The sequence below is a fragment of the Streptomyces sp. NPDC050625 genome (genome assembly GCF_040654755.1).
Lineage (GTDB): Bacteria > Actinomycetota > Actinomycetes > Streptomycetales > Streptomycetaceae > Streptomyces.
The window spans coordinates 341167-452363 of record NZ_JBFAIQ010000007.1 but is presented as its reverse complement, the minus strand read 5'-3'; the positions used below and the strand labels follow the sequence as shown (position 1 = coordinate 452363).

The 111197-nt window shown below is 71.6% G+C and carries 106 protein-coding genes, 3 pseudogenes and 1 riboswitch (2 of these 110 only partly in view); of the genes and pseudogenes, 48 read left to right on the top strand and 61 right to left on the bottom strand.

All coding sequences use genetic code 11. The features are described from left to right. The 5 genes and pseudogenes from AB0I54_RS20105 to AB0I54_RS20085 form a co-directional block, all read left to right on the top strand. Nucleotides 1-1487: pseudogene (locus AB0I54_RS20105) on the top strand (sodium:solute symporter); it begins 56 nt to the left of the window's first position. Continuing rightward, the gene (locus AB0I54_RS20100; protein WP_363297367.1) at nt 1484-2050 is read left to right on the top strand and encodes a sigma-70 family RNA polymerase sigma factor; all 567 of its coding nucleotides are present in this window, start codon (nt 1484-1486) and stop codon (nt 2048-2050) included. Before AB0I54_RS20105 ends, AB0I54_RS20100 begins: the two are co-directional and overlap by 4 nt. Then, nucleotides 2047-2361, top strand: coding sequence for a hypothetical protein (locus AB0I54_RS20095; RefSeq protein ID WP_363297366.1), 315 nt, complete (start codon nt 2047-2049; stop codon nt 2359-2361). The genes AB0I54_RS20100 and AB0I54_RS20095 overlap by 4 nt, the downstream gene beginning before the upstream one ends. 34 nt (nt 2362-2395) lie before the next feature. Next, nucleotides 2396-4180: a glycoside hydrolase family 15 protein gene (locus tag AB0I54_RS20090; RefSeq protein WP_363297365.1), complete on the top strand. Its 1785-nt coding sequence runs from the start codon at nt 2396-2398 to the stop codon at nt 4178-4180. A 5-nt stretch (nt 4181-4185) separates the two neighbouring features. Continuing rightward, entirely contained in the window at nt 4186-4941 is a 756-nt protein-coding gene (locus AB0I54_RS20085; protein ID WP_363297363.1) for an SDR family oxidoreductase, read from the top strand. A gap of 82 nt (nt 4942-5023) precedes the next feature. Here the strand turns inward: AB0I54_RS20085 and amaP are convergent, their stop codons facing one another. From amaP to AB0I54_RS20060, 5 genes are read right to left on the bottom strand one after another with little or no spacing between them, the layout of a single operon-like run. Then, nucleotides 5024-5602, bottom strand: coding sequence for an alkaline shock response membrane anchor protein AmaP (gene amaP / locus AB0I54_RS20080; RefSeq protein WP_363297362.1), 579 nt, complete (start codon nt 5600-5602; stop codon nt 5024-5026). Between the two features lie 5 nt (nt 5603-5607). Beyond that, complete coding sequence (locus tag AB0I54_RS20075; protein WP_363297361.1) at nt 5608-6252, bottom strand: DUF6286 domain-containing protein; 645 nt, start codon at nt 6250-6252, stop codon at nt 5608-5610. After that, a complete protein-coding gene (locus AB0I54_RS20070) occupies nt 6249-6632 on the bottom strand; it encodes a hypothetical protein (RefSeq protein WP_363297360.1) in 384 nt (127 codons plus the stop codon). Before AB0I54_RS20070 ends, AB0I54_RS20075 begins: the two co-directional genes overlap by 4 nt. Next, complete coding sequence (locus AB0I54_RS20065; RefSeq protein ID WP_263207242.1) at nt 6629-6823, bottom strand: hypothetical protein; 195 nt, start codon at nt 6821-6823, stop codon at nt 6629-6631. Before AB0I54_RS20065 ends, AB0I54_RS20070 begins: the two co-directional genes overlap by 4 nt. Before the next feature lie 47 nt (nt 6824-6870). Continuing rightward, complete coding sequence (locus AB0I54_RS20060; protein WP_363297359.1) at nt 6871-7350, bottom strand: Asp23/Gls24 family envelope stress response protein; 480 nt, start codon at nt 7348-7350, stop codon at nt 6871-6873. Between the two features lie 89 nt (nt 7351-7439). On the opposite strand from AB0I54_RS20060, the gene AB0I54_RS20055 reads away from it, so the two are divergent. Beyond that, on the top strand, nt 7440-8162 hold the full coding sequence (locus tag AB0I54_RS20055) for a nucleopolyhedrovirus P10 family protein (protein WP_363297357.1): 723 nt from the start codon (nt 7440-7442) through the stop codon (nt 8160-8162). A 12-nt stretch (nt 8163-8174) separates the two neighbouring features. Here AB0I54_RS20055 and AB0I54_RS20050 read toward each other — a convergent pair whose 3' ends face one another. The 3 genes from AB0I54_RS20050 to abc-f form a co-directional block, all read right to left on the bottom strand. Then, nucleotides 8175-8978: an enoyl-CoA hydratase/isomerase family protein gene (locus AB0I54_RS20050; RefSeq protein ID WP_363297356.1), complete on the bottom strand. Its 804-nt coding sequence runs from the start codon at nt 8976-8978 to the stop codon at nt 8175-8177. Between the two features lie 146 nt (nt 8979-9124). Further along, the gene (locus tag AB0I54_RS20045) at nt 9125-9346 is read right to left on the bottom strand and encodes a helix-turn-helix domain-containing protein (protein ID WP_010355597.1); all 222 of its coding nucleotides are present in this window, start codon (nt 9344-9346) and stop codon (nt 9125-9127) included. A 335-nt stretch (nt 9347-9681) separates the two neighbouring features. Continuing rightward, the gene (gene abc-f / locus AB0I54_RS20040; protein WP_363297355.1) at nt 9682-11280 is read right to left on the bottom strand and encodes a ribosomal protection-like ABC-F family protein; all 1599 of its coding nucleotides are present in this window, start codon (nt 11278-11280) and stop codon (nt 9682-9684) included. A gap of 397 nt (nt 11281-11677) precedes the next feature. Between abc-f and AB0I54_RS20035 the strand changes: the two genes are divergently transcribed. Next, a complete protein-coding gene (locus tag AB0I54_RS20035; RefSeq protein WP_363297354.1) occupies nt 11678-12091 on the top strand; it encodes a VOC family protein in 414 nt (137 codons plus the stop codon). 22 nt (nt 12092-12113) lie between these two features. Here AB0I54_RS20035 and AB0I54_RS20030 read toward each other — a convergent pair whose 3' ends face one another. The 3 genes from AB0I54_RS20030 to AB0I54_RS20020 all read right to left on the bottom strand — a co-directional run bounded on the left by AB0I54_RS20030 (nt 12114) and on the right by AB0I54_RS20020 (nt 15850). Next, nucleotides 12114-13472, bottom strand: a complete 1359-nt coding sequence (locus tag AB0I54_RS20030; protein ID WP_363297353.1) for a hypothetical protein — start codon at nt 13470-13472, stop codon at nt 12114-12116. 265 nt (nt 13473-13737) lie between these two features. After that, nucleotides 13738-14865, bottom strand: a complete 1128-nt coding sequence (locus AB0I54_RS20025; protein ID WP_363297352.1) for a prolyl oligopeptidase family serine peptidase — start codon at nt 14863-14865, stop codon at nt 13738-13740. Between the two features lie 253 nt (nt 14866-15118). Beyond that, the gene (locus tag AB0I54_RS20020) at nt 15119-15850 is read right to left on the bottom strand and encodes a class II aldolase/adducin family protein (RefSeq protein ID WP_363297350.1); all 732 of its coding nucleotides are present in this window, start codon (nt 15848-15850) and stop codon (nt 15119-15121) included. 276 nt (nt 15851-16126) lie between these two features. Here AB0I54_RS20020 and AB0I54_RS20015 point away from each other — a divergent pair, with 276 nt between their 5' ends. From AB0I54_RS20015 to cobI, 9 genes are all read left to right on the top strand, one after another. Continuing rightward, nucleotides 16127-17386 (top strand): inorganic phosphate transporter, encoded by a 1260-nt coding sequence (locus AB0I54_RS20015; RefSeq protein WP_363297348.1) that lies wholly within the window; start codon nt 16127-16129, stop codon nt 17384-17386. Nucleotides 17387-17418: 32 nt separating this feature from the next. After that, a complete protein-coding gene (locus tag AB0I54_RS20010; RefSeq protein ID WP_263207263.1) occupies nt 17419-17646 on the top strand; it encodes a hypothetical protein in 228 nt (75 codons plus the stop codon). Between the two features lie 168 nt (nt 17647-17814). Beyond that, nucleotides 17815-17957: riboswitch (cobalamin riboswitch) on the top strand. 99 nt (nt 17958-18056) lie between these two features. Next, nucleotides 18057-19007, top strand: coding sequence for a cobalamin biosynthesis protein (locus AB0I54_RS20005; protein ID WP_363297347.1), 951 nt, complete (start codon nt 18057-18059; stop codon nt 19005-19007). After that, on the top strand, nt 19004-20512 hold the full coding sequence (locus AB0I54_RS20000; RefSeq protein WP_363297346.1) for a cobyric acid synthase: 1509 nt from the start codon (nt 19004-19006) through the stop codon (nt 20510-20512). The genes AB0I54_RS20005 and AB0I54_RS20000 overlap by 4 nt, the downstream gene beginning before the upstream one ends. Beyond that, nucleotides 20509-24162 (top strand): cobaltochelatase subunit CobN, encoded by a 3654-nt coding sequence (gene cobN / locus AB0I54_RS19995; protein ID WP_363297345.1) that lies wholly within the window; start codon nt 20509-20511, stop codon nt 24160-24162. Before AB0I54_RS20000 ends, cobN begins: the two co-directional genes overlap by 4 nt. Next, nucleotides 24159-26171, top strand: coding sequence for a putative cobaltochelatase (locus tag AB0I54_RS19990; RefSeq protein WP_363297344.1), 2013 nt, complete (start codon nt 24159-24161; stop codon nt 26169-26171). The genes cobN and AB0I54_RS19990 overlap by 4 nt, the downstream gene beginning before the upstream one ends. Beyond that, nucleotides 26171-26773, top strand: a complete 603-nt coding sequence (gene cobO, locus AB0I54_RS19985; RefSeq protein ID WP_363297343.1) for a cob(I)yrinic acid a,c-diamide adenosyltransferase — start codon at nt 26171-26173, stop codon at nt 26771-26773. The genes AB0I54_RS19990 and cobO overlap by 1 nt, the downstream gene beginning before the upstream one ends. Further along, entirely contained in the window at nt 26767-28158 is a 1392-nt protein-coding gene (locus tag AB0I54_RS19980; protein WP_363297342.1) for a cobyrinate a,c-diamide synthase, read from the top strand. The genes cobO and AB0I54_RS19980 overlap by 7 nt, the downstream gene beginning before the upstream one ends. Further along, nucleotides 28155-28886: a precorrin-2 C(20)-methyltransferase gene (cobI, locus tag AB0I54_RS19975; protein ID WP_363297341.1), complete on the top strand. Its 732-nt coding sequence runs from the start codon at nt 28155-28157 to the stop codon at nt 28884-28886. Before AB0I54_RS19980 ends, cobI begins: the two co-directional genes overlap by 4 nt. A gap of 26 nt (nt 28887-28912) precedes the next feature. Here cobI and AB0I54_RS19970 read toward each other — a convergent pair whose 3' ends face one another. Then, nucleotides 28913-29641, bottom strand: a complete 729-nt coding sequence (locus tag AB0I54_RS19970; protein WP_363297340.1) for a ZIP family metal transporter — start codon at nt 29639-29641, stop codon at nt 28913-28915. A 95-nt stretch (nt 29642-29736) separates the two neighbouring features. On the opposite strand from AB0I54_RS19970, the gene cobM reads away from it, so the two are divergent. Genes cobM through cobC form a run of 6 tightly spaced genes read left to right on the top strand, consistent with a single transcriptional unit; the run spans nt 29737 to nt 36063 of the window. After that, on the top strand, nt 29737-30555 hold the full coding sequence (gene cobM, locus AB0I54_RS19965) for a precorrin-4 C(11)-methyltransferase (protein ID WP_363297339.1): 819 nt from the start codon (nt 29737-29739) through the stop codon (nt 30553-30555). Next, nucleotides 30552-31793, top strand: coding sequence for a precorrin-6y C5,15-methyltransferase (decarboxylating) subunit CbiE (gene cbiE / locus AB0I54_RS19960; protein WP_363297338.1), 1242 nt, complete (start codon nt 30552-30554; stop codon nt 31791-31793). Before cobM ends, cbiE begins: the two co-directional genes overlap by 4 nt. Beyond that, on the top strand, nt 31790-33493 hold the full coding sequence (gene cobJ, locus AB0I54_RS19955; RefSeq protein ID WP_363297337.1) for a precorrin-3B C(17)-methyltransferase: 1704 nt from the start codon (nt 31790-31792) through the stop codon (nt 33491-33493). The genes cbiE and cobJ overlap by 4 nt, the downstream gene beginning before the upstream one ends. Next, a complete protein-coding gene (locus AB0I54_RS19950; protein WP_363297336.1) occupies nt 33490-34074 on the top strand; it encodes a precorrin-8X methylmutase in 585 nt (194 codons plus the stop codon). Before cobJ ends, AB0I54_RS19950 begins: the two co-directional genes overlap by 4 nt. Beyond that, nucleotides 34071-35003: a sirohydrochlorin chelatase gene (locus AB0I54_RS19945; RefSeq protein ID WP_363297334.1), complete on the top strand. Its 933-nt coding sequence runs from the start codon at nt 34071-34073 to the stop codon at nt 35001-35003. Before AB0I54_RS19950 ends, AB0I54_RS19945 begins: the two co-directional genes overlap by 4 nt. Beyond that, nucleotides 34993-36063 (top strand): Rv2231c family pyridoxal phosphate-dependent protein CobC, encoded by a 1071-nt coding sequence (gene cobC, locus AB0I54_RS19940; RefSeq protein WP_363297443.1) that lies wholly within the window; start codon nt 34993-34995, stop codon nt 36061-36063. Before AB0I54_RS19945 ends, cobC begins: the two co-directional genes overlap by 11 nt. Nucleotides 36064-36932: 869 nt before the next feature. Here cobC and AB0I54_RS19935 read toward each other — a convergent pair. The 5 genes from AB0I54_RS19935 to AB0I54_RS19915 all read right to left on the bottom strand — a co-directional run bounded on the left by AB0I54_RS19935 (nt 36933) and on the right by AB0I54_RS19915 (nt 41599). Next, entirely contained in the window at nt 36933-37841 is a 909-nt protein-coding gene (locus tag AB0I54_RS19935) for an SCO1860 family LAETG-anchored protein (RefSeq protein ID WP_363297333.1), read from the bottom strand. A 148-nt stretch (nt 37842-37989) separates the two neighbouring features. Beyond that, entirely contained in the window at nt 37990-39081 is a 1092-nt protein-coding gene (locus tag AB0I54_RS19930; protein ID WP_363297332.1) for an amidohydrolase family protein, read from the bottom strand. Nucleotides 39082-39091: 10 nt separating this feature from the next. Next, entirely contained in the window at nt 39092-39904 is an 813-nt protein-coding gene (locus tag AB0I54_RS19925) for an amino acid ABC transporter ATP-binding protein (protein WP_363297331.1), read from the bottom strand. After that, nucleotides 39901-40734 carry an amino acid ABC transporter permease gene (locus AB0I54_RS19920; protein ID WP_363297330.1) on the bottom strand — a complete coding sequence of 278 codons (834 nt, stop codon included), beginning with the start codon at nt 40732-40734 and terminating at the stop codon, nt 39901-39903. The genes AB0I54_RS19925 and AB0I54_RS19920 overlap by 4 nt, the downstream gene beginning before the upstream one ends. A 4-nt stretch (nt 40735-40738) precedes the next feature. Further along, entirely contained in the window at nt 40739-41599 is an 861-nt protein-coding gene (locus AB0I54_RS19915; protein ID WP_363297328.1) for a transporter substrate-binding domain-containing protein, read from the bottom strand. Between the two features lie 194 nt (nt 41600-41793). Here AB0I54_RS19915 and AB0I54_RS19910 point away from each other — a divergent pair, with 194 nt between their 5' ends. The 5 genes from AB0I54_RS19910 to thpD all read left to right on the top strand — a co-directional run bounded on the left by AB0I54_RS19910 (nt 41794) and on the right by thpD (nt 46236). Next, complete coding sequence (locus AB0I54_RS19910) at nt 41794-42876, top strand: aminotransferase class V-fold PLP-dependent enzyme (RefSeq protein ID WP_363297442.1); 1083 nt, start codon at nt 41794-41796, stop codon at nt 42874-42876. Nucleotides 42877-43117: 241 nt separating this feature from the next. After that, nucleotides 43118-43636: a diaminobutyrate acetyltransferase gene (gene ectA / locus AB0I54_RS19905; protein WP_363297327.1), complete on the top strand. Its 519-nt coding sequence runs from the start codon at nt 43118-43120 to the stop codon at nt 43634-43636. A gap of 13 nt (nt 43637-43649) precedes the next feature. Further along, nucleotides 43650-44921, top strand: a complete 1272-nt coding sequence (gene ectB / locus AB0I54_RS19900; protein ID WP_363297326.1) for a diaminobutyrate--2-oxoglutarate transaminase — start codon at nt 43650-43652, stop codon at nt 44919-44921. Between the two features lie 20 nt (nt 44922-44941). After that, nucleotides 44942-45346, top strand: coding sequence for an ectoine synthase (locus AB0I54_RS19895; RefSeq protein WP_363297324.1), 405 nt, complete (start codon nt 44942-44944; stop codon nt 45344-45346). 5 nt (nt 45347-45351) lie between these two features. Beyond that, complete coding sequence (thpD, locus tag AB0I54_RS19890) at nt 45352-46236, top strand: ectoine hydroxylase (protein WP_363297323.1); 885 nt, start codon at nt 45352-45354, stop codon at nt 46234-46236. 35 nt (nt 46237-46271) lie between these two features. On the opposite strand, the gene AB0I54_RS19885 is transcribed toward thpD, so the two are convergent. The 7 genes and pseudogenes from AB0I54_RS19885 to AB0I54_RS19855 all read right to left on the bottom strand — a co-directional run bounded on the left by AB0I54_RS19885 (nt 46272) and on the right by AB0I54_RS19855 (nt 51886). Further along, a complete protein-coding gene (locus AB0I54_RS19885) occupies nt 46272-47333 on the bottom strand; it encodes an aminotransferase class V-fold PLP-dependent enzyme (RefSeq protein WP_363297322.1) in 1062 nt (353 codons plus the stop codon). A gap of 96 nt (nt 47334-47429) precedes the next feature. Beyond that, nucleotides 47430-48146 carry a DsbA family oxidoreductase gene (locus tag AB0I54_RS19880; protein ID WP_363297321.1) on the bottom strand — a complete coding sequence of 239 codons (717 nt, stop codon included), beginning with the start codon at nt 48144-48146 and terminating at the stop codon, nt 47430-47432. 75 nt (nt 48147-48221) lie between these two features. Then, complete coding sequence (locus AB0I54_RS19875) at nt 48222-48728, bottom strand: GNAT family N-acetyltransferase (RefSeq protein ID WP_363297320.1); 507 nt, start codon at nt 48726-48728, stop codon at nt 48222-48224. 43 nt (nt 48729-48771) lie between these two features. Continuing rightward, a complete protein-coding gene (locus AB0I54_RS19870; protein WP_363297319.1) occupies nt 48772-49380 on the bottom strand; it encodes a DUF1349 domain-containing protein in 609 nt (202 codons plus the stop codon). A gap of 93 nt (nt 49381-49473) precedes the next feature. Continuing rightward, nucleotides 49474-49821, bottom strand: a pseudogene (locus AB0I54_RS19865) (hypothetical protein); the annotation flags it as partial. A 116-nt stretch (nt 49822-49937) separates the two neighbouring features. After that, a pseudogene (locus tag AB0I54_RS19860) lies at nt 49938-50227 on the bottom strand (hypothetical protein); the annotation flags it as partial. 129 nt (nt 50228-50356) lie between these two features. Then, entirely contained in the window at nt 50357-51886 is a 1530-nt protein-coding gene (locus tag AB0I54_RS19855; RefSeq protein ID WP_363297318.1) for an aldehyde dehydrogenase (NADP(+)), read from the bottom strand. A gap of 154 nt (nt 51887-52040) precedes the next feature. Here AB0I54_RS19855 and AB0I54_RS19850 point away from each other — a divergent pair, with 154 nt between their 5' ends. The 5 genes from AB0I54_RS19850 to AB0I54_RS19830 all read left to right on the top strand — a co-directional run bounded on the left by AB0I54_RS19850 (nt 52041) and on the right by AB0I54_RS19830 (nt 57283). Beyond that, nucleotides 52041-52814 carry an IclR family transcriptional regulator gene (locus AB0I54_RS19850; protein ID WP_363297317.1) on the top strand — a complete coding sequence of 258 codons (774 nt, stop codon included), beginning with the start codon at nt 52041-52043 and terminating at the stop codon, nt 52812-52814. 86 nt (nt 52815-52900) lie between these two features. Continuing rightward, nucleotides 52901-53869: a hypothetical protein gene (locus AB0I54_RS19845; protein WP_363297316.1), complete on the top strand. Its 969-nt coding sequence runs from the start codon at nt 52901-52903 to the stop codon at nt 53867-53869. Next, complete coding sequence (locus AB0I54_RS19840; protein ID WP_363297441.1) at nt 53866-55116, top strand: histidine kinase; 1251 nt, start codon at nt 53866-53868, stop codon at nt 55114-55116. The genes AB0I54_RS19845 and AB0I54_RS19840 overlap by 4 nt, the downstream gene beginning before the upstream one ends. Then, nucleotides 55113-55775 (top strand): response regulator transcription factor, encoded by a 663-nt coding sequence (locus AB0I54_RS19835; protein ID WP_363297315.1) that lies wholly within the window; start codon nt 55113-55115, stop codon nt 55773-55775. Before AB0I54_RS19840 ends, AB0I54_RS19835 begins: the two co-directional genes overlap by 4 nt. A 53-nt stretch (nt 55776-55828) precedes the next feature. Further along, on the top strand, nt 55829-57283 hold the full coding sequence (locus tag AB0I54_RS19830) for a penicillin-binding transpeptidase domain-containing protein (RefSeq protein WP_363297314.1): 1455 nt from the start codon (nt 55829-55831) through the stop codon (nt 57281-57283). A gap of 98 nt (nt 57284-57381) precedes the next feature. Here the strand turns inward: AB0I54_RS19830 and AB0I54_RS19825 are convergent, their stop codons facing one another. Next, nucleotides 57382-58833 carry an NCS2 family permease gene (locus AB0I54_RS19825; protein ID WP_363297312.1) on the bottom strand — a complete coding sequence of 484 codons (1452 nt, stop codon included), beginning with the start codon at nt 58831-58833 and terminating at the stop codon, nt 57382-57384. 236 nt (nt 58834-59069) lie between these two features. Between AB0I54_RS19825 and AB0I54_RS19820 the strand changes: the two genes are divergently transcribed. The 3 genes from AB0I54_RS19820 to AB0I54_RS19810 all read left to right on the top strand — a co-directional run bounded on the left by AB0I54_RS19820 (nt 59070) and on the right by AB0I54_RS19810 (nt 61390). Then, entirely contained in the window at nt 59070-59639 is a 570-nt protein-coding gene (locus AB0I54_RS19820) for a SigE family RNA polymerase sigma factor (protein ID WP_363297311.1), read from the top strand. Beyond that, nucleotides 59636-60475, top strand: a complete 840-nt coding sequence (locus AB0I54_RS19815) for a hypothetical protein (protein ID WP_363297310.1) — start codon at nt 59636-59638, stop codon at nt 60473-60475. Before AB0I54_RS19820 ends, AB0I54_RS19815 begins: the two co-directional genes overlap by 4 nt. Before the next feature lie 84 nt (nt 60476-60559). Continuing rightward, nucleotides 60560-61390: a pectate lyase gene (locus tag AB0I54_RS19810; RefSeq protein WP_363297309.1), complete on the top strand. Its 831-nt coding sequence runs from the start codon at nt 60560-60562 to the stop codon at nt 61388-61390. Between the two features lie 102 nt (nt 61391-61492). On the opposite strand, the gene AB0I54_RS19805 is transcribed toward AB0I54_RS19810, so the two are convergent. The 19 genes from AB0I54_RS19805 to AB0I54_RS19715 form a co-directional block, all read right to left on the bottom strand. Then, on the bottom strand, nt 61493-62647 hold the full coding sequence (locus AB0I54_RS19805; protein ID WP_363297308.1) for a right-handed parallel beta-helix repeat-containing protein: 1155 nt from the start codon (nt 62645-62647) through the stop codon (nt 61493-61495). A 161-nt stretch (nt 62648-62808) separates the two neighbouring features. Beyond that, entirely contained in the window at nt 62809-63606 is a 798-nt protein-coding gene (locus tag AB0I54_RS19800; protein WP_363297307.1) for an HAD family acid phosphatase, read from the bottom strand. A gap of 99 nt (nt 63607-63705) precedes the next feature. Beyond that, nucleotides 63706-64821, bottom strand: a complete 1116-nt coding sequence (locus AB0I54_RS19795) for a pectate lyase (RefSeq protein WP_363297306.1) — start codon at nt 64819-64821, stop codon at nt 63706-63708. Between the two features lie 23 nt (nt 64822-64844). Then, nucleotides 64845-65888, bottom strand: a complete 1044-nt coding sequence (locus AB0I54_RS19790; protein WP_363297305.1) for a pectinesterase family protein — start codon at nt 65886-65888, stop codon at nt 64845-64847. Between the two features lie 5 nt (nt 65889-65893). Beyond that, nucleotides 65894-67012 (bottom strand): pectinesterase family protein, encoded by a 1119-nt coding sequence (locus AB0I54_RS19785; RefSeq protein WP_363297304.1) that lies wholly within the window; start codon nt 67010-67012, stop codon nt 65894-65896. Nucleotides 67013-67044: 32 nt separating this feature from the next. After that, a complete protein-coding gene (locus AB0I54_RS19780) occupies nt 67045-68358 on the bottom strand; it encodes a polysaccharide lyase family 1 protein (RefSeq protein ID WP_363297303.1) in 1314 nt (437 codons plus the stop codon). A 16-nt stretch (nt 68359-68374) separates the two neighbouring features. Beyond that, nucleotides 68375-69154, bottom strand: a complete 780-nt coding sequence (locus AB0I54_RS19775) for a rhamnogalacturonan acetylesterase (protein WP_363297302.1) — start codon at nt 69152-69154, stop codon at nt 68375-68377. Nucleotides 69155-69219: 65 nt separating this feature from the next. Further along, complete coding sequence (locus tag AB0I54_RS19770) at nt 69220-70554, bottom strand: sugar ABC transporter substrate-binding protein (protein WP_363297301.1); 1335 nt, start codon at nt 70552-70554, stop codon at nt 69220-69222. Nucleotides 70555-70652: 98 nt separating this feature from the next. Continuing rightward, nucleotides 70653-72221 (bottom strand): family 43 glycosylhydrolase, encoded by a 1569-nt coding sequence (locus AB0I54_RS19765; protein WP_363297300.1) that lies wholly within the window; start codon nt 72219-72221, stop codon nt 70653-70655. Continuing rightward, a complete protein-coding gene (locus AB0I54_RS19760; RefSeq protein WP_363297299.1) occupies nt 72218-73102 on the bottom strand; it encodes a PmoA family protein in 885 nt (294 codons plus the stop codon). Before AB0I54_RS19760 ends, AB0I54_RS19765 begins: the two co-directional genes overlap by 4 nt. Continuing rightward, complete coding sequence (locus AB0I54_RS19755; RefSeq protein ID WP_363297298.1) at nt 73102-74247, bottom strand: Gfo/Idh/MocA family oxidoreductase; 1146 nt, start codon at nt 74245-74247, stop codon at nt 73102-73104. The genes AB0I54_RS19760 and AB0I54_RS19755 overlap by 1 nt, the downstream gene beginning before the upstream one ends. Nucleotides 74248-74317: 70 nt before the next feature. Then, nucleotides 74318-75202 (bottom strand): carbohydrate ABC transporter permease, encoded by an 885-nt coding sequence (locus tag AB0I54_RS19750; protein WP_363297297.1) that lies wholly within the window; start codon nt 75200-75202, stop codon nt 74318-74320. Continuing rightward, nucleotides 75199-76134, bottom strand: a complete 936-nt coding sequence (locus AB0I54_RS19745) for a sugar ABC transporter permease (protein WP_363297296.1) — start codon at nt 76132-76134, stop codon at nt 75199-75201. Before AB0I54_RS19745 ends, AB0I54_RS19750 begins: the two co-directional genes overlap by 4 nt. 129 nt (nt 76135-76263) lie before the next feature. Beyond that, nucleotides 76264-78006 (bottom strand): L-arabinonate dehydratase, encoded by a 1743-nt coding sequence (gene araD, locus AB0I54_RS19740; RefSeq protein WP_363297295.1) that lies wholly within the window; start codon nt 78004-78006, stop codon nt 76264-76266. Further along, complete coding sequence (locus AB0I54_RS19735; protein WP_363297294.1) at nt 77994-78905, bottom strand: dihydrodipicolinate synthase family protein; 912 nt, start codon at nt 78903-78905, stop codon at nt 77994-77996. Before AB0I54_RS19735 ends, araD begins: the two co-directional genes overlap by 13 nt. Next, nucleotides 78902-79570: a GntR family transcriptional regulator gene (locus tag AB0I54_RS19730; RefSeq protein WP_363297293.1), complete on the bottom strand. Its 669-nt coding sequence runs from the start codon at nt 79568-79570 to the stop codon at nt 78902-78904. The genes AB0I54_RS19735 and AB0I54_RS19730 overlap by 4 nt, the downstream gene beginning before the upstream one ends. A gap of 160 nt (nt 79571-79730) precedes the next feature. Beyond that, nucleotides 79731-80483: an MBL fold metallo-hydrolase gene (locus tag AB0I54_RS19725; RefSeq protein WP_363297292.1), complete on the bottom strand. Its 753-nt coding sequence runs from the start codon at nt 80481-80483 to the stop codon at nt 79731-79733. 22 nt (nt 80484-80505) lie between these two features. Next, on the bottom strand, nt 80506-81009 hold the full coding sequence (locus AB0I54_RS19720; RefSeq protein WP_363297440.1) for a DUF6368 family protein: 504 nt from the start codon (nt 81007-81009) through the stop codon (nt 80506-80508). Between the two features lie 123 nt (nt 81010-81132). Continuing rightward, nucleotides 81133-81720: a TIGR03086 family metal-binding protein gene (locus AB0I54_RS19715; RefSeq protein WP_363297291.1), complete on the bottom strand. Its 588-nt coding sequence runs from the start codon at nt 81718-81720 to the stop codon at nt 81133-81135. Nucleotides 81721-81863: 143 nt separating this feature from the next. On the opposite strand from AB0I54_RS19715, the gene AB0I54_RS19710 reads away from it, so the two are divergent. Next, complete coding sequence (locus tag AB0I54_RS19710; protein WP_363297290.1) at nt 81864-83096, top strand: MFS transporter; 1233 nt, start codon at nt 81864-81866, stop codon at nt 83094-83096. Here AB0I54_RS19710 and AB0I54_RS19705 read toward each other — a convergent pair. Further along, nucleotides 83033-84196: a hypothetical protein gene (locus AB0I54_RS19705; RefSeq protein WP_363297289.1), complete on the bottom strand. Its 1164-nt coding sequence runs from the start codon at nt 84194-84196 to the stop codon at nt 83033-83035. The two genes, AB0I54_RS19710 and AB0I54_RS19705, sit on opposite strands and share 64 nt — an antisense overlap. After that, entirely contained in the window at nt 84193-85134 is a 942-nt protein-coding gene (locus tag AB0I54_RS19700) for a 5-dehydro-4-deoxyglucarate dehydratase (protein WP_363297288.1), read from the bottom strand. Before AB0I54_RS19700 ends, AB0I54_RS19705 begins: the two co-directional genes overlap by 4 nt. A gap of 243 nt (nt 85135-85377) precedes the next feature. Between AB0I54_RS19700 and AB0I54_RS19695 the strand changes: the two genes are divergently transcribed. The 9 genes from AB0I54_RS19695 to AB0I54_RS19655 all read left to right on the top strand — a co-directional run bounded on the left by AB0I54_RS19695 (nt 85378) and on the right by AB0I54_RS19655 (nt 94136). Beyond that, nucleotides 85378-86187 (top strand): NAD(P)-dependent oxidoreductase, encoded by an 810-nt coding sequence (locus tag AB0I54_RS19695; protein WP_363297287.1) that lies wholly within the window; start codon nt 85378-85380, stop codon nt 86185-86187. A 338-nt stretch (nt 86188-86525) separates the two neighbouring features. Further along, nucleotides 86526-87296, top strand: coding sequence for a DeoR/GlpR family DNA-binding transcription regulator (locus AB0I54_RS19690; protein ID WP_363297286.1), 771 nt, complete (start codon nt 86526-86528; stop codon nt 87294-87296). Nucleotides 87297-87401: 105 nt separating this feature from the next. Beyond that, nucleotides 87402-88772, top strand: coding sequence for a sugar ABC transporter substrate-binding protein (locus tag AB0I54_RS19685; RefSeq protein WP_363297285.1), 1371 nt, complete (start codon nt 87402-87404; stop codon nt 88770-88772). Beyond that, nucleotides 88769-89707, top strand: coding sequence for a sugar ABC transporter permease (locus AB0I54_RS19680; RefSeq protein ID WP_363297284.1), 939 nt, complete (start codon nt 88769-88771; stop codon nt 89705-89707). Before AB0I54_RS19685 ends, AB0I54_RS19680 begins: the two co-directional genes overlap by 4 nt. Further along, nucleotides 89704-90540 carry a carbohydrate ABC transporter permease gene (locus AB0I54_RS19675; protein WP_363297283.1) on the top strand — a complete coding sequence of 279 codons (837 nt, stop codon included), beginning with the start codon at nt 89704-89706 and terminating at the stop codon, nt 90538-90540. The genes AB0I54_RS19680 and AB0I54_RS19675 overlap by 4 nt, the downstream gene beginning before the upstream one ends. Next, the gene (locus AB0I54_RS19670) at nt 90537-91526 is read left to right on the top strand and encodes a zinc-dependent alcohol dehydrogenase family protein (protein WP_363297282.1); all 990 of its coding nucleotides are present in this window, start codon (nt 90537-90539) and stop codon (nt 91524-91526) included. Before AB0I54_RS19675 ends, AB0I54_RS19670 begins: the two co-directional genes overlap by 4 nt. Before the next feature lie 608 nt (nt 91527-92134). Continuing rightward, a complete protein-coding gene (locus AB0I54_RS19665; protein ID WP_363297281.1) occupies nt 92135-92356 on the top strand; it encodes a hypothetical protein in 222 nt (73 codons plus the stop codon). A 73-nt stretch (nt 92357-92429) separates the two neighbouring features. Then, nucleotides 92430-93623: a TerD family protein gene (locus AB0I54_RS19660; protein WP_363297439.1), complete on the top strand. Its 1194-nt coding sequence runs from the start codon at nt 92430-92432 to the stop codon at nt 93621-93623. Nucleotides 93624-93767: 144 nt separating this feature from the next. Then, nucleotides 93768-94136: a VOC family protein gene (locus AB0I54_RS19655; RefSeq protein ID WP_363297280.1), complete on the top strand. Its 369-nt coding sequence runs from the start codon at nt 93768-93770 to the stop codon at nt 94134-94136. Nucleotides 94137-94163: 27 nt separating this feature from the next. Here the strand turns inward: AB0I54_RS19655 and AB0I54_RS19650 are convergent, their stop codons facing one another. The 5 genes from AB0I54_RS19650 to AB0I54_RS19630 form a co-directional block, all read right to left on the bottom strand. Beyond that, nucleotides 94164-95180, bottom strand: a complete 1017-nt coding sequence (locus AB0I54_RS19650) for a 1-aminocyclopropane-1-carboxylate deaminase (RefSeq protein ID WP_363297279.1) — start codon at nt 95178-95180, stop codon at nt 94164-94166. 14 nt (nt 95181-95194) lie between these two features. After that, the gene (locus AB0I54_RS19645) at nt 95195-95842 is read right to left on the bottom strand and encodes a GntR family transcriptional regulator (RefSeq protein ID WP_363297278.1); all 648 of its coding nucleotides are present in this window, start codon (nt 95840-95842) and stop codon (nt 95195-95197) included. Between the two features lie 123 nt (nt 95843-95965). Then, on the bottom strand, nt 95966-97546 hold the full coding sequence (locus AB0I54_RS19640) for a TROVE domain-containing protein (RefSeq protein ID WP_363297276.1): 1581 nt from the start codon (nt 97544-97546) through the stop codon (nt 95966-95968). A gap of 497 nt (nt 97547-98043) precedes the next feature. Next, on the bottom strand, nt 98044-99495 hold the full coding sequence (locus AB0I54_RS19635) for an alkaline phosphatase PhoX (RefSeq protein WP_363297274.1): 1452 nt from the start codon (nt 99493-99495) through the stop codon (nt 98044-98046). Nucleotides 99496-99752: 257 nt separating this feature from the next. Continuing rightward, a complete protein-coding gene (locus AB0I54_RS19630; RefSeq protein ID WP_363297273.1) occupies nt 99753-101180 on the bottom strand; it encodes a hypothetical protein in 1428 nt (475 codons plus the stop codon). A gap of 269 nt (nt 101181-101449) precedes the next feature. On the opposite strand from AB0I54_RS19630, the gene AB0I54_RS19625 reads away from it, so the two are divergent. Next, the gene (locus tag AB0I54_RS19625; protein WP_363297272.1) at nt 101450-103276 is read left to right on the top strand and encodes an endonuclease/exonuclease/phosphatase family protein; all 1827 of its coding nucleotides are present in this window, start codon (nt 101450-101452) and stop codon (nt 103274-103276) included. A 15-nt stretch (nt 103277-103291) separates the two neighbouring features. On the opposite strand, the gene AB0I54_RS19620 is transcribed toward AB0I54_RS19625, so the two are convergent. The 5 genes from AB0I54_RS19620 to AB0I54_RS19600 all read right to left on the bottom strand — a co-directional run bounded on the left by AB0I54_RS19620 (nt 103292) and on the right by AB0I54_RS19600 (nt 106036). Then, nucleotides 103292-104029, bottom strand: a complete 738-nt coding sequence (locus AB0I54_RS19620; RefSeq protein ID WP_363297271.1) for an SRPBCC domain-containing protein — start codon at nt 104027-104029, stop codon at nt 103292-103294. Between the two features lie 17 nt (nt 104030-104046). After that, nucleotides 104047-104655 (bottom strand): helix-turn-helix domain-containing protein, encoded by a 609-nt coding sequence (locus AB0I54_RS19615; protein WP_363297269.1) that lies wholly within the window; start codon nt 104653-104655, stop codon nt 104047-104049. A 102-nt stretch (nt 104656-104757) separates the two neighbouring features. Next, on the bottom strand, nt 104758-105114 hold the full coding sequence (locus tag AB0I54_RS19610) for a DUF3618 domain-containing protein (RefSeq protein ID WP_363297268.1): 357 nt from the start codon (nt 105112-105114) through the stop codon (nt 104758-104760). Nucleotides 105115-105185: 71 nt separating this feature from the next. Then, entirely contained in the window at nt 105186-105905 is a 720-nt protein-coding gene (locus AB0I54_RS19605; RefSeq protein WP_363297267.1) for a hypothetical protein, read from the bottom strand. Then, nucleotides 105902-106036 (bottom strand): hypothetical protein, encoded by a 135-nt coding sequence (locus tag AB0I54_RS19600; RefSeq protein WP_363297266.1) that lies wholly within the window; start codon nt 106034-106036, stop codon nt 105902-105904. Before AB0I54_RS19600 ends, AB0I54_RS19605 begins: the two co-directional genes overlap by 4 nt. A gap of 172 nt (nt 106037-106208) precedes the next feature. On the opposite strand from AB0I54_RS19600, the gene dapA reads away from it, so the two are divergent. Next, nucleotides 106209-107111 carry a 4-hydroxy-tetrahydrodipicolinate synthase gene (dapA, locus tag AB0I54_RS19595; RefSeq protein WP_363297265.1) on the top strand — a complete coding sequence of 301 codons (903 nt, stop codon included), beginning with the start codon at nt 106209-106211 and terminating at the stop codon, nt 107109-107111. On the opposite strand, the gene AB0I54_RS19590 is transcribed toward dapA, so the two are convergent. Next, a complete protein-coding gene (locus AB0I54_RS19590; RefSeq protein ID WP_363297264.1) occupies nt 107112-108323 on the bottom strand; it encodes a WD40 repeat domain-containing protein in 1212 nt (403 codons plus the stop codon). Next, nucleotides 108320-108877, bottom strand: coding sequence for a SigE family RNA polymerase sigma factor (locus AB0I54_RS19585; RefSeq protein ID WP_363297438.1), 558 nt, complete (start codon nt 108875-108877; stop codon nt 108320-108322). Before AB0I54_RS19585 ends, AB0I54_RS19590 begins: the two co-directional genes overlap by 4 nt. A 138-nt stretch (nt 108878-109015) precedes the next feature. Here AB0I54_RS19585 and AB0I54_RS19580 point away from each other — a divergent pair, with 138 nt between their 5' ends. Next, nucleotides 109016-109516 carry a hypothetical protein gene (locus AB0I54_RS19580; RefSeq protein ID WP_363297262.1) on the top strand — a complete coding sequence of 167 codons (501 nt, stop codon included), beginning with the start codon at nt 109016-109018 and terminating at the stop codon, nt 109514-109516. Between the two features lie 56 nt (nt 109517-109572). On the opposite strand, the gene dapD is transcribed toward AB0I54_RS19580, so the two are convergent. The 3 genes from dapD to AB0I54_RS19565 form a co-directional block, all read right to left on the bottom strand. Further along, the gene (gene dapD, locus AB0I54_RS19575) at nt 109573-110562 is read right to left on the bottom strand and encodes a 2,3,4,5-tetrahydropyridine-2,6-dicarboxylate N-succinyltransferase (RefSeq protein ID WP_363297261.1); all 990 of its coding nucleotides are present in this window, start codon (nt 110560-110562) and stop codon (nt 109573-109575) included. Nucleotides 110563-110639: 77 nt separating this feature from the next. Next, nucleotides 110640-111176, bottom strand: coding sequence for a TetR family transcriptional regulator (locus AB0I54_RS19570; RefSeq protein ID WP_363297259.1), 537 nt, complete (start codon nt 111174-111176; stop codon nt 110640-110642). Beyond that, nucleotides 111176-111197 carry the end of a multidrug efflux SMR transporter gene (locus tag AB0I54_RS19565; RefSeq protein WP_363297258.1) on the bottom strand. The gene runs 299 nt beyond the window's last position, so only the last 22 of its 321 coding nucleotides appear in the window; its start codon lies beyond the right edge, outside the window; the stop codon is at nt 111176-111178. Before AB0I54_RS19565 ends, AB0I54_RS19570 begins: the two co-directional genes overlap by 1 nt.

Genomic DNA, 111197 nt, shown 5'->3' with positions numbered 1-111197 from the left:
GCTCGCCGTGACCGCGCGCCGGCTGCACCCCAGCGACCGGCTGCCGTCCCTGGAGGGCTGGGCACTGGCCGACCGCAGCCTCGGCCCCGGGTGGACCTGGCTGCTGCTGGGCGGCACGATCTTCACCGCGTACACCTTCACCGCCGTACCGGGACTGGCGTACGGCAACGGCGCGCCCGCCTTCTTCGCGGTGCCGTACACCGTGATCGTCTGCCCGATCGCCTTCGTCCTGCTGAGCCGGCTGTGGACCGTCGCCCACCGGCACGGCTATGTCACCGCCGCCGACTTCGTGCGCGGCCGGTACGGCTCGCCGCCGCTGGCCCTGGTGGTCGCGCTGACCGGGATCCTCGCCACCATGCCGTATCTGGCGCTGCAACTGCTCGGCATACGGGCGGTGCTGACGGCCGGCGGTGTGTATCCGCGGGGCGCGACGGGCGATCTGGTGATGGTGGCGCTGTTCGCCGGGCTCGCGGTGGCGACCTATCGACACGGACTGCGCGCGCCCACCGTGATCTCGGCGCTCAAGGCGGTCGCCGTCTTCGTCTCGCTCACCGCCGTGTGCTGGCTGGTCCTGGAGCGGCTCGGCGGGCCGGGTGCGGTCTTCGACGGCGCGGCGCGGCGGCTGGGCGGCCCGGCGCTGCTCCTGACCCCCGAGCAGCAGCCGGCCTACGCCACCCTCGCCCTCGGCTCCGCGCTGGCCCTGCTGATGTACCCGCACGTGCTCACCGCCGGTTTCGCCGCCGACGGCCCGCGCACCCTGCGCAAGACCGCCGTGGCGCTGCCCGCCTGGACCGGGCTGCTCGCCCTGTTCGGGTTCCTCGGCATCGCGGCGCTGGCGACGGGCGTACGGGCGCCGAGCGGCGGCGCGGAGGCGGCCGTACCGATGCTGGTGGACCGGCTGATGCCGGGACCGCTGGCCGGGCTGGTCTTCGGCGCGATCACCGTGGGTGCGCTGGTGCCCGCCGCCGTGATGTCCATAGCGGCCGCCACCAGCTTCGTACGCAATGTGTACGTCGCATACGTCCATCCCACCGCCACGCCCAAGCGGCAGGTGCGCATCGCCAAGGCGGTGTCGCTGACGGCGAAGGTGGGCGCGGTGGCGTTCGTGTTCGGGCTGCGCGACCAGGACGCCGTCAATCTCCAGCTGCTCGGCGGGGTCTGGATCCTGCAGATCTTCCCGGCGGTGGCCGTGGGGCTGTTTCACCGGGCGGCTGCATCCACGGGCCCTGCTCGCCGGGTGGGGCGTGGGCATGGCGGCCGGGACCTTCATGGTCGTGCGCGAGGGGTTCTCGTCCATCGTGGCGCTGGGCTTCGGCCCGCTGGAGATCTACGCCGGGCTCGCCGCCCTCGTGCTCAACCTGATCGTCGCCGTGGCCGCGACCGCGGTCCTCGAACGCCTCGGTGTCCCGCGCGGCATCGATCTGACCGACCTGCCGCCGCGCCTGACCGTGAGGCGGCGCCCGGAGACGGGAGCGAACAACCCGTGAGACGCACATCCAGCGCACCTGTACCGCTGCCCCCGCCCGCCGCCCTCACCGCCGCGGTGAGCGACCCGGCCGACCTGGAGCGGGAGGCGGCCCTCGCCCGCCTGTTCGAGCTGCAGTACGCCTCGATGCTGCGCCTGGCCGTGCTGCTCGGCGCCGACGACCCGGAGAACGTGGTCGCCGAGGCCTTCTACCAGATCTACCGGAAGTGGCGGCGGCTGAGGGACACCCGGGCGGCGGAGGCGTATCTGCGGTCCACCGTCTGCAATCTGACGCGGATGCGCATACGTCACCTCCAAGTGGCCCGCAGGCACGAGGAGAAGCCGAGGGACGAACTCGTCGCCTCCGCCGAGAGCACCGCGCTGCTGCACGACGACCAGCGGGTGCTCATCGACGCCCTCCAGCAGCTGCCGGCCCGGCAGCGCGAGGCGCTGGTGCTGCGGCACTGGCTCGGACTGAAGGAGAGTGAGATCGCCGCGGCGATGGGGATCTCCTGCGGATCCGTCAAGACCCACACGGCGCGCGGCATCGCCGCGCTGACCCAGGCGATGGAGGCCCGGCGATGACGCATCGAGATGCGACTGGGTCGCGTGGCACCAGTGCGGACCGCACCGAACGCGAGCTGCAGGAGGCCCTGGCCGCGCTGGCGGGCGGGGTGCGGGCGGCCCCCGACGCCTATCGCACGGCACGCGGCGAGTGGCTGCGCCGGGAACGCCGGCGGCGGCTCGTGCTCGCCGTGCTGATCGCGGTCGTCTTCGCCCTGGCCACGCTGATCGGCCTGTGGGTCCTCAACCAGGCCCCGGCGGATCCGGGCGTGATCTTCTCGGGACCCGGCTCCGCCGTCGCCGGTGCGTCACTCCCCCGGCCGATGCCCTGATTGCCCCCTCGGCCCGGCGGGAACCCGCAACTGCGTGCACCCGCGCATCGAGGACTACGCACTCATCGGCGACGAACAGACGGCGGCCCTGGTCGGCAGGGACGGCTCCATCGACTGGCTGTGTCTGCCGCGCTTCGACTCCGCCGCGTGCTTCGCCAGGCTCCTCGGGGACGAGGAGAACGGCCACTGGAGGATCGCCCCCAAGAACGCGGGCACCTGCACGCGCCGCGCCTACCGCCCCGACACGCTGGTACTGGACACCGAGTGGGAGACCGCCGAGGGCACGGTCCGGGTCAGCGACCTGATGCCGCAGCGCGAGCGCGCCCCCGACGTCGTACGCATCGTGGAGGGCGTCAGCGGCCGCGTCACCGTGCGCAGCGTGCTCCGGCTGCGCTTCGACTACGGCGCGATCATCCCCTGGATGCGCAGGTCCGGCGGCCACCGGGTCGCCGTCGCCGGGCCGGACTCGGTGTGGCTGCGCAGCGAGCCCGCCGTGCGGACGTGGGGCAAGGACTTCGGCACGTACGCGGAGTTCACCGTCGCGGAGGGCGAGCGGGTCGCGTTCGTCCTCACCTGGCACCCTTCCCACGAGCCCCGTCCCCGGCTCGTCGACCCGTACGAAGCGCTGCGCTCCAGCGTCACGGACTGGCGGCGCTGGACGGTCCGGTGCGCGTACGACGGCCCGTACCGGGACGCGGTCATGCGGTCCCTGATCACCCTCAAGGCCCTCACCTACGCCCCGACCGGCGGCATCGTCGCCGCGGCCACCACCTCGCTGCCCGAGGAGCTGGGCGGTGTCCGCAACTGGGACTACCGGTACTGCTGGCTGCGCGACTCCACCCTCACCCTCGGCGCCCTGCTGTCCGCGGGCTACCACAAGGAGGCCGAGGCCTGGCGTGACTGGCTGCTGCGGGCGGTGGCGGGCGACCCGGGGCATCTGCAGATCATGTACGGCGTGGCGGGCGAACGCAGGCTCCCCGAGTTCGAGGTGCCCTGGCTGCCCGGCTTCGCCGAGTCGGCACCCGTACGGATCGGCAACGGCGCCGTGAGCCAGCTCCAGCTGGACGTGTACGGCGAGGTCCTGGACTCGCTGTGGCTGACCCGGCGGGCGGGCCTGTCGCCCAAGCCGCACATGTGGTCGCTCCAGGGCGTCCTGCTGGAGTGGCTGCGCGAGCACTGGCGGCAGCCGGACGAGGGCCTGTGGGAGATGCGCGGCGGCCGCCGTCACTTCGTGCACTCGAAGGTCATGGTGTGGGTGGCCGCCGACCGCGCCGTGCGCACGCTGGAGGAGCATCCGGAGCTGCCCGGGGACGCGGCGGGCTGGCGCTCGCTGCGGGACGAGGTGCACCGCGAGGTGTGCGAGAAGGGCTACGACCCGGAACGGAACACCTTCACGCAGTACTACGGCTCGCGCGAACTGGACGCCGCCCTGCTGCTCATCCCGCGCGTCGGCTTCCTGCCGCCCGACGATCCGCGCGTCGTCGGTACGGTGGACGCGGTCCGCGAGGCGCTCGGGCACGGCGACTTCCTACGCCGTTACGACACCTCGGACTCAGCCGTCGACGGACTTCCCGGCGAGGAAGGCGCGTTCCTGGCGTGCTCGTTCTGGCTCGCGGACGCCCTGCACATGACGGGCCGTACCGACGAGGCACGGGAGTTGTTCGAGGGGCTGGTCGGCCTCGCCAACGACGTGGGGCTGCTGGCCGAGGAGTACGACCCGGTGGCCGGCCGCCTGCTCGGCAACTTCCCGCAGGCGTTCAGCCACATCGGCCTGGTGAACACCGCTCTCGCCCTGTTCGGGGGCGACGGGGCAGGATAGGGGCCATGGATCTTGGACTGAAGGACCGGGTGTACGTCGTCACCGGGGCCACGCGCGGACTGGGCAACGCCGCGGCGCGCGAGCTCGTCGCCGACGGGGCGAAGGTGGTCGTCACGGGGCGGGACGAGAAGCGCGTCGCGGACACGGCGGCCGAACTGGGCCCGAACGCGGCCGGGGTGGCCGTCGACAACGCCGACCCCGAGGCTCCGGCGCGGCTGATCGGGGCCGCCCGCGAGCACTTCGGCGGCTTCGACGGCATCCTCGTCAGCGTCGGCGGCCCGCCGCCCGGCTTCGTCGCCGACAACACGGACGAGCAGTGGCGTACGGCGTTCGACTCCGTGTTCCTCGGCGCGGTGCGGTTGGCTCGCGCCGCGTCGGCCGAGTTGGAGGCGGGCGGTGTCATCGGCTTCGTGCTCTCGGGTTCCGTGCACGAGCCGATTCCGGCGCTGACGATCTCCAACGGGCTGCGGCCGGGCCTTGCCGGGTTCGCCAAGTCGATCGCGGACGAGCTCGGGCCGCGGGGGATCCGTGTCGTGGGGCTGCTGCCCTCTCGCATCGACACGGATCGCGTGCGCGAGCTGGACGGGTTGTCTGCGGATCCCGAGGCCACTCGGGCGGCCAACGAGTCCCGGATTCCGTTGCGTCGGTACGGGACGCCCGAGGAGTTCGGGCGGGTGGCCGCGTTCTTGATGTCTCCGGCCGCGTCCTATCTGACCGGGATCATGGTGCCGGTCGACGGGGGGATGCGGCACGGCTTCTGAGGGCCGTTGCCGAGTGCGGGTTCGTGGGGGCTGGTCGCGCAGTTCCCCGCGCCCCTTAGGTCGGGTTCCTTTGCGTTGGCCGTCAAGTCACCCTTTCCGCGCGGTGCTTGACCGACCGCAGGCGTACCTCCGCCGGTAGCTTCGCCAGGCCCGCTGATTCGCGGGCGTGGGTCAGGGACTCGGTGGTGAGGTCGTGCAGGGCCGTTCCGGGGTCGACGTCCGGTTCCAGTTGGAGCCAGACGTGGGCCTCGGGGGCGGTGCGCCTGCCCGTCAGCGTGGCGTGTGCGTGTGCCACGCCGTCCAGGCGTGCCGCGTCGGCGGCGAGCACGCCCTCCAGGGCCCGCCCGCGCAGCAGCGCGCCCTCGCCGTCGCCGGTGTCGACGAGCAGTTCGGCGAGCCGGCGCCTGCGCAGCACCGCGGCGAGCCACCACAGGGCGAGCAGGACGAGGACGGCGAGCACGGCGAAGACGGTCGGCCACCACCAGTCGGCGTCCCGCCAGCGCGTCCGCCGGGCCGCGCCGAGCAGGACGTCGTGCCGCCCGCCGTGGATCCACCACGACGGGGGCCGCACGCCCAGGCCCACGGCGAGCACCGAACCGCCGAGGACGGCCAGCAGCAGCCCGACGACTCCGATCAGCACGCGGTTGACCGCCCTGAGCATCGCCCTCACCCCTTCCGTCCGGGCCGCGCGACATGCAGGGTCAGCGCGGGCGGCCGCGTCAGACCGAGTCCCCTGATCGCGTCCTTGAGGGTGGAGTCCAGGTCGGCGCGTACGTCGTCGAGGTCGCGGAAGTGCGAGACCGCGCGGACGTCGGCCTTGCGCCGCCGCAGCCTTACCCGCACCGCCCGGACACCCGCGATCTCCATGGCCCGGTCGCGCAGCACCATGGCCGCGGCGTCGCGCCGCAGTCCGGCCCGGACGTCGGTGTGCGGGCGCCGCATCGGCAGCAGGGAGCGCAGACCGGGCGTGACGGCGAGCACGAACAGCCACAGGCCGAGGGCCGCGGCGACTCCGGCGCCGACCAGCACCCAGGTGTCGTCGAGGGGCCGCGTGGAGAGTTGGGCGGCCAGCTCGCGGCGCCAGCGCATCGCGGGCCGGTGGGCTCGTACCGCGGCGATGTCGTACAGGAAGGCGGCCGCTACGACCAGGAGCAGCAGCGCGACGATGCCCGCGGGAACGCGGCGCACCGACCAGAAGCGGTCGCTGCGGCCGTCGGTTCCTTCCTCCGCCGCCGGTGGGGGCGGCTCGGGCGCCTTCTCGATGACGGTCAGCGGCTGTGTCGTGGTCTCGGATCCCCGGGGCTCGCTCATCGCGTCCTCCCCTGTGCCGTGCCCTGTGGGTGCGCCGGGTGCAGCCGCTCCACCTGGACGGCGACCTCCGGCACCTCCATTCCCACCAACGCGCCTACCCGCTCGACGACATGGCGACGCACGGCCGCGCAGCGGGCGCCGATGTCGCTCGGGTAGTCGAGTTCGAGGTGGACGCGGACCCGGACCGTGTCGTGGTGGACGACGACCGTGGCCTGCGGGGCGGCGGCTTCCTTCGCCAGCGGTGCGACCGCCTCGCGCGCCGCCTGGGCCGCGATCTTGGCGACGACCCGGTCGGCGATCCGCAGCGCACCGCGCTCCCCCGGTGCCACCACGGCCGGAAGTCTGCGCAGGTCACCGGCTCCCTCGCGCACGGAGGTCACCGCCGCCGGTCGCGCCGGTCGTCACGGGTGCGGAAGAAGTCGCCCAGTTCCAGGTCCCCCTCCAGGAACCGGCCGACGACGAACCCGACGGCGCCCAGCGCCGCCACCAGCAGGAAGGCACCGAACCCGCCGAAATATCCGGCGAAGCCGAGCGCCATCCCGGCGATCATGCCGACCACGGCCATGCTCATGCTGCGCTCCTCAGCTCCTCAGCCGTGCGTTGTCAGGTCGCCGGGCGTCACTGGATCCGGGGCTCCGGCTCCTCTTCTTCTTCCTCGGGCAGCTTGACATCACTCACCGCGATGTTGACCTCGACGACTTCGAGTCCGGTCATCCGTTCCACCGCGGCGACCACGTTCTCGCGTACGTCCCGGGCGACATCGCCGATCGACACGCCGTAGTCCACGACGATCTCCAGGTCGAGGGCGGTCTGCACCTCGCCGACCTCGGCCTTCACCCCACGGGTCACCGACTTCGAGCCGCCCGGCACCCGGTCCCGTACGGCTCCGAAGGTCCGCGACAGTCCGCTGCCCAGGGCGTGCACGCCGAGCACGTCCCGCGCGGCCATCCCGGCGATCTTCTCCACGACACCGTCGGCGATGGTCGTGCGCCCCCGGCCGGCCGGATCGCCGCCACCGCGTCGGGTGGGCCTGCGCGTGGACACCGGCTGGTCGCCCTCGGGGGTCGTCGTCCGGTTCTGCTCCGTCATGTCGGTCATGGCCGTACGTCCCTTTCGGTCGTCGTCCCCTCCGACCACGGTAAGCGCGGTGGCTCGGTCGTGCGCCGGGGATGCGGCAGGCTGGAGCAATGACGGCGGATGGATGGACACGGGCCGTACGGCATCAACTCGGTCTCGGCAGGCTGCTTCCGCTCGGCGGCCCGCGCGACGGTGTGTGGATCGCGGAGGCGGCGGTCCGCGCGGTACTGCTGCGCGCGGCGGCGGACGTGCCGGGCGTCGTGCCGGGCCCGCTGCGGATCACGCTCGCCGAACCGGAGGACGCGCCCGAGGCGGCCGTGCCGGCGCCGCCGGCGGGGTTTCCCCCGGGACCGCTCCGGGTGACGGCGGACTTCGCGGCGACGGCGGCCGAACCCCTGCCGGCGACGGCGTCCCGGCTGCGTCTGGCGCTGGCGAGCACGGCGGCGGACGGTCTCGGCCTCACGGTCGCGGAGGTGGACCTACGGGTGACGGACCTGCTGGAGGAGCCGACGGAGCCCGCCGAGGTGAGTCCGCCGCAGCCGGCGCGGGCCCGCGAGGCGACGGATCCGGACGAGGTCCGCGCGGCAGCGGCGGCGCTCTCCGTCCCGGGCGTGACCCATCTGACCGGCTCCCTGGGCGGGCTGGGCCGAGCGGTGCACATCGAGGAACGACAACAGGAGGAGGCGGCACTGCCGCACCGCCACGTCCGGGTGGAGGTGGCGGTGGACGGACGGCGCCGGGCCCTGGACGTGGCCCGGCAGGTGCGCACGGCGGTGCGGGAGTCGCTGGACGATCACCCGACGGTGGCGGTACTGGTCACCACGGTGAGCTGAGCGCGCGACGGCTCATTCGCCCACGCCGGCCAGGTCCCGCAGTCGGCGGGCCTGGGCCTGCCGCTCGGCGGCACGCTGCTCTTCGTACGTACGGCCGCTCGCGGCGCGCAGCAGGGCCTTGGTCTCCACGACCGCGTCCCGGGGCGCGGCGAGCAGCGCGGACGCCAGGTCCCGTACCGCGCCGTCGAGTTCACCGGCGGGCACGGCGAGGTTCGCCAGCCCCGAACCGACGGCCTCCTCGGCATGGACGAACCGCCCGGTCGCGCAGATCTCCAGCGCGCGGGCGTATCCGACCAGCTCGACCAGCGGGTGCGTGCCCGTCAGGTCGGGCACGATCCCAAGGCTCGTCTCGCGCATGGCGAACTGCACGTCGTCGGCGACAACGCGCAGGTCACAGGCGAGGGCGAGCTGGAAGCCGGCACCGATGGCATGCCCCTGCACGGCGGCGACGGACACGATGTCGTTCCGCCGCCACCAGGTGAATCCCTCCTGGTACTCGGCGATGGTCGCGTCCAGCGCGGCGTCGTCGCGGCGCGCGATGTCGGTGAACGTCGGCTCGCCCGGGATCCCCTCCGGCGTGAACATCTGACGGTCCAGGCCGGCGGAGAAGGACTTGCCCTCGCCACGCAGCACGACGACCCGGACGGAGCCCGGCAGCAACCTCCCGGCCTCGGCCAACGCCCGCCACAGAGCGGGGCTTTGGGCGTTGCGCTTGGCCGGGTTGGTCAGCGTCACCGTGGCGAGCGCGTCGTCGACGGTGAGCCGTACGCCGTCCTTGTCGAGTACAGGAGCGAGGTCCTGGTCGGGCGAAGCCATGGGGCGCCTCCGATGGGTGCGGTCGTCCTGCGCACCGTACGACATCGGGTCGTACGACGGCACAGCTAAGTGACTGCACAGTAACCACCCGGCCGATCACCCGACCGACCGGGTGGCCACCATCGAAGCCGATGGGCCGCCCGAGGTCAGGACGTTGCGGCCTTCTTGCCCCGGGTCGCTCCGCCACGCCCACGCAGCGTGACGCCCGACTCGCTGAGCATCCGGTGTACGAAGCCATACGAGCGGCCGGTCTCCTCGGCCAGCGCCCGGATGCTCGCACCGGAGTCGTACTTCTTCTTCAGGTCTGCCGCGAGCTTGTCGCGCGCGGCGCCGGTCACCCGGCTGCCCTTCTTCAGAGTCTCGGCCACCCGTGCCTCCTCATGGGAAGTGCGCTCTGGTCCCCTCATGATCACCCCTCCGGGGCGTGATGGCCACCCATTCGGCAAGGTCCGTGAGACATGGTTTTGACGACAGGAGCACATCCCCACAAGCGGAATCTGTGATTCCGAACACCAGTACACATACGGCCGAACGGGTTCTTTCGCGAAGTACCAGGTCAGAGACGCGGCGCGGCCGACCCCTTGTCGACAAAGGGATCGGCCGCGAAATCGATGTAGGACACACCCCGATACGAGGAGATCTCACACAGATGATGGATCACGACTAGGCCGAATGATCCATAACCCGTGGATCACCGATTCGATCAAGCGAGCGCGACGAGATCCGCGTAGTCCGCGCCCCACAGGTCCTCGACGCCGTCCGGCAGCAGGATGATCCGCTCCGGCTGGAGCGCCTCGACGGCGCCCTCGTCGTGGGTGACGAGGACGACCGCGCCCTTGTAGGTGCGCAGCGCGCCGAGGATCTCCTCGCGGCTGGCCGGGTCGAGGTTGTTGGTCGGCTCGTCGAGGAGCAGGACGTTCGCCGACGAGACCACGAGCGTGGCCAGGGCGAGCCGGGTCTTCTCGCCGCCGGAGAGGACACCGGCCGGCTTGTCCACGTCGTCGCCGGAGAAGAGGAACGAGCCCAGCACCTTGCGGACCTCTACGAGGTCCAGGTCGGGGGCGGCCGAGCGCATGTTCTCCAGGACCGTGCGCTCGGGGTCCAGGGTCTCGTGCTCCTGGGCGTAGTAGCCGAGCTTGAGGCCGTGGCCGGGGACGACCTCGCCGGTGTCGGGCTGCTCCACCCCGCCGAGCAGCCGCAGCAGGGTGGTCTTTCCGGCGCCGTTGAGACCGAGGATGACGACCCTCGACCCCTTGTCGATGGCCAGGTCGACGTCGGTGAAGATCTCCAGCGAGCCGTACGACTTGGACAGCCCCTCGGCCATCAGCGGGGTCTTGCCGCAGGGCGAGGGCTCGGGGAAGCGGAGCTTGGCGACCTTGTCGGACTGGCGGACCGCTTCGAGGCCGGACAGTAGCTTCTCGGCACGGCGGGCCATGTTCTGCGCGGCGACCGTCTTGGTGGCCTTGGCGCGCATCTTGTCCGCCTGGGCGTTGAGCGCGGCGGCCTTCTTCTCGGCGTTCTGCCGCTCCCGCTTGCGGCGCTTCTCGTCGGCCTCGCGCTGCTGCTGGTAGAGCTTCCAGCCCATGTTGTAGATGTCGATCTGGGAGCGGTTGGCATCCAGGTAGAACACCTTGTTGACGACCGTCTCGACCAGGTCGACGTCGTGGGAGATCACGATGAAGCCGCCGCGGTAGCTCTTCAGGTAGTCGCGCAGCCAGATGATCGAGTCCGCGTCGAGGTGGTTCGTCGGCTCGTCGAGCAGCAGCGTGTCCGCGTCGGAGAACAGGATCCGGGCCAGCTCGATACGGCGGCGCTGACCACCGGAGAGCGTGTGCAGGGGCTGGCCGAGCACACGGTCGGGCAGGTTGAGCGCGGCGGCGATGGTGGCGGCCTCGGCCTCGGCGGAGTACCCGCCCTTGGTGAGGAACTCGGTCTCCTGGCGCTCGTACTGCTTGAGGGCCTTCTCGCGGGTGGTGCCCTTGCCGGTGGCGATGCGCTCCTCGTTCTCGCGCATCTTGCGGATCAGTACGTCGAGGCCGCGCGCGGAGAGGATGCGGTCACGGGCGAGAACGTCGAGGTCGCCGGTGCGGGGGTCCTGGGGGAGGTAGCCGACCTCGCCGGAGCGGGTGACGGTGCCCCCGGCGGGGATGCCGTCGCCGGCCAGGACCTTGGTCAGGGTCGTCTTGCCTGCGCCGTTGCGGCCGACCAGACCGATGCGGTCGCCCTTGGCGACACGGAAGGAGGCGTTCTCGATGAGGATGCGGGCACCGGCGCGCAGCTCGATACCGGAGGCGGAGATCACGGACAGACTCCAGGGCGGAGGGGGTTGGCGGGTGGGCGGCTGAGGACGTTCCCGCCGTCTAATGCGCGAGGAGAATGGCCATGGGCCAAGTCTAACGGGGCGGTGCAAGCGCTTTTTCTGCGCGCAGCCGCACGGATACGGCTGCCCCAGCTCCCCCGCCACGCGCCCACCGACCGCTCCACCCCAGCTCGCGAACGGCCCCACCGCGCACGGTCCGGCCGCCCGCGCGCATGGACCGGCCCCCCGGACACCTGCCCGACCGTGACGAACCGCACGCCGACGACGAGCGTCGCGGGGCGAAGCAGCGGTGGTCCCGGGGTGTTGTCAGTGGTGGGTGCCAGACTGGGCAGCAGGCTCACGACACCGGTGCAGGACCGACGCACGAGGAGTGATCGGCATGGCAGGTACGGGCGGTGGGCGGCCGAGTATTTTCCCGACGTTGCTCTACGTGGACGCGAAAGCCGCGATCAAACAGCTCACGGAGGCCTTCGGGTTCACCGAGCTCTCGGTGTACGAGGGCGAGGACGGCTCGGTGCTGCACGCCGAGCTGGTGCAGGGCAACGGCGCCGTGATGATCGGCTCCAAGGGCCGCGGCGGCGTCTTCGACGCGGCGATGAAGGACGCCGGCCCCGCGGGTGTGTACGTCGTCGTGGACGACGTGGACGCCCACCACCAGCGCGCCGTGGACCATGGCGCGGACATCCTGATGCCCCCGACGGACCAGGACTACGGCTCGCGGGACTACATGGCCCGGGACGCCGAGGGCAACATCTGGAGCTTCGGCACGTACGCCCCCGAGACAACGGCCTGAGCCGCCCCTCTCGCCCGCCCGGCTATCCCCCGGTGTGCACCTGGAAGGCCGCCCGGCGCACGGCCTTGGCCAGGGCGGGGTCGGGGTGGGCCGCGGCGAGGGCCACCAGGACCTGCACGGTGCGGGGATGACCGACGGCGCGCACCTCGTGCAGCAGTTGCGGGACGGTGGGCTGCACCGCGGACTCCAGGTGCCGGACGAGCAGCGGCGCCTCGCCGTGGTCGGCGACCGCGGCGGCGGTGTCCACCCACAGCCAGGTGGCCTCTTCCCGGGTGAGGACCTCGTGGGCGTCCTCCGGATCGGCACCGTCGTGCTCGGCTAGCCACAGCAGGGCGTACGGCCGCAGGGTCGGGTCGTCGGCCACCGCGCGGACGTCGGGTTCGGCGGGGGCGCCGACGACACGCAGCGCCTCGAAGGCGAGGCCGCGCAGCAGGGCGTCCTCGCCGCGGGCGGCGCCGATGAGTTCGGTGACGGCGCTGCCGACGGTGCGCGCGGCGAGCCAGGCGCGGTACTCGGCGCGGGCCGCGTTGGGGCGGAGCCGGGCGCAGCCGCGCAGCATGGCCTCGGCGGCCTGTTCGATGTTCCCGGCGGGGCTCTGCGCGGCCACGCAGATCTGCTCCAGCTTGACCCAGACCGCCCAACTGCCCAGCGGGGTGAGCGTGGCCTGGCCGTCGCCGCAGGTGAGGGCGCCGACGGAGGCGAGGGCGTGCAGGGACCAGTCGAGCAGGGGGGCGAGCGGGGTGTCCCCGACGGGCGCGGGTTCCGCCACCTCTGCGCCGGCGGACGGCACGGCGGTGGTGAGGCTCGCGGGCCCTGGCTCGTAGGGGACTTCGCAGCGCTCGGTGCGCAGTTCGGTGACCCGCTGCTGGAGCAGGTCGAGAAGCTGCTCGACCGGGACGGGACCGGCGGACAGCTGGAGGAAGGAGAGCACCTGGGGCATGGCCGAGACGACCTCGGCGACCGCGGCGGGCTCGTGGTCCGGGGGTTCCGGGTGGGCGAGCGACCAGGCGTCGAAGAGGGCGACCCAGCCGCGCAGTACGGCGCTGTCGTCCCGGTCCCAGGCGCGCAGCCGCCAGCCGGGGCGCGCGCTGTCGCCGTGCACCTCGACGAGGCCGGCGAGGCGGGCGATGTCCCAGTCGGCGCGGACCTGAGCCGAGGTCAGGCCCAGGTCGGCGGCCGCCCGTTCGGCGGTCGCGTCGGAGAGGGTGGCCTTGCCGTCGTCGGTCCCACCGGCGCGGCCGGGGCCGAGGGCGGCGTCGGCCCAGTGGGCGACGCGGGCCGCGTCGGCCAGACCGGAGCGCGCCATTCTGGCCAGTTCCACGGGGGCCGGTGTGCCCTCCGGAGGGCGCGGTGCGGGGCGGCGCGAGGGCCGCTGGTTCATCGCTCTGGGGGCGGCGGCCAGGGGTCGCGGTCGGACAAGTCGAAGCCTGGAGTCGCGCGGGATACGGGACGTCACGGGTGCAGTCTTCCGGTTGACGGTCCGAAAACCCAAACGGAATGTAACGGCGGGCGACGGGGCTGGCCAACGCACGCGCTCCGGCGGGGGCCGGGGAGGCGGGTTCAGGCCAGTGGTACGGCCTTAAACGGAACGGCCGGGACCGGGCTTGCGGCCCGCGCGCCCGGCAGGCGGGGGCGTGCGGGAAACCTCACATCAGCGGGGTCAGGAACCGGCGCAGCCGCTCCTCGTACTCCTTCGGGTCGGCGTTCCACATCGCCGCGTGCGGGGCGTGCGGCACCGTGTGGAGGGCGACGCGGTCGGGGCGGCGGGCGGCGAGCCGGCGGGAGTGGGCCCAGGGGGCCACCTCGTCGTCCGGGCCGTGGATGATCAGGGTGGGCACCCTGAGCTGGTCGGGGTCGGCGGTCTCGGCCACATGGTCGGCGTGCAGGCCGGCCCGGCCCTGGGCGGCGCGCACCGCGAGCGGCAGCAGGGCCTCCGGGGTGTGCCGGGCCGTGGCCAGGGCGCGCAGCGTGGCCTCCCAGCTGAGGACCGGCGAGTCGAGGACCAGACCGGCGACGTGGTCGCGCACCGGGGAGTGCAGGGCGGCGCGCAGCGCCATGGTGGCGCCGGTGGACCAGCCGTACAGGAGGACGCGGCGCGCGCCGTACCGGACGGCGTAGCGGATCGCCGCGTCCAGGTCGCGCCATTCGCTCTCGCCGAGGTGGTTGAGTCCGTCCGGCGGGCGCGGTGCGCCGAGATCGCCGCGGTAGGCGAGGTCGAGCACCGGGAGGCGCCGGTGGTGCAGGAACCCCATGACGTTCATGGGGTGCTCGCGGGTGGTGCCCAGGCCGTGCACGGTGATCACCCAGGTGTCCCGGTACCCGGGCACGAACCAGGCGGGCAGGGCGCCGAGTTCACCGGGCACGTCGATGTCGGCGTGGTCGAGGCCGAGGGCGGTGCTCGGGTTGCCGACGTGCACGTTCGGGGTGAGCCAGACCCTGTCGCCGGAGTCGAGGGTGCCGTGCGTGACCCGTTCCAGACGGCGTACGACGGTGTCGGCCTTGTGCTCGGCGGACTCCAGGACGGGTCCGACCACGGCGTGCGAGCCGTCGCCGGACAGGCCGTAGAGGCCGGGGCGCAGGGAGGCCAGGTCGCGGGTGAGCGTGATCCGGCCCGCGGCGGTGCCGTGCACCGTGAGCCGGGGCTCGGTGGGCAGTGGCCGGCCGGGCGGCGCCTTGAGTGCGGCGTCGCTGGCTATCCGCCCGGCGGCGACGCCGGCCGCGCCGGCCGCCAGGACCGCGGTGACGGCTGCGGCCGTCGCTGTGACAGTACGCACGCCTCCAGTGTCCCGGCGGACCCGGTCACCGGCCAGTGGGCGCAGGCCCGTCCGATGACACCTGCGGTCTTCGGCCGGTGGCACCGGGTGTTCCCGGAGGGCGGCGAGTGTTCCCGGAAGGCGGCGAGTGTTGGAAGGCGCCGGGTGTTCCCGGAAGGCGCCGGGTGTTGGCGCCGGGTGTTCCCGGAAGGCGCCGGGTGTTCCCGGAGGGCGCCGGGTGTTCCCGGAGGGCGCCGGACCGCCCCGAAGGCCGTCAGCGGCGCTGGCCGTACCCCCGCAATCGCTCCCCGGCCTCGGCCAGCTGCCGCTCCGACAGCAGCGACGGTGTCAGGCCGGGTACCGATGACGCCGTCAGCCACAGCCGGCACATCCACTCCAGCTGGGCGGTGCGGTCGTAGGCCTGGTCGAGGGAGGCACCGTAGGTGAGGGTGCCGTGGTTCTGGAGGAGACAGCCCGAGCGGCCGGTGAGGGCCTGGAGCATGTTCTCGGCCAACTCGTCGGTGCCGTACGTCGCATACGGGGCGACCCGGACGGGGCCGCCGAGGGCGCCGGACATGTAGTGGATCGGCGGAAGTTCGGTGACGAGCGTCGAGACGGCGGTCGCGTGGACGGCGTGGGTGTGCACGACGGCGCGGGCGTCGGTGGTGCGGTGGACGGCGAGGTGCATGGGCAGCTCGCTGGTCGGGACGAGGGTGCCGAGGACCTGCCGCCCGGCGAGGTCCACCCCGGTCACGTCGTCCGGCGTCAGCCGGTCGTAGGGCACGCCCGACGGCGTGACCAGCACGGTGTCGCCGACGCGCACGGACACATTGCCGGAGGTGCCGACGACCAGTCCGTCGGACACGGTCCGGCGGGCCGTCGCGACGAGCGCCTCCCAGGCGTGCGCCTCCCCGTCGGACACAGACCTCCTCCGTACCTCCGGCACAGGCCGGGCGCCGTCCCGGTCATCCCGTCCGTCCCGCTGGTTCCGCCGCTGCTCAGCCATGCGGCGATCCTGCCAGCCGGCGCCCCGACGGGCCCTCGGAGCGGGGGAACCGGCCGGGTGACCAAAATCTCTTCAACGGGCCCTTGAACCGGCTGAGGCCGTTCGCCCGGGGCAACTGGTCAAGGGGCGTCTGGGCCCCTGGGCCGAAGCGGGCCGGAGCGGAGCGACAACCCCTCGTTTGCGACACCCCGAGTCCTGCCCCAGTTCACCTTCCGTTCACCCAGGTTTCCTACGGTCAACCAGCCAATGACGTCCTCTGAACGATTGCCTGGGTAAATGGAAAACTTCTCGCTGATCCTCGCGATTGTGGTGGCAACCGCACTCGCGTTTGATTTCACGAACGGTTTCCACGACACCGCCAACGCGATGGCCACGACCATCTCGACCGGTGCGCTCAAGCCCAAGGTCGCGGTGACCATGTCCGCCGCGCTCAACCTTGTAGGCGCCTTCCTCTCCGTGGAGGTCGCCAACACGATCTCCAAGGGTCTCGTCGACGAGACCGGCATACGTCCCGAGGTCATCTTCGCCGCCCTGGTCGGCGCGATCCTCTGGAACCTGCTGACCTGGCTGGTCGGGCTCCCGTCCAGCTCCTCGCACGCCCTGATGGGCGGTCTGATCGGCGCGACGATCGCGTCGGCCGGCACCGGCGCCGTCCACGGCGACGTGCTCGTCACCAAGGTCCTGATCCCGGCCGTCGCGGCCCCGATCGTCGCCGGCGTGGCCGCCATGCTCGCCACGAGGTTCTCCTACGGGCTGAGCAAGGACGCCGACAGCGCGGCCACCCGCAAGGGCTACCGCGCCGGCCAGATCGCCTCCGCCGGTCTCGTCTCCCTCGCCCACGGCACCAACGACGCGCAGAAGACGATGGGCATCATCACCCTCGCGCTGATCGCCGGCGGCGCCATCGCCCCCGACTCCAACCCTCCCGTCTGGGTGATCCTCTCCGCCGGCCTCGCCATCGCGCTCGGCACCTACATCGGCGGCTGGCGCATCATCCGCACCATGGGCAAGGGCCTGACCGACCTTCAGCCGCAGCAGGGCTTCTCGGCCCAGACCAGCGCCGCGACGGTCATCCTGGCCTCCTCCCACCTGGGCTTCTCCCTCTCCACCACGCACGCCGTCTCCGGCTCCGTGATGGGCGCGGGCATGGGCCGCAAGGGCGGCGTGGTCCGCTGGTCCACCGCGACCCGCATGGTCGTGGCCTGGGCGCTGACCCTGCCGGCGGCCGCCCTGGTCGCCGCGCTCGCGGAGTCCGTGACCGACCTGGGCGACTGGGGCACCGCGGTCGTCGCCGTCTTCCTGATCGCCTCCAGCGCCGCGATCTGGAAGCTCTCCCGCCGTCAGGTGGTCGACCACAGCAACGTCAACGACACCGAGGAGCCGGCCGGTGTGGTGACCACGGCGATGGCCGCCGTGACGCCGCCCCCGGCGGGCACCGTGACCGAGGACCTGACGGCCACCATCCCGTCCCCCGCGACCGCCCCCGCCGCGGCCCCCGCCACCGACCCGGCCGCCCCTCCGGCCGCCACCGTCTGACCCCGAGACCCGGTTACTAAGGAAGCATCACCATGAAGATCGACTGGGCAGCCCTCGGCTCCGTCTTCGGCGTCAGCCTCGTGGTCACCGTGGGCCTCGTGGCCCTGTTCACCCTGGGCGTCAAGGGCCTCGCGCACCGCGAGCGCGCCACGGCCCAGGGCGGCTCCGCCCCCCTCGCGGTCACCGGAGCGTACGTCTGCTTCGCTGCCTGCGCGGCGGCGGTGGCGTACGGCATCTACCTGATCATGGCCAAGGCCTGACCCTGGCCCAGTTCATGGCCCAGTTCATGGCCAAGGCCTGACCGAGCTCTACCGGGCTCCTCCCCGATGCCTTCGGGGAGGAGCCTTTTCGCGCGCCCCCACCCGCCCGCGCAGCGCCGGTGTGGGTCTCAGCACACTCTCCTCTTGCAGGTCAACAGCAAGTTGACGGCCCTTCCGGAGGCATGGTGGACTGCCAAAGCCATGTACGGCGGCAAGGGAGGAAGCCGGTGTGAATCCGGCGCGGTCCCGCCACTGTCACCGGGGAAGAACTCTCCGGAAGCCAGGAACTCCCACCGCCGGTCTCGTCGAACCAGGGCGCGGACACCCTGAGTGAGGACATATCGCCATGCTCGGCTGCCGATTGAGGTACAGCACCAGGTCGCTGCTCGACCCCACGGCCGGCTGAGCCGATGCGTGCCGATCGCGTCTTCGCGTACGGCGCCTCCGCCGGCCTCCTCGGTGACCTTCTCCTGGGCGATCCACGCCGTGGGCATCCGGTCGCCGCTTTCGGGCGTGCGGCAAGCGCCGTGGAGCGGGTGCTGTGGCGGGACCACCGCGGCTGGGGCGCCCTGCACACCGCCGCGTGCGTCGGTGGAGCCGTGGCCCTGGGCGCCCTCGCCCGCCGAGCCGTACGTCCCTCCCCCGCCGTCTCCGTCGCGCTCACCGCTGCCGCCACCTGGGCCGTGGTCGGGGGGACTTCGCTCGCCCGGGAGGCCCGGGCCGTCGGGCGTGCCCTGGAGGCGGGCGACGTGGCAGGGGCCCGGGCGCGGCTGCCTCACCTCTGCGGACGCGATCCGCAGGCGCTCGACGCCGACGGGATCGCCCGGGCCGTGGTCGAGTCCGTCGCGGAGAACACGTCCGACGCCGTCGTAGGGGCGCTGGTGTGGGGCGCCGTGGGCGGCGTGCCCGGGCTGCTCGGGTTCCGCGCGGTCAACACCCTTGACGCCATGGTCGGGCACAAGTCCCCCCGGTACCGGCGCTATGGGTGGGCCTCCGCCCGCCTCGACGACGTCGCCGGATGGCCGGGGGCCCGGCTCACCGCCGTACTGGCCGCCGCCGCGGGCCCGGATCCGCGCGGCGCCCTGCGTGCCTGGCGGGCCGACGCGCACAGGCATCCCAGCCCCAACGCCGGTCCCGTCGAGGCCTCCTTCGCGGGGGCCCTGGGCTTGCGGCTCGGCGGAACCCTCTCCTACGGAGGCCGGGTCGAGCACCGGCCCGTGCTCAACGGCGGCGGCCGGACCGTGGCCACCCAGGACATCGACCGGGCCGTACGGCTGTCCCGTCGGGTCGGTCTGCTCGCGCTCGGCGTCGGGATCGCCGCGCGCGCAGTCGCAGCCAGGACAAAGGGGGGCACGTCATGAACGGTGGTCTGCTCGTCGCCGGCACCACCTCCGACGCGGGCAAGAGCGTCGTGACGGCGGGGATCTGCCGGTGGCTGGTGCGACAGGGCGTCAAGGTCGCGCCCTTCAAGGCGCAGAACATGTCCCTCAACTCGTTCGTGACGCGCGAGGGCGCCGAGATCGGACGGGCGCAGGCCATGCAGGCCCAGGCGTGCCGGGTGGAGCCCAGCGCGCTGATGAATCCCGTGCTGCTCAAGCCCGGTGGGGAGCAGAGCAGCCAGGTCGTGCTGCTGGGGAAGCCGGTGGGCGAGTTGAGCGCCCGCGGCTATCACGGGGGCCGGCAGCAGAGACTTCTCGGGACCGTTCTCGACTGTCTCGCCGAGTTGCGGGGCACGTATGACGCGGTGATCTGTGAGGGGGCGGGCTCTCCCGCCGAGATCAATCTGCGGCGGACCGACATCGTGAACATGGGGATCGCGCGCAACGCCCGGCTCCCCGTGCTCGTCGTCGGCGACATCGACCGCGGAGGCGTCTTCGCCTCCTTCTTCGGGACCGTCGCCCTGCTCTCGCCCGAGGACCAGGAACTTGTCGCCGGATTCCTCGTGAACAAGTTCCGTGGGGATGTGTCCCTGCTGGAGCCGGGGCTCGACATGCTGCACGGGCTCACCGGGCGGCACACCTACGGAGTGCTGCCGTTCCGGCACGGGCTCGGCATCGACGAGGAGGACGGGCTCCGCGTCTCGCTGCGCGGCACCGTGCGCGAGTCGTCCGTCGCACCGCCCGTCGGGGAGGACGTGCTGCGGGTCGCCGTCTGCGCGATCCCGCTCATGTCCAACTTCACCGACGTGGACGCCCTGGCCGCCGAGCCCGGTGTCGTCGTGCGGTTCGTGGACCGGCCGGAGGAACTCGCCGACGCCGACCTCGTCGTGATCCCGGGCACCCGGGGCACGGTCCGGGCGCTGGAGTGGCTGCGGGAGCGGGGGCTGGCGGACGCCCTGGTCGCAAGGGCCCGCGAGGGCCGGCCCGTTCTCGGCATCTGCGGCGGCTTCCAGGTGCTCGGCGAGCACATCGAGGACGACGTCGAGAGCCGCGAGGGACACGTGGACGGGCTCGGGATCCTGCCCGTGCGGGTGCGGTTCGCCCGCGAGAAGACCCTCACCCGGCCCGTCGGCGAAGCCCTCGGCGAGCACGTCGAGGGGTACGAGATCCATCACGGGGTCGCCGATATCCACGATGGGGACCCCTTCTTGGACGGCTGCCGGGTCGGACAGACCTGGGGCACGCACTGGCACGGCTCCCTGGAGTCGGACGGTTTCCGGCGGGCCTTCCTGCGCGAGGTGGCGGCCGCCGCGGGCCGCCGCTTCGTACCGGCGCCCGACACCTCGTTCGCCGCGCTGCGCGAGGAGCAGCTCGACCGGCTCGGCGACCTGATCGAACAGCACGCGGACACGGACGCGCTCTGGCAGCTCATCGAGTCGGGCGCGCCGCAAGGACTGCCTTTCATTCCACCGGGAGCGCCCGCATGAGCACAGTGTTGTTGTTGTCGACCGCCGACACCGATCTGCTGGCGGCCCGGGCCTCCGGCGCGTCCTACCTGATCGGCAACCCGACCCGGGTCGACGTCACCGAGGAGCTTCCGGAACTCCTCCGGCAGGCCGACCTCGCCGTCGTACGGCTGCTCGGCGGCAAGCGGGCCTGGGAGGAGGGGCTCGCCGCGCTGAAGGCGTCCAGCGTCCCGACCGTGCTGCTGGGCGGGGAGGCGGTGCCCGACGCGGAGTTGATGGCCGAGTCGTCCGTGCCGGCCGGTGTCGTGGCCGAGGCGCTGCGCTATCTCGTCGAGGGCGGGCCCGCCAACCTCACCGAACTGGCGCGCTTCCTGTCCGACACCGTGCTGCTGACGGGCGAGGGCTTCGAGGAGCCGCGGAAGATGCCCGAGCACGGCGTCCACGGCGAACGTGCCCTCGTCGAGGGCCGGCCCACAGTCGGCGTGCTCTTCTACCGGGCCCATGAACTGAGCGGCAACACCGCCTTCGTGGACACACTGTGCGACGCGATCGAGGCGCGGGGCGCCAATGCCCTTCCCGTGTACTGCGGTTCGCTGCGCGGTGCCGACGCCGGGCTGTACGAGATCCTCGGCCGGGCCGACGCACTGGTCGCCACGGTCCTCGCCGCCGGCGGCACCCACGCCTCGCAGGCCTCGGCGGGCGGCGACGAGGAGGCCTGGGACATCGGGGCGCTCGCCGACCTCGACGTCCCGGTGCTGCAAGGGCTCTGTCTGACCTCCTCCCGTGCCACGTGGGACGCGTCCGACGCCGCCCTCTCCCCCATGGACGCGGCGATGCAGGTCGCGATCCCGGAGTTCGACGGCCGCCTGATCACCGTGCCGTTCTCCTTCAAGGAGCAGGGTCCGGACGACGTCCCGGTGTACATCGCCGACCCCGAGCGGGCCGGGCGCGTCGCCGGAATCGCCGTACGGCACGCGCAGTTGAAGCACAAGGCGAACGCGGACAAGAAGGTCGCGCTGGTCTTCACCGCCTACCCGACCAAGCACTCGCGCGTCGGCAACGCGGTGGGCCTCGACACCCCGGCCTCCGCGGTCCGGGTCCTCGACGCGCTGCGGGACGCCGGCTACTCCCTCACCGAATACCCCGACAACGGCGACGAGTTGATCCACCGGCTCATCGAGGCGGGCGGTCACGACGTCGAGTGGCTGACGGAGGAGCAGTTGGCCGCCGCGCCCGCGCGCGTGCCGCTCGCCGACTACCGGGCGTGGTTCGACAAGCTCGACCCCGAGCTGCGGAACGGCATGCTGGAGGCGTGGGGCGAGCCGCCGGGCTCCCTGTACGTCGACGGCGACGACATCGTCCTCGCCTCCCTCCGGTTCGGGAACGTCGTCGTGATGATCCAGCCGCCGCGCGGCTTCGGCGAGAACCCGATCGCGATCTACCACGACCCGGGCATGCCGCCGTCGCACCACTACATGGCGGCGTACCGCTGGCTGGAGAACTCGTTCGGAGCGGACGCGATCGTCCACATGGGCAAGCACGGCACGATGGAGTGGCTGCCGGGCAAGGGCCTTGGTCTGGGCGCCGGTTGTGCGCCGGACGCGGTCCTCGGCGATCTGCCGCTGATCTACCCGTTCATCGTCAACGACCCCGGCGAGGGTACCCAGGCCAAGCGGCGCGGGCACGCCACGGTCGTCGACCATCTGGTCCCGCCGATGGCCCGCGCCGACACCTACGGCGACCTGGCGAAGCTGGAGCAGCTGCTCGACGAGTACGCGCTGGTCTCCGACCTGGACCCGACCAAGGCGCCTGCCGTACGGGCACAGATCTGGACGCTGGTCAAGGCGGCCGAGCTGCACCACGACCTGCACGTGGACGAGCAGCCCGAGGACGACGACTTCGACTCGTTCGTCATGCACATCGACGGCTATCTGTGCGAGATCAAGGATGTGCAGATCCGCGACGGACTTCACATCCTCGGCGGCGGACCGGTCGCGGAGCCACGCGTCAACCTGGTCCTCGCCGTGCTGCGCGCCTCGCAGGTGTGGGGCGGGCAGGCGAACGCCCTGCCGGGGCTGCGGGCCTCGCTCGCCGAGCACTTCGGGCTGGTCGAGAAGGAGCTGCTCGCCGAGCCGGGCGCGCCGGTGAAGGTGCCGGTGGAACTGACGGACCTGGTCGAGGGCCCCGCGCGCACGGCCGCCGACGCGATCGATCTGCTGGAGCAGCTGTGCCGGCGGTTTGCGGAGGGGATGGAGGAGCGCGGCTGGGACGGCGCGGCGGTCCCGGGCCTCGTCCATGACGTCCTCGGCACCGGACTCCCCGACGCCGTCGCCGTGCTGGAGTTCGCCTGCGCCGAGGTCGTACCGCGCCTGGCGCGCACCACCGACGAGATCGGGCACATCCTGCGGGCGCTGAACGGCGGTTACGTCCCGGCGGGTCCGTCGGGTTCGCCGACCCGCGGCCTGGTCAACGTCCTGCCGACGGGCCGGAACTTCTACTCGGTCGACCCCAAGGCCATTCCGTCCCGGCTGAGCTGGGAGGTCGGCCAGTCGCTCGCCGACTCGCTGGTGCGGCGGTATCTGCAGGACACGGGCGAGTACCCGAAGTCCGTCGGCCTGACGGTCTGGGGCACGTCCGCGATGCGCACCCAGGGCGACGACATCGCCGAGATCCTGGCGCTGCTGGGGTGCCGCCCGGTGTGGGACGACGCGTCGCGGCGCGTGACCGGCTTCGAGGTGGTCGGGCTGGAGGAGCTGGGCCGGCCGCGCATCGACGTCACGGTCCGTATCTCGGGCTTCTTCCGGGACGCGTTCCCGCACGTGGTGGGGCTGATCGACGACGCGGTGCGGGCGGTGGCGGAGCTGACCGAACCGGCCGAGTCCAACTACGTACGCGCGCACGTGGAGGAGGACGCGGCCGAACACGGTGACCGGCGGCGCGCGACGGCCCGTGTCTTCGGCTCGAAGCCGGGGGCGTACGGCGCCGGGCTGCTACCGCTGATCGACGCACGGAACTGGCGCAGCGATGCGGATCTGGCCGAGGTGTATGCCGTCTGGGGCGGTTACGCCTACGGGCGCGGGCTCGACGGGCGGGCGGCGCGCGGGGACATGGAGACGGCGTTCCGGCGGATCGCGGTGGCGGCGAAGAATGTCGACACGAGAGAGCACGACCTCGTCGACGCCGACGACTACTTCCAGTACCACGGCGGCATGGTCGCCATGGTCCGCCATCTGACCGGGGCCTCCCCCGAGGCGTACGTCGGCGACTCCGCAGTGCCCGACCAGGTGAAGACCCGGACGCTGGGCGAGGAGACGCACCGCGTCTTCCGTGCCCGCGTGGTGAACCCCCGCTGGATGGCGGCCATGCGCCGGCACGGCTACAAGGGCGCCTTCGAGATGGCGGCGACCGTCGACTACCTCTTCGGGTACGACGCCACGGCCGGCGTCGTGGACGACTGGATGTACGAGAAGCTCAGCGCCGAGTACGTCTTCGACGCGGAGAACCGGGACTTCATGAAGAAGTCCAACCCCTGGGCGCTGCGCGGGATCACGGAGCGGCTGCTGGAGGCGGCCGACCGCGGGCTGTGGGCCGAGCCGGACGCGGACACCCTGGAGCGGCTGCGGGCCACCTACCTGGAGCTGGAAGGCGACTTGGAGGGCGACGAGAAGTGAGTACCCCCTTTCCGTTCACGGCCGTCGTCGGTCAGGACGACCTGCGGCTCGCGTTGCTGCTGAACGCCGTGTCGCCGGCGGTCGGCGGTGTGCTGGTGCGCGGCGAGAAGGGCACCGCCAAGTCCACGGCCGTACGGGCCCTTTCGGCGCTGCTGCCCGAGGTCGACGTCGTCTCCGGCTGCCGTTTCTCGTGCGACCCCGGCTCCCCCGACCCCGCCTGCCCGGACGGTCCGCACGAGCCGGGGGCGTACGAGTCCCGTCCGGCGCGCATGGTGGAGCTGCCCGTCGGTGCCTCCGAGGACCGGCTGGTGGGCGCCCTGGACATCGAGCGGGCGCTCGCGGAGGGCGTGAAGGCGTTCGAGCCCGGCCTGCTCGCCGACGCGCACCGCGGGATCCTGTACGTCGACGAGGTCAATCTGCTCCACGACCACCTGGTCGACCTGCTCCTTGACGCGGCCGCGATGGGCGCCTCCTACGTCGAGCGCGAGGGCGTCTCCGTGCGGCATGCCGCACGCTTCCTGCTCGTCGGCACCATGAATCCGGAAGAGGGCGAACTGCGCCCGCAACTGCTCGACCGGTTCGGGCTGACCGTCGAGGTCGCGGCCTCCCGTGAGCCCGAGCAGCGGGTGGAGGTCGTACGGCGGCGGCTCGCCTACGACGACGACCCCGACGGTTTCACCGCGCGGTGGGCCGGCGAGGAGGCCGCCGTACGCCAACGAATCGTGGCGGCGCGGGAGTTGCTGCCTTCGGTGCGGCTGGGCGACGGTGCGCTGCGGCAGATCGCGGCCACCTGTGCCGCCTTCGAGGTGGACGGCATGCGGGCCGACATCGTGATGGCGCGTACGGCGACCGCGCTGGCGGCCTGGGCAGGGCGCACCGACGTGCTCGCCGAGGACGTACGGCAGGCGGCGCTGCTGGCGCTGCCGCACCGCCGCAGGCGGAACCCCTTCGACGCGCCGGGGCTCGACGAGGACAAGCTCGACGAGACGCTGGAGGAGTTCTCCGGCAACGGCGACGGCGACGGCAACGATTCCGATCCCGATCCCGACGGTGGTGGACCGGGCGGGGGCGGCGGGCAGCCCGCGCCGGACGCCGGTCCGCAGGGCGGTGACACGGCTGCCCGGCCCGAGACCGGTGAGGGCGGCGAGCCGCAGGCGTCCGGTGCCGCGGAGCAGTCCCCCGTCCGCGCCGCCGAGCCCTTCCGCACCAAGGTGCTGAGCGTGCCCGGGATCGGCGAGGGCGCCGCCGGACGGCGTTCGCGGGCGCGGACCGAGCACGGGCGCACGACCGGGGCGCGGCGGCCGCAGGGCAAGCTGTCCAAGCTGCACCTGGCGGCCACCGTCCAGGCGGCGGCACCGCATCAGCGGGCGCGCGGCCGCTCCGGGCCGGGACTCGTCGTACGCCGGGACGATCTGCGGCAGGCCACCCGTGAGGGGCGCGAGGGGAACCTCGTGCTGTTCGTGGTCGACGCCTCCGGGTCGATGGCGGCGCGGCAGCGGATGGGCGCGGTGAAGGGTGCCGTGCTGTCGCTGCTGCTCGACGCCTACCAGCGCCGGGACAAGGTGGGGCTGGTGACCTTCCGCGGCAAGGACGCGCAGGTCGCGCTGCCGCCGACCTCGTCCGTGGATACGGCGGCGGCCCGGCTGGAGTCGCTGCCCACGGGCGGGCGGACCCCGCTGGCGGCCGGGCTGCTGAAGGCGCACGAGGTGCTGCGGGTCGAGCGGCTGCGGGATCCCGCGCGCCGGGCGCTCGTCGTGGTGGTGACCGACGGTCGGGCCACCGGAGGGGTCGAGCCGGTCGCCCTGGCCGGGCGTGCGGCGCGGCTGTTCGCAGCCGAGCAGGTCGCCTCCGTGGTCGTGGACTGCGAGTCGGGGCCGGTGCGGCTGGGGCTCGCCGGACAGCTCGCGGGTGAGCTGGGCGGTACGGCGGTGACGCTGGACGAACTGCGGGCCGACAGCATCGCCGGGTTGGTCAGGAATGTGCAGGGGACGTCGAGGAGGGCCGCGTAATGCCTCAGGGGCAGCCGAGTGTGATCCCGGACGACGGGCTGACGACGCGGCAGCGGCGCAACCGGCCGCTCGTCGTCGTCCACACGGGCATCGGCAAGGGGAAGTCCACCGCCGCGTTCGGGCTCGCGCTGCGCGCCTGGAACCAGGGGTGGCCCATCGGGGTGTTCCAGTTCGTCAAGTCGGCGAAGTGGAAGGTCGGCGAGGAGAACGCGCTCAAGGTGCTGGGCGCCTCCGGCGAGGGCGGGACCGTCGACTGGCACAAGATGGGCGAGGGCTGGTCGTGGGTCCAGCGTGACATCGACAACTCGACCAACGAGGAGAAGGCCCGCGAGGGCTGGGAGCAGGTCAAGCGGGACCTGGCGGCCGAGACGTACAAGCTGTACGTGCTCGACGAGTTCGCGTACCCGATGCACTGGGGCTGGGTCGACACCGACGAGGTGGTGCAGGTGCTGCGCGACCGGCCGGGGACCCAGCACGTGGTGATCACCGGGCGGAACGCGCCGGAGAAGCTTCTCGACCTCGCGGACCTCGTGACCGACATGTCCAAGGTCAAGCACCCCATGGACGCGGGTCAGAAGGGGCAGAGAGGCATCGAGTGGTGACGTCCCCGTCCGTGCCCCGGCTGGTCGTCGCCGCGCCCTCGTCGGGCAGCGGCAAGACCACCGTCGCCACGGGGTTGATGGCCGCGCTGACCGGGCGGGGGCTCGCCGTGTCCCCGCACAAGGTCGGCCCCGACTACATCGACCCCGGGTATCACGCGCTCGCCACCGGGCGGGTGGGGCGGAACCTCGACGCGTACCTGTGCGGGCCGGAGCTGGTCGGTCCGCTGTTCGCGCACGGTGCGCGCGGCTGCGACATCGCGGTCGTCGAGGGGGTGATGGGGCTGTACGACGGGGCCGCCGGGGAGGGTGAACTGGCGTCCACCGCCCATGTGGCGAAGCTGCTGCGGGCGCCGGTGGTGCTGGTCGTGGACGCCTCGTCGCAGTCGCGGTCGGTGGCCGCGCTGGTGCACGGGTTCGCCTCCTGGGACCCGGAGGTGCGGGTCGGGGGCGTGATCCTGAACAAGGTCGCGTCGGACCGGCACGAGGAACTGCTGCGCGACGCGTTGGACTCCGTCGGGGTGCCGGTGTTGGGGGTGTTGCGGCGGGCGCCGCAGGTGGACACTCCGTCCCGGCATCTGGGTCTGGTGCCGGTCGCCGAGCGGCGGGCGGAGGCGGTGGCGGCCGTCGCGGCGATGGGTGCGCAGGTCTGTGACGGTTGTGATCTGGATGCGCTGATGGCGCTGGCGCGGAGTGCGGGTGCGTTGTCGGGTGCGGCCTGGGACGCGGCCGAGGCCGTCGCCCCGCCCAGCGACGACCGCTCGGCTCGGTCGGCCGAGAAGCCGACGCCCGTGGTGGCTGTCGCCGGTGGTGAAGCGTTCACCTTCTCCTACGCCGAGCACACCGAACTCCTCACCGCCGCCGGTGCCGACGTCGTCCCCTTCGACCCCCTCCGCGACGAGCGACTGCCCGACGGGACGAGCGGGTTGGTCATCGGCGGCGGCTTCCCGGAGGTGTACGCCGCCGAGCTGTCCGCCAACGAACCGCTGCGCAAGGCCGTCGCGGCGCTCGCCGAATCCGGCGCTCCCGTCGCCGCCGAGTGCGCCGGGCTGCTCTATCTGTGCCGGGAGCTGGACGGACGGCCCATGTGCGGGGTGCTCGACGCCACCGCCCGGATGAGCGAGCGGCTCACGCTCGGGTACCGGGACGTCGTGGCCGTGAGCGACAGCGTGCTCGCGGTGGCGGGGACGCGGATGCGGGGGCACGAGTTCCACCGGACCGTCGTCGAGCCCGGCTCGGGGGCGGCTCCCGCCTGGGGTGTGCGCGCACCTCGACGGCGGGTCGAAGGTTTCGTACAGCAGGGTGTGCACGCGAGTTATCTGCACACGCACTGGGCGTCCGTGCCCGGTGCGGCCCGTCGGTTCGTGGAGAGGTGCAGGACGTCATGAGCAGCAGGCTGATCGGTGTCGGGGTGGGTCCGGGCGACCCGGAGCTGGTGACCGTCAAGGGCGTGAACGCCCTGCGCGCGGCCGATGTCGTCGTCGTACCGGTCATGGACTCCGGAGAACGCGGGCGGGCCGAGGCGACCGTGCTGCACTACGTGCCCGGGGAGAAGGTCGTCCGGGTGGTGTTCGCGCTCAACGAGCGGACCGACCGGGGGCGCCGGGAGGCCGCCTGGGACGCGGCCGGTGAGCGGGTCGCGGGGTTGCTCCGGGAGCGGGGCGCGGTCGCCTTCGCGACCATCGGCGATCCCAATGTGTACTCGACCTTCACCTATCTCGCGCAGACGATCGCGGAGCTGGTGCCGGGGACGGTCGTCGAGACCGTGCCGGGGATCACCGCGATGCAGGATCTCGCGGCGCGCTCGGGGGCCGTGCTGACCGAGGGCACCGAGCCGTTGACGCTCGTTCCGGTCACCGCCGGGGCGGCCGTGCTCAAGGAGGCGCTGAACGGTCCGGGGACGGTCGTGGCGTACAAGTTCGGGCGGCAGGCCGGGGAGGTCGCCGAGGCGCTGCGGGAGACCGGGCGGATCGACGACGCGGTGTGGGGGTCGGCGCTCGGGCTGCCGGAGGAGTCCATCCGGCCCGCGGGCGATCTCGACGGGGCCCCGCTGCCGTACCTCTCCACGCTGATCGCACCCGCGCGGCGCGACGGCGGCCGGGGCGGCAAGCTGTGATCGACTCGGCCGCAACCCCGCCCGGCTCAGGCGGAGATGCCCACCACCAGCCAGATGAAGGCCGCGCCCGCCACCGTGCACAGCAGGGTGGAGCGGGCGGGGTGCTCATGGTGTGCCTCGGGGAGGATCTCGGCCGCGGCGAGATAGAGGAGCGCGCCGCCGAACAGGGCGAGATAGCCGCCGAGCAGCGCCGCCGGGATGGTGAAGAACGCCGTGGACAGGGCGCCGAGGACCGGCGCGCACGCGTCCGCGACCAGCATGGCGATCGCCTTGCGGCGGGCGTTGCCGTACAGGCTGGTGATGGTGAACGTGTTGAAGCCGTCCGCGAAGTCGTGGGCGATCACGGCGAGCGCGACCGCCGCGCCCATGCCGCCGCCCACCTGGAAGGCCGCGCCGATGGCCACGCCGTCCATGGCGCTGTGGCCGACCATCGCGGCGGCCGCCGCGAGGCCCACCTCGGGCGTGCGGTGACCGTGCTCCTCGGCGCCGTGTGCGGCCTGCCGGGCGGCCAGCAGGCGTTCCACCAGATGGGCGAGCAGGAATCCGGCCACGAACAGCAGCAGGGCAGCCGGTACGCCGAAGACCTCCCGGCCCGCCGCACGCAGTGCCTCGGGCAGCAGGTCGAGGCCGACCACCCCCAGCATCAGACCGCCGGCCAGGCCCAGAACCAGGTGGCGACGGTCGGTCACGCGCTGTGCCGTCCAGCCGCCGGCCAGCGTCATCAGGAACGCGCCGAGCGCGACAAAGACCGCCATAGGCCCTTGCTATCCGATCGCACCCCGATCGCGCACATCCGGCCACGCTGCCACCCGCCCACACCGTGATATTTCGTACGAGAGGACCCCTTCCCATGGCCGATGCCCCCACCGGCAAGGTGACCTTCGTCGGTGCCGGCCCCGGCGCCGCCGACCTGCTGACGTTCCGTGCCGCGCACGCCATCGCCGAGGCCGACGTCGTGATCTGGGCGGCCAGCCTGGTCCAGGCGGAGGTCCTTCAGCATGCGCGCGAGGACGCGGAGATCCTCGACTCGGCGGCCATGTCCCTGGAGGACGTCGTCGCCGTCTACCGGCGTGCCCGGGAGGAGGGGCTGCGTGTCGCCCGGATCCACTCCGGCGACCCGGCGCTGTGGGGCGGTACGCAGGAACAGCTCGACCGGTGCGCGGAGATCGGCATCGCCACGGAGATCGTGCCCGGCGTGTCCTCCTTCTCCGCCGTGGCCGCCCTCGCGCGGCGCGAGCTGACCATCCCCGAGGTCGCGCAGTCCGTCGTGCTCACCCGGCTGGGCGGCGGCAAGACGCCGATGCCGCCCGGCGAGGAGGTGCGTGAGTTCGCGCGCCACGGCACCACCATGGCGATCTTCCTGTCGGCGGCCCGCAGCGGCCAGCTGGTCCGGGAGCTGCTGGAGGGCGGCTACCCGACCGGTACTCCGGTGATCGTCGCCCACCAGGTGACCTGGCCGGAGGAGCTGGTCGTGCGGTGCACGATCGGCACGCTGGAGGAGACGGTCAAGGAGCACAAGCTCTGGAAGCACACCCTGTTCCTGGTCGGCCCGGCCCTGGACGCGCACGGCACCCGCTCGCACCTCTACCACCCCGGTCACTTCCACGGCCACCGCAAGGCCGACCCGCAGGCCCGCAAGGAGCTGCGCGAGCGGGGTGCGAGCACATGACAGCGCCGATCACCGTCGTCGGTACGGGGACGGGGGCGCCGGTTCCCGAGGACGTCCTCGCCGGGGCCGCGCTGGTCGTCGGCGGGCGGCGGCATCTGGACGCCGTACGGCTGCCCGAGGCGGCGGAGCGGATCGTCCTCGGGCCGCTGGCGCCCGCGTTGGACGCCGTCGAGCGGTATCTCGACAAGGGCGCCCGGGTCGTCGTGCTGGCCTCCGGGGATCCCGGGTTCTTCGGGATCGTGCGGGCGCTGGCGGAGCGGTTCGGGGCCGGGCGGCTCGATGTGCGGCCCGGTGTGTCGTCCGTGGCGACGGCCTTCGCACGGCTGGGGCTGCCCTGGGACGACGCGGTCGTGGTCAGTGCGCACGGGCGTGACCTGCGTACGGCCGTCAACGCGTGCCGGGCGCATCCCAAGGTCGCCGTGCTGACCGGGCCGGGTGCCGGTCCGGCCGAGCTGGGCGCCGCGGTGTCCGGCGACCGCGTCCTCGTCGTGGCCAGTGCGCTGGGCGATCCGCGGCGCGAGCGCGTGGAGCGGGTGACGCCCGCCGAGGCGGCCGCCCGGGACTGGGGTACGGCGGTCAGCGTGGTGCTGTGTCTGGACGAGTCGCGGGCGCCGGGCGCCGTGCGGACCGTCGCGGGCGGGCTCGACTGGCCCGCCGGATGGGCGCTGGACGAGGCCGAGTTCGCGCACCGCGACTCGATGATCACCAAGTTCGAGGTGCGGGCCCTGGCGCTGGCCAGGCTGGGGCCGCGCCTCGGCGACCTGGTCTGGGACGTCGGAGCGGGCTCCGGGTCCGTGGCCGTGGAGTGCGCGCGGCTCGGTGCCGCCGCCGTCGCCGTCGAGAAGACCGTGGACGGGGCCGGGCGCATCCGGGCGAATGCGGCGGCGCACGGTGTGGACGTGCGGGTGGTGCACGGGCAGGCGCCTGCCGCGCTGTCCGGACTCGACGATCCCGACGCCGTGTTCATCGGCGGCGGGGGCCGCGAACTGCCCGCCGTCGTGACCGCGTGCGCGCGGCGGGCCCGGCGCACGGTGGTGATCGCGATGGCCGCGCTCGACCGGGTGCCGGCCGCGCGTGAGGCGCTCACCGGCGCGGGGTTCTCCTGCGACGGCGTGCTGCTGCAGTCGTCGCGGCTCGCGCCGCTGCCGGGGGACGTGACCCGGCTCGCGGCCACCAATCCAGTGTTCCTGCTGTGGGGCGTCCGGCTTCCAGCACCTATCGAGGGAGTTGCTCGGTGATCGGCCTCATTTCCGCCACCGCGGCGGGCGCGGCGGCGCGGGACCGGCTGGCGGCCGCGTGGCCGGACCGGACGCGGGTGTACGAGGGTCCCGTCGGGGACGCCGTGCGGGCCGCGTTCGCTCAGTGCGAGCAGTTGGTGTGTTTCCTGGCCACCGGTGCGGTGGTCCGGCTCGTCGCGCCGCTGCTGGGTGACAAGGCGTCCGACCCGGGTGTGGTGTGCGTCGACGAGGGCGGGCGGTTCGCCGTGTCGCTGGTCGGCGGGCACGGCGGCGGCGCCAATGAACTCGCCCGTGAGGTGGGCGGGTTGCTCGGTGCCGAGCCCGTGGTGACGACCGCGACCGACTCCGCCGGGCTGCCGGGCCTCGACACCCTCGGGTTTCCCTTCGAGGGGGCGGTCGCGACCGTCTCGCGGGCCCTGCTGGACGGCGAGCCCGTCGCCCTGGAGGCCGAGGTGCCGTGGCCGTTGCCTCCGCTGCCGACGGCGACTCAGGGCGCGTACACGATCCGGCTGACCGACCGTGCCGTCGAACCCGGCGAGCACGAGGTGCTGTTGCGCCCGCCGTCCCTGGTGGTCGGCGTCGGCGCGTCCAGGGGCGCCGGCGTCGAGGAGGTGCTCGGGCTGATCGAGACGTCGTTGCGGGACGCCGGGCTCGTTGCCGGATCGCTCGCCGAACTCGCCACCGTCGACGCCAAGTCGGACGAACCCGGGATCGTCGCCGCCGCCGAGCGCCTCGGGGTGCCCCTGGTGACGTACTGCGCCGAGGAGTTGGCGGCGGTCGAGGTGCCCAACCCCTCCGACGCGCCGCTCTCCGCGGTCGGCACGCCTTCCGTGGCGGAGGCCGCCGCGCTGGTGCGCGGGGGTGAACTCCTCGTCCCCAAGCGGAAGTCGGTACGGGCGGACGGGCAGCCGGCGATGGCGACCTGTGCCGTCGTACGGCGGCCGGGGCGCGGGCGGCTCGCGGTGGTCGGGCTCGGTCCCGGTGCCCGCGATCTGCTCACCCCGCGTGCGCAGGCGGAACTGCGGCGCGCCTCCGTGCTCGTGGGCCTCGACCAGTACGTCGACCAGATCCGCGATCTGCTGCGGCCCGGCACCCGGATCCTGGAGTCGGGCCTCGGGGCCGAGGAGGAGCGGGCGCGCACGGCGGTCGCCGAGGCCCGCCGGGGCCATGCGGTCGCGCTGATCGGCAGCGGGGACGCGGGCGTGTACGCCATGGCCTCCCCGGCGCTCGCCGAGGCGTCCGACGACATCGACGTGGTCGGGGTGCCGGGCGTGACCGCGGCGCTCGCGGCCGGGGCGATCCTGGGCGCGCCGCTGGGCCACGACCATGTGTCGATCAGCCTCTCCGATCTGCACACGCCGTGGGAGGTCATCGAGCGGCGGGTGTGGGCCGCCGCGGCGGCGGACATCGTCGTGACGTTCTACAACCCGCGTTCCCGGGGCCGGGACTGGCAGTTGCCGAAGGCCCTCGCGATCCTCGCGGAGCACCGGGAGCCGACGACGCCGGTCGGTGTCGTGCGCAACGCCTCGCGGCCGGACGAGTCCAGCCGGCTGACGACGCTGGCCGCCCTGGACCCGGCGACGGTCGACATGATGACGGTCGTGACCGTGGGCAACACCGCGACCAGGGACATCGCGGGGCGCATGGTCACCCCGCGCGGCTACCGCTGGCAGGAAGGCTCCCCGGAGGAGGCCAAGTGAACCGTGTCGTTCATCCGATAGAGCAGGAGTCGTTCCGGCGGCTGCGCGCCCGCCTGGACACCTCGCACTTCGCGCCGCTGACCCGGGCGGTGGTGGAGCGGGTCGTCCACTCCGCCGCCGACCTGGAGTACGCGAGCGACCTCGTCATGGACGAGGGCGACCTGGAGAAGGCGCACTCCGCGCTGCACGCCGGGGCGCCCGTGGTGGTGGACGTGGAGATGGTCGCGGCCGGGATCACCCGGCGGGAGACCGTCTGCCGCCTCAAGGACGCGAAGTCCGGGCCGGGTCTCACCCGTTCGGCGCACGCGGTCCGGCTGGCGTACGAGGAGGTCGGGCCCGGCGCCCTGTGGGTGATCGGCTGTGCGCCGACCGCCCTGGAGGAGCTGCTCACCCTGGACGCCTCCCCCGCGCTCGTCATCGGCCTGCCCGTCGGCTTCGTCGGCGCCGCCGAGTCCAAGGCCGCGTTGCGCGAGAGCGGGCTGCCCGCTGTCAGCAACGTGTCCGAGAAGGGCGGTTCGGCGGTCGCCGCGGCCGCGCTCAACGCCCTTCTGTACCACCCGACTTCGAAGGAGAACGCGTGACCACCCCGCCGCCCGCCCTGCTCATCGCCGGCCATGGCACCCGGGACGACGCCGGGGCCGAGGCGTTCCGTGACTTCGTGCGCGAGCTGGGGCGCCGCCACCCCCAACTGCCCGTCGCGGGAGGCTTCATCGAGCTGTCCCCGCCGCCGCTGGGCGAGGCCGTGACCGAGCTGGTGGAGCGGGGCGTACGCCGGTTCGCCGCCGTTCCGCTGATGCTGGTGTCCGCCGGGCACGCCAAGGGCGACATCCCGGCCGCGCTGGCCCGCGAGAAGGAGCGCCACCCCGGGATCTCGTACACCTACGGCCGCCCGCTGGGCCCGCATCCGGCGCTGCTGAACGTGCTGGAGCGGCGCCTGGACGAGGCGCTGGGCGCCGGGCAGCGCGCCCCGCTGGACCGGGCCGAGGTGACCGTGCTGCTGGTCGGGCGTGGTTCGACGGACCCGGACGCCAACGCCGAGGTGCACAAGGCGGCCCGGCTGCTGTGGGAGGGGCGCGGGTACGCGGGCGTGGAGACGGCGTTCGTGTCGCTGGCGGCGCCGGACGTGCCGAGCGGCCTGGACCGGTGCGCGAGGCTGGGCGCGAAGCGGATCGTCGTGCTGCCGTACTTCCTGTTCACCGGCATCCTCCCGGACCGGGTGCGGCGGCAGACCGAGGACTGGGTGGCCGCGCATCCGGAGCTCGACGTGCGGTCGGCCGATGTCATCGGGCCCGAGCCGGAACTGCTCGACCTGGTGATGGAGCGGTACGAGGAGGCCGTCAAGGGCGAGCTGCGGATGAACTGCGACTCGTGCGTGTACCGCATCGCGCTGCCCGGGTTCGAGGACAAGGTGGGGCTGCCGCAGCAGCCGCACTTCCACCCGGACGACGACGGGCACCATCACCACGGGCACGGGCACCATCACCACGGCGGGCATGCCCATGCGCACTGAGGACACCCCCGGGCACGATCTGCGCCACCACGGTGACTCCGAGGTCCGCGACGACGGGTCGGCACTGGTCGACCTCGCCGTCAACGTCCGCGCCGACACGCCCCCGGCGTGGCTGCGGGAGCGGATCGCCGATTCGCTGACCGGTCTCGCGGCCTACCCGGACGGGCGGGCCGCGCGGGCGGCGGTGGCGGCACGGCACGGGGTTCCGGTGGAGCGGGTGCTGCTGACGGCGGGCGCGGCCGAGGCGTTCGTGCTGCTGGCGCGCGCTCTGAAGGTGCGTCTGCCGGTCGTCGTGCACCCGCAGTTCACGGAGCCGGAGGCGGCGCTGCGGGACGCGGGCCACACCGTGGAGCGGGTGCTGCTGCGGGCGGAGGACGGCTTCCGGCTGGATCCGGCGGCCGTGCCCGAGGACGCCGACCTGGTGGTGATCGGCAATCCGACGAATCCCACGTCGGTGCTGCACCCGGCGGCGGTAGTCGCGGAACTGGCCCGTCCCGGGCGGATCCTGGTGGTCGACGAGGCGTTCATGGACGCGGTGCCGGGTGAGCGCGAGGCGCTGGCCGGGCGGACGGACGTGCCCGGCCTGGTGGTGCTGCGCAGTCTGACGAAGACCTGGGGTCTGGCCGGGCTGCGGATCGGCTACGTGCTGGCGGCGCCGGAGACGATCGCGGAACTGGAGCGGGCCCAGCCGCTGTGGCCGGTGTCCACCCCCGCGCTGGCGGCGGCCCGGGCGTGTGTGGCGCCCCGGGCCCTGGCGGAGGCGGCCCACGCGGCCCATCGCATCGCGGCGGACCGGGCCCATCTCGTCGCGGGCCTGGAGGAGTTCGCCCCGGAAGGGCTGCGGGTGGTGACTCCCGCGGAGGGCCCCTTCGTCCTCGTACGGCTGCCACGGGCGGCCGCCGTGCGCGGGCATCTGCGCCACCTCGGCTATGCGGTACGGCGCGGGGACACCTTCCCGGGGCTGGACGAGGAGTGGCTACGGCTCGCGGTACGGGACCGGGGGACGGTGAACGGCTTCCTACAGGCCCTGGACAAGGCCGTGACCCTGGCCGGACGGTAAGGACGCCGGACGGCCGACCCGACCCGTCCGGCTCCCAGCGACCGGCCAGTCCAGCCTCCGCCCCCCAGCTCGACCGTCCGGCCTCCCACGACCGGCCCGCCCACCCTCCAACCACAGGCCGTCCGAGGACGAACTCACCCCGCCCGACCTCCAAACTCGACCGTCCAGCCTCCGACGACCAGCCCGACGACCGCCGACGACCGAGCAGCCCTGCCTCCGAGCCGCCTCGCCCCAGCTCCCCCCAGCTCGACCGTCCGGCCTCCCACGACCGGCCCGCCCACCCTCCAACCACAGGCCGTCCGACGACGAACTCACCCCGCCCGACCTCCAAACTCGACCGTCCAGCCCCCGACGACCAGCCCGACGACCGCCGACGACCGAGCAGCCCTGCCTCCGAGCTCGCCCCGCCCGAGTTCCCCCCAGCTCGACCGTCCGACCTCCGACGACCGGCCCGCCCACCCTCCAACCACCAGGCCGTCCGACGACGAACTCACCCCGCCCGACCTCCAAACTCGACCGTCCAGCCCCCGACGACCGAGCAGCCCTGCCTCCGAGCTCGCCCCGCCCGAGTTCCCCCCAGCTCGACCGTCCGACCTCCGACGACCGGCCCGCCCACCCTCCAACCACCAGGCCGTCCGACGACGAACTCACCCCGCCCGACCTCCAAACTCGACCGTCCAGCCCCCGACGACCAGCCCGACGACCGCCGACGACCGAGCAGTCCAGCCTCCGAGCTCGCCCCGCCCGACCTCCGAGTTCGACCGTCCAGCCTCCGGCGACCAGCCCGCCAGGCCTCCGACGACCAGGCCGTCCGACGACGAGTTCGCCTCACCCGGCCTCCGATGACCAGGCCGGGCAGGCCGCCGCGTTCAGCCCCGGCGGCGTCGGGCCAGCACCAGGGCTCCTCCGCCCGCCACGACCAGTGCGAGCGCGCCGCCGGCGATGTAGGGCGTGGTCGAGCTGCCGCCGGTCTCCGCGAGGTCCGCCTCGGCCGGGGCTCCCTGCGGTTTGACGTCGGCCGCCGGATCGGTGCTCGGCGCGGCGGACTTCGCCGGGTCGGCCGCGCTCTCGCAGGTCGCCCTGGCGAGGGTCAACGTTCCTTCCACCTCGGCCACGTTGAGCTTCAGTGGGTTGACGGAGACCTTCAGTTCGAGGGCGGTGGCGGCGGCCGTGCGGGAGGTGGTCTGCCGCTGAGAGAGGTCGAGACGCACCTCGCCGACCCCGGGCACCTTCACCTCCGTAGGGCCGCCGGCGGTGAGCGTCACGCGCTTGCCGAGCACCGTGACCGCGCCCAGCACGTTCGAGGACGCGACGGGCTGTCTGCCGGCCTCGCAGGTCGCCTGCGCGGTGACCGTCTCGACCTCGACGAGGGACAGCAGGGGCAGGCCGGGGACATGGAGCTTGGCGTGGGCGAGGCGGACGGAGCCCTCGGCGCGGCTCGCCGAGACCGTGGCCTTGGCCGCGGCGACGTCCGCGCCCAGCACGGCGAACGGCTTGCCGCCGGCCACACCGTCGAGCTCGGCGGTGAGCGCGGTCTTCGACGCGCTCCGCGGCGCTTGGACCTCGTTGAGCGAGACCGTGAGCGGGACGTTCACGGACTTGTTGAGCAGGGACACATCGAGCCCGGTGCGCAGGACGACGGCGCTCGCACGACCGTGGTCGGTGGTCGCGTGCGCGGCGCCCGCGCCGGCCAGCGCCGCGGGACCGGCGGCGAGGGCCGTGGCCGTCGCGACGGTCGCGAGTCGGCGTGCGGGCATGCGGAAGTGGTTGCCGTTCAAGGTGTGGGACCCCCAGACGAGACATGCTTGGGACCCGGTCAGAATTACGCACTGTGGGTGAACGGTCAGCAATCCTGCGTTACTTCACCCCATCGTGGACTTTCCGCGAATCCATTCGAATCCCACGGCACAGGCGTTCCCCCGCGCGCTACTCGATGACCCTCCCGTTGAGCACCACACGTCGCGGCGCCGCCAGCACCCGTACGTCCGCCCGCGGATCCGCCTCGTACACCACCAGGTCCGCCGGAGCCGCCTCCTCCAGGCCGGGCCGCCCGAGCCACTTCCGGGCGCCCCAGGCCGTGGCCGACAGGGCCTCGACCGGCGGGATCCCGGCGGTGACCAGTTCCGCCACCTCGCCCGCGACCAGACCGTGCGCCAGTGAGCCGCCGGCGTCCGTGCCGACGTACACCGGGATCCCGGCGTCGTACGCGCCGCGCACCGTGTCGTAGCGCCGCTCGTGCAGCCGTCGCATATGGGCCGACCAGCTCGGGTACCGGGACTCGCCGCCGGCGGCGAGCTGGGGGAAGGTGGCGATGTTGACGAGGGTCGGGACGATCGCGACACCGCGCTCGGCGAACAGCGGGATCAGGTCCTCCGTCAGGCCCGTGGCGTGTTCGATACAGTCGATGCCCGCCTCGACCAGGTCCCGCAGGGAACTCTCGGCGAAGCAGTGCGCGGTGACCCGGGCGCCGAGCCGGTGGGCCTCGGCGATGGCCGCCTCCACCGCCTCGCGGGGCCAGCAGGCCGACAGATCGCCGAGGTCGCGGTCGATCCAGTCGCCGACCAGCTTCACCCAGCCGTCGCCGCGCCGGGCCTCCTGGGCGACGTACGCGACCAGCTCGTCCGGCTCGATCTCGTGCGCGAAGTTCCTTATGTAGCGGCGGGTGCGGGCGATGTGCCGGCCGGCCCGGATGATCTTCGGGAGGTCCTCGCGGTCGTCGACCCAGCGGGTGTCGGAGGGCGAGCCCGCGTCGCGGATCAGCAGGGTGCCCGCCTCCCGGTCGGTCAGCGCCTGCTTCTCCGCGACGTCCGCGTCGACCGGGCCGTGTGCACCCAGGCCCACGTGGCAGTGCGCGTCGACGAGGCCGGGCAGCGCCCAGCCCTCGACGGTCCGGATGTCCTGGGCGCCGGCCGGGCGGTCGTAGGAGATCCGCCCGCCGACGACCCACAGCTCGTCACGGACCTCGTCGGGGCCGACGAGGATCCGCCCCTTCACGTGCAGTACCGCGTGATCGCTCATGTACCGCACCTTAGGACAGCTGCCCCTCGGACTTCCCCACCTGGTCCGGGGTCGCCTCCTCCACCTCGGCCATCGCGGGGTCGAGGAGGCGGGAAAGGAAATGACGGGTGCGCTCGTGCTGCGGGTTGCCGATGACCTGGGCGGGGGTGCCGTCCTCGACGATCACGCCGCCGTCCATGAAGACGACCCGGTCGGCGACCTCACGGGCGAAGGTCATCTCATGGGTGACGACCATCATCGTCATGCCCTCGTCGGCGAGCATGCGCATGACGGCGAGGACGTCGCCCACCAGCTCGGGGTCGAGCGCCGAGGTCGGCTCGTCGAACAGCATCACCTCGGGTCCCATCGCCAGCGAGCGGGCGATGGCGACGCGCTGCTGCTGGCCGCCGGAGAGGGAGGACGGATAGGCCTCCGCCTTCTCGGACAGGCCGACCCGCGCCAGGTTCTCGGCGGCGATCCGCGCGGCCGTCGCCTTGTCCCGCCGGAGCACCCGGCGCTGCGGCAGGGTGAGGTTCTCGGTCACCGACAGATGCGGGAACAGGTTGAACTGCTGGAACACCATGCCGATACGGCGGCGTACGGCGTCGATGTCGACGTCCGGGTCGGTGACCTCGGTGCCGCCGACGAAGACCTGGCCCTTGGTGGGTTCCTCCAGCAGGTTGACGCACCGCAGGAGCGTCGACTTGCCGGAGCCGGACGGGCCGATGACGCAGACGACCTCGCCCTGGGCGATCTCCAGGTCGATGCCCTTGAGCACCTGGTTGTCGCCGAAGGACTTGTGCAGGTCGCGGACCTGGATCTCAGCGGTGCCGGGACTGCTCACTTGACCGCCTCCTGGGCATTGGCCTCCAAGCGGCGCGCGACGAAGCCGAGCGGGATCGTGACGAGCAGATAGCACAGGCCCGCGACCAGGATCGGCGTGGAGTTGGCGGTCGTGCTTGCCAGGTCACGGCCGAACTTCGACAGTTCGCGCTCCTCCAGGGTCACACCGAGCAGCAGGACCAGGGAGGAGTCCTTGAAGAGCATGATGAACTCGTTGGTGAGCGGCGGGAGGATGATCCGGAACGCCTGCGGGATGATGATCGAGACCATCGCGCGGGCGGGTGAGAAGCCCAGCGAGCGGGCCGCCTCCATCTGGCCCTTGGGTACCGCCTGGATGCCGGCGCGGAAGGTCTCCGCCATGTAGGCGGCTCCGATCAGACCGAGTCCGAGGGCGGCCTTGCCGTAGGTGCCGCCCGGGATCTCCGTGCCGGGGAAGGCCAGCGGCACGGCCACACCGATGAAGACGAAGATCAGCAGCGCGGGAAGCCCGCGGAAGACCTCGATGAAGACGCTCGCGACCCAGCGGTACGGGCCCACGGACGACAGCCGCATCAGCGCGACGACCAGCCCGAGGGCCATGGCGCCCACGAAGCCGGACACCGTGTAGAGCACGGTGTTCTTCAGTGCCAGCGTGATGACGTCGGGGAACATCTGCCGGGCGATGTCCGGCTGGGCGAACTGGTTCTGCAGCCGCCCCCAGTCCGCCGTGACCGCGAGGGCGATCACGGCGGCGACGAAGACGGTGTACTGGACGCCACGCGACAGGCTGCGCTTCTGGCGCCGGGTCAGACCCTTCTTCTTCGGCTGGAGTGGTACGTCTGTGAAGGTCATGGGGTCAGGAGGCGGACGGCGAGGCGGAGGCGTTCGCGGACGCGGGGTACGGGCCGATCCACTTCTCGTACAGCTTCTGGTAGGTGCCGTCGGACTTGGCGTCCGTGAGCGCCTTGTCGATGGCGGCGAGGAGCTTGGTGTTGCCCTTCTTCACCGTGAAGCCGTACTGCTCACCGGTGTTGAGGTTGTCGACCACCTTGAAGGCGTCCGCGTTGGCCTTGTCCTTGAGCCAGCCCTGGACGACCGGGTAGTCGATGACGACCGCTTGGACCTGGCCGGTGCGCAGGCCGTTGAGGACCGCGTCGGAGGACTCGAAGGAGACCGGGTCGTAGCCCTTGCTCTTCGCGTAGTCCTCGCCGGTGGTCTGCGCCTGGGCGCCGAGCTTCTTGCCCTTGGCCTTGACGTCGGCGAGCGAGGTGATGCCGCTCTTCTTGTCGACGAGGACGGCCTGGGTGGCGTCGAAGTACGGGTCGGAGAAGTCGACGTTCTTCTTGCGCTCGGCTGTGATGGTCATGCCCGCGGCGGCGACGTCGCACTGGCCGGAGTTCAGGAAGGCGCCGGTCTTGAAGTTCTCGAACGGTGTGTCGAGGATCGTCTGCTTCACCCCGAGGTTCTTGGCGACGAGGTCGATCAGTGACACGTCGAAGCCCTGCACCTTGCCGTCGATCTCCGACTGGAAGGGCGGGTAGGGCAGGTGGGTGCAGGTGGTGAGCTGACCGGCCTTGGCGAGCTCGACCCCGCCGGCGGCCGTCTTCTTGGCGCCGCCGCCGTTGTCGCTCGACGAGCAGCCGGCCACGAGCACGAGCCCGACCGTCGCGGTGGTTGCGGCCAGGACGCGGGCCCGGCGCCCGAGGAGCGTGTTCACGAGGGGGGACCTCCTGTGAGGGAACTTTGAGTTCCGGTTGCGAGAGTTCCGATTATAAGGAGATGTTTGGGTCTCTGAAACCAAACCCATGGCAGCGGGGCCGCACGGCCTGCGAAGTCCACGGTCGGAGGGCGTGAGGTCCCGCCGGTTACGCTCGTCTGCGTCCACCCCTCGTGAGCGAAGAGAGCACCGCCGTGACCCACGCCTACCTCGATCTGCCCCCGCTGAGCGCCGCGCGCTTCGCCTCGATCGAGGACCGGGTGGCCCGGCTGCTGGGCACCCGGCAGGACGTGGTGATCATGCAGGGTGAGGCGCTGCTGCCCCTGGAGGGCGCGATCCGTGCGGCGGCGGGACCGGGCACGACGGCACTGAACGTGATCACCGGGCCGTACGGCCAGACCTTCGGGAACTGGCTGCGGGACTGCGGTGCCGAGGTGATCGATCTTGCGGTGCCGTTCCACACGGCGGTCACCGCCGCACAGATCCGCGAGGCCCTCGCCGAGCACCCGGAGATCGACTTCGTGTCTCTGGTGCACGCGGAGGCGGCGACCGGCAACACCAACCCGGTCGCGGAGATCGGCGAGGTGGTGCGGGCGCACGGCGCGCTGTTCTATCTGGACGCCGTCGCCTCGGTCGGCGCGGAGCCGGTGCTGCCGGACGCGTGGGGCGTGGACCTGTGCGTGATCGGGGCGCAGAAGGCGATGGGCGGGCCGGCGGGTGTGTCGGCGGTGTCGGTGAGCGAGCGGGCGTGGACGCGGATGGCGGCGAACCCGTACGCGCCCCGCCGTTCCTACCTCTCCCTCCTCGACTGGAAGGAGCGGTGGATCGACGGCGGCCGCAAGGCGCTGCTGCACGCCCCCGCCCAGCTGGAGATGCTGGCGCTGGAGGCGTGCGTCGAGCGGATCGAGACGGAGGGGCTGGACGCGGTGATGGCCCGCCACGCGTCCGCCGCGGCGGCGACGCGAGCGGGCGCGGTGGCCCTGGACGGAGGCCTGGAGCCGTACGTCCACGAGGCCGAGGACGCCGCACCGGTCGCCACGACGCTCCGCGTACCGCCGGGCACGGTGGCGTCGGAACTGGTGTCCCGGGCCCTGGAGTCCGACCCCACCCTCCCGCTGGCAGCGGGCGGCGGAGCCCTGGCCAAGGAGATGATCAGGGTCAACCACTACGGAGCGGACGCGACCCCGGAGGCGGTACGGAACTGTCTGACGGCACTGGGCAAGGCGCTCGCCGAGAAGGGCCTGAACGTGAACCTCGACGGAGTTGCCGGAGCCTGAATTCACGGCAATTTCTGAATCCTTTTTTCATCGATAGCTTTCCCGAGTTCTTCTGCCCGCTTTTTGCGGAGCTAAACAGGGGGAATTTCATCCTGGTTTCAACCCTGTGACACACTCCACATAGGCAGTACATTTGTCCCGTTTTGCGCGGTGCAAATCGCCATATTTAGCAGGTCGATGTCACCCCGGCCACACCCCCACTCCGTGCATTTTTGAATTTGCCTCGCTAAATTCAAGCCGCATGACTGCCGCTCAAGCAGACCTGCTCATCGACCGACCGGAGGTGACGGACGGGGGTTCCCTCTGGCGTATCGCCAAGGACTCCGGGACCCTCGACCTGAACTCCTCGTACAGCTATCTGCTGTGGTGCCGCGACTTCGCCGGCACATCGGCGGTGGCGCGCGGGGCGGACGGGAAGCCCGTCGGATTCGTCACCGGCTACGTACGGCCGGAGCGCCCCCACACCCTGCTCGTCTGGCAGGTGGCGGTCGACGCGGCCCACCGGGGGCGCGGCATCGCCGCCGCACTGCTCGACGGACTGACCGCGCGAATCGGCGCCGAACGCCCGATCACCTCCGTCGAGACGACCATCACCCCCGGCAACACCGCCTCCGAGCGCCTGTTCACCTCGTACGCCGACCGGCACGGCGCCCGTGTCACCCGCGAGGTGCTGTTCGACGAGGGCCTGTTCCCCGACGGCGCCCACGAGCCCGAGATCCTGTATCGCATCGGGCCGTTGACCCCCCACACATCGCACTGAGGAGCGATCAACCGTGACCATCACCCAGCCCGACCTCAGCGTCTTCGAGACCCTCGAGTCCGAGGTGCGCAGCTACTGCCGCGGCTGGCCCACCGTCTTCGACCGTGCGCAGGGCAGCCTGATGTACGACGAGGACGGACACCGGTACCTCGACTTCTTCGCCGGGGCGGGCTCGCTCAACTACGGCCACAACAACGCCGTCCTGAAACGGGCGTTGATCGACTACCTCATGCGCGACGGGATCACCCACGGGCTCGACATGTCCACCACGGCCAAGCGGTCCTTCCTGCAGACCTTCCAGGACCTGGTGCTGCGGCCGCGCGATCTGCCGTACAAGGTCATGTTCCCGGGGCCGACCGGCACCAACGCCGTGGAGTCCGCGCTGAAGCTGGCCCGGAAGGTGAAGGGCCGCGAGGCGATCGTGTCGTTCACCAACGCCTTCCACGGCATGTCCCTCGGTTCGCTCGCCGTGACCGGCAACGCCTTCAAGCGGGCCGGCGCCGGCATACCGCTGGTGCACGGGACGCCCATGCCGTTCGACAACTACTTCGACGGCAAGGTCCCCGACTTCCTGTGGTTCGAGCGGCTGCTGGAGGACCAGGGGTCCGGGCTCAACAAGCCGGCAGCCGTGATCGTGGAGACCGTCCAGGGCGAGGGCGGCATCAACGTCGCGCGTCCGGAGTGGCTGCGCGCCCTGGCCGAGCTGTGCGAGCGCCAGGACATGCTGCTGATCGTCGACGACATCCAGATGGGATGCGGCCGCACCGGTGCCTTCTTCTCCTTCGAGGAGGCCGGGATCGTGCCCGACATCGTCACCGTGTCGAAGTCCATCAGCGGCTACGGACTGCCCATGTCGCTCTGCCTGTTCAGGCCCGAGCTGGACATCTGGGAGCCGGGCGAGCACAACGGCACCTTCCGCGGCAACAACCCCGCGTTCGTCACCGCCACCGCGGCCCTGGAGACCTACTGGACCGACGGGTCCGCCATGGAGAAGCAGACCCGGGCCCGCGGCGAGCAGGTCGAGCAGGCGCTCGTCTCCATCACCGAGGAGAACCTCGCCGACGTGAAGGAGTACCGGGGCCGGGGGCTCGTGTGGGGCATGGAGTTCCACGACAAGGCGCGCGCCGACCGGGTCGCGCGGCGCGCCTTCGAACTCGGGCTGCTCATCGAGACGTCCGGCCCGGAGGGCGAGGTCGTCAAGCTGCTGCCCGCCCTCACCGTCACCCCCGAGGAACTGGACGAGGGACTGAGCGTCCTCGCCCGGGCCGTACGCGAAACCATCTAACAAGGAGGCTGTGCACCACCGTGATCGTCCGTTCGTTCAAGGACTTCGAAGGCACCGACCGGCATGTGAGGTCGGCGTCCGGCACCTGGGAGAGCAAGCGCATCGTCCTCGCCAAGGAGCGGGTCGGCTTCTCCCTCCACGAGACCGTTCTGTACGCGGGGACGGAGACGTCGATGTGGTACGCGAACCACATCGAGGCCGTCGTGTGTGTCGAGGGCGCGGCCGAGCTCACCGACCACGAGACCGGGAGGACGTACTCCATCACTCCCGGGACCATGTACCTCCTCGACGGGCACGAGCGGCACACGCTCCGCGTCCAGGAGGACTTCCGCTGCATCTGCGTGTTCAACCCGCCCGTGACGGGACGGGAGGACCACGACGAGAACGGCGTCTACCCCCTTCTCACCGAGCCCGAGGAGGTGTGAGGACCATGACCGTCACCGATCTCTATCCCAGCCGCGGCGCCACCGAGGTGTCCGTGCCGCGCCAGGACCCGGTCGTCTGGGGCGCCCCCGACACCCCCGGCCCGATCGCGACCGCCGACCTGCAGGCGTACGAGCGCGACGGCTTCCTCCCGATCGACCAGCTGATCACCGACGACGAGGTCGCCGTCTACCGTCGGGAGCTGGAGCGGCTCGTCGACGACCCGGCGATCCGCGCCGACGAACGCTCCATCGTCGAACCGAAGTCGAAGGAGATCCGCTCCGTCTTCGAGGTGCACCGGATCAGTGAGGTGTTCGCCTCGCTCGTCCGGGACGAGCGGGTCGTCGGGCGGGCCCGGCAGATCCTGGGCTCGGACGTGTACGTCCACCAGTCCCGGATCAACGTCAAGCCCGGGTTCGGGGCCAGCGGGTTCTACTGGCACTCGGACTTCGAGACCTGGCACGCCGAGGACGGTCTGCCGAACATGCGGACGGTGTCCGTGTCGATCGCGCTGACCGAGAACCTCGACACCAACGGCGGGCTCATGATCATGCCGGGCTCGCACCGGACGTTCCTCGGGTGCGCGGGAGCCACGCCCGAGGACAACTACAAGAAGTCGCTGCAGATGCAGGACGCGGGCACGCCGTCCGACGAGGCGCTGACCGCCATGGCGGGCGAGTACGGCATCCGGCTCTTCACCGGCCGGGCCGGCTCCGCGACCTGGTTCGACTGCAACTGCATGCACGGGTCCGGCGACAACATCACGCCGTTCCCGCGCAGCAACGTCTTCATCGTGTTCAACAGCGTGGAGAACGCGGCGGTCGAGCCGTTCGCGGCTCCGGTACGGCGGCCGGAGTACATCGGGGCGCGGGACTTCACCCCGGTGCGCTGAGCTGCCGCACCCGGCCGCAGCCAGGCCGGCGAGGGTCAGCCCGACAGGACGTCCAGCAGGCGGTCGACGTCGGCAGACGTGTTGTACAGGTGGAACGAGGCGCGCAGGTTGCCCGCGCGGTTGGAGAGCTCGATGCCGGCGCGACTCAGCTCCGGCTGGCGCTCCCCGAGCCCGGGCACCGAGACGATCGCCGAGCCGGGGGCGGGCACGGGCACGTGGCCGAGGGTCGCGAGTCCGGCCCGGAACCGGTCGGCGAGGGCCACGTCGTGGGCGTGGACGGCGGCCACGCCGAGTTCCTCGATCAGGTCGAGCGAGCGACGCAGACCCGCGAAGGTGAACAGGGCGTGGCTGAGGTCGAAGCGCCGGGCGGAGTGGGCGAGTTCGGCGACCGGGCCGTAGCAGCTGTCCCAGGGGTTCTCGCCCGCGACCCAGCCCGCGAGCACCGGGCTCAGCCCGCCGAAGTCCTCGGGGACCACGAGGAAGGCCGTGCCGTGCGGGCCGAGCAGCCACTTGAAGGAGACGGCGGCGGTGAAGTCGTAGGCGTCCGCGTCCATCGGGAGCCAGCCGGCGGCCTGGGAGTGGTCGACATAGGTGCGCGCCCCGTGCTCGCGGGCGGCCTCGCGCAGGGCGGGCAGGTCGGCGATGCGTCCGTCGGCCGACTGGGCCGCGCTGACCGCGACCAGCGCGGTGCCCGGGCGGACGGACTCGGCGATGCGCTCCAGCGGCACCGTGCGGACCTTGAGGTCGCCGCGGACGTGGAACGGGTTCAGGACGGAGGTGAAGTCGTCCTCGGCGGTGAGGACTTCGGCGCCGGCGGGCAGCGAGGCGGCGATCACCCCGCTGTGCGCGGCGACCGAGGCGCCCACCGCGACCCGGGTCATCGGGACTCCGGCGAGCCGGGCGTAGGCGGCCCGGCAGGCCTCCACGTCCTCGAACAGCGGGGTCAGCGGACGGCCCTCGGCCCGCAGCAGCGCCGCCTCGTGCAGGGCGGCGACGGTACGGGCCGGCAGCAGGCTGTTGCTCGCGGTGTTGAGGTAGGTGCTCTTCGGGGCGAACTCGGCGCGGACGAGGCTCTCGAACGTCTCCGTGGTCTCCATGGATCCACTCTGCGGCCGCTGAATTCATAAGTCCATTGCGAATCCATACGTGGATCCACTTAGGAACACTTATATGTCCGCGCCGACCTGCCGTTTTCAGTGCTGGGGCACCGCGCACCCGTCCGGCCCGCAGGCCTCGGCGCCGCCCTCGTCGATGAGCTTCAGCGGAGAACGCGCGCCCCACGCCTGGCTGAGCGCCTGCGTGAACACCTCGGCGGGCTGGGCCCCCGAGACCCCGTACTTCCGGTCGAGGACGAAGAACGGCACGCCGTTCGCACCGAGCTGGGCTGCCTCGCGCTCGTCGGCACGGACCTCGTCAGCGTACGCGGCCGGGTCGGCGAGCACCGTGCGGGCGGCGTCGGCGTCCAGGCCCGCCTCCACGGCGAGCGCCACGAGCCGCTCGTCGCCCTCGCTGAAGACGGAGCGCTCCTCGGCGAAGTTCGCCCGGTACAGGATCTGGATCAGCTCGTCCTGCTTGCCCTGCTCCTTGGCGAAGTGCAGCAGGCGGTGCATGTCGAAGGTGTTGCCGTGGTCGCGGTCCCGGGTGCGGTAGTCCAGGCCCTCGGCGGCGGCCTGCGCGCCCAGGTTGTCCTCGCCGGCCTGGGCCTGCGCCTCGCTCATGCCGTACTTCTTGGCGAGCATCCTCAGCACCGGCTGGACGTCACCCTTGGCGCGGCCCGGGTCCAGCTCGAAGGACCGGTGCACCACCTCGACCTCGTCGCGGTGCGGGAAGGCCGCCAGCGCCTTCTCGAAGCGGGCCTTGCCCACGTAGCACCAGGGGCAGGCGATGTCGCTCCAGATCTCGACGCGCATGTCTTCGGCTCTCTCCAGGTCGTACGGGCGCGGAGGCTCTCTCCGCCCGGTACATGAACGTTCAAGAAGAGAGGTTCATTCCCCGGTCACGGAGAACCGCAGGAAGAGGTGGTGATCCCCCTCGGCGGGCGGGTTGTCCGGGTCCGGGACCCAGCCCTGGCGGGCGTAGAAGGCCTGGGCGCGGGCGTTGTCCACGTGCACGTCGAGCACGGCGGTCCGCTTGCCGTCGGCGCGCCACTCCTCCACGCACGCCCGGTGCAGGGCCGTGCCGAGGCCGGAGCGCCAGTGGTCGGGGTCGATGTGGAACTGGAACAGCTTGACCGTCTCCGCGGGGGCGCCCTCCGGGGTGCGGAAGGAGGCGATGCCGACGATGGCGCCGTGCGCGACGGCGCACAGCACATGGCCGTCCGGGCGCTCGATGGAGTTCTGCCAGGCGGTACTCCAGTCCGTGTCGGACTGCGGGACGCCGTCCGGGTAGTACGTCGAGCGGGCCCGGAAGTGCAGGTCGGCGATGACCTGGGCCTCGGCGCGCACGGCGGTCCTGATCACCAGGGATTCGACGGTCCGATGCTCTCTGATCATGCAGCGGTAGACGTGTCGGGAGGCGGTCCGGTTCCGCCGGGGCTCAGCTTCCGTCGCGCAGGTCGTCGGGCCAGCCGGGCCTGAACTCGATGTGGTCGTACGTCACCACGCACCCCTCGCCCAGCGGCGACTGTGTCATGAAGCCGACCAGCGCCGCGTCCGTCTCCTTCTCCCCGCCCAGTGTGAAGAGCCGGACGAAGGTCCAGCGCACGCCGTCGCGGGAGGCGTGGAAGGCGAAGGCACGGCCCGTGCGGCTGATCCGCAGCCAGACCGAACTGCCGTCCACGGAGAAGGCGTTGGCGTCGTCGGAGTGCCCTCGGGTGACGACCGTGCAGACGGTGGGCACGTCCGGGGAGTACTCCAGGCAGAGCTTGGCCCAGGCCCGGTCGCCCACGTGGACGTAGAGCACACCCGCGTCGAACGCGGCGCCGAACCCGACGGTGACCCTGGCGATCAGCTGGAACTCCCCCTCCGGCGCCCCGAGCAGCCGGGGCGCGTCGGAGGCGGGGTCCAGCCCCTCGTCGGTGGGCGGCACGAACCGGTCCTGCCGGGGCCCTGCCCAGCCGCTGAGGATGCCGTCCTCATAGGACCAGTGCCCGTCGGGGCCGTAAGTACGGAGGAGGAAGGGAAGTTCGGGAAGTTCCAGGTCCATGGCCAGAGTCTCTCAGCTTCCGATCTCCGTCACCGACCCCTGTACAGGTTCGGTGTTCCATCTGGTCGTTGAAGCGCCGAAGCCGACGCACTCCGAGGCCGAAGCCGATGTCACCGCCGGGCACGGGCCGCCGTGCCGCCGGGCGGGTGCCACCGCGACACCCGTCGGCTGGCCACTCACCAGAGCCCGCCCGGCCGTCGGCGCCGACTCCGCAAGGATCTCCGCACCACGACCCTCGCGCCCCGACCCCTCGCACACACGACACCGCAACCGGTGCCCGACGGCCGTACCACCAACGGACGTCGAGACGGACGTCGTCGCGGGGCACGGGCCGCCAAGCTGCCGGGCCGACACAACCGCGACACCCGTCGCCCAGCCCCTCACCGGAGCCCGCCCAGCCGGCGGCGCCGACTCCGCAAGGATCTCCGCACCACGACCCTCGCGCCCCGACCCCTCGCACATACGACACCGCAACCGGCGCCCGACGGCCGTACCACCAACGGACGTCGAGACGGACGTCGTCGCGGGGCACGGGCCGCCATGCTGCCGGCCGACACAACCGCAACACCCGTCGCCCAGCCGCTCACCAGAGCCCGCCCGGCCGGCCGCGCCGACTCCGCAAGGATCTCCGCACCACGACCCTCGCGCCCCGACCCCTCGCACACACGACACCGCAACCGGCGCCCGACGGCCGTACCACCAACGGACGTCGAGACGGACGTCGTCGCGGGGCACGGGCCGCCATGCTGCCGGCCGACACAACCGCAACACCCGCCGGCCAGCCGCTCACCAGAGCCCACCCAGCCAGCCGCGCCCGCTCCGCCAGCATCTCCGCGCCACAACCCTCGCGCCCCGACACCTCCCACACGACGCCACAACCGGGGCCCGACGGACGTACCACCGTTCACCAGAGCCCGCCCAGCCGGCTTCCTCGCGCCGCGGCCTCGCCGTCGGCCGCTCCGTCGCGAGGCGCAGGTCAGCGTTCCAGGTGGCCGTTGAAGCGGCGGGGCAGGCCCAGGGGGTTGTCGTCGCGGAGTTCCTTCGGGAGCAGGGCCTCGGGGGCGTTCTGATAGGCGACCGGGCGCAGCCAGCGTTCGATGGCCGTGCCGCCGACGGACGTCGAGGTGGACGTCGTCGCCGGGTACGGGCCGCCGTGGTGCTGGGCCGGTGCCACCGCGACACCCGTCGGCCAGCTGTTCACCAGTACCCGGCCGGCCAGCGGGGTCAGCTCCGCGAGGATTTCCGCGCCGCGGCCCTCGCCCGCGGCCTCCTCCGTCGAGAGGTGCACGGTCGCGGTGAGGTTGCCGGGCAGTCGGGACAGTACGGCGTTCGCCTCGTCCTGGTCCTCGTAGCGGACCACCACGGTCACCGGTCCGAAGCACTCCTCCAGGAGCAGGTCGTACGCCCCCTCCTCGGCCAGCCGGTCCGCCGGAACCGTCAGGAAGCCCGGGCTGACCGTGTGCTCGCTGCCCGCGCCGGGGGTCACCGGGGACTCCACGCCGGACAGCGCGGCCCGCTCGGCGACACCGGCGACGAAGTTGTCCCGCATGCGGTGGTCGAGCAGGACCCCCGCCTCGGTGGCGCTGACCGCGTCCGTGAGCGACTTGACCAGACCGTCGCCCGCCGCGCCGGACGGCACCAGCACCAGGCCCGGCTTCACACAGAACTGCCCCACGCCCAGCGTCATCGACCCGGCGAGACCGGCGCCGATCGCCTCGGCGCGCTCGGCGGCCGCGGCCTCGGTGACGACGACGGGGTTGAGGGAGCCCAGTTCGCCGTGGAAGGGGATCGGGACCGGCCGGGCGGCGGCCGCGTCGAAGAGGGCACGTCCGCCCCGTACGGAACCGGTGAAGCCGGCCGCCGCGACCAGCGGGTGCCTGATGAGTTCGATGCCCGCCTCGAAGCCGTGGACCAGGCCAAGGACACCGTCGGGGATGCCGTGCTCGGCGGCGGCCCGACGCAGCACCTTGGCGACCAGCTCGGACAGCGCGGGGTGGTCGGGGTGGGCCTTGACGACGACCGGGTTGCCCGCGGCCAGGGCACTCGCGGTGTCACCGCCGGCGACCGAGAAGGCGAAGGGGAAGTTGGAGGCCGAGTAGACGGCGACGACGCCCAGCGGGACCTTGTAGCGGCGCAGGTCCGGGATCGGCGGGGTCGCGGTGTCGTCGGGGTGGTTGACGATGACGTCGAGGAAGGCGCCCTCGTCGACGATGTCTGCGAAGGCCCGCAACTGGTAGGTGGTGCGCGCGAGTTCGCCGGTCAGCCGGACCGGACCCAGCGCGGTCTCGGCGTCGGCGGCCTCGACCAGCTGGTCCCTGGCCGCGTCGAGGCCCGCGGCGGCGGAGCGCAGGAAGGCCGAGCGCACGGCGCGGTCGGCCAGCGAGCCGCGCGCGGCGTGGGCGGCCCGGACGGCGGTGTCCACCTCCTGGGCCGTGGCCTCCACCGCAACCTGTTCACGCTGCTTCCCGGTACGCGGGTCGACACTCCAGACTGGTGCTGCTGCCACCGCGAATCCCTCCACGTTCATTGCGGATGCATTGCCGCTGCAATTACCGCAGTATCTGGGTCATTCACCAGGGCGTTCGATATACTGAACACCGTCTCTGATGATGAATATGCTGTTGGAGACTATTTCCCGTCGAACGAAGGGGTCAAGGGCGATGTCGGCAGGCGAGACAGGCGGCGGGGCGCAGGTCAAGTCCGCGGTGCGGACCGTTGAATTGCTTGAGTACTTCGCCGGACGGCCCGGTATGCACTCCCTCGCGGCGGTCCAGGAGGCTGTCGGTTATCCCAAGTCCAGCCTGTACATGCTGCTGCGCACGCTGGTGGAGCTGGGCTGGGTGGAGACGGACGCGACCGGCACCCGGTACGGCATCGGGGTGCGGGCGCTGCTCGTCGGCACCTCCTACATCGACGGCGACGAGGTGGTCGCGGCGGCCCGGCCCACCCTGGACCGGCTCTCCGACGACACCACGGAGACCATCCACCTGGCCCGCCTGGACGGCACCAACGTGGTGTACCTGGCCACCCGGCAGTCCCAGCACTACCTGCGCCCGTTCACCCGCGTCGGCCGCCGGCTGCCCGCCCACTCCACGTCCCTCGGCAAGGCACTGCTGGCGACCCACACCGACGAACAGGTCCGCAAGCTGCTCCCGGAGACCCTGCCCGCGCTGACCGAGCACACCATCACCGACCGGGAGCAGCTCATCGAGGAGCTGCACCAGGTCCGGGAGCAGGGCTTCGCCGTGGACCGCGAGGAGAACACCCTGGGGCTGCGTTGCTTCGGCGTCGCGATCCCGTACCGCACCCCCGCGCGCGATGCCATCAGCTGCTCGGTGCCGGTGGCCCGGCTGACCCCCGCCCATGAGCAGATGATCAAGGACGCCCTGTTCGACGCCCGGGACCGCCTGACGCTGGCCACGCGGAGGCTGTGAGCGGGACCGCGTCTCCCCCGTGCGGCGGAGGTGGATCATCGTCGTGCAGGAGGCGGACCCGCCCGTCGGCACGGGAGCGTTGAGGCATGAACCTCTCAACCGCGCCCGCCGCGGCCCGCGTTGCCACCGGCTTCCGGCGCCGCGCGCTGCGGCTCGTGGCCGTCGTCGCCTGTCTGCCGTATCTCGGCCTCAAGCTCGCCTGGATCACCGGGAGTCACCTCGGCATCCCGGACGGGAGTCCGCTGCTGAAGCACCGGGTGACGATGGTGGTCGCCAACGGGCTCACCGTGTTGATGGACGCGGCCGTCATCGTGCTGGCGCTGTTGCTGACCCGGCCGTGGGGACGGCGGGTGCCCTCCTGGCTGCTCGCGGTGCCGATGTGGGTCGCCACGGGACTTCTCGCGCCGATCATGGTGGGATTTCCGCTGCAACTGGTCGTCCACGGGGGTACGGACGGCGGTGACGACCGGCCGTTCCTCGACGGGTGGGTGTTCGGGGTCGTGTATGGGGGGTTCATCGTGCAGGGGCTCACGCTGGGGGCGCTCTTCGTCGGGTACGCCCGCGAGCGGTGGGGACACCTGTGGCAGGGGCGGGTGTGGGACCTGCCCGCGCGGAGCGCGCCGGCCGCGCAGCGGACGATCGCCGTGACGGCGGCCGTGTTCGCGCTGGTTCCGGGCACGCTCCGGCTGCTGTGGGCCTGTGGGGTCACGACCGGGCGGGACCCGAGCGGCAGCCGGGCGATGGAGGTGGTGTACGTCGGCTTCCTGGCCGCCGCCGTCGTCGGCGCCTGGCAGCTCGCCTTCCGGCGCGGCCGCCCATTGCCGGTCGGTGTGCCGCTCGCCCTGGGCTGGATCGGCTCCGGGGCGGTGGCCTGCTGGGGCGCGTGGCAGGCACTGGCCCCGCTCACCGGGGTGAACGACAGCGCCGACGGCCCGACCGCACTGCTGAACCTCGCCTACGCCGGCCAGGTGGCCACCGGCGTCCTCGTCGCGGTCCTCGGCGCCCGGTTCCTCGCCGCGCGGTCCGCGCGGGCCCCGAAGCGGCCCGCGTGGTGAGGAGGTTCGCCCGGCCGCTGTTCGGCCGCACGGCGCGTCGCCGCTGGATCCATCTGATCCTGGGGGGCGCGCTCGCCATGCCGTACGTCTTCGTCGGCGAGGTGGTCGTCGGGCCCGTCCTCGGCTCGAACCGCTTCTGGGGCGACCTGCCGGTCCAACTGGCCTCCTTCGCCGTGGGGTTGCCGATCGCCGCGGTCACCTCCCTGTTCCCGCTGACCCGCCCACTGGAGGCGGGTGCCGCCCGCGCCCTGTGCGGGGTGCGCCCGGACGCGCTGGCCCACGGTCCCGCCCGGACCCGGGCCGCCAAGGGGCGGACGGCGGCCTGGTTCACGCTGCACCTGGGGTTCGGCGGGATCGTCTCGGGCATGTCCCTCGCCGTGCCGCCGTTCGCGGCGGTGCTGATCGCGCTGCCGCTCTTCTCGTGGCTGCGCGACACCCGGCTCGGCCTGCCCGAAGTCCTCGACCACACCTGGACGCTTGCCCTCGCGCCGGTCGCCGGTGTCGCCATGCTGCTCGCGCTGGCCGGCTGCGCGGCCGGGTCCGGGGCGCTCCTCGCCCGCTGGGCGCCCACGCTGCTCGGACCCACCCCCGAGGACCGGCTCGCGGCGGCCGAGGCGCGCGCCGCCGACCTCGCCGTGCGCAACCGGCTCGCCCGCGAGCTGCACGACTCCGTCGGCCACGCCCTGAGCGCCGTCACCCTGCAGGCGAGCGCCGCCCGCCGTGTCCTGGACACCGACCCGGAGTTCGTCCGCGAGGCCCTCGCCGCCATCGAGGACACCACCCGGCGCACGGTGGGCGAACTCGACGCGGTGCTCGGCGTGCTGCGGGACGGCGACGCGCCCGGCACGGCACCCGCGCCGACCCTCGCGGCCGACCTGGACGGGCTGCTGCGACGCACCCGGGCGGCCGGGCAGAGCGTCGAGGCCACCGTCACGGCCGACCCGGCGACGCTCCCGCCGCCGCTCTCCCGCGAGGCCTACCGCATCGTGCAGGAAGGCCTGAGCAACGTCCTCAAGCACGCGGGCGCCCAGGTCGAGACCGCCCTGCGGATAGCGACCGCCGACGGGCACCTGGAGATCACCGTGGCGAACCCGCTCAGCGGCCCCTGCCCCTCCCGGCCCGGCGGCGGCCACGGGCTGCGCGGCATCGCCGACCGGGTCCGCCTCCTGGGCGGCACGGTGACGGCAGGCCCGGCCGAGGGGATGTGGCGGCTGCACGTACGACTGCCGATGAAAGGACCCGCATGACCCAGGCCCCGACCATCCGGATCGTCCTCGCCGACGACGAGCGCATGGTGCGCACCGCCCTGCGCGCCATTCTCTCCGCCGAGCCCGACCTGGAGGTCGTCGGCGAGGCGGCGACCGGCGCCGAGGCCGTGTCGGTCGTACGGGAGCTGAGGCCCGACGTGGTCCTGATGGACGTACGCATGCCGCAGACCGACGGGATCCGGGCCACCGAGCAGATCCTGGCCACGCTCGACGAGCCGCCCCGTATCGTCGTCGTGACCACCTTCGAGAACGACTCCTATGTGTACGACGCGCTGCGCGCCGGGGCCGCCGGGTTCCTGCTGAAGCGGGCCGAGGCCGACGCGCTGGTGCAGGCGGTGCGACTGGTCGCGCGCACCGACAGCCTGCTGTTCCCGTCGGCCGTGAGGGCGCTGGCCGCCGAGCACGCGCGCGCCGTCCCGACGCCTCCGGCCTGGGTGGCGAGGCTCACGGGACGGGAGAAGGAGGTGCTGCGGCAGCTGGCCGCCGGGCTCACCAACGCCGAGATCGCCCGGCGCATGGAGGTCGGCCCCGCCACCGTGAAGACACACGTCGCGGCGGTGCTGGCCAAGACCGGTGCACGGGACCGGACGCAGGCGGTGATCGCCGCGTACGAGGCGGGCTTTCTGAAACCCCGATGAGAAAAACGGGCGTACGGGAACGATTACGGCCCTCTCGGTCGTCTTCTTCCGGGATGAACAAGACGATCAGGCGGGCGTCCGTCTTCGCGCTGCTGCTCGTGCTCGCTCTGCTGATCAGGGCGACCTGGGTGCAGTACTACGACGGCCAGGCCCTCGCGGACGACAAGGACAACCGGCGCAACGCGATCGAGACGTACGCGGAGCCGCTCGGGAACATCATCGTGGCCGGCGACTCCATCACCGGCTCGACGCGGACGAAGGGGGGCGACCTCGCGTACAAGCGGACGTACAAGAACGGCGCGCTGTACGCGGCGGTCACGGGCTACGCGTCCCAGGCCTATGCGCCGACCCAGCTGGAGGGCATCTACCAGGACCTGCTCAATGGCACGGACAACCGGCTGAAGAACATCATGGACACGGTCACCGGCAAGCGCGCCGATCCGGGCAACGTGGTCACGACGATCGATCCGGATGTGCAGAAGGCGGCCTACCGGGCCCTGGGCGGCAACAAGGGCGCGGCCCTCGCGTTGGACCCGAAGACCGGGAAGATCCTCGCGGTGGTGTCGACCCCGTCGTACGACCCCACGACGCTCACCGACGCCAACACCGCGGGAACCGCCTGGAAGCGGCTCAACGCCGACTCGGACAAGCCGCTGACCAACCGCGCGCTGCGCCAGCCGCTGCCGCCTGGCTCGACGTTCAAGCTGGTCGTCGCGGCGGCCGCGCTGGAGGACGGGCTGTACAAGAACGTGGACGAACACACCGACAGCCCCGACCCGTACACGCTGCCCGGCACCACCAGGACCCTCGACAACGAGAACAAGTCCGCGCCCTGTGAGAACGCCTCGATCCGGGTCGCCCTGCGCTACTCCTGCAACAACGTCTTCGGCAAGATGGCCGTCGACCTCGGCCAGGACAAGGTGCGGGCGATGGCCGAGAAGTTCGGCTTCAACGACGACAAGCAGGATGTGCCGGTGCGCGCCTACGCGAGCGTGTACCCGTCGAACATGGACAAGGCGCAGACGGCCCTGTCGGGCATCGGCCAGTTCGACGTGACGGCGACCCCGCTCCAGATGGCCATGGTGTCGGCAGCCATAGCCAACGGCGGCAAGCTGGTCTCGCCGCACATGGTTTCGCAGATCACCGACAACGGTGGCGATGTGCTGCGGAACTACGACGACAGCACGGACACCAAGGAGATCGTGAGCTCCTCCACCGCCGAGCAGTTGCAGTCGGCGATGGAGACGGTCGTCAAGGACGGCACGGGTACGAACGCGCTGATCGACGGAGTGACCGTGGGCGGCAAGACGGGCACGGCCCAGCACGGCGAGAACAACAGCAAGACGCCGTACGCCTGGTTCACCTCGTACGGCAAGTCCGACAGCAGCGGCAAGGAGGTCGCGGTCGCGGTGATGGTGGAGCAGTCGGACGCGGCAAGGTCGGAAGTGAGCGGCAACGGCCTGGCGGCCCCGGTGGCCAAGGCGATGATGCAAGCGGCGCTCAAGTAAAGCGCCCCTTCAGGGGCGCGGGGCTGTATCGATGTGCGGCTCCGCCGCGTGGGCGCGACCAGCCGCGACGAAACCCGCAGCCGATCGCGCAGCGTCCCTCACTTCACACCCAGAACCTGCTCCACCGGATCGATCGCGAAGTAGACAAGGAACAGCACCGAAACCCCCCACAGCAACCAGTTGACCTCCCGCGCCTTCCCCAACACCGTCTTGATGACGACGTACGACAAGAAGCCCGCCCCGATGCCATCGGTGATCGAGTAGGTGAACGGCATCGCGGCGATGGTCAGAAACGCCGGGATGGCGATCTCGTACCGGTCCCAGTCGATGTGCTTGACGTGGGTCATCATCAGGAAGCCCACCGCGATCAGCGCGGGCGCCGCCGCCTGCAGCGGGACGATGGTCAGCAGCGGGGTGAGGAACAGCGCGAGACCGAAGAGGCCGCCGGTGACCAGGTTGGCGAAACCGGTGCGGGCACCCTCGCCGACACCGGCCGCGGACTCGATGTAGGCGGTGTTGGAGGAGGCCGAGCCCACACCGCCCGCGACGGCGGCGGCGCCGTCGATGAACAGGACCCGGCCGATGCCCGGCACCTGCCCTTTCTCGTCGAGCAGCCCGGCCTCCGCGCTGATGCCGACGATGGTGCCCATGGCGTCGAAGAAGTCCGACAGGACCAGGGTGAAGACCAGCAGGACCGCGGTGAGCACCCCGGCCTCGGCGAAGCCGCCGAACAGGCTGAAGTGACCGACGAGTCCGAAGTCCGGGGTGGCGACGATCTTGTCGGGCACCTTCGGGGTGGTCAGACCCCAGCTCTTGACGTCGGCGACGGCGTTGATGACGATCGCGACGACGGTCATGGTCACGATGCTGATGAGGATCGCGCCCTTCACCTTCCGCGCGACCAGCGCGATGGTCAGGAGCACGCCGAGACAGAAGACCAGTACGGGCCAGCCGGTGAGCCGGCCGACGGCGCCCAGCTGTACCGGCACGGTGGTGTGCGCGGCGTCCGGGATGCGGCTGACGAACCCGGCGTCGACGAAGCCGATGAACGCGATGAACAGGCCGATGCCGACGCCGATGGCCTGCTTGAGCTGGTGCGGGATGGCGTTCATGATCGCTTCCCGGAGTCCGGTGAGGACCAGGACGCAGATCAGGACGCCCTCCAGGACGACCAGACCCATGGCGTCGGCCCAGCTCATCAGCGGCGCCAACTGGAAGGCCACGACGGCGTTGAGACCCAGGCCGGCGGCGATGGCGAGCGGAAGGTTGCCGCCGACGCCCATGATGATCGTCATCACACAGGCCACCAGCGCGGTGGCGGTGACCAGTTGGCCGGTGTCGAGCTGGTGGCCGAACTTGTCCTTGGCACTGCCCAGGATGATCGGATTCAGGACAAGGATGTAGGCCATCGTGAAGAACGTGGCGAAGCCGCCGCGTATCTCCCGGCCGAAGCCGGACCCCCGCTCGGAGATCTTGAAGTACCGGTCGACGCTGTTCACCGCGGGCGGCGCGGCACTTGGCCGGTCGGCCGCCTTCTGGATCTCGGACATGGTCGTCCTCCTCGTTGGCTGAGTGATCGTGCGCGGATGCTGGCTGGATTGTTCCCACGTTGAACCGGTTTCAGGTTTTCTCCGTGTTACGGAATCGGGTTCGGCCTGCCATACCGCGTCCGAACCCCCGTACGAGGCAGGTCAAACGATCACTGCTACCCTCCGAATCCCGTCCGGCACTCCTCCGGATGCTCGCATGTCATTGACATGACACCCACAGACAGAAGAGGTCACCCGTGGGCACAGTCGTCGACGACGCCGCCTCGGTGGAGTTCCACGCCTTCTTCGAACGCCACTACGCCGAACTGTCCCGCCTCGCCCACCTCCTGACCGGTGAGGCGGACGCCGCGGACGACCTCGCGGCGGACGCGCTGCTCGCGCTGTGGCACCGCTGGGACCGGGTGCGCGCGGCCGACCACCCTGTGGCGTACGCGCGCGGCGTCGTCGCCAATCTGGCCCGCACCCGCATCCGCAGCGCGGTCCGCGAGCGCCGCCGGATCGCGCTGTTCTGGCCCCACCGCGAGGAGAAGACCGAGAACCCCGATGTGGCGGGCGTGGTGGATGTGCAGTCGGCGCTGCGCCGGCTGCCCTTCCGCAAACGCGCATGTGTGGTGCTTCGACATGCGTTCGACCTGTCGGAAAAGGACACCGCCCTCGCCCTGGGGATCTCGGTGGGTACGGTTAAGAGCCAGACGTCCAAGGGCATGGCCGAGCTGCAGAAGCTGCTCGGCGCCCAGGGTGTTCCGCAGAAGGTGCACGCGGCGGTGGCGGCGCGTGGCGGCGAGAGCGGAGGAAGGAACCGATGAGGCAGCAGGACGTGCACGACGAGCTGCGCGCCCGGCTGCACGAGGCGGCCGAGGCGCACGAACCCGACCGCGCGCGCATCCTCGCCAGCGTCGAGCGGGGCATGGCCGCCGGGGCCCGCCCCGACCACCGCGCCACGCGCCCGCCCGTGTTCGGCTGGGTGCGGGTGGTGAGTGCCACCGCCGCGGTCGCCGGTGTCCTCGCGATCGGCGGGTACGCGGTGGCGTCCGCGGTGAAGGAGAAGGCTCCCCCGCAGCAGACGGTCGCGGTGTCGCCGACGCCGGACGCGACGATGCGGCCGCCGGTCCACTCGGCGGCTCCGGCCCCCAGCTCCGGTGCCACCCACGATTCCCACAGGCCGAGTTCCTCCCCCTCGCCGACCCCGACGGCCTCCGGCTCCGCGCAGGCGCCCACCGCGCGGGGTGCGCAGGACGGTCCGCTGTGGTCGGACGGCTCGGTGGACCCGCACAGCAACGACTTCTGGGCGCAGAGCAATGTGACCCTGAAGGCCTCGGAGCAACTGACCTCGCTCACCGTGCGGCTGAAGGTCGCCCAGACCGGCGGGGTGTCCTCGGCCGGTGCCTGGCGTTCGCTGCCGGAGACCGACTTCACTCAGACGGTGACCGAGGAGGACGGCTTCCTGGTCTACACGTGGACGCTGAAGGAGGGCCGCAAGGTCGCGGCGGGTCAGTGGGTGTTCGCCGGGCAGTACAACCATGAGCGCGGCGGTCGGGACGCCAAGGACGACCGCTACACCATCACGGGCGGCGCGGGCGGCAAGCAGTACGCGGTGACCGGGGACTTCGCAGCGCACGACACCGGCGCGGGCGGCTCGTAGAAAGATTCCGCGGACGCGGCAACCCATTCCTCACCGGCGGCGACCAGGAAGCGCAAGGTTCCTCTCCCCACACAAGGAATGGGCATGACTCCACGAGCTGAACAGCGCGTCCGCCACCGCCGCCGGGTCACGAAGCGGCGGGCGCTGATCGCCGGATCCGCCGCCCTCGGCATCACCGGCGCCGCGATCGTCACCACGGCGATGCTGACCTCCGCGGGCGCCGCGACCTCCTGGCCGACCGCCAAGGGCAGCAAGGCCGTGCCGAAGACGATCGAGGTGTCGGGCACCTACGACGGCAAGCTCACCGAGTTCTTCGGGTCCGGAGCCCTGGGCACCGACAGCCAGGACGAGAACCAGGGCCCGATCTTCGAGCTCGCCGACGGCGCGACCCTGAAGAACGTCATCATCGGCACCCCGGCCGCGGACGGCGTGCACTGCCTGGGCAGTTGCACACTGCAGAACGTGTGGTGGCTGGACGTCGGCGAGGACGCCGCGACCTTCAAGGGCACGTCCGCCTCGGCCGTGTACACGGTCTACGGGGGTGGCGCGAAGAACGCCGACGACAAGGTGCTGCAGTTCAACGGCGCGGGCAAACTGGTGGTCAGCAAGTTCCAGGTGGAGAACTCCGGCAAGTTGGTGCGCTCCTGCGGCAACTGCAAGAAGCAGTTCAAGCGGACGATCATCATCAACGACGTGGACGTCACCGCGCCGCTCAAGGCCGTCGTCGGCGTCAACTCCAACTTCGGGGACACCGCGGCGCTGCGCAAGATCCGCATCCACGGCGACACCAAGAAGAAGGTCAAGACCTGTGTCCGCTTCAAGGGCAACAACACCGGCAAGGAGCCGACGGAACTGGGCACCGGCCCCGACGGAACCTCCTGCCTCTTCTCCTCATCTGACATCACGTACGGGTGAGCGACCCACCTCGATCCGCCGGCCTGGCCCCCCTCGGCCGGCATGAGAACGCCCCCGCCGGTGACGACCGGCGGGGGCGTTCGCCTGTGCCCGGCTCAGCGCCTAGTTCATCGTGGCGCCGACGGCCGTGCTGCCCGTGGTCAGGAACGTGGTCGTGGGCAGTGAGCCGCTCGACGCGCGGGATCCGTACGCCGTCGTCGCGTCCGTCGATTTGAAGGGCGGGGTGGCAACGCCGCTGTCCCAGTTGTTGGCGGCGGACACGGTGCGGGAGCCCAGCTTGGCCAGGCCCCCCTTGTTGCCGACCGCCAGATTGCGGGCGAGGCGTGCCTTGCCGGTGGCGAAGTAGAAGCCCGCCTCGGTGTTGGCGTACGCTGTGTTGCGGTTCAGCACGATCGCACCGGTGTTGGAGTTCTCGGTGAAGCCGTTGAGGGTGTTGTCCCAGGCCGCGTTGTTGTTGACGACGTGCGCGACCACGACTCCCCCGCCGCCCAGCTTGAAGCCGTTGCCGTTGCCCTCGAAGTCCGAGTCGTGCCAGCGGTTCTTGCCGTTGCCGAAGGCCCAGGAGTGCTCGATGGTGACCGGCGAGGAGAACTGCCAGAGGTCGAGGCCGTCGTCCGAATTGTTGTAGAGGCGGGCGCCGGTGACCTTGTTGCCGCTGCCGGAGCCGAACTTGATGGCGATGCCGTCCGCGTTCTGGCCGTGCCCGGAGGCGTCGAAGTTGCCGTAACTGTCCAGGTTCTGGACGAGGTTGCCGACCGTGTTGTCTCCGCGCAGGGTGAAGCCGGAGTCGCCGTTGTCCGCCGTGACCAGGTTCTTGAAGACACCGCCGGTGGAGGAGGTGACGACGAACCCCTGCGCCGGGGAGTTCTGGAAGGTGAGGTTCTGCACGGTCCAGTGGCTGCCGTAGATCCCGGCGAGCCAGGAGCCGGCGGGCAGCTTGGACCCGTCGATCTTCACCTTCTCGGCGCCGTGGGCCTGGAGCGTGATCCGGTTGGAACTGGTCCCGCTCGCCGTGGACTTGAGGGTGGCCGTCGGGTAGTACGTGCCGCCGCGCACCTGGATGACGGTGCCCGCGGCGGCGTTCTTCACGGCCGACTCCAGCTGGGCCGTGCTCGACACGGTGACCGTCGTCGTGGCGGCCTGGGCTCCGCTGTTGGACAGGCCGAGCCAGACGCCGCCGGCCCCGGCGCAGGCGGCCACCGCGGCGGCGATCGAGAGGGTGCGCGTCCTGCGGTGGCGTCCGCTGCTCTGACGCACTGACCGCTCCTTTCCTAGGGGGATGGGACGCAGTCAAGTCGCCGCCATGGCCGGAAGAGGTTGCCGCGCCCGCAGGAAAGGAAACGCGACGGGATCGTCTCCCGCCCGGTCGACGGACCGGGCGGGAGACGATCCCGTCCAAGCGTCTGACCCGTACCGGACTAGCTCACGAAGTACGTCGGGTTCGGGAGCTTGTACGTCCGGTCGGCGTAGCCGCCGTCGAGGTCCGAGTACTGGTCGCCGAAGTTGGCGATGATGTCGTACCCGAGGTCGTCCTCGATGTGCTCGCGGGTGCCGGCCTTGTACTGCACCGTCGTGCAGTTCCAGGTGCCCGGGGTGGCGCAGTCCTTCAGGTAGGCCGGGGGGTTGGCCTTGTCCTTGAGGAACATGTGGTCGGCGTCGAGGTTCACATCGGCGCCGATCTTCTTCAGGTTCTCGACCGCGGCGGTGCGCTGCGCCTCGCTCAGGCCCGAGTTGTAGAAGACCTCGACGCCCTTGGACTCGGCGTACTGGACCAGCTCGGGGCTGCCGAAGACGGCCGGGCGGTCGGCCTTGTTCACATAGTCCGCCCAGGTGGTGCCGTTGTAGGTGTAGTTGTAGCGCTTCTCGTAGTCGAGGCTGAGCAGCAGCGTGTCGTCGATGTCGAAGACGACCGCGGGCTTCTCGCCCCGGTGGTGGGCCTTGTGCGCGGCCCGGTCGATGTAGCGCTTGGCGGCGGCGTCGATGCGCGCCAGGTCCTTGGCGTACGGGCTGTCCGGGGACGCCTGGTACACGCCGTTGCTGTCGGCGGTGGTGCCGTAGTACGTGTCGATGTCCTTCACCAGGAGCCCGATGTTGTAGGGCTCGTGGGTGGAGTTGGCCGTCGACTGGTGTGCGGTGGCCGCGCCGGCCCCGTAGAGGGCGCCACCGGCGACGGCACAGGCGGCGGCGAGGGCCGCGAGACGCAGTGATTTATGCATGACAAAGGTTCTACGCGCGTCACCAGGGTGAGCGCGAGGCCCGTTGCCTGATCGATATCTGTCCCACAGGTGACACGGGCCTCACTTCACCCGTCCGGCTCAGTTCATGGTCGCCCCGATGCTCGTACTGCCCGTCGTCAGGAACGTCGTCGAGGGCAGCGAGCCGTCCGACTTACGGGAGTTGTACGTCGTGGACGCGTCCGTGGAGACGAAGGACGGGGTGGAGATGCCGGAGTCCCAGTTGTTGCCGGCGGAGACCACCGAGGAGCCCTTGGTGACCCGGCCGCTGCCGTTGCTCACCGCGAGGTTCTTGCCGAGGCGGGCGGCGCTGGTGGCGAAGTAGTAGCCCCCCTTGCCGTTGGCGTAGGCGGTGGTGCGGTTGATGACGATCGCGCCGGTGTTGGAGTTCTCGGTGAAGCCGTTGCCCGCGTTGCCCCAGGCGGCCGAGTTGTTGACCACGTGCGCGACCACCTCGCCGTCGCCGCCCAGTTTGTAGCCGTTGCCGTCGCCCGCGAAGGCCGAGTCGGACCAGCGGTTGAGGCCGTTGCCGAAGGACCAGGTGTGCTCGACGGTGACGGGCGAGGAGAAGGACCAGAAGTCGATCCCGTCGTCCGAGTTGTTGTAGAGGCGGGCTCCGGTGACCAGGTTGCCCGTGCCGGAGCCGAACTTGACGGCGATCCCGTCGGCGTTCTCGCCGTGGTTGGCGGCGTCGTAGTTGCCGTAGGAGTCGATGTTCCTGACCGTGTTGTTCACGGTGCCGTCGCCGGTGAGCGTGAACCCGGAGTCGCCGCCGTTGATGGTCTTGATGTTGTTCCAGTTGGTGCCGGTGCAGGACTGGCAGACGACCGCGCTGTCCGGGGAGTTCTGGAACGTGATGTCGGAGACGTTCCAGTAGTCCGCGGTGAGCTTGAAGATCCAGTCGCCGGAGGGCAGCGACGACCCGTCGATCCTCACCGTCTCCGAGCCGTACGCGGTGAGGGTGATCGGCGCGGAGGAGGTGCCGTTGGCCGTCGACTGGAGCGTGGCCGTCGGGTGGTAGGTGCCGCCGCGGACCTGGATGACGGTGCCGGCGGTGGCGTTCTTCATGGCGCCGGCCAGATCGGCCGAGTTGCTCACGACCACGGTCGCGGCGTGTGTCGGGGTGGCGACGAGACCGAGCGCTGCGGACGCGGCGGCGGCCGAGAGTGCGAGGGCGGTGCTCTTGATACGACGCATGACGTGCGGGTCCTTTCGTCGGTTCAGAGCGTGCGGACCGGTCGGGGGTGCCAGTCGCCGAGATAGGCCGCGGGAGTGTGCGGCGCCGCCTCGGCGTCGGTGAACCGGGGCCGGTTGTCGGGGACGGTGATCACCGCGCCCGGCCCGGTGTTGCGGTACTCGCGAAAGCGCATGGACTGCCACGGGTAGGCGTCCCGCATGTTGGTGTAGGGCGCGACGGGGTCGATGCCGGGGCCGAGCCAGGTCTCCCGGACGACGAGGGAGGGCCAGGCCGTCGTCTCGTACGACGGCACCCACGGCCGCGCCAGCTTGTACGCCCCGTCCTCGGCGCCGGAGGTGATCCGGGAGCGCACCGCGAGGATGCCGTGCGGGTTGGCGCGGGCGGTGGACGGGGCGAAGACCATGCCCTTGGGGGTGAAGGACACATCCCGTCGCAGCGTGTGGAAGTGGCAGTGCTCGAAGACGGCGGTCGCCCGGCCGAAGACGAAGTCGACGTCGCCCTCGACGTAGCAGCGGTGGAAGTACTGCCGGTCGAAGGCGTCCAGGGCTGTGGTGTCCACGAACAGGGTGTCCTGGTGGGCCAGCAGCCGGACGTTCTCGAAGTGCGTGCGGTCCCCGGTGACATACGCGGCGACGGCCTGGGTGCCGGTGATCTCGGGGTGGTCCGCGCGCAGCCAGTCGTTGGCGAGCGTCAGGTCGCGCACGGTCAGTCCGGCCGCGGCGGAGGTGAAGGTGGCGGAGCCGGCCGTGCCGTAGGTGCCCGAACCGTCCGGTCTCTGCGTCCCGTTGGCGTTGTCGTACACGATGACGGCGGCCCGGGGATCGCGGCCGGCGCCGCGCACGGTCAGCTCCGCCTTGTCCGCGGGGACGTGGACGACCTCGCGATACGTCCCCGGGTGGACGACGATCGTCCACCCGGGCCCGTCCACCGCGTCGACCGCCGCCTGCACCGACCCGCCGGGCCGTACGTGCAGGACACGGCGGTCGTGCGCCACGGCGGCGGGGGCGGCACCGAGGGCGCCGAGACCCCCGGCGCCGATGCCGGCGAGGAGGGTGCGTCTGCGCATCGTCGTCAGCACTCCTTCCACGGGGTCCAGTCGCCGAGGTACGTCTCGCGGGTCGCCGAGCCGGCCTGTTCGTCGGTGAGCTGGGGCCGGTTCTCCGGGACGGCGATCCCGGCACCCGGGCCCGTGTTGCGGTACTCGGCGAACCGCTGGCCCTGCCATGGATGGGCGGCCGACATATCGGTGTAGGGCGCGACCGCGTCGATGCCGGGGCCGAGCCGGGTGTCCCGGACGGTGAGCATCGGACGGGCGGTGGGGTCGGAGCCGGGGACCCAGGGGCGGGCCAGCTTGTAGTAGGCGTCCGGGGCCTCGCTGCTGACACGGCTGCGGGTGACCAGGTAGCCGCGCGGGTTGGCGACCGCCGTGGAGGGCGCGAGGACGAAGCCGTACGGCGCGGCGGTCAGGTCGGTGCGGTTCAGGGTGCGGAAGTGGCACCGCTCGTAGACCGCCGTGGCCCGGCCGAAGACGAAGTCGACATCGCCCTCGACGTAACAGTCGCGGTAGTACTGGCGGGCGAAGGCGCCGAGCGCGATCGAGTCGGCGTAGAGGGTGTCCTGGTGGCCGAGGAACCGGCAGTGCGTGAACGCGCTCCGGTCGCCCTGCACCTTGACGGCCACGGCCTGGGTGCCCGTGATCTCCGGGTGGTCGGCGCGCAGCCAGTCGTTGGCGAAGGTGATCCAGCGGGCGGTGAAGCCGTCGGCCTGCACGGTGGTGGTGGCCGATCCGGTGGTGCCGTAGGTGCCGCCGCCGGGCTTGGGGGTGCCGGCCGCGTTGTCGTACACGATCACGACGTCCCGGGGGTCCTCCGAGGCGCCGATCCAGGTCGTCTCCGTGCGGCCGGCGTCGACGACGACCGTCTCCCGGTAGGTGCCCGGTGCGACGACCAGCGTCCGGCCGCTCCCGCTCGCGGCCGTCACCGCGGCCTGGACGGAGGTGTGGTCGCCCCGGCCGTGCGGGTCGACGTACAGGGTGGCGGGGGTGAGACGGCGGGCCGGTGAGCCGTACCGCCCGAACGGGCGCGGCCCGCCGTCGGCCCGTGCGGGAGCCGCCGGCAGCAGCCCCAGCGCGGCGCCCGCCACGAGGAAACCGCGTCTGGACAGGGAGGTTCGGGGATGGTGCGAGGGCATGAGCGTGCTCCTTCGCGGTGGAGGGCGGCGGATCAGCGCAGGTGACCGGCGCCGGCGCAGTGGTCGACGATGCCGGGCAGGGCCTTCGCCGGATCGACCTTCGTCCGCAGGGTCGGTGTCCAGCCCGCGCCCGACTGGAGGATCTCGCCCGGCACTTCGGCGTTGTGGACGGCGATGAGATCGGTCGGGGCGCCGTTGACGTAGTTGCCGTCGGCGGTCAGCGGCGCCTCCTTCCACTTCTTCAGGATCGAACCGGCCTCGACCCCGGCGGCCAGCGTGAACGCGTTGTGTTCGGCGACGAGCTGTGACTCCATCCCGATGCCGTAGCTGTAGGAGAAGCCGTCCTCGGCCACGAAGTGGTTGCTGTACGAGTCGACCTGCCCGAAGCGGACGCGCGGTGCGCGCTCGACCAGGTTCGAGAACAGGTTGTGGTGGAAGGTGACCTTGAGGTGCCCCCGGTCGACGGCGGCCGTGGCGGCGCTGTCGCTGTTGCCGATCAGGATCGTCTTGTCGTGGTCCTCGAAGACGTTCCAGGAGGCGGTCACGTAGTCGGCGCCCTTGACGATGTCCAGCTCACCGTCGTGCTGCTCGTAGATGCGGCCGAAGTAGGACGGCAGCGTGCTGTCCGGGTGGTCCCCGTCGGTGAAGGTGTCGTGGTCCATCCACACATGCGTGGAGCCGTGGATCACCGCGCTGTCGTACTCGGAGTTCCAGTTGCCGTCGGCGGTGTCGGTCGGGTCCCACTGGGGGAAGCAGTCGAGCGGGCTCTCGAAGCGCAGGTTGCGGACGATGACGTTGTCGACACCCTTGATCTGGAGGCTGGCGCCCCTGAACCCGGCGTTGCTGCCGATGCCCACGATGGTGGTGTCGGCCGGGACGTTCGCCTTGATGTAGGCGTCCTGCTCGGCGGCGGAGGCGCGGCGCAGGCCCTCGGGGCTGTCGTCGGGTTCGGCGTCCAGGTTGGTGGAGCGACCCCAGTTCTCCGGGGAGTACTTGGCGAGGTAGGCGTCGAAGTCGTAGCCCGGCGCCTCGAACGAGGCACAGCTGGGCCCGTCGGCGTCGATCGTCCCCTTCACCTTGATGATCCTCGGCGCGCTGCCGCCGTCGGCCAGGGCGGCCTTGAACTCTTCCCAGGTGGTGACGGTGTGGACATGGGCGGAGTCGGCGGCGGCGCCTCCGGTGGTGCCGGTGCCGTACGCGCCCCATCCGTCGTTCGCGGCCAGTACCTGGTGGGCGAGGTCCGGATGCCGGGACTGCGCGGAGGCGGTGCCCGTGACGGCGAGCACGAGGGCCGTGCAGCCGGCAAGGGCTGCTATGGCACGTCCATGACATATCTGTGTGCGCACTGTGCGGTCTCCTCGGTCACGAATCCGATGCGGGTGGCCAGTTGATCCAAGACAGGGGAATCTCGTCGTGCAGCCGGACGACGTCGCGGGGCGCGAGCACCCGCGTCCGCAGCGACTCCCGCGCGACGAGCCGCGCCACGGCGACGGCCCCCGGCGGATTGAAGTGCGTGTTGTCCTGCTCGGTGTCGGTCCAGTTGAAGTAGGTCTTCGTCGCCTCGACCCCGAGCCGCTGCCACAGCGCGAGCGACAGCGCCTCGATGTCGAGCAGCGGCACGCGCTCTTCCTTCGCGAGCGCGCGCATCGCCGCCGGATAGTCGCCGTGGGTCGGCACGGCGTTGCCGTCGGCGTCGAACTTGCGGCGCTCCACCGGGGTGACGAGGACGGGGCGGGCACCGTGCGCACGGGCGCCGTCGATGTAGCGGCGCAGGTAGTCCTGGTACGTGGTCCAGGGCTCGGTGTAGCGGGTCGGGTCGGCGGACTTCTCGTCGTTGTGCGCGAACTGGACCAGAAGAAGATCACCGGCCCGGATCTCGGCGAGGATCGCGTCGAGCCGCCCCTCGTCGACGAAGCTCTTCGAACTCCGCCCGTTCACGGCATGGTTGGCGACCTTCACGGACGTGCGAAGAAAGAAGGGAAGCGCCATTCCCCAGCCGGTCTCCGGAGCCGCGTCGGCGTACTTCTGGGCGGCGGTGGAATCACCGGCGATGTAGGCCGTGCGTTGCCTCTCGGGGGATCGACCGGCGAGGGGAACAGCAGCCAGAGCCGCGGAAGTTACCTGTCTGCGCGTAAGGGACACGAAGGTGCACCTTTCAACAGAGGGTGAGTGGATCAGAGGCGCGAGGCTGTATCGATTTGCGGCTCTCAGTGGTTCTTCTTCCAGTCGGCCTGCGCCGCATTGAGCTGATCGGCAAGCGTGTCCAGGAATTCCTTCGCGCTCATCTTCCCGAGCAGCACCTTCTGGAAGTTCGGCTCGTTGTCCGCCTTGGAAATGGTGTTCCAGTCGGGCAGGTAGTAAGGCAGCTGCACGATCTTCGTGCTGGCCCCGTTCAGCGCCTCGGCGGCAAGCCGCGTCGGCTCCGACTGCTGAACCCACGCGTCCTGCGCCGCCTCCGTGTTGGCCGGCACCTGCCCCGCCGTCTCGTTCCACTTGCTGTTGGACTCATGCGAGGCCGCGAACTCGATGAACTTCCAGGCGGCCGACTTGTTCTTGCCCGCCTTGAACAGCCCCAGCCCGTCCACGGGATTGGACACCTGTACCCGGGTCCCGTCGTCCAGCGTCGGGTTCGGAAGGCCCTTGAACCTGCCGCTCAGCGCCTTCTCGTGGTCCGCATAGGAACCGAGGTTGTGGCTCAGCATCCCGATCGTGCCCGAGTCCCACTGGGCGACCATCTTGGTGAAGTCGTTGTTGACGTCGGCGGACGGGGTGTCCTTCTTGTACAGGCCGACGTACTTCTCCAGCGCGGCCACGTTCTTCGCGTCGTTGACCGTGGTCCTGTCGCCGTTCCAGAAGGACGTGATCCCGCTCTGCCCGTAGGTGGCGTCCAGGGCCTGGGCGATCGAGCCCTCACCGCCCCGGATGGTGTAGCCGAACTTGTTCCTGCCCTTGTCGGTGAGCTTGCCGGCGGCGGTGTAGAACTTCGTCCAGGTGGTCGGCGCCTCCAGCCCGGCGGCCGTGAACAGGTCGGTCCGGTACCACAGCGTGCCGTTGTTGGCCGAGGTCGGCACGGTGTACGTCTTCTCGTCGCCGCCGGCCGCCTTCACGCTCTCCAGGAACTTCGCGTTGAGCTTGCCGTTCAGCGGACTGGACGATATCCGGCTGTCCAGCGGCTCCAGCGCGCCCTGCGCGGCGATCTCGGCGAGCATCGCGGTGCCGACGCCGCCGACGTCCGGCAGCCCGCCGCCCTGGATGGCGGTGTCGTACTTGGACTGGACGCTCGCGGCGGGCACGCCCACGTACTCGACCTTGATGTCCGGGTACTTCTTCTCGAAGTCGGCGATGATCTGCTTCCAGACGTCGGTCCTGACACCGCCGTTGTTGTCCCAGAAGGTGATCGTGCCCTTGCCGGAGCCCTCGTTCCCCTTGTCGCCCGCGCCGCCGCTGCCGTCGTCGCCGCAGGCGGTGGCGGTCAGCGCGAGCACGGAGCCCAGGGCGACGGCCGTGGCGGCGCGCCTGCTTCTGCGGATGCTGCTCTTCATCGGTCGGCTCTCTTCTTCCGGATCCAGCGGAGACATGGACGGCAAGCGCTTGCCAAGGGGGTGCGTCATTGCGGCTCCCAACAGGCGTACGGGTGGACTCAGGAGGCAGGGGTGACAGGGGTGATGCGGAAGTGCGTGAAGGTCGCCGAGCCGGCGTGTCCCGGCCCGGCGGGTGCGAGGGCGAAGAGGCCGAGCAGAGCGCCGACCCAGCGCCAGGGAGTGGCGGCGAAGACGGGTCCGGACGGGCGGAAACCGTCCCCGGTGTCGGCCGAGAAGCGGCAGCGGGCCCCCGGCCCGGCCTCGATGCGCAGCCGGACCCGGCCCTCGGGCACGACACGCGCGTGCTCGGCGTCCCGCTCCTTCTCGGCGAGGGGCTCGGCGAACCGGTGCACGAGCAGGACCGTCCCGTGGGGCCCCCGCTCAAGCCCGATCCAGCTGTACGCGTCCCCGAGCACGGCAAGCCCGGCCCGCGCCCCCGCCTCCGCGCCGTCCAGCCGTAGCCCGACCTCGACCGCGCAGGGCGCGCCGGGCAGCCGCTGGGTGAGTACGTTCGGCAGTTTCCGCAGGTCGTGCGCGTCGGCCGAGCGGACGCAGGTCAGTCGCAGACCGTCGGCGGAGTGCTGGGTGGCCCAGCCGTCCCGGGGGTTGGCCGTCCACTGCCACTGACGGCCGTACCGACCGCCGGGGAAGTGGTCGTCGGTGGCGGGCGCGGCGGGCGGCTGCGGTGGCAGCCCGGGCCTGCGGTGTACGGCGACGGGGGCGCCGTCGTCCCCGATCACCGGCCAGCCTCCCCCACTCTCGGCTTCGCTCGAGCGGGAGGTGCCCCCATCTCCCCAGCGCATCGGCTGGAGGTGCACGACCCGGCCGTACGCGCCCCGCTGCTGGAAGTGCAGGAACCAGTCCTCGCCGGAAGCGGTGCGCACCCAGCCGCCCTGGTGCGGCCCGTTGACGTCGGTGTCCTTCTGCTCCAGGACCACCTTCTCCTCGTACGGGCCGAAGAAGCCGCGCGAGCGGAAGGCGCCCTGCCAGCCGGTCTCCACTCCCCCGGCGGGCGCCAGGATCCAGAACCAGCCGTCGTGCCGGTGGAGCTTGGGCCCTTCGAGGGTGAACCAGCCGGGGATGCGGTCCGCGTCGACGATCACCTTGCCCGCGTCGAGCAGCGAGCTGCCGTCGGGGTGCATACGGTGGCCGGTGAGCCGGTTCTTGATGCCGGAGCGGGACCTGGCCCAGGCGTGCACGAGGTAGGCCTCGCCGGTCTCCTCGTCCCACAGCGGGCACGGGTCGATCAGGCCCTTGCCCTCCTTCAGCAGGTGCGGGTGGCTCCAAGGGCCGCGGATCTCGGGGGCGTTGATCTGGAAGATGCCCCGGTCGGGGTCGCCCCAGAAGATCCAGAAGCGCTCGTCGTGGTACCGGAGCGAGGGTGCCCAGACCCCGCAGTCGTGCCGGGGCCCCGCGAACTCCTCGGCCGGTTCGAGGCGTTCGAGAGCGTGGCCGATCAGGGTCCAGTTGACCAGGTCACGGGAGTGCAGCAGCGGCAGCCCGGGGGCGCGGCCGAAGCTGGACGCCGTGAGGTAGAAGTCGTCGCCGACGCGGACGACGTCCGGGTCGGACCAGTCGGCGTCGATGACCGGGTTGCGATAGGTGTCCTCCGTGAGGCCGGCGCTCATGGGCTCACCGCCTTGCGGACCAGTGCCGCAGCCTCGTCCCGGCCCAGGCGGCCGTCGGCGACGACGGTGACGACCCGCCGTACGACGGTCTCGCCGGACGGGACCGGCACCCGCCGGTCGTGCGCCAGCGAGGAACCCACCCCCGGGTACTCGGCGGTGCGGACGAACCACGGGTCGCGCCGTGTGCCGTCGGTGGCCCCGGCGAAGACCAGCGTCCAGTCGGCGCCGGTCAGGGCGAGCCAGTCGGCACGGGTGCCGTGGACCTCCGGCTCGCCCTCGCGCTCTGCGGTGAAGACGTGCGGGGCGGCGGCCTCCTTGCGGGCGCGCCAGAAGAAGCCGCCGTAGGCCGCGCCGGGGCGCCCGTTGGTCGCGGGGCTGCCGAACGACAGCGGGTCCGGGGTGACATTGGTGAGGGAGAAGGTGAAGTCCAGCGCCCAGGCGGAGTCGGTGAGTGCGGTGGCGGCCACGGTACGGCGCTCGCGCAGCAGCTCGGCCCCGGCGGCGACCCAGCGCAGCTCCTCCACGAAGCCGTCGGGGTCGCGCAGTTGGAAGGAGGTGTGACGCTGGGCGCCGTGGTTGTCCAGCTCGGTGGGGCCCTGGTCGCGGACGATGGGGGTACCTCCCTGCTCGAACGAAGTTGAGAGCTTGGGGGAGCGCCCGCCCCAGAAGTTGTGCCCCTCGACGTCGGGAACGGCGACACCGACGCCGAGGTGGTGGGTGTGGTCGGCCGGGCTCACCTCGGTGACCGTGGTGCCGGACAGGGTGGTGACGGGGTGCAGATAGGGGCGCGGGGAGAGGCGGGCCGGGAGTTCGGGACGGGTGAGGTAGCGGCCGACCGGGCGGCCCGCGGCGCGCAGGACGAGGGTGTCGTCGGTCGTCATCAGGTGCTCCCCTGTTTCGGTGGCGCCCAGGGGGCGCCCAGCTCTGAGTAGAGGGCGAGGGTGTCGGCGGCGGCCGCGACCAGTCCGTCGATGCCGGACACCACCCGGCGGTTCTCACCGGGCAGGAGGTGCCAGGCGCCGGCGGGCAGCGCGACCGGGTCGTCGGCCAGTCGAATCGCTTCAACGACCTTCATGAAGGCGCCCGTCGCGTCGGGTTCGACCAGCAGCGGGGCGCCGACGGTGAGGTGGTCGACGAGGTTCCCCAGCAGATCCGTGCGGTCGTACTCGATCTCCTGCGGGCCGTGGCCCGCGCGCTGGAGCAGGATGCGGTCCCGCTTGTACCAGAAGGTGATCCGGCCCCGGTCGCCGTGCACCAGGACGTACGGCTCCCCGGGGTCCTCGGCGCACAGGGTCGCGGCGACGGTGACCGGGCCCTTGGCGGTGCTCACGCGGACGCAGGAGGTGTCGTCGGACTCGATGTCATTGGCGCGCAGCAGTTCGGTCTCGATGCCGGTGACGTCCTCGGCGCGGGTGGTGCCGAGGAGGGCGAGACCGGTGGCGACCGCATGGGCGAGGGGGTTGGTGAGCACGCCGTCGACCACGTCGACGCCGTTCAGCCGCCGCCTGCCCGCCCAGGGCGCCCGTCGGTAGTACGCCTCGTCACGCGCCCAGGCCCCGCCGCCGCCGACGCCCATGACCTCCCCGATCGCGCCCTCCTCGATCAGTTCCCGGATCGCGGGCACGGCGTGCGAGCCCAGCGACTGGAAGCCGATCTGGCAGACGACTTCGGCCTTGGCGACCCCGTCGGCCATGCGGCGGGACTCGTCGTAGGAGGGCGCGGGCGGCTTCTCCAGCAGGATGTGGACGCCCCGGTCGGCCGCGGTGAGGGCCAGGTCGGTGTGGGTGGGGATGGGCGTGCAGATCACGGCGATCCGCGCGTCCGTGCGGTCGAGAAGGGTGCCGAGGTCGGCGGACTGGAGGGGGACACCCAGGCCCTCGGGGATCTCGTCCCCGGCCAGCGGGGTGAGTTCGCAGATCCCGGCGAGCCGGACGACGCCCTTGTCCTGGAGCCGGCGGATGTTGTCGAGGTGCCAGCGGCCGTGGCCGCGTGCGCCCGCCAGGACGATCGGGACGGGTGTGCTCACGGGATCCTCCCTGCGTTGTCGATCTTTCCCTGCAGGGTAAGCGGCCGGGCGGGGGCGGCCCGATGGTGTCTCATCCCTTCACCGCCCCGGCGCTGAAGCCCGTGATCAGCCACTTCTGGATGAACGCGAACACGATCACCACGGGGACGGCGGCGATGATGCCGCCCGCGGCCAGCGCGCCCAGATCGACGCTGTCCGAGCTCATCAGGGTGTTGAGGCCGACCGGAATCGTCTGCTTGCTCTGGTCGGAGAGGAACATCAGGGCGAACAGGAAGTGGTTCCAGGCGTGCACGAAGGCGAAGGAGCCGACGGCGATCAACCCGGGCCGCAGCAGCGGGAGCACGACGATCCGGAAGGCGGTGAGACGGTTGCAGCCGTCGACCCAGGCGGCCTCTTCCAGGGAGTACGGGACGTTCCTGATGAAGCCGCTGATCAGGATCATCGACAGCGGCAGCTGGAAGACGGTCTCGGCCACGATGACACTGCCCAGTGAGTTGATCATCTGGAGCCTGGCGAAGATCTGGAACAGCGGGACCAGCAGCAGCGCGCCCGGCACGAACTGGGAGCACAGCAGGGCCAGCAGGAACGCGCGCTTGATCCGGAAGTCGAAGCGGGCCAGCGCGTAGCCGCCGGCGAGTGCGACGACCGTGGTCAGGACCAGGGTGGCGATGCCGACGTACACGCTGTTGGCGAAGTAGGTGCCGAAGCTGCGCTCGGTCCACACCTTCTGGAAGTGGTCGAGGGTGACCGGCCAGGGCACGAGCGAGGTGGAGCCGGCCGGGCGCAGGGCGAAGAGCAGGATCCAGTAGAAGGGGACCAGGGTGAAGAGGAGGTAGACCGACAGGGGGAGGTATATCTGCCGGCGTGGGACCTCGTCCCAGGAGCGGCGGCTGCGGCGCGGCCGTGCGGGCTCGGACACCGCGCGCTCGGGTGCGGGAGCGACCTCGGTGATCACTTGGTCTCACCTCCGAACTTGCTCAGCCGCAGATAGACGATCGAGCAGAAGAGCAGGATCACGAACGCGACCGTGGTCAGGGCGGACGCGTAGCCGAAGTTGTGGGCGTCGACGCTGGTGTTGGCGATGTACAGCGGGAGGGTGGTGGTCTCGCCCGCCGGGCCGCCGCCGGTGAGGGTGTAGAGCAGGTCGACGTTGTTGAACTCCCACACCGCGCGCAGCAGCGTGGACAGGACGATCGCGTCCTTCAGGTGTGGGAGCGTGATGTGCCAGAACTGCTTGAGCCGGCTCGCGCCGTCGACCTCGGCGGCCTCGTACAGGTCCTTCGAGACGGACTGCAGGTCGGCGAGGAGGAGGATCGCGAAGAAGGGGACGCCCCGCCACAGATCGGCGACCACCGCCGCCGGGAAGACGGTCGAGGTGTCCGACAGCCAGCTGGTGCCGTACGAGCCGATGCCCAGGTCGGCGAGGTAACGCGTGATGCCCGTCTGGGAGTTGTAGAGCAGCACCCAGATCGCGGAGGTCAGCACGCCGGAGACGGCCCACGGCGAGAACACCAGGGCGCGGCCCAGCGCCCGGCCCGCGAAGGTCTGGTTGACGATCAGCGCGAGGGCGAGCCCGAAGAGCAGCTGGAGGCCCACCTCCACGACGACCCACTTGGCGCTGAAGGTCAGCGTGTCCCAGAACTGGGGGTCGTCGGTGAAGGCGTGGACGAAGTTGTCGAAGCCCGCGTAGCCGTTCCGCCACGGCTTGGTGGGGTTGTAGTTCTGCAGGCTGTAGTAGAAGACGCTGATGACCGGATAGGCGATGAAGCCGAGCATCAGCAGGCCTGCCGGGGCGATCAGCAGGTACGGCAGCCTGCGCGGGGTCGCGGAGGCACGGCGCCGCCGGGGTGGCGCGGGCGGTTTCGCCACGGCTGCGGCTTGGGCCATGACTGTTCTCCGTTCGCAGTGGGGCGGGTACAGCGGGTGCGGCACGTCCAGCAGGTGCAGCGGATACAGGAAGCGCTTGCTTCATACACATGGGTGAAGCGCTTCAACGATCGGAGTGCGGTGGTCCGGTCAGCCCGCGTACGGGTCCGGCACCTTGCCCGGCCGGGACAGGAACTCGAAGTCGCAGCCGGTGTCGGCCTGGGTGATCTGCTCGTCGTAGAGCGCGCCGTAGCCGCGCTCGTGACGGACGGGCGGCGGTGTCCAGTCGGCCCGCCTGCGCTCCAGCTCCTCGTCGTCCACGTGGAGTTGAAGCGTGCGTGCCTCGACGTCCAGGGTGATGGAGTCCCCGGTGCGCACCAGCGCCAGCGGTCCCCCGACGTACGACTCGGGCGCCACGTGCAGCACGCACGCGCCGTAACTCGTGCCGCTCATACGGGCGTCGGAGATCCGCACCATGTCCCGCACGCCCTGTCTGAGCAGGTGGTCGGGGAGGGGCAGCATGCCGTACTCGGGCATGCCGGGCCCGCCCCTGGGTCCGGCGTTGCGCAGGACGAGGACGCTGTCGGCGGTGATGCCGAGCGAGGGGTCGTTGATGGTGCGCTGCATCGTCCGGTAGTCGTCGAAGACGACGGCCGGACCGGTGTGCTTGAGCAGGTGCGGCTCGGCGGCAATGTGCTTGATGACCGCGCCGTCCGGGCAGAGGTTGCCGCGCAGCACGGCGACCCCGCCCTCGCTGGCGACCGGGTTGTCGCGGGTCCGGATGACGTCGTCGTCGTGCACCCGGGCGCCCGCGAGCTGCTCGCGCAGGGTGTCGTACGAGACCGTCGGCCGGTCGAGGTGGAGCAGGTCCGGGATGCGGGAGAGGAACCCGGCGAGGCCGCCCGCGAAGTGGAAGTCCTCCATCAGATACCGCTGTCCGCCGGGGCGGACGTTGGCGAGGACCGGGACTGTGCGGGCGATGCGGTCGAAGTCGTCGAGGGTGAGCCGCACCCCCGCCCGGCCCGCCATGGCGATCAGATGGATCACGGCGTTGGTGGAGCCGCCGAGCCCGAGGACGGTGGTGACCGCGTCCTCGAACGCCTCGCGGGTGAGGATGTGGGACAACTTCCGGTCCCGGTGGACCAGTTCGACGATGCGCAGGCCCGACGCGGCGGCCATACGGTCGTGCCCGGAGTCCACGGCCGGGATGCTGGACGCGCCCGGGACGGTCACACCGAGCGCCTCGGCGGCTGCGGTGAGCGTGGAGGCCGTACCCATGGTCATGCAGTGGCCGGGCGAGCGGGCCAGGCCGCTCTCCAGCTCGGCCAGCTCGCAGTCGCCGATGAGGCCGGCGCGCTTGTCGTCCCAGTACTTCCACATGTCGGTGCCGGAGCCCAGGACCTCGCCCCGCCAGTGACCCGGCAGCATCGGCCCGGCGGGCACGAAGACCGTGGGCAGGTCGACGCTCGCGGCGCCCATGAGCAGGGCGGGCGTGGACTTGTCGCAGCCGCCCATCAGGACGGCGCCGTCGACCGGGTAGGAGCGCAGCAGTTCCTCGGTCTCCATCGAGAGCAGGTTGCGGTAGAGCATCGGGGTCGGCTTCTGGAAGGTCTCGCTGAGGGTGGAGACCGGGAATTCGAGCGGGAAGCCGCCGGCCTGCCACACCCCGCGCTTGACGGCCTGTGCCCGGTCTCTCAGGTGCACATGACAGGGGTTGATGTCCGACCAGGTGTTGAGGATCGCGATGACGGGCTTGCCCAGGTGCTCCTCGGGCAGATAGCCGAGCTGGCGGGTGCGGGCGCGGTGGCTGAAGGAGCGCAGTCCGTCGGTGCCGTACCACTGGTGGCTTCTGAGCTCTTCCGCTTTCTTGATGCCGTTGTTCATATCGACCATCCGGCGACGATGGCGGCGACCTCGGCACGCTCGTCCTCGGGCAGCTGCCTGCTGGGCGGGCGGACCTCGGGGCGGCACAGGCCGAGGGAGGCGAGGGCCTCCTTGACGACGGTGACGTTGTCGGCGGAGCCGTTCGCGGCGCGCAATTCCTCGAAGCGGCGGATCTGCTCCCAGACCTTCATGGCGGTGGGGTAGTCGCCTGATCGAAGCGCTTCGATCATGTTCAGCGAAACGGCCGGGGCGACGTTCACGAGCCCGGAGGTGAAGCCGGTGGCCCCCGCGGAGAAGTACGAGGGGGCGTACGGCTCGGCGAGACCGGCCACCCACACGAAGCGGTCGAGACCCGCGTCCCGGGAGAAGGCGGCGAAGCGGGCGGCGTCCGGGACCGCGTACTTGACGCCGATGACGTTCGGGCAGGCGTCGGCGAGTTCGGCGAGGCGGGCGCCGGGCAGCTGGGCGTTGCGGATGTAGGGGACGACGCCCAGTTCGGGGACGGCCTCGGCGATCGCGCGGTGGTAGTCGACCCAGCCGCTCTGCGCGACGTACGGGTGGACGGGCTGGTGGACCATCACCATCCCGGCGCCCCGCTCACGGGCGTGCCGGGCGGTCGCGACGGCGGTGGGCACGTCGTGGCCGACGCCGACGAGGACGGCGGCACGCTCGCCGACCTCGTCGAGGGTCAGCTCGGTGACGAGCCGGCGCTCCTCGGGGGTGAGGGCGTAGAACTCGCCGGTGTTGCCGTTGGGGGTGAGGGTGGTGACACCGCCGTCGAGCAGCCTGCGCAGCAGGGCCCGGTGGGCGTCCCGGTCGACGGTGCCGTCCTCGGCGAACGGGGTCACCGGGATCGCCACCACGTCGGCCAGGGCCGCCCGCTGGGTCTCGAACGTCACGCCGCTCATTCCTGACCTTCCTGTGCCGGGGACTCGTCGGCGGCCAGCGGGAACGCCCGCCGGACGAACGACGCGATATGGGCGTGCAGGGCGCCGGCCGCGCCGTCCGCGTCGCCCTCCAGGGCGAGCCGCAGGATCTCGCGGTGCTCGCCGGCCTCCCGTTCCCAGGAGGGGTCGGCGGCCCAGGCGACGGCGGAGACGAGGGCGGCCTGGTCGCGGACCTCGTCGAGCATCCGGCCGAGCAGCGGGTTGCCGCACGGCAGATAGAGGGCCCGGTGGAACTCCCGGTTGGCGAGGGAGCGTTCGGCGGTGTCCGTCGCCTCGTCGGCGCGGGTCAGCGCGTCACGGGCGGCGTCGAGGGAGGCGCCGAGCCGCACGGCCCGCTTCAGCGCCTCCGGTTCGAGCAGCAGCCGCACGTCGTAGACCTCGCGTGCCATGTCCGCGTCCACCATGCGCACCGTGACGCCCTTGTACTGGCTCATCACGACCAGCCCAGTACCGGCCAGGGTCTTGAGCGCCTCGCGCACCGGGGTCTTGGAAACCCCGAACTGTGCGGCGAGCTCGGTCTCGACCAGGGCCTGACCTGGCGTCAACTGACCGGTGAGGATGCGGTGTTTGATCGCGTCCAGCACGAACTGCGTGCGGGACGGGATCGGCACGGGCACAGAGGTCATGCGCGCCTCTCGGATCTCCGCGTGTATGTGATCTCGCGTATGTGATCTCACATATCGCGTCTCATATATGACGTACGAAGTGCGACGCGTTGAAGGTAGGAGCGCCTCTGTCTTTCGTCAATGCTTCTGACAAAGGAAGTTGACGTGCCGTCGGGGAGCTTCAGACGATCCTGCTGTCGCCCTCACGGGCGGTGTCCGTGGGCCGGCCGAAGGCCACAGCGGCACGGGCGGTCGCCGACTCACGGTTGAGGGTGGGCCCGACGTGGGTGATCAGCAGCTCGCGCACATGGGCCTCGCGGGCGACACGGCCCGCGTCCTCCGGTGTCAGATGAACCCGTTCGCCTTCGCGATGCTCGTCGATGTCCGCCTCGCACAGGAACAGGTCGGCGCGGGTGGCGAGTTCGACGAGCGCGGCGCAGGGGCCGCTGTCCCCCGAGTAGGCCAGCACGCTCCCCTGGCACTCGGCACGCAGTCCGTAGGCCTCGGCGTCGTGGGCGACGGCACGGGCGGTGAGGCGCAGATTCCAGTGCTGGGCTTCATGGCCGTCGCACAGGGGCCGGAAGTCGAAGACACCGCTGAGGAAGTCCACGTCGGGCTTCCCGAAGAAGCCGGCCAGCCGCCGGGCGCACTCCTGCGGCGCATACACCGGAACCGGCGCCGGCGGGGTCATGCCGCCGAAGGCATAGGCGTAGGCGGCGGCGAGCAGATCCGCGCTGTGGTCGGCGTGCAGATGCGAGATCCAGATCGCGGTGAGCCGCGCGGGATCCGTGTGTCGCTGCAACTCGGCGAAGGTCCCGGGCCCGGCGTCCACCCACACCTCGGCGCCACCGCCCCGCAGCAGGTACCCGGAACACGGGCGCCCCGGCTGCGGGTACGGGGAGGCGGTGCCGAGGACGGTGAGAGTGAGGGGCATGCCCGGAGCGTAATGTCGCGGACTACATGATCAGACGAAATCCGGGCTGCCGCAGCCACGCGTCGAGAAATGCGGCGTCCCCGACCTGACGCACCCCGCGTCCGCCGCCATCGGCACCGTACGCCACCTGGACGAGCAGTCCCGGCAGCACGGGCGCGTCCAGCATCCCGTCGAAGTCGATCAGGGCGTCGAGGCGTCGGGCGAGCGCGAGTGCGAGGTGGCCCAGCATCCGGTGGTTCGCCGGACCGGAGGAGCCGGCGGCCAGGACCAGCCCCTGGACGGGCGGGCTCGGGAAGGCCGAACAGTCCTCGTCCGCCGCGGGGATGTGCTCGTCGTCCGCCAGGAAGAACGCACCGGTCCCCTCGGCATCGGCGCCCGGTCCGAGCGCCGACGGATCCTCGACCCAGAAGTCGACCTCACCGTCGTCCCGGACCAGCACCGGTGCGCAGAAGCTCTCCAGCCACGGAAGCAGACCGGCCACCACCTCCCGGGTCCGTCTCGGCCGTCCGAACAACCACAACCCCACCACCGGCCCAGCCACGCCCGTCCCCTGTCCCCCTCGCTCCGTCCAAGCGGTTGTAGCAGGCCGGGCCCCGGCTCCGTACCCATTTCTCTTTCGTGCTGCCCCACCCCCCTCCTTCGTGCTGCCCTACGGCCGCCACCCGGGATCCCGCCCGCTCAGTCCCACCGCGCGGTCCAGCAAGGGGGCGTCGGCCGGGACGGGGACGACCGGGCCGAAGGCGCCGTTGCCGCGGTCGGAGTTGTCTGCCGCGGCGCGCAGGAAGCCGTACGACGCCTGCAGGGCGGCGGGGTCGGGGGTGTACTGCCGGCCGGTCGCGCGGGCCAGGTCCCAGCCGTGGATCACCAGCTCGTCCGCGACGACCGCACCCGCGACCGCGCCCGGCAGGTCCACACCGCCCGCGCGGGTCATACCGGTCCACGCGGCGGGCTCGCGCCAGGCTTCGGCCAGCTCGTCCAGGACCTTGGGCAGCTCCGCGCGCCAGCCGGGGCCGATGTCCGGCTCGGCGGCGTTCGGACTGGTGTCGGTGGTGGCACCCAGATCCTTTCGGGCGGCGTCGCGGAAGGCGACGGACAGCCCCATCAGGTGCCCCAGCATGTGGCGCACCGCGTAGTCCGGACACGGTGTCGCGGCCGAGAGCTGCTCGTCGGTGACACCCTCGGCGAGCCGCAGCAGCTCGCGCGTCTGCGGGCCGAGGTCGAGGATCGTGTCGGTCATCCGGTTGCTCCTTGGGATTGCGCTGGACGTCTCCGTACGGAAGGTGGACTGTCCGGGTTCCCGGAACTCATCGGTGGCCGCCCGATCCCGTAGGGCACCTGCCCGATGTCGCGCGGTATGCCTTAGGCCCACGATGACCGGGTATGACGAGGAACTGGACCATGACCCGCGTCCTCCTGGACCGCAACGCGGGGCTGTATCTGACGAGCGTGGTGGTGTCCGCCTTCGGCACGTCCGCGCTGGGGCTCGCGTCGGGCGTGTGGGTCAAGGACCTCACCGGCTCGAACGGCCTGGCCGCCCTGTGCATGCTCGCCATCTGGGCGCCGACGCTGCTGGGCCCGGCGCTCGGCACGATCGCCGACCGCGTCCGCCGCAAACCGCTGCTCATCTGGACGAACCTGGGGCTCGCCGGTCTCCTGCCCACCCTCTTCGGCGTCGGTTCCCGGGCGGACCTCTGGCTCCTGTTCGCCGTGCTGTTCGTGTACGGCGCCACGGTCGTCGTCCACGACCCCGCCGAGTCCGCCCTGCTCGCCGCCACCGTGGACCCGGATCTCCTCCGTGACTTCAACGGGCTGCGGACGACCGTCGTGGAGGGCATGAAGCTGGTGGCCCCGCTCACGGGCGCCGGCCTGTACGCGACGTACGGCGGGCCGACCGTCGCCTGCCTGGACGCGGTCACGTTCGCGCTGGCCGCGGCCCTGTGGGTGCTGATCCGCGTCCACGAGGAGCGGCCCGAGCGGCCGGCCGGCACCTGGCGGGAGCGGACCGCCGAGGGTGCCCGGCGTCTGTGGGCGCGTCCCGGGCTGCGCCGACTGGTCCTGGCGGGTGGCGCGACGATGTTCTTCGCCGCCCTGAGCAGCACCATGACCTATGCCGTCGTGGACGGCCTGGGGCACGCCCCCGCCTACTCCGGCGTGCTGTACGCGGTCCAGGGCGCCGGCTCGGTGGCGGTCGGGCTGGCCTCCGGTCCCGCGATGCGCCGGCTCGGCGAGCGCCGGTTCGCGGCGGCCGGGATCGCGCTGACGGCTGTCGCGGTGGCCGCGCGGGGGATCCCGTCCGACCCGGTGGCGCTGGTGTGCAGCGGGGCGATCGGCCTGGGGCTGCCGTGCGTGCTGATCGCCGCGTTCACCGCCGTACAGCACGAGATCCCGGGACCGCTGCTGGGCCGGGCGACCGCCACCGCCAACACCTTGGTCTTCACGCCGAACGTGATCGGGCTGGCCGTGGGGGCGGCCCTGGTCGAGTTGGCCGACCACCGTCTGCTGCTGGTCCTGTTCGGGCTGGCGCTGCTCGCGACGGCCGCCTCCCTGGCTCAGCGCCCGGACAGGGCCTCCCGCACCGCCGACAGGTCCCCGTCCGACGCCAACCCGGCGTGATACAGCCGTAGTTCCGTCGCCCCCAGGTTCCGCGCCCGGGCCGCGTCCGCCGCGAGTGTGCCGGGGGTGCCGCCCATCCCGGAGACCACGGTGAAGTTGGCGGCGAGAACGGCGTCGGCGCGCCCCTGCTCCGCGAACGGCGTCAGCGGACCGAGCCCGCCCGTGCAGGGCACGACCACACCGTCCGCGACGGACAGGATGTGCGCCGGGTCCACGCCCGCGTTGGCACCGCAGTGGTACGTCACCGGGTCCGCGTGGAGCAGCACCTGGAAGCCGTCGGGCGCGGCCGCGCGGACCGCGGCGACGGCCTCCTCCTGGAGGGTGCGGGCGGTTTCCTCGCGCCACGCGCGCGTGCCGGCGGCCCGCTGTACGCCGAGGAGCTTCTCCACGCCCGCCCAGCCTCCGTCGTCGGGCGCCCCCTGCCACAGCGGCTCCAGGGCGGCCCGTACGGCGGTGGCCAGCTCGTCGGGGTCCAGGCCCTGTCCGCCGTACCCGGCCCGGCAGGCGGGGCAGAAGCAGAGCGACATCAGGTACTGGCCGGCCTCCCCGAGGCCGACTCCGCCGGTCTTGTCGTGGGCGTGCAGATGCGCGAGGCCGTACCAGCCGAGGGACTCCAGCTCGGTGCCCCGGGCTCCGGGCCGTACGGCGGCCTCCGCGGCCAGGTCGACGAGGTACGCGCGCGTGGCGGGCTGCGCGATGCACGGCGCCCAGGGGTAGCGGTCGCCGTAGGCGTTGACGATGGAGGTGTCCGGGTGCTCGGCGCCCAGGCGGGAGTTGTGCGCGAGGACGACCCAGGTGTGCACCTCCAGGCCGGCCGCCGCGAGCGCCGCGGCCGCCGTGCCGTAGGCATCCCCGGGCGCCCAGTCCCCGGCCGGGTACGGGCGTATCGTGCGGCCCGTCCAGCGGTCACCGGGCGGATACAGCACGGCCGCGTGCTCGGCGGTGACGACACGGTGGCGCGGGTGGCGGGGGGTCAGCGCGCGCGTGGAGTGGTAGGCGGCCGCCAGCGTCGCCTGGGCCACCCCGAGCGCGGCGATGCAGGCGGCTGCCTCCGGGTCCCCGACGACGTCCCAGGGGTAGACGAACGCCGACGCCTTCACGCGTCCTCCTCCAGCAGCGCGTAGCCGTGCTCGATGATCCGGGCGAGCTGCTTGACGTGGTCCTCGGTCGGCTCCTGCAGCGGAGGCCGCACCTCCCCCACGTCCAGTCCGCGCAGCCGTACGCCCGCCTTGACGAGGGCGACGGCATAACCGCGGCCCTGGGCGCGCAGTTCGACGAACGGCCGGTAGAAGCCGTCGAGGAGGCGGTGCGCGGTGGTCTCGTCGCCCGACTCCAGCGCGCGGTGGAAGGCGAGGGCGATCTCGGGCGCGAAGCAGAACACGGCGGAGGAGTAGAGGGTGATGCCGAGGGCGCGGTAGGCGAGCTGGGTCTGCTCGGCGGTCGGGAGCCCGTTGAAGTACAGGAAGTCGCCGGGGACCTCGGCGCGTACGGCGCTGACGATCCGCTGCATCAGGTCGAGGTCGCCGAGGCCGTCCTTGAAGCCGATGATCCCCTCGGTGCGCGCCAGCTCGACGACGGTCGGCGGGGTGAACACGGCGTTGTCCCGCTGGTAGACGATCACGGGCAGGCCGGTCGCCGCGGCCACCTCGCCGTAGTGCCGCACCAGTCCCTCCTGGCCGGCGACGACGAGGTACGGCGGCATGGCCAGCAGCCCGTCGGCACCGGCGCCCTCGGCGAGCCGTGCGTAGCGGACGGCGAGGGCGGTGCCGTACCCGGCGCCCGCGACCACCGGCACCCGCCCCCCGGCCGCCTCGACGGCTGCCCTGACGCAGGCCTCGAACTCCTCGGGCAGCAGCGCATGGAACTCCCCGGTGCCACAGCAGGCGAACACGGCGGCGGCACCTGCCTCGACGCCCCGGCGCACATGCGTGCGGTAGACGTCGAGGTCGACCGAGCCGTCGGGGCCGTAGGCCGTGACGGGGAAGAACAGCGGTCCGCTCGGGACACGGAGTCGGGCGGCGAGAGGGGCTGGCGTCACGGGCGCTCCCTGTCGGTGCATGTCTCTGATCGGCGTCCATATTTCTGAACGCGACCACGCTACGGGCCCTTCTCGGGACCGGTCAAGCGGACAAACGAGCAACAGGGCAGCAGATTTCCGCACGCCACGCCACACTTGACTAGCCAGGTCAGCCCTCCCTAGCGTGTCCATGAATGTGAATGCCAGGCATGAATGCGATCCACGCATGAATACGATGCGATCGTTGAGCCAAGGAGACCGTGGATGCCCGCTCCCCGCACCGTCCTGCTCACCGGCGCCGCCGGCGGCCTCGGCACCCTGATGCGGACCCTCCTGCCGGAGTACGGCTACGAGCTGCGCCTGTTCGACGTGCGCACCGTCGAGGGCGAGCCGGACGCGATCACCGCGGACCTCTCCGACACCGCGGCACTGCGCGAGGCGGTCCGGGGCGTCGACGCGGTCCTGCACCTCGCGGGCATCTCACTGGAAGCGCCCTTCGAGAAGATCCTCAAGTCGAACATCGAGGGCACCTACAACCTGTACGAGGCGGCCCGCCAGGAGGGTGTGCCGCGCATCGTCTTCGCCTCCTCCAACCACGCCGTCGGCTTCACCCCGACCCCCCGGGGCACGGACCCCCTGATCCCGGTGGACACCCCGCACCGCCCGGACACCTTCTACGGCCTGTCCAAGGCTTTCGGCGAGGACCTCGCCCAGTTCTACTGGGACAAGTACGGCCTGGAGACCGTCTCCGTGCGCATCGGCTCCTGCTTCCCGGAGCCGACCGGTGTGCGCATGCTCTCGGTCTGGATGAGCCCCGCCGACGGCGCCCGCCTCTTCCACGCGGCCCTCACCGCCGAAGACGTCGGCCACACCGTCGTCTACGGCTCCTCCGCCAACACGCGCCTGTGGTGGGACCTGACGAGCGCGCGGGCGCTCGGGTACGAACCGCGGGACGACTCCGAGCCGTACGCCGAGAAGCTGATCGCCGAGCACGGCGAGCTGGACCCGGAGAACCCCGCCCACAGCCATCTGGGCGGCCACTTCGTGAACGACCCGCCGATCTGGCCGTACTGAGGGACGCGCGAGGATCACTCCGAGGGACGCGAAGCGATCGCTCTCACGGACAGTCGGGCGTGATCCGAACGGGCCCGCCCGCCCATGCATGAACGGGCCCGCCCTCCCAGGCATTCGGACACCGATCGGACCCATCCGCCCCCGCATTCGGGCACGGGCGCTGCCCGCTCTCACGTCCCCTCCCGAAGCCACGCAGGTCCGAGGCGGGCACACCGATCCGTGAACGGGCCGATACGGGCAGCATCGAACCGGCAACAGACCTGGTCAGAGCCGCGCACCCGCTGTACAACTGCCCCCATGGCCCGAACGGGCGGTTCCACAGGGAAGCGGGTGACGACATGAGCACCAGTACGGCGGAGGAACGACAGCGCGAGATTCTGCGTGCCGCGCGAGCCACGGGCTCGGTCGACGTCACCGCGCTCGCCGTCCGGCTGGGCGTGGCCAAGGAGACCGTCCGGCGCGATCTGCGCGCCCTGGAGGACCACGGCCTGGTGCGCCGCACGCACGGGGGCGCCTATCCCGTGGAGAGCGCCGGCTTCGAGACGACACTCGCCTATCGCGCCACCAGCCATGTGCCCGAGAAGCGCCGGATCGCGGCCGCGGCGGCGGAACTGCTCGGCGACGCGGAGACGGTCTTCGTCGACGAGGGCTTCACCCCGCAGCTCATCGCCGAGGCCATGCCGAGGGACCGGCCGCTGACCGTGGTCACCGCCTCCCTCCCGGTCGCGGGCGCCCTCGCCGGGGCCGAGCACGTCTCGGTACTGCTGCTCGGCGGCCGGGTCCGGCCCGGCACGCTGGCGACCGTCGACCACTGGACGACGAAGATGCTGGCCGGCTTCGTCCTCGACCTCGCCTTCATCGGCGCCAACGGCATCTCCCGCGAGCACGGCCTGACCACCCCCGACCCCGCGGTCAGCGAGGTCAAGGCGCAGGCCATCCGGGCCGCGCGGCGCACGGTCTTCGCGGGTGTGCACACCAAGTTCGGGGCGGTCAGCTTCTGCCGGTTCGCCGAGGTCGGCGCGCTGGAGACGATCGTGACGAGCACGCTGCTGCCGGTGTCCGAGGCCCACCGCTATTCACTGCTGGGACCACAGGTCATCCGGGTCTGAGGAGCCGACGCCACCGCACGGGGCATTCGCGCGCCCGTCGAAATCCCTTATCCCCCCATACGTCACTCCCCCATACGCCATCCCCCATACGTCCAGGAGCGATCCATGCGCACCCAGAGCCGACGGAGGCCGCGAGCCGCGCTCGCCATGGCCGCCGCAGGGACGCTGCTCGCCCCGTTGCTCTCCGGCTGCTGGTCCGGGGCGGGCGGGTCCGGTTCCGGCGGCGACTCCCTCAACGTCCTGATGGTCAACAACCCGCAGATGACCGAGTTGCAGAAGCTCACCGCAGCCCACTTCACCGCGGAGACCGGCATCAAGGTCAACTTCACCGTCCTGCCCGAGAACGACGTCCGCGACAAGATCAGCCAGGACTTCGCCAACCAGGCCGGCCAGTACGACGTGGCCACCCTCTCCAACTACGAGATACCGATCTACGCCCGCAACGGCTGGCTGCACGAGATGGACCCGTACGTCACCAAGGACCACTCCTACGACGAACAGGACGTCCTGGGGCCGATGCGCCAGTCCCTGACCGGCAACGACGGCAGGCTCTACGGCCAGCCCTTCTACGGCGAGTCGTCCTTCCTGATGTACCGCAAGGACGTCTTCGCGAAGAAGGGCCTGACGATGCCCGCGCACCCCACCTGGACCCAGGTGGCCGACCTGGCCGCGAAGGCCGACGGCGCCGAGCCCGGCATGAAGGGCATCTGTCTGCGCGGACTGCCCGGCTGGGGCGAGCTGATGGCGCCGCTCACCACCGTCGTGAACACCTTCGGCGGCACCTGGTTCGACCAGCGGTGGAAGGCCCACCTGGACTCGCCCGAGTTCGAGAAGGCGACGAAGTTCTATGTCGACCTCGTGCGCGAGCACGGCGAGTCGGGCGCCGCCCAGTCCGGTTTCGCCGAGTGCCTCAACAACATGACCCAGGGCAAGGTCGCCATGTGGTACGACGCCACGTCCGCGGCGGGCCTGCTGGAGGCGGCCAAGTCCCCGGTCAAGGGCAGGCTCGGCTACGCCCCGGCCCCCGTGGAGAAGACGGACTCCTCCGGCTGGCTCTACACCTGGGCCTGGGGCATCCAGAAAGCCTCCCGCAACCCGGGCAAGGCCTGGAAGTTCGTCTCCTGGGCGTCGAGCAAGCGGTACGAGCAGCTGGTCGGCGACACCAGCGGCTGGTCGAACGTCCCGGCGGGCAAGCGCGCGTCGACCTACACGAACGCCGCCTACCGCAAGGAGGCCGCCGCGTTCCAGGACATGACGAAGGACGCCATCGAGAACGCCCGCCCCGACGACCCCGGCGTGCAGCCCCGCCCCGCGCCCGGCATCCAGTTCGTCGGCATCCCCGAGTTCACCGACCTCGGCACCAGGGTCTCCCAGGAGATCAGCGCCGCCATCGCCGGACGCCAGTCCGTCGACTCGGCCCTGAAGAAGTCCCAGCGGCTCGCCGAGAAGATCTCCAAGGAGTACGAGGGACGATGACCGCGACCACGACAGCACCCCTGACGACCACACCGGTACGCGCCTCGCGGCAGCCCTCCGCCCGTCTGCGCGCCTGGGCCACCCGGGCCCCGCTCCTGCCCGCCCTCGTCTTCATGATCGTCGTGACCCAGCTCCCGTTCGTGGCCACGCTGGTGATCTCCTTCTTCGACTGGAACGCCCTCTATCCCAAGGCCCGCCACTTCACCGGCCTCGACAACTACCGCGAGGTCCTGACCGACGCCGACCTGCGTCACTCGGTGTGGACGACGGTGCTGCTCACCGCGGCGGTGGTGCTGGCCGCCCTGGTGCTCGGCCTCGCGCTGGCCCTGCTCCTCGACCGCAGGTTCCGCGGCCGGGGCGTCGTCCGCACCCTGCTGATCGCCCCGTTCCTGGTGGTCCCGGTCGCCGCGGCCCTGCTCTGGAAACACGTCCTCTACAACCCCGAGTACGGCCTGTTCAACGGCCTGCTGCACTATGTCGGCGGCCCACAGCCGGACTGGATCTCGAACAACCCGCTGCTCGCGGTCGAGGCCTGCCTGGTGTGGCAGTGGACGCCCTTCATGATGCTGATCCTGCTGGCCGGTCTGCAGAGCCGGGACCAGCAGCAGATCGAGGCCGCCCGGGTGGACGGCGCGAGCGACTGGCAGATCTTCCGCCACCTCACGCTCCCGCACCTGCGCCGCTACCTCGAACTCGGCGCCCTGCTGGGGTCGATCTACATCGTCCAGAACTTCGACGCGGTCTTCACGATCACCTCCGGCGGTCTCGGCACCGCCAACCTGCCCTACACCGTCTACCAGAGCTTCTACCAGGCCCATGAGAACGGTCTCGCCTCGGCCGCGGGCGTCCTGGTGGTCATCGGCTCGATCGTCATCGCGACCTTCGCCCTGCGGGTGGTGTCGTCGCTGTTCCGCGAGGAGGTGTCCCGCGCATGACCACAACCGCCGTACGGCGCAAGGGCCTCGGCCTGGGTCTGGTGGCCTGGCTGGCGGGGATCCTGTTCTTCCTGCCGATCGCCTGGATGGCCCTCACGTCCTTCCACTCCGAGCAGGACGCGGCGACCAACCCGCCGTCCTTCACCGCCGCCCTCACCCTCGACGGCTACCGCGAGTTCTTCGGCACGGGCGGCGGGGCGAGCCCGTGGCCCGCGCTGATCAACTCCACCGTGGCGTCGGTGGTCTCGACGGTGTGCGTGCTGCTGCTGGCGCTCCCGGCCGCGTACGCCCTGTCGATCCGCCCGGTGAAGAAGTGGACGGACGTCCTGTTCTTCTTCCTCTCGACGAAGATGCTGCCCGCGGTGGCCGGCCTGCTGCCGATCTATCTGTTCGCGAAGAACGCCGGGATGCTGGACAACATCTGGCTGCTGGTCGTCCTCTACACCGCCATGAACCTGCCGATCGCGGTGTGGATGATGCAGTCGTTCCTCGCCGAGGTGCCCATCGCCGTGATCGAGGCGGCGAGGGTGGACGGGGCGCGGCTGCCGACGGTCCTGGCCCGGGTGGTGGCCCCCATCGCCCTGCCCGGGATCGCGGCCACGGGCCTGATCTGCTTCATCTTCAGCTGGAACGAGCTGCTCTTCGCCCGTGTGCTCACCGGCGTCGTCGCCGAGACCGCCCCCGTCTTCCTGACCGGCTTCATCACCAGCCAGGGCCTGTTCCTGGCCAAGGTGTGCGCCGCGTCGCTCGTCATCTCCCTGCCGGTGCTCGCCGCGGGGTTCGCCGCCCAGGACAAACTGGTCCAGGGCCTGTCGCTGGGAGCCGTGAAATGAAGGCCGCCGTCATCGAGTCCGTGGGCCGTGCCGTCGTCGCCGAGGTCCCCGACCCGACGCCGGGCCCACGCGAGGTCGTGGTGGAGGTGGCCGCCTGCGGCCTGTGCGGCACGGACCTGCACATCCTCCAGGGCGAGTTCGCGCCGAAGCTGCCGATCGTCCCCGGGCACGAGTTCGCGGGCGAGGTGGTCGGGGTCGGCACCCAGGTCACCGAGGTCGCGGTCGGCGACCGGGTGGCGGTGGACCCGTCGCTGTACTGCCACGAGTGCCGTTACTGCCGTACCGGCCACAACAACCTCTGCGAACGCTGGGCGGCGATCGGCGTGACCACGGCCGGCGGAGCCGCGCGGTTCGCGGTGGCGCCGGTGGCCAACTGCGTGAAGCTCCCCGAACACGTCCGCACCCAGGACGCGGCCCTGGTGGAGCCGCTGTCCTGCGCGGTACGCGGCTACGACGTCCTGCGCTCGCGGCTGGGCGCACACGTCCTGATCTACGGCTCCGGGACCATGGGCCTGATGATGCTGGAGCTCGCCAAGCGCACCGGCGCGGCCAGCGTGGACATGGTGGACGTCAACCCGGCCCGGCTGGAGACGGCCCGCCTGCTCGGCGTGTCGGCGTCCGCCGCGAACGCGGACGAGCTGGAGCGGCCGCAGGGCTGGGACGTGGTGGTCGACGCGACGGGGAACGCGGCGGCGATCCAGGACGGCCTGGACCGGGTGGCCAAGGCGGGCACGTTCCTGCAGTTCGGCGTGGCCGACTACGCGACGCGGGTCACCATCGACCCGTACCGCATCTACAACCAGGAGATCACCATCACCGGCTCCATGGCGGTCCTGCACAGCTTCGAGCGAGCGGCGGAACTGTTCGCGAACGGCGTCCTGGACCCGGAGGTCTTCATCAGCGACCGCATCCCCCTGGACCGCTACCCGCAGGCCCTGGACCAGTTCGCGTCGGGGGTGGGCCGCAAGATCGTGGTGGTGCCGTGAGAGATGGCACCGGAGGTTCCCTTCGAAACCAGCCCTCCGGCGATTGACCTCACCCCGGTCCCTCCGGCGATTGACCTCACCCCAGCCCCCGGCGATTGACCTCACCCCGGTCCCTCCGGCGCTTGGCCTCACCACAGCCCCTCCGGCGATTGACCTCACCCCAGCCCCCCGGCGATTGCCCTCACCCCCCCAACCCCCCGGCGTTTGACCTCACCCCAGCCCCCCGGCGTTTGACCTCACCCCAGCCCCCCGGCGTTTGACCTCACCCCAGCCCCTCCGGCGTTTGGCCTGACCCCAGCCCCCCGGCGCTTGGCCTCACCCCAGCCCCTCCGGCGATTGACCTCACCCCAGCCCCCCGGCGATTGACCTCACCCCCCCAGCCCCTCCGCCGATTGACCTCACCACAGCCCCTCCGGCGTTTGGCCTGACCCCAGCCCCCCGCCGATGGACCTCACCCCAGCCCCTCCGGCGTTTGAGGAGCGGGGGTCCAGGGGGGCGGAGCCCCCTGGCGGGGTCGAAGGGGCGGAGCCCCTGGGGATGGGACGGGTAGGGGCGGCGGGGGCGAAGACAACTGGGCCAGCCCCCACCGGCCCCCCTACCATCCCCGCATGCCACGCCCCCAGGGATTCACCTACGAAGCCCACGCAAGCGGCACCGTCCGCATCACCCACCACAACCGCCCCGCAGCCACCCTGAACGGCGCACGAGCGGCACGGTTCCTCGCCGAGGTGGACGCCGGAGACCCGCAGCTCGTCATGGCCCGCTGGACCGGAAACTACCGCCGGGGCAACGAACACACCGCCCGCAACCACCCCCGCAACACCCGCTGAACCGGATCGTCCGAATGGTCGCCGGGTAAGGGAACGGTAAAGCGGTCCCGCTCGTTCACCCGGCATGACAGCTATGACCCCCGGCTCGAACATCCCCCTGTCCGCCGCCCGCGTGACGGTGGACGTCGCCGCACCGGTGCGGCTCGACGTATCGAGCCTGCTGCTCACCGCCGACGGCAAGGTGCGCTCCGACGACGACTTCATCTTCTACAACCAGCCGAGCGGCCCGGGCGTGACGTACCGCTCGGGAGGCGGCACGGCCCCCGACGCGATCACGGTCGACACCACCGCCGTACCCCCGGGCATCGAGAAGATCGTGGTCACCGCGAGCCCGGACGCCGCGGGCCAGACCTTCCAGGGCATCGAACCGACGGCCACGATCCGCAACGCCGACGACAACACCGTCCTGGCCACGTTCACGCCCCCGCAGCTCGGCACCGAGACGGCGCTGGTGGTCGTGGAGATCTACCTCCGCAACGGCGCCTGGAAGGCCCGCGCGGTCGGCCAGGGCTATGCCAACGGGCTCGCGGGCATCGCGACCGACTTCGGTGTGACCGTGGAGGAACCGGCACCGGCCCAGGTCGCGCCGCCGCAGCCGATGGCCCCGCCGCCGCCCGCGGCGCAGCCGTCGATTGCACCCCCGCCGCCCGCCGCGCCCCCGGCCCCGCCCGCCCAGGCGCCCGGCACCGGGAAGATCAACCTCGACAAGGGCCGGGTCAGCCTCCAGAAGAACCAGACCGTGTCCCTGGTCAAGGGCGGCAGTCCGCTGCTCTCCCGGGTGAAGATGGGCCTCGGCTGGGAGCCGGCGTACCGCGGCAAGAACATCGACCTGGACGCCTCGGTCATCGCTTACGGCCCGCAGCGCAACCACATCGACAGCTGCTACTTCGGCAAGCTGACGATCCTGAACGGCGCGGTCAAGCACTCCGGCGACAACCTCACGGGCGAGGGCGGGGGCGACGACGAGGTGATCGTGGTCGACCTCGGCAGGCTCCCGCAGGAGGTCACCGGCCTGGTCTTCACGGTCAACTCCTTCTCCGGCCAGAAGTTCACGGAGGTCGCCAAGGCCTACTGCCGTCTCCTGGACGCCACGACCGACGAGGAACTGGTCCGCTTCGACCTCACCAACGCCGAACCGCAGACCGGCGTGATGATGGCCAAGCTCATCCGGCAGTTCTCCGGCGAGTGGGACATGACCGCGATGGGCGACTTCGTCAAGGCCCGCACGGTCCGCAACATGGTGAAGCCGGCGGCACAGGCGCTGTAACCGACCACCCGACGCCCACGGGCGCCCCCGACTCCAGGGGGCGCCCCGCGTCAGCGGACCGGATCCGACACAGCGGAGTGGCCGATGAGTTCACCCTCCTTGAACGGTCTACCCGGCGACACGACCGTTCTCGACAGGAGCGCCATGTCCACCATCCAGCCAGTGATCTTGACTGCCGACCACGACGTCCTGCTCGGCTTCTATACGAAATTGTTCGGCGCCGAGGAGATCTTCCGGGTACCGGCAACAGGCCCGGCCTTCTACCTCGGCCTGCGCATCGGCGACACCGACCTCGGGCTGGTGGCCAAGGAGGACCCGGGGACCGGAGCGGCACCGCGGATCCTGCTCAGCATCGGTGTCGACGATGTCGACGAGACGCTCGGCCGGGTGGCGGCGCTGGGCGGCTCGGTCCGCAGTGGCCCCAACGACATGCCGTGGGGCCAGCGTGTCGCCCACATCCAGGACCCCGACGGCAACCCGGTGAACCTCACTCAGCCGATCCCGGCCCGGTGACCACCTGCGACAGAGGCCGCAGGTCGGCTAGAACAGGGCGCTGTAGGCGTTGAGTGCGGGCTGGCCGCCGAGGTGGGCGTAGAGCACGGTGGAGTCCCGGGCGATCTCCCCGCGCCCGACCAGATCGACGAGCCCGGCCATCGACTTCCCCTCGTAGACGGGATCGGTGACCATGCCCTCGGTGCGGGCGGCGAGCTTCATCGCCTCCAGTGTGGAGTCGTCGGGGATGCCGTAGATCCCCGCGTGATAGCGCTCGTCCAGTTCGATGTCCGACTCGGTCAACTCCTGCTCCACGCCGATGAGTCGGCCGGTGTTGTGCGCGATGCGCGCGATCTGTTCCCGGGTGGCGGCGGGCTTGGCCGACGCGTCGATGCCGATCACCCGCCGCGGCCGCCCGCCCGCCTCCTCCAGCGCCCGGAACCCCGCGACCATGCCGGCCTGGGTCGAGCCGGTCACCGAGCACACGATCACGGTGTCGAAGAAGACGTCCAGCTCCCGCTCCTGCTCGGCGACTTCATGGGCCCACCCGGCGAACCCGAGCCCGCCGAGCGGATGGTCGGAGGCCCCGGCGGGGATGGCGTACGGCTTCCCGCCCGCCTCCTCGACCTCCCGCAGCGCCTGCTCCCAGCTCTCCTTGAACCCGATCCCGAACCCGGCCCGCACCAGCCGTACGTCGGCCCCGGCGAGCCGGCTGATCAGGATGTTGCCGACCTTGTCGTACACGGAGTCGGGCCACTCCACCCAGCTCTCCTGCAGCAGCACGCACTTCAGTCCCGCGCGGGCGGCGACGGCGGCGACCTGCCGGGTGTGGTTGGACTGCACCCCGCCGATCGACACGAGCGTGTCGCAGCCCTGCGCGAGGGCGTCCGCGACCAGGTACTCCAGCTTGCGGGTCTTGTTCCCGCCGTACGCGATCCCGGAGTTGCAGTCCTCCCGCTTGGCCCACAGACGGGCGCCGCCGAGGTGGGCGGTGAGCCGTTCCAGGGGGTGCACCGGGGAGGGGCCGAACAGGAGCGGGTAGCGCTCGAAGGAAGACAGGGACACGGGGCCTCCTTGGATCAGTCGGGGTCGGCCAGGTCGGCGAGGGTGCGCCAGATGTCCGCCGTGACACGGACCGCCGCCTCCGCGTCACCGTCCGCGCAGGCCTCGATGAGCCGCTCGTGCAGCCCGGCCGAACGGCACGAGCCGCCCTCGCCGAAGCGCCGCCGCTCCAGCCGGCGGATGAGCGGGGTGTAGCGGGCGACGGTGGCGGCGGCCGCACGGTTGCCGCTCACCCGGACCAGGACGTCGTGCAGTTCGTCGTCGGCACGCAGGGCCCCGTCCACGTCACCGGCCCGTACGGCGGTGTCGAAGCGCTCGTTGGCCGCGCGCATGGCGTTCAGATCCGCCGGGCGCAGCCGGGGTACGGCGACCCTGGTCGCCAGTTCGTGCATGGCGCCGACCACCGCCGCCGCGTCCCGTACGTCGGCGGCGACGACCGGGGTCACCCGGGTGTAGCTCTGCGGCTTGCTCTCCAGCAGCCCTTCGTCGACCAGCCGCGCGAACGCCTCCCGCACCGGAGCCCGGGACAGCCCGAGCCGCTCGGCCAGGTCGGCGTCGCGGACCACCGCGCCGGGTTCGATCTCCCCCGCCACGATGGCGTCCCTGATGGACTCGTAGGCGCGGTCCCTCAGCAGGGTGCGGTGCAGCGGTCGTAGGGCCTCCATGAACTGAAATGTTAGATGTCAGGTTCCTTGCGGACAAGGGTGTGGCCCGCACCCCCCGTAGAAGTGCGGGCCACGACTGTCGAGCCACGGCGTGGAGCCACGACTGTGGAGCCACGGCGCGGCTCAGGCGGTCCAGGGCCAGTCGGCGTCCCGGGCGGACTCAAGCAGCGGCACCATGCGGAAGGCCGCGTCCGACAGGCCTCCGAAGGTGTGCCGGTTCCCCTTGCCCGACGGGCCGTGGCCCGCCCGGTAGCCGGCCAGGTTCCAGGTGTAGACCGGGACGCCGGCCGGGACCTGCTGGGTCGGGTCCCCGTACTGGCTGTACACGTACTGCTCGTCGGTGACGATCAGTACCCGGTCCTGACCCCGGTAGTGCGCGCGGATCGCCGAGGTGGTGTCGGTACCGCCCAGGTCACCGAAGCGGCCCAGGATCTTGAGCACCGACTCGCCCTTGTCGAACATCAGACGCCGGCTCGTGGTGCCGAACTCGACGAGGTCGGCGTCCGCCGCCCGCACCGCGAGCGCCGTGCCGAAGATCGCCGCCGCGTCGGCCCGGTTGAGCTCCGAGCGGTCCGACAGCCGCGCCCACATCGAGCCCGAGCGGTCGACGAGCACCAGCGTCCGCCCGGGCAGCGCGGGCACGTTGGCCAGCGAGTGACCGAGCGCCTGCTCCAGCGGGTACGCCCAGCGCAGCGACGGGGCGTGCTGGTACGCGGCCAGGTACCGGAAGGGGTACTGGCGCGAGCGCGCCACCTCCGCCGGGTCGCTGATCTTCGCCGCGACCCGGGCGGCCACCTCGTCCGAGACTCCCGCCTCGTCGAAGTTCCGCAGGTTGCGGACCAGCGCCATCGCGCCCATGGACGGGATCACGGCCTCCCAGGCCGCCTTGTCCATCGGGCCCTGCAGCCAGCCGGCCAGCGCCTCCCAGGTGATCCCGGCGGCCGCGAGCCGCTCGGCGCCGTCGGGCGCCGTGACGACCGCCCGGCGCTCCCGCACCGGTAGCGCCATCAGCTCGCGGTGCGCGGTGAGGACGCGGTTCGAGGCGGGCGGCACGGCGGTGTCCGGGTTGTGCCGGCGGTCCAGCGCGTACTGGAACAGCTCGCCCTGCCACGGCTTGTCCGGGTCCGGCGCCGCGTGCACGAGGTTGAGGATGTCGCCGAAGCGGTAGCCCTTGGACGCGGTGTCGTACTTCAGCAGGGACTTGCCGTGGTAGAGCCGTCGTACGGCATCGGCGATGCCGCGCTTGACCGGCTTGGGGACGGTGCGGCCGTAGGTCGCGGTCCAGTAGGCGAGCAGCTCGCCGGGCTCGTCCGGACGCCGCAGCACGGAGGCGATGACCTGCCGGTTGGCGGGACCCTCGGTGACTCCGGCCGCCAGGCGCGCCTTCACGTACTCGGCGGCGCCCACGATCGCGGCGGTACGGATGTTGCCCTCGCCGCGCAGCCAGCCGAGCAGGCCGGCCGTCCAGGACGGGTCGGTTACGGCGAGCTCGCGCACGAGCGCGGCGAACCGGTCGTCGCGGTCGGCGCCGCTCTCGTAGAAGGTGCGCTGCGAGACGAAATTGGCGACGGCCAGCAGAAAAAGCTCGGAGCGCGCGTCCCGCTCGTGGCCGCGGCCGCCCTCGTATGTACGGAGCACTCGCCCCGTGGACGTCACCCGCGAGGTCGGCTGCGCCTTGGCGGCCTTGGTGTTGAATCGCGCCATGCTGAATTCCCCCGAATTCATTCTTCGTTTCGGAGGGAGGCGCAGCGAAAGGAGGGTGCCCGAGTTCAGGGGTCGGCGACGGACTCAGCCAGGTGCTCTGCCCAATTGAGCTACACCGACCCGAAGTCGATGACGGGACTCGAACCCGCAACCGCCCGATCCAATGAAGTAACCGCTGCCTGCGCACCGGGCACCCACCTTGAGCTGCGCCTCCCGAGATCAATTCGGCTGCGGCACTGGATTCTCTTTGCAAAAGAAGTAGCCGCTGCCTGCGCACCGGGAGGTGCATGAAGTTGTGGTGTCCAGAGATCGAGGTCGGCGGAACCGACAAAGGTGCTCTAACCCCTGAGCTACACCGGCCCGTTGTACCGGTGGCGGGACTCGAACCCGCGGCCGCCCCATTATGAGTGGAAGTAGGTCCTGCCTTCGCACCTGGACGTTCATCACTCTAGGAGGGGGCCGCGGGACGAGCCAATGAATTAATTCCCGTCAGAAGGTCAGCCGCGCTTCTGACGCTTCCAGGGCCCCGTGATGGCCAGCATGATGCCCGGGTCCTGGATGTTGGCGAACAGGGTCTTTCCGTCGGGGGAGAAGGTGACGCCGGTGAACTCGCTGTACTCGGGCTTCTCGGCGGTGCCGATGTTCAGGTCGTTGCGGGCGATCGGGTAGGTGCGGCCGCTGTCCGTGGCGCCGAACAGGTGCTGGACGCCCTCGCCGTCCTCGGCGATGACGAGGCCGCCGTACGGGGAGACGGTGATGTTGTCCGGGCCGTCGAAGGCGCCGTCCTCGGCCGGGTCGGGGTTGACGCCGAGGAGCACCTTCAGGGTCAGGGTGCGGCGCTTGGGGTCGTAGAACCAGACCTGGCCGTCGTGCTGGACGGGGCTCTCCGCGCGGGCGTACGAGGAGACGATGTAGGCGCCGCCGTCGCCCCACCACATGCCCTCCAGCTTGCGGGCGCGGGTGACCTGGCCGGCGGTGAACTGCTTGCGCACGGAGGTCGTCTTCGCGTCGCGGTCGGGGACGTCCACCCAGTCGACGCCGTACACGGTGCCGATCTTCGTGGCGCGGGAGAGGTCGTCGACGAACTGGCCGCCGGAGTCGAAGCACTTGAAGGCCTGGAGCACGCCGGCGTCGTCGGCGAGGGTGCGCAGCTTGCCGCGGCCGTGGCGGAAGCCCTCCGGCGGGGTCCAGCGGTAGAGCAGGCCGTTGGGGCCGGCGGCGTCCTCGGTGAGGAACGCGTGCCCGCGCTTGGGGTCGATGACGACCGCCTCGTGGGCGTAGCGGCCGAGGGCCTTGATCGGCTTGGGGTCGCGGTTGGCCCGGCGGTCCTCCGGGTCGACCTCGAAGACGTAGCCGTGGTCCTGGGTGAAACCGTTCTTGCCGGCCTTGTCCTCGGTCTCCTCGCAGGTCAGCCAGGTGCCCCAGGGGGTGCTGCCGCCGGCGCAGTTGGTGGCGGTGCCGGCGATGCCGACCCACTCGGCGACCTCGCCGCCGCGGCGGACCTCGACGACGGTGCAGCCGCCGGCCGCCGCCGGGTCGTAGACCAGGCCCTCGGTGAGCGGCACCGGGTGCGGCCACTGGGCGCGGGCGCCGGCGAGCTCGTGGTTGTTGACCAGGAGGGTGGTGCCGCGGGGGCCCTCGAAGGTGGCGGTGCCGTCGTGGTTGGACGGAGTGAACTCGCCGGACTCCAGCTTGGTCCTGCCGCTGTAGGTGATGATCTTGTAGGCGAAGCCCGCGGGCAGGGCGAGGATGCCGTTCGGGTCGGAGACCAACGGGCCGTAGCCGACGCCGTGGTGGCCACCGCGCGCGGACTCCGCCTCGTCGTTGTCGATGTCCGTGGCGGCGAGGGCGTTCGGCGCGGTGGCGAGGGCGCCGACGCTGCCCGCCAGCGCGACCCCGGCACCGGTGATCGCGGATTTTCTGGCGAAGTCCCTGCGGGTGAGCGACATGGTGTCTCCTGTGACGGTGGTAGTGCCGTGGAGGGTGGCGAGCCTCGGTCGGCGAAACGTTCCCGCCCGTCCGTGAACGCGAGTTGAACACCGGGCGACCGCAACAGGCCCGCTTCCATGAATCCGTATACGTTTTCCCACGGGACTCAAAAGTCACTCCGGCCCGGGGAGGTGTCGACAAAGGCCCAGTCCGCACCTACGGCTTCAACGGCGCGACCCACGTCCGGCGGGCGTGGGTCGCGCTCGTGCGCTCGCGATCAGTACCCCTGCTGGGAGCGGGCCTTGAACGCGGCCTTGCGCGCCTCCTTCGCGACCCTCTTGTCCGGGTGCAGACGCCCCATGGCCTCCAGCACGTCCGCCGTCGCCGGGTGCTCCACGCGCCAGGCGGTCGCGAAGAAGCCGCTGTGCTGCTGGGCCAGGCCCGCCACCAGGGCCCGCAGTTCCTCGGAGTTGCCCTCGGCCTGGAGCTGGGCGGCCACGGTGTCGATGGTCAGCCAGAACACCAGGTCCTGGGACGGCGCGGGCACGTCGGGGGCGCCCCGCTCGCTCAGCCACACCCGGGCCAGGCCGCCGAGCTCGGCGTCGTCGAGCACCTCCCGCAGCGCGGGTTCGGCCTCCGCGCCGACCAGTGACAGCGCCTGCTGGCAGCGCAGCCTGCGCAGCGGCGCGCCGCCGTCACCGCCCCGGGCGGCTGCGAGCAACTCCCGTGCCGCTGCGAGGGGTTCGCGGTGGGACAGCCACTGCTCGGTCTCGGCCAGGGCCGCACCCGGTGGGAACAGGGAGGTGCCGTCGAGCAGGACGTCGGCGCCCTTGTCGGCGAGTTCACCGACCGCGGGCGCCTCGAAGCCGGCCTCCAGCAGCCGCGCCCGCAGCCCGTACACGCCGAGCGGGGTGAGCCGGACCATGCCGTAGCGGGCGACGTCGGTCTCGTCGACGGGTGCTGCCGGCTCCTCGTCGGCGTCGGCCATCAGCGCCTCGTCGACCGGCTGGTACTCCACGAGCCCGGCCGGCTCCAGCATCCGGAACTGGTCGTCGAGACGCATCATCGCGTCGGAGACCTGCTCCAGGACGTCGTTGGTGGGCTCGCCCATGTCGCTGGGCACGATCATGGAGGCGGCGAGGGCGGGCAGCGGCACCGGGGCCTCGCCGGGGCCGTCCTCCCGGACGGTCAGCAGATAGAGGTTCGCGAGGACGCCGTCGAGGAAGTCCGCCTCGGCCTCCGGGTCCCAGCCGAGTGACGCGAAATCGACCTCGTCGCCGTCGTCCAGCGCGTCGACAACCCCGTCCAGATCGGGCACGGTCGCATCGGCGACGACGGCCTCCAGGGCCGTGAGCCACACCGCGAGCACGTCGTGCGGCGAGCCGGCGGTGAGCAGCGTCAGCTCCTCCCCCGCCGCCACGGTGCCGGCCTCCTCGTCGACCACCTCGACCAGCCCGGTGTCCACGGCGACCCGCCAGGCCTCACTGGCGTAGGCCGCGGCGTCGTCCCCGGTCAGCCCCAGCGTCTCGGCCGCGGCCGGCAACTGCTCGTCGACCAGGCCGCCCCCGGCGTCCACCCGGGTCTCAGGCCCCGCCCAGCGGGCGAGCCGGGCCGCCCGGGAGAGCAGCGGCGTGGACAGCGCGGCGCGCGCCAGCTCCGCTTCGGGGTGCAGCCGCGCCGGCGGCAGGGGGGAGCTGTCTGACATCGGCTGGTTCTCCTCGGGCCATGAAAGGACTCAGCCGCTCAGCCTAGACGGATTTCCACCCATGCCGCCCGGTTCATCTCTCCTTCGGCCTCCGTACATGGCCGAAACCTTGACAACTGCCTTGATCAGGCAGGAGATTGACGCGCGTAGAAGTCGGGGGACAACTGTTCACTGTATTTCTACGCGTGTCACACTGCCGCCGCGTGTCATGCGCACTCCATTTGTCCAGCCTCGTCCCGGCGCTCACGTTCATCCCCGGAGGGATCCCCTTGCCGAGCAGGTCTTCCGCGCGTCTCGCCGCGCTCACCGTAGCCGCGGTCTGTTCCGCGGCGTCCACCGTCGTCCTCACGTCGCCCGCGCACGCGGACACGGTGCGCATCCATGACATCCAGGGCAGCACCCGCATATCGCCGTACGCCGGCCAGAAGGTGACCGACGTGCCGGGCATCGTCACGGCCACCCGCACCTACGGCTCCTCCAAGGGCTTCTGGCTCCAGGACCCGACCCCGGACGACAACCCGGCCACCAGCGAGGGCGTGTTCGTCTTCACCAGTTCCACGCCGAAGGTCGCCGTCGGTGACTCGGTCACGGTCACCGGCACGGTCTCCGAGTACGTCCCCGGCGGCGCCTCGTCCGGCAACCAGTCGCTCACCGAGCTCACCAAGCCGGTGATCACCACCATCTCCACCGGCAACGCGGTCCCGGCCGCCACGGTGATCGACGCCAAGTCGGTCCCGGCGGAGTACGCCCCCGCGGGCGACACCGCGGCGAGCGGCTCGATCAACGCCCTGACCCTGGACCCGTCGAAGTACGCCCTGGACTACTACGAGTCCCTGGAGGGCATGAACGTCCAGGTCGCCGACACCCGTGTGGTCACCGCGACCGACCCGTACAGCGAGCTGTGGGTCACGGTGAAGCCGCGCGAGCACCGCACCCACCGGGGCGGCACGATCTACGGCTCCTACGAGTCCCAGAACACCGGCCGTCTGCAGATCCAGTCGCTGGGCTCGACCGCCGACTTCCCGAAGGCGAACGTCGGCGACACTCTGGAGGGCACCACCACCGGCCCGCTGGACTTCAACCAGTTCGGCGGCTACACCCTCGTCGCGAGCAAGCTCGGCACGCTGCAGAGCGGCGGCCTGGAGCGGGAGACGACCCGCAAGCAGGCGCGCGGCGAGCTGGCGGTGGCGACGTACAACGTCGAGAACCTCGACCCGTCGGACGCCACCTTCGACAAGCACGCGGCCGCGATCGTGAACAACCTGCAGTCGCCCGACATCGTGTCCCTGGAGGAGATCCAGGACAACAACGGCGCCAAGGACGACGGCACGGTCGACGCGAACGAGACCGTCGACAAGCTGATCGACGCGATCGTCGCGGCGGGCGGCCCGAAGTACGACTGGCGCTCGATCAACCCGGTCAACGACCAGGACGGCGGCGAGCCCGGCGGCAACATCCGCCAGGTGTTCCTGTTCAACCCGGAGCGGGTGTCCTTCGTGGACCGCGCGGGCGGCGACTCCACCACCGCGGTCGGTGTCACCAAGGTGCGCGGCAAGGCCCAGCTGACGGCCTCCCCGGGCCGGATCGACCCGACGAACGCGGCCTGGACGAGCAGCCGCAAGCCGCTGGCCGGCGAGTTCGTCTTCCGCGGCCAGACCGTCTTCGTGATCGCCAACCACCTCAACTCCAAGGGCGGCGACCAGGGGCTGACCTCGCAGTACCAGCCGCCGGTGCGCAGCTCGGAGATCCAGCGCCACGCACAGGCGACCGAGGTGAACGCGTTCGTGAAGGACATCCTGTCCGTGCAGAAGAACGCGAACGTCATCGCGCTCGGCGACATGAACGACTTCGAGTTCTCCGAGACCACGCAGATCCTCGAAGGTGACGGCGAGCTGTGGTCGGCGATCAAGTCGCTGCCGAGGAGCGAGCGTTACACCTATGACTACCAGGGCAACCAGCAGGTCCTGGACCAGATCCTGGTGAGCCCGTCGATCCGGCGCGGCTGCGACCTCGACTACGACTCCGTGCACATCAACTCGGAGTTCAACGACCAGATCTCCGACCACGACCCGCAGGTGCTGCGGTTCCGTCCGTAACCCGGTCCGGGGACCTCAGGACCGGCTGAACACGCCGTTCAGCCAGTCCTGCCAGGCGCTCTCGTTCGTCTCGGCGTCGGCGTCCGGCGCGAAGTCGTGGACGCTGATGCCGAGCGGCGCGCCCCAGTGGCCGCGGCCGAAGAAGCGGATGAGGGCGCTGTCGGTGCGCAGCCCGATGAAGTACGGGTTGCGGTAGTCGAGTACGGCGTCCAGGGTCCGTCCGCCGGGCCCCTGGGCGGTGACCTTCGTGCCCGCGGCCGTGTCGTCCGCGAGGCCGAGCGCACGGCCGACGGCGGCGAGCGCCCGCGGTGTCTGCGAGGCCGCGGGCCCCTCCAGCTGGGCGAAGGTGACCGGGCGGGGCGCGAAGTGCGTGAGGTACTCGCACAGGGTGTGCAGATAGAAGTTGGTGTGCTTGCTCGCGCCGTCGTACTGGTTGTTCCAGTCGTCGGTGAAGATGCCGCTGTGGACATAGCGCACCCAGGCGCGCCGGCCCTCGTCGCGGGGCTCGATGGTGTAGTCGAGCTGGTTGAGGGACTGGATCGAGAAGCCGACGTCCTCGCTGCGGTTGGTGTAGCGGTGGGGCGGGTCCCAGGCGGTGACGGTGGACCCGAAGGGCCCGCTGCCGCCCACCCGCGGCTCGGGCGGGTCCATCGGCCACAGATAGCCACCGGTTCCGGTGGTGACCGCCTCCCACACCTTCTCGGGCGGGGCGTCGACCTCAAACTCGCGGACGATCTCGAATTCCTTGGGCATGGTGGGGCTCCTGCGGACTACTGGTCCAGTTCGGGGGTGGGCCGGTCCTTGACCGTGGGATGGATGGCGACGACGATCCGGTGGTCCCGGCCGCCCTCCGTGTCGGGGGCGTCGTACTTGCGGATCAGGGCGCTGACGCCCGCCGTCAGTTCCTGGGCGAAGGCCGCGCGGTCGGCGGCCGTGGCGAAACGGACCTCGCCGTCCAGCGCGTAGGTCGCCAGCGGCTTGCGCGCCTTCGTCGCGCCGGTGATCAGCGCGCCGACGTCCCGCACCAGGCGGGCGCCGAGCGCGAGCAGCCAGCGCGCGGAGAACTGGTCGCGGAAGCGGTCCGGGTCCGGCTGCACCGGGGCGAGCGCGAGCGGCGAGATGACGTACGACGCCGCGGTCGCGCGCATCAGCCGCTCGGTGACATTGCCCTTGCGGCGCTCCCCGGCCAGTTCGACCAGGCCGTGCCGCTCCAGTGCCTTCAGGTGGTAGTTCACCTTCTGCCGGGGCAGCCCGACCTTGCCGGCCAGCATCGTGGCCGACGCGGGCTCGGCGGCCAGCTCGGCGAGCAGTCTGGCCCTGATGGGGTCCAGGGAGACGGCTGCGGCCTCGGGGTCCTCGATCACGGTCACGTCCAGCATGCGTCCACACTCTCACCGAAAACTTTTTTTGTCCAGGTGAGTGGAATTTTCGGTGAGAGGGCCGATTCGGCTCGGCCGCGAGTCGGTCGGCCACGAGCAGGCTCAGTGGTGACCGCGACGACCGTGGTGGCCGTGGTGGCCATGGCTCCTGTGCCGCAGGGCGCCCGCCGCGACGACCGCCGCGCCCGCCGCCCCGACGAGCAGCACCGACCGCGGGGCGTGGGCGGCCCTGTCCTGGACGGTGTGGCCCGCCTGCGCGGCGCCGCTGCGCAGCTGCACGGTCATGGCGCCCGCCTTGTCCCTGAGGTCGGCGGCCCGGGCCCGGGCGCGCCCCTTCAGGTCTCCCTTGTCCGTCAACCCCTCAGCAGTGTCGCCGGGTTGGCTCCTGGTCTGGTCGAGCTGTTGCCGCAGTTCCTCGGGACCCTTCGCGCCGGCCCCCTGCGGAGTCCTGTCCGTCATCGGTGCACTCTTTTCGCGGTCTTGGGTTTCCACTCGGTTCCGGAACATCCGGGTACCCCGAGCGGTGACCGTTAGCCCTTGTCCCCGTTGGCCTCTCCCCCGGCCCCATGCTCCCCGAGCCGGGCCAGCTGGGTCTGGAACCAGTCGAGGCGGGCCTGCAACAGGGCCGCCTCGGCGGCGAGTTCGGGAACACCGAGGCCCTCGGGCCCGGCGAGGTCGGCCAGACCGACGAGGCCGGCGACGGGGAGGGCACCGTCACGCTCCGCCACGACCCGCAGCCCCTCCCCGGCCAGCCGGGCGAACGCGGCAAGCGGGACGGACGTACGCCCGCGCACGCACCCCGCGCAGGCGGCGGCCAGGGCGCGCCGGCCGGGCCTGCCCCAGCCCGCGTCGGCCAGCGCGGCCGCGGGCGCGCCGCACGCGCAGGGGCCGACGGTGGCCGTACGCACCCGCTGCCGGGCATAGCGGAAGCCGCGCTCGAAGCGGATGTAGGCGCCGAGGACGGAGACCTCCAGCAGGACGGCCGCCCGGTGCTCCGTGGTGCACAGCAGCGCCTCGGCGGCCGTACGGTCGTGCACGCAGTGGAAGCCGCAGTCGCACAGCCGCGCGGGCGGGCGGTGCCGTCGGCCGTAGACACAGGACGCGTCGTCCAGCACTCCGTACGGCAGCGCGGCGCCCAGCGACACACCGGTGAACCCGGCCCGGGTGCCGTCCTGGGACAGCACCGGGTGGGCGATCTTGTATCCGGTCGGCGGCTCCGTCGGGCGTTCCGTGGGGAGCCGCAGCCTCATCGGGCGACCGGGGCCTCTTCCGGCACGGACGCCGCCGGTTCGACGGTCTCCTCGAGAAGTTCGAGGTCTTCTTCGTGGACGAGCGGCCGCTCCTCGGCGACTCCGGTGGCCAGTGCCTTGCCGAGCTTCATGGCGCCTCCCATGACCTGGGGTCGGTGACCGTCCGGCCCATAGTGACCCATGAGCGGCCGAGTTGGACATAGGGCCGGAGGCCGCCACAGGAGGATTATTTCAGTGTTGCTTAGTGATATATCGTAGAAGAATTAAGTAGAGCTTCACGATTGTCCTGCCGAGACTACTCCCATGACGAACCCGGGCAAGACCAACGCTCCCTTCGGCCGCACCCTCTGCGCGATGATCACTCCCTTCACCGAGTCGGGCGCGCTCGACCTCGACGGTGCCGGGAGACTTGCCGACCGGCTGGTGACGGACGGCTGCGACGGGCTGGTGCTCAACGGGACGACGGGCGAGTCACCCACGACGACGGACACGGAGAAGGCGGAACTGGTCCGGGCCGTCCGGACGGCCGTCGGCGAGCGCGCCTCGATCGTCGCGGGTGTCGGCACCTTCGACACCCGGCACACCGTCGAGCTGACCCTCGCGGCCGAAAAGGCGGGCGCCGACGGGGTGTTGGTGGTCACGCCGTACTACAGCAGGCCGCCGCAGGACGCCGTGGAGGCGCACTTCCGTACGGTCGCCGACGCGAGCGGCCTGCCCGTGATGCTGTACGACATCCCGGGCCGCACCGGCACCCGTATCGAGCCGGAGACGATGATCCGGCTGGCGGAGCACCCCCGGATCATGGCGGTCAAGGACTGCTCCTACGACTTCCTCGGCACCCAGAAGGTGCTGGCGCGCACGGAGTTGGGGTACTACGCGGGTTGCGACGAGCACATCCTCGCCCTGTACGCGGTGGGCGCGGCGGGCTGTGTGAGCACGGTCGCGAACGTCGTACCGCGCCACGTCGCAGAGATCCTGGAGGCGTTCGAGGCGGGCGACACGGCCCGCGCCGCCCGGCTCCAGCAGCGGGTCACCCCGCTGATCGAGGAGATGACGGCCGCGGGCCTGCCGGGCACGGTCACCGCCAAGGCGCTGCTGAACGCGCTGGGCCGGCCCGCGGGTCCGGTCCGGGCACCCCTGCGGCCCGCCGGCCGGGAGGCGGCCGACGGGCTGCGGGCGGTGTACCAGGAGTTCATGGCGGTGTGATCAGCGCTCGGCGAAGACCGGCTCCCAGGCATGGCGCACCAAGTGGCCGTTCATCTCGTCGACGCCGCTGAGCGGTACGACCTTGTCGCTGCCGATGGTGACCAGCACGAGCCGGGGCCGGTACGGCTCCTCAAGGCTCGTGACCCGTTCCCAGGCGATGAGCCGCTTGTCGTCGGCCCAGGCGAGCAGATGGCCTCCGCGGACCTTGGTGATCTCCTTGCCCGTACGGGGATCACGGATCGAGGAGTACGACTTGCCGGGGGCGACCTCCTTCGTCAGACCGAGGGCGGCGAGCCGGCCGTTCGGGGACAGCCGCGCACCGACGTCCCACCGCAGGTACTTCTCGTTCGCGGGGGCGGCGACCTCCTTCCCGGCGAGGTCGTAGAACTGCTCCGCACCGTCGTGGTCCCCGACGACCCTCGCGTACACCAGGGCACCGTCGCGGCTGAAGGCGAAGTCCTCGCGGGCGTTGACGTTGCGGCCCGCCGCGACACCGCTCCAGGAGCCCTTGCCGGAGGCCACGTCGATGACCCAGAAGCCGGTGCGGACCTTCGCCCCGAACCGGGGCGCCCAGGTCCTGCCCGGACCGCTCCTCTCGTACAGGTCCGGGTTCTCCGTGTACGTCGTGGCGACCAGCTTGCTGCCGTCGCGCGAGAACGCCAGCCCACCGACACCGTGGTCCACCGGGATCCACCGCTCGACCTCCCCCGTCGCGAGGTCGAGCAGGCCGATCCGAGGGGCCGGCAGATGACGCTCCAGCACGGCGGCGGTGCGCAGGCCCGGGGCGACGGCGACGAACTGCCACCGGGTGTCCTTCTCGTACCGGCCCGTCTTCGGGTTCAGCAGCCAGTACGTGTGCGCGCCGATGCCACGGCCGTCGCTCTGCCGGACGACTTTCGTCGTGGAGTAAGCGGCCAGCACCGCGCTCCCGGCCGCGATCATGTCGCGCGGCGGCGACTGGTCCTGGTCGGCGGACACCCCGTCCTGACCGAGCACCCTCGCGGGCCGCGCCTCGCCCCTGCCGGAGTCCAGCAGCGGCACCCCGACCGCCACGGCGACGACCGCGGCGGTGGCCACGGCGACGGACACGAACCGGCGGGCGCGGCGGCGACGCCGTACGGCCAGGACCCGGTCGGCGAAACCGTGCCCGAGCGGCTGCTGTTCGGCCGCGTGTTCCCGCAGGGCGTCACGCACCAGTTCCTCGACGTTCACGACCGCACCTCCACGGGCGAGTAGTCACGGGACGGAAACTTGCTGCCGCCGTCCGGGCCGAGCGCGGCCAGCTCGGGCGCGAGGGCGCGCAGCCTGGCCAGGGAGCGATGGGTGGTGGAGCGTACGGTGCCCACGGAGCAGCCCAGCATCCGGGCCACGTCGGCCTCCGGCAGATCCTCGAAGTAGCGCAGCACCAGCACGGTGCGCTGGCGGGCGGTGAGCCGGGACAGCGCGGCGCGCAGCACGAGGCGCAGCTCGGCGGCGCCCGAGGCGTCCGGGGCGTGGCCCGCCTCCGGCGGCTCGGCGACGGTGACCTCCCGGCGCCGCCACTTCAGCCGCCAGCGGCTGATCTGCTGGCGGTACAGGATCTGCCGTACATAGGCCTCGGGTTCGTCGATCCGCTGCCAGCGGCCCGCCGCCTTGACCAGCGCGTTCTGCAGCAGGTCCTCGGCTGCGTGCCGGTCTCCGCCGGTCAGCAGCACGGCCGTCCTCAGCAGGGCCGACGAACGGCCGGCCACGAACTCCCGGAACCTCTCCTGTGCCTGCGCATCCATCGTCACCTTCACATCCTGGGCGGACCCTGTGCCCGGCCCCCGCACCCCTTGTGACGCGCGCGGGATTCCGCCGCTATGCCTGCCGCGTCCGAAGAAATTCCATGGGCCCTTGGACCGGGGGCGCCGTACGTTGTCCCCATGAGCCGCCCCCTGCTCTTCCTCGATGTCGACGGCCCCCTCAACCCGTACGCGGCACAGCCCGAGCGACGGCCCGAGGGCTACACGACGATCAGGGTGGCCGTGGACGGGCGCACACTGCGGGTGTGGCTCAACCCCGGCCACGGCCCGGCGCTGCTGCGTCTCGGCTACGACCTGTGCTGGGCGACCACGTGGATGGACGCCGCCAACCGCTATATCGCCCCGGTCGTCGGCCTGCCCGAGCTGCCGTACGTCGACTTCGGCAGCGGACTGTTCGCCCGGCGACCCGACGAGGTCCACTGGAAGACGGAGGCGATCGTGGCGTACGCGCAGGGCCGCCCCTTCGCCTGGGTGGACGACGAACAGAGCCCGGCCGACACGACGTACGTGACCACGCACCACCCCGGCCCCGCACTGCTCCACCACGTCAACCCACGCATCGGCCTGCGCGAGGCCGACTTCACGGCACTGGCGGAGTTCGCGGCGGACTTCCCCACCTGACATGAACCGAGCGCCCTCCCGTCGACTGCGGAAGGGCGCTCAGCACGATGCTTCGCTCAGTTGTGGCTGTGCAGGATCTCGTTCAGGCCGCCCCACACCGCGTTGTTCGGGCGGGCCTCGACCGCGCCGGTGACCGAGTTGCGGCGGAAGAGGATGTTGGAGGCGCCGCTGAGGTCGCGGGCCTTGACGATCTGGCCGTCGGGCATGGTGATCCGGGTGCCCGCGGTGACATACAGGCCGGCCTCGACCACGCACTCGTCGCCGAGCGCGATGCCCACGCCCGCCTCGGCGCCGACCAGGCAGCGCTCGCCGATGGAGATGATCACGTTGCCGCCGCCGGACAGCGTGCCCATGGTGGAGGCGCCGCCGCCGATGTCCGAGCCGTCGCCGACCACGACGCCCGCGGAGATACGGCCCTCGACCATGGAGGTGCCGAGCGTGCCGGCGTTGAAGTTCACGAAGCCCTCGTGCATGACCGTGGTGCCCTCGGCGAGGTGGGCGCCGAGGCGGACCCGGTCGGCGTCGGCGATGCGGACGCCCTTCGGGGCGACGTAGTCCGTCATGCGCGGGAACTTGTCGATCGAGGTCACCTGGAGGTGCAGGCCCTCGGCGCGCGCGTTCAGACGCACCTTCTCGATGTCGTCCACCGCGACCGGGCCCAGCGAGGTCCAGGCGACGTTGGCGAGGAAGCCGAACATGCCCTCCAGGCTCTGGCCGTGCGGCTTGACCAGGCGGTGGGACAGGAGGTGGAGGCGAAGGTAGACGTCGTGCGCGTCGATCGGCTTCGCGTCGAGGGAGGAGATGACCGTGCGGACCGCGACCACCTCGACGTTGCGGCGGGCGTCGGGGCCGATCGCCTGCGCGGCGCCCTCGCCGAGCAGCTCCACGGCCTTCTCGGCGGACAGCGACTCGGTGCCGGACGGACCGGGCTCCTCGACGAGCTCGGGGGCGGGGAACCAGGTGTCGAGGACGGTGCCGTCGGCGGCGATGGTGGCCAGGCCGGCGGCCACGGCGCCGGTGGTACGGGGAGCGTTCGTGTCGGTCATGAGGGAAAACTAACGCGAGGGGGGTCGTGCGGGCCAACCAGTGAGCAGGGCGTCTCATGGGCCGGTCGCGCTCTGCGTCAGGGAATCACCCGCGCCAGTACCTCCCGCGCGTACTCCTCGTCGTAGGCCGCTCCCGTCAGCAGCACCTGCAGGCAGATGCCGTCCATCAGGGCGAGCAACGCCCGGGCGGTCACCGGGTCCGTGTGCGCGGCCAGTCGCCGGGCCGTCTCCTCGGTCCACTCGGCGGCTACGGGGCGCAGGGCGGGGCGGCGCAGGGCCGCGAGATACAGCTCGTACTCCAGCTCGACGCCCGGGCGGTCTCCGCCGAGCCACTCCCCCAGCACCCGTGCCAGCCCCGCCGCCAGTTCGCCCCCGGAGTCGTCCAGGACGCCGCTGCCCGCGAGGGCCTTGGCGAAGCCCTCGTTGGTCTGGCGCAGTGCGGCGACCATCAGTTCGTCGAGGGTCGTGAAGTGGTACGTCGTGGAGCCCAGCGGGACGTCCGCCTCGGTGGCGACGGAGCGATGGCTCAGCCCGGCGATGCCCTTCTTGCCGACGACCCGGATCGCCGCGTCGATGATCCGCTGCCGCCGCTCGGGGTCGTAGCGCCGGGCCATCAGTGCGCACCGCCCAGGTTC

What these genes read in the sequence shown, in the direction of transcription:
- AB0I54_RS20095 (WP_363297366.1), top strand. Translation starts at nt 2,047, where the DNA reads ATGACGCATCGAGATGCGACTGGGTCGCGTGGCACCAGTGCGGACCGC.
- AB0I54_RS20085 (WP_363297363.1), top strand. Translation starts at nt 4,186, where the DNA reads ATGGATCTTGGACTGAAGGACCGGGTGTACGTCGTCACCGGGGCCACG.
- amaP (WP_363297362.1), bottom strand. Translation starts at nt 5,602, where the DNA reads ATGCTCAGGGCGGTCAACCGCGTGCTGATCGGAGTCGTCGGGCTGCTG.
- AB0I54_RS20075 (WP_363297361.1), bottom strand. Translation starts at nt 6,252, where the DNA reads ATGAGCGAGCCCCGGGGATCCGAGACCACGACACAGCCGCTGACCGTC.
- AB0I54_RS20065 (WP_263207242.1), bottom strand. Translation starts at nt 6,823, where the DNA reads ATGAGCATGGCCGTGGTCGGCATGATCGCCGGGATGGCGCTCGGCTTC.
- AB0I54_RS20060 (WP_363297359.1), bottom strand. Translation starts at nt 7,350, where the DNA reads ATGACCGACATGACGGAGCAGAACCGGACGACGACCCCCGAGGGCGAC.
- AB0I54_RS20055 (WP_363297357.1), top strand. Translation starts at nt 7,440, where the DNA reads ATGACGGCGGATGGATGGACACGGGCCGTACGGCATCAACTCGGTCTC.
- AB0I54_RS20050 (WP_363297356.1), bottom strand. Translation starts at nt 8,978, where the DNA reads ATGGCTTCGCCCGACCAGGACCTCGCTCCTGTACTCGACAAGGACGGC.
- AB0I54_RS20035 (WP_363297354.1), top strand. Translation starts at nt 11,678, where the DNA reads ATGGCAGGTACGGGCGGTGGGCGGCCGAGTATTTTCCCGACGTTGCTC.
- AB0I54_RS20030 (WP_363297353.1), bottom strand. Translation starts at nt 13,472, where the DNA reads ATGAACCAGCGGCCCTCGCGCCGCCCCGCACCGCGCCCTCCGGAGGGC.
- AB0I54_RS20020 (WP_363297350.1), bottom strand. Translation starts at nt 15,850, where the DNA reads ATGGCTGAGCAGCGGCGGAACCAGCGGGACGGACGGGATGACCGGGAC.
- AB0I54_RS20015 (WP_363297348.1), top strand. Translation starts at nt 16,127, where the DNA reads ATGGAAAACTTCTCGCTGATCCTCGCGATTGTGGTGGCAACCGCACTC.
- AB0I54_RS20010 (WP_263207263.1), top strand. Translation starts at nt 17,419, where the DNA reads ATGAAGATCGACTGGGCAGCCCTCGGCTCCGTCTTCGGCGTCAGCCTC.
- AB0I54_RS20005 (WP_363297347.1), top strand. Translation starts at nt 18,057, where the DNA reads ATGCGTGCCGATCGCGTCTTCGCGTACGGCGCCTCCGCCGGCCTCCTC.
- AB0I54_RS20000 (WP_363297346.1), top strand. Translation starts at nt 19,004, where the DNA reads ATGAACGGTGGTCTGCTCGTCGCCGGCACCACCTCCGACGCGGGCAAG.
- cobN (WP_363297345.1), top strand. Translation starts at nt 20,509, where the DNA reads ATGAGCACAGTGTTGTTGTTGTCGACCGCCGACACCGATCTGCTGGCG.
- cobO (WP_363297343.1), top strand. Translation starts at nt 26,171, where the DNA reads ATGCCTCAGGGGCAGCCGAGTGTGATCCCGGACGACGGGCTGACGACG.
- cobI (WP_363297341.1), top strand. Translation starts at nt 28,155, where the DNA reads ATGAGCAGCAGGCTGATCGGTGTCGGGGTGGGTCCGGGCGACCCGGAG.
- AB0I54_RS19970 (WP_363297340.1), bottom strand. Translation starts at nt 29,641, where the DNA reads ATGGCGGTCTTTGTCGCGCTCGGCGCGTTCCTGATGACGCTGGCCGGC.
- cobM (WP_363297339.1), top strand. Translation starts at nt 29,737, where the DNA reads ATGGCCGATGCCCCCACCGGCAAGGTGACCTTCGTCGGTGCCGGCCCC.
- cbiE (WP_363297338.1), top strand. Translation starts at nt 30,552, where the DNA reads ATGACAGCGCCGATCACCGTCGTCGGTACGGGGACGGGGGCGCCGGTT.
- cobC (WP_363297443.1), top strand. Translation starts at nt 34,993, where the DNA reads ATGCGCACTGAGGACACCCCCGGGCACGATCTGCGCCACCACGGTGAC.
- AB0I54_RS19930 (WP_363297332.1), bottom strand. Translation starts at nt 39,081, where the DNA reads ATGAGCGATCACGCGGTACTGCACGTGAAGGGGCGGATCCTCGTCGGC.
- AB0I54_RS19920 (WP_363297330.1), bottom strand. Translation starts at nt 40,734, where the DNA reads ATGACCTTCACAGACGTACCACTCCAGCCGAAGAAGAAGGGTCTGACC.
- ectA (WP_363297327.1), top strand. Translation starts at nt 43,118, where the DNA reads ATGACTGCCGCTCAAGCAGACCTGCTCATCGACCGACCGGAGGTGACG.
- thpD (WP_363297323.1), top strand. Translation starts at nt 45,352, where the DNA reads ATGACCGTCACCGATCTCTATCCCAGCCGCGGCGCCACCGAGGTGTCC.
- AB0I54_RS19885 (WP_363297322.1), bottom strand. Translation starts at nt 47,333, where the DNA reads ATGGAGACCACGGAGACGTTCGAGAGCCTCGTCCGCGCCGAGTTCGCC.
- AB0I54_RS19880 (WP_363297321.1), bottom strand. Translation starts at nt 48,146, where the DNA reads ATGCGCGTCGAGATCTGGAGCGACATCGCCTGCCCCTGGTGCTACGTG.
- AB0I54_RS19875 (WP_363297320.1), bottom strand. Translation starts at nt 48,728, where the DNA reads ATGATCAGAGAGCATCGGACCGTCGAATCCCTGGTGATCAGGACCGCC.
- AB0I54_RS19870 (WP_363297319.1), bottom strand. Translation starts at nt 49,380, where the DNA reads ATGGACCTGGAACTTCCCGAACTTCCCTTCCTCCTCCGTACTTACGGC.
- AB0I54_RS19850 (WP_363297317.1), top strand. Translation starts at nt 52,041, where the DNA reads ATGTCGGCAGGCGAGACAGGCGGCGGGGCGCAGGTCAAGTCCGCGGTG.
- AB0I54_RS19845 (WP_363297316.1), top strand. Translation starts at nt 52,901, where the DNA reads ATGAACCTCTCAACCGCGCCCGCCGCGGCCCGCGTTGCCACCGGCTTC.
- AB0I54_RS19835 (WP_363297315.1), top strand. Translation starts at nt 55,113, where the DNA reads ATGACCCAGGCCCCGACCATCCGGATCGTCCTCGCCGACGACGAGCGC.
- AB0I54_RS19830 (WP_363297314.1), top strand. Translation starts at nt 55,829, where the DNA reads ATGAACAAGACGATCAGGCGGGCGTCCGTCTTCGCGCTGCTGCTCGTG.
- AB0I54_RS19825 (WP_363297312.1), bottom strand. Translation starts at nt 58,833, where the DNA reads ATGTCCGAGATCCAGAAGGCGGCCGACCGGCCAAGTGCCGCGCCGCCC.
- AB0I54_RS19815 (WP_363297310.1), top strand. Translation starts at nt 59,636, where the DNA reads ATGAGGCAGCAGGACGTGCACGACGAGCTGCGCGCCCGGCTGCACGAG.
- AB0I54_RS19810 (WP_363297309.1), top strand. Translation starts at nt 60,560, where the DNA reads ATGACTCCACGAGCTGAACAGCGCGTCCGCCACCGCCGCCGGGTCACG.
- AB0I54_RS19800 (WP_363297307.1), bottom strand. Translation starts at nt 63,606, where the DNA reads ATGCATAAATCACTGCGTCTCGCGGCCCTCGCCGCCGCCTGTGCCGTC.
- AB0I54_RS19795 (WP_363297306.1), bottom strand. Translation starts at nt 64,821, where the DNA reads ATGCGTCGTATCAAGAGCACCGCCCTCGCACTCTCGGCCGCCGCCGCG.
- AB0I54_RS19790 (WP_363297305.1), bottom strand. Translation starts at nt 65,888, where the DNA reads ATGCGCAGACGCACCCTCCTCGCCGGCATCGGCGCCGGGGGTCTCGGC.
- AB0I54_RS19785 (WP_363297304.1), bottom strand. Translation starts at nt 67,012, where the DNA reads ATGCCCTCGCACCATCCCCGAACCTCCCTGTCCAGACGCGGTTTCCTC.
- AB0I54_RS19770 (WP_363297301.1), bottom strand. Translation starts at nt 70,554, where the DNA reads ATGAAGAGCAGCATCCGCAGAAGCAGGCGCGCCGCCACGGCCGTCGCC.
- AB0I54_RS19765 (WP_363297300.1), bottom strand. Translation starts at nt 72,221, where the DNA reads ATGAGCGCCGGCCTCACGGAGGACACCTATCGCAACCCGGTCATCGAC.
- AB0I54_RS19760 (WP_363297299.1), bottom strand. Translation starts at nt 73,102, where the DNA reads ATGACGACCGACGACACCCTCGTCCTGCGCGCCGCGGGCCGCCCGGTC.
- AB0I54_RS19745 (WP_363297296.1), bottom strand. Translation starts at nt 76,134, where the DNA reads ATGGCCCAAGCCGCAGCCGTGGCGAAACCGCCCGCGCCACCCCGGCGG.
- araD (WP_363297295.1), bottom strand. Translation starts at nt 78,006, where the DNA reads ATGGTCGATATGAACAACGGCATCAAGAAAGCGGAAGAGCTCAGAAGC.
- AB0I54_RS19735 (WP_363297294.1), bottom strand. Translation starts at nt 78,905, where the DNA reads ATGAGCGGCGTGACGTTCGAGACCCAGCGGGCGGCCCTGGCCGACGTG.
- AB0I54_RS19730 (WP_363297293.1), bottom strand. Translation starts at nt 79,570, where the DNA reads ATGACCTCTGTGCCCGTGCCGATCCCGTCCCGCACGCAGTTCGTGCTG.
- AB0I54_RS19725 (WP_363297292.1), bottom strand. Translation starts at nt 80,483, where the DNA reads ATGCCCCTCACTCTCACCGTCCTCGGCACCGCCTCCCCGTACCCGCAG.
- AB0I54_RS19715 (WP_363297291.1), bottom strand. Translation starts at nt 81,720, where the DNA reads ATGACCGACACGATCCTCGACCTCGGCCCGCAGACGCGCGAGCTGCTG.
- AB0I54_RS19710 (WP_363297290.1), top strand. Translation starts at nt 81,864, where the DNA reads ATGACGAGGAACTGGACCATGACCCGCGTCCTCCTGGACCGCAACGCG.
- AB0I54_RS19695 (WP_363297287.1), top strand. Translation starts at nt 85,378, where the DNA reads ATGCCCGCTCCCCGCACCGTCCTGCTCACCGGCGCCGCCGGCGGCCTC.
- AB0I54_RS19690 (WP_363297286.1), top strand. Translation starts at nt 86,526, where the DNA reads ATGAGCACCAGTACGGCGGAGGAACGACAGCGCGAGATTCTGCGTGCC.
- AB0I54_RS19685 (WP_363297285.1), top strand. Translation starts at nt 87,402, where the DNA reads ATGCGCACCCAGAGCCGACGGAGGCCGCGAGCCGCGCTCGCCATGGCC.
- AB0I54_RS19680 (WP_363297284.1), top strand. Translation starts at nt 88,769, where the DNA reads ATGACCGCGACCACGACAGCACCCCTGACGACCACACCGGTACGCGCC.
- AB0I54_RS19675 (WP_363297283.1), top strand. Translation starts at nt 89,704, where the DNA reads ATGACCACAACCGCCGTACGGCGCAAGGGCCTCGGCCTGGGTCTGGTG.
- AB0I54_RS19670 (WP_363297282.1), top strand. Translation starts at nt 90,537, where the DNA reads ATGAAGGCCGCCGTCATCGAGTCCGTGGGCCGTGCCGTCGTCGCCGAG.
- AB0I54_RS19665 (WP_363297281.1), top strand. Translation starts at nt 92,135, where the DNA reads ATGCCACGCCCCCAGGGATTCACCTACGAAGCCCACGCAAGCGGCACC.
- AB0I54_RS19660 (WP_363297439.1), top strand. Translation starts at nt 92,430, where the DNA reads ATGACCCCCGGCTCGAACATCCCCCTGTCCGCCGCCCGCGTGACGGTG.
- AB0I54_RS19655 (WP_363297280.1), top strand. Translation starts at nt 93,768, where the DNA reads ATGTCCACCATCCAGCCAGTGATCTTGACTGCCGACCACGACGTCCTG.
- AB0I54_RS19645 (WP_363297278.1), bottom strand. Translation starts at nt 95,842, where the DNA reads ATGGAGGCCCTACGACCGCTGCACCGCACCCTGCTGAGGGACCGCGCC.
- AB0I54_RS19640 (WP_363297276.1), bottom strand. Translation starts at nt 97,546, where the DNA reads ATGGCGCGATTCAACACCAAGGCCGCCAAGGCGCAGCCGACCTCGCGG.
- AB0I54_RS19635 (WP_363297274.1), bottom strand. Translation starts at nt 99,495, where the DNA reads ATGTCGCTCACCCGCAGGGACTTCGCCAGAAAATCCGCGATCACCGGT.
- AB0I54_RS19630 (WP_363297273.1), bottom strand. Translation starts at nt 101,180, where the DNA reads ATGTCAGACAGCTCCCCCCTGCCGCCGGCGCGGCTGCACCCCGAAGCG.
- AB0I54_RS19620 (WP_363297271.1), bottom strand. Translation starts at nt 104,029, where the DNA reads ATGCCCAAGGAATTCGAGATCGTCCGCGAGTTTGAGGTCGACGCCCCG.
- AB0I54_RS19615 (WP_363297269.1), bottom strand. Translation starts at nt 104,655, where the DNA reads ATGCTGGACGTGACCGTGATCGAGGACCCCGAGGCCGCAGCCGTCTCC.
- AB0I54_RS19610 (WP_363297268.1), bottom strand. Translation starts at nt 105,114, where the DNA reads ATGACGGACAGGACTCCGCAGGGGGCCGGCGCGAAGGGTCCCGAGGAA.
- AB0I54_RS19605 (WP_363297267.1), bottom strand. Translation starts at nt 105,905, where the DNA reads ATGAGGCTGCGGCTCCCCACGGAACGCCCGACGGAGCCGCCGACCGGA.
- AB0I54_RS19600 (WP_363297266.1), bottom strand. Translation starts at nt 106,036, where the DNA reads ATGAAGCTCGGCAAGGCACTGGCCACCGGAGTCGCCGAGGAGCGGCCG.
- dapA (WP_363297265.1), top strand. Translation starts at nt 106,209, where the DNA reads ATGACGAACCCGGGCAAGACCAACGCTCCCTTCGGCCGCACCCTCTGC.
- AB0I54_RS19585 (WP_363297438.1), bottom strand. Translation starts at nt 108,877, where the DNA reads ATGGATGCGCAGGCACAGGAGAGGTTCCGGGAGTTCGTGGCCGGCCGT.
- AB0I54_RS19580 (WP_363297262.1), top strand. Translation starts at nt 109,016, where the DNA reads ATGAGCCGCCCCCTGCTCTTCCTCGATGTCGACGGCCCCCTCAACCCG.
- dapD (WP_363297261.1), bottom strand. Translation starts at nt 110,562, where the DNA reads ATGACCGACACGAACGCTCCCCGTACCACCGGCGCCGTGGCCGCCGGC.
- AB0I54_RS19570 (WP_363297259.1), bottom strand. Translation starts at nt 111,176, where the DNA reads ATGGCCCGGCGCTACGACCCCGAGCGGCGGCAGCGGATCATCGACGCG.